The sequence below is a fragment of the Pseudomonas sp. 13159349 genome, from assembly GCF_013305685.1.
Lineage (GTDB): Bacteria > Pseudomonadota > Gammaproteobacteria > Pseudomonadales > Pseudomonadaceae > Aquipseudomonas > Aquipseudomonas asiatica.
Window position 1 is genome coordinate 5,411,451 of sequence record NZ_CP045553.1, and the last position, 115,343, is coordinate 5,526,793.

At 63.7% G+C, this 115,343-nt stretch carries 99 protein-coding genes, 1 pseudogene and 1 riboswitch (2 of these 101 cut by a window edge); of the genes and pseudogenes, 52 read left to right on the forward strand and 48 right to left on the reverse strand.

The annotated features are described in order from the left end of the window. Together msbA and GEV38_RS24910 are read right to left on the reverse strand one after the other, a co-directional pair. Window positions 1-1,466, reverse strand: the 5' portion of a protein-coding gene (gene msbA / locus GEV38_RS24905) for a lipid A export permease/ATP-binding protein MsbA (protein ID WP_013974473.1). The gene continues 343 nt to the left of window position 1, outside the view; only the first 1,466 of its 1,809 coding nucleotides appear in the window; the start codon lies at window positions 1,464-1,466; the stop codon falls past the left edge of the window. Window positions 1,467-1,481: 15 nt separating this feature from the next. Then, window positions 1,482-2,657, reverse strand: coding sequence for an O-antigen ligase (locus GEV38_RS24910; RefSeq protein WP_054572166.1), 1,176 nt, complete (start codon window positions 2,655-2,657; stop codon window positions 1,482-1,484). A 101-nt stretch (window positions 2,658-2,758) separates the two neighbouring features. On the opposite strand from GEV38_RS24910, the gene GEV38_RS24915 reads away from it, so the two are divergent. After that, window positions 2,759-3,364 carry a toluene tolerance protein Ttg8 gene (locus GEV38_RS24915; RefSeq protein ID WP_015272032.1) on the forward strand — a complete coding sequence of 202 codons (606 nt, stop codon included), beginning with the start codon at window positions 2,759-2,761 and terminating at the stop codon, window positions 3,362-3,364. 3 nt (window positions 3,365-3,367) lie between these two features. On the opposite strand, the gene GEV38_RS24920 is transcribed toward GEV38_RS24915, so the two are convergent. From GEV38_RS24920 to putP, 9 genes are all read right to left on the reverse strand, one after another. After that, a complete protein-coding gene (locus GEV38_RS24920) occupies window positions 3,368-4,459 on the reverse strand; it encodes a glycosyltransferase (protein WP_015272033.1) in 1,092 nt (363 codons plus the stop codon). A 37-nt stretch (window positions 4,460-4,496) separates the two neighbouring features. Beyond that, complete coding sequence (locus GEV38_RS24925) at window positions 4,497-5,270, reverse strand: glycosyltransferase family 2 protein (RefSeq protein ID WP_039612457.1); 774 nt, start codon at window positions 5,268-5,270, stop codon at window positions 4,497-4,499. A gap of 65 nt (window positions 5,271-5,335) precedes the next feature. Further along, window positions 5,336-6,292, reverse strand: coding sequence for a glycosyltransferase (locus GEV38_RS24930; protein ID WP_015272035.1), 957 nt, complete (start codon window positions 6,290-6,292; stop codon window positions 5,336-5,338). Window positions 6,293-6,340: 48 nt separating this feature from the next. Then, window positions 6,341-7,744 (reverse strand): PIG-L deacetylase family protein, encoded by a 1,404-nt coding sequence (locus GEV38_RS24935; RefSeq protein ID WP_015272036.1) that lies wholly within the window; start codon window positions 7,742-7,744, stop codon window positions 6,341-6,343. Beyond that, complete coding sequence (locus GEV38_RS24940) at window positions 7,741-8,637, reverse strand: antimicrobial resistance protein Mig-14 (protein WP_015272037.1); 897 nt, start codon at window positions 8,635-8,637, stop codon at window positions 7,741-7,743. Before GEV38_RS24940 ends, GEV38_RS24935 begins: the two co-directional genes overlap by 4 nt. After that, window positions 8,637-9,767, reverse strand: coding sequence for a glycosyltransferase (locus tag GEV38_RS24945; protein ID WP_015272038.1), 1,131 nt, complete (start codon window positions 9,765-9,767; stop codon window positions 8,637-8,639). The genes GEV38_RS24940 and GEV38_RS24945 overlap by 1 nt, the downstream gene beginning before the upstream one ends. Beyond that, entirely contained in the window at window positions 9,751-11,508 is a 1,758-nt protein-coding gene (locus GEV38_RS24950; protein WP_015272039.1) for a carbamoyltransferase, read from the reverse strand. Before GEV38_RS24950 ends, GEV38_RS24945 begins: the two co-directional genes overlap by 17 nt. Before the next feature lie 220 nt (window positions 11,509-11,728). Beyond that, on the reverse strand, window positions 11,729-12,565 hold the full coding sequence (locus GEV38_RS24955) for a 23S rRNA (adenine(2030)-N(6))-methyltransferase RlmJ (protein ID WP_013974483.1): 837 nt from the start codon (window positions 12,563-12,565) through the stop codon (window positions 11,729-11,731). 186 nt (window positions 12,566-12,751) lie between these two features. Continuing rightward, window positions 12,752-14,230 (reverse strand): sodium/proline symporter PutP, encoded by a 1,479-nt coding sequence (gene putP, locus GEV38_RS24960; protein WP_015272040.1) that lies wholly within the window; start codon window positions 14,228-14,230, stop codon window positions 12,752-12,754. A 74-nt stretch (window positions 14,231-14,304) separates the two neighbouring features. Here putP and GEV38_RS24965 point away from each other — a divergent pair, with 74 nt between their 5' ends. Together GEV38_RS24965 and putA are read left to right on the forward strand one after the other, a co-directional pair. Further along, window positions 14,305-14,493, forward strand: coding sequence for a hypothetical protein (locus GEV38_RS24965; RefSeq protein ID WP_137108938.1), 189 nt, complete (start codon window positions 14,305-14,307; stop codon window positions 14,491-14,493). Between the two features lie 94 nt (window positions 14,494-14,587). After that, window positions 14,588-18,541, forward strand: a complete 3,954-nt coding sequence (gene putA, locus GEV38_RS24970) for a trifunctional transcriptional regulator/proline dehydrogenase/L-glutamate gamma-semialdehyde dehydrogenase (RefSeq protein WP_015272041.1) — start codon at window positions 14,588-14,590, stop codon at window positions 18,539-18,541. A gap of 102 nt (window positions 18,542-18,643) precedes the next feature. On the opposite strand, the gene GEV38_RS24975 is transcribed toward putA, so the two are convergent. The 3 genes from GEV38_RS24975 to GEV38_RS24985 all read right to left on the reverse strand — a co-directional run bounded on the left by GEV38_RS24975 (window position 18,644) and on the right by GEV38_RS24985 (window position 20,270). Next, window positions 18,644-18,895 (reverse strand): DUF3077 domain-containing protein, encoded by a 252-nt coding sequence (locus tag GEV38_RS24975; RefSeq protein WP_043936290.1) that lies wholly within the window; start codon window positions 18,893-18,895, stop codon window positions 18,644-18,646. Between the two features lie 268 nt (window positions 18,896-19,163). Further along, window positions 19,164-19,601, reverse strand: a complete 438-nt coding sequence (locus tag GEV38_RS24980) for a hypothetical protein (RefSeq protein WP_054572167.1) — start codon at window positions 19,599-19,601, stop codon at window positions 19,164-19,166. Between the two features lie 105 nt (window positions 19,602-19,706). Further along, window positions 19,707-20,270 carry a hypothetical protein gene (locus tag GEV38_RS24985; RefSeq protein ID WP_081013925.1) on the reverse strand — a complete coding sequence of 188 codons (564 nt, stop codon included), beginning with the start codon at window positions 20,268-20,270 and terminating at the stop codon, window positions 19,707-19,709. A 373-nt stretch (window positions 20,271-20,643) separates the two neighbouring features. On the opposite strand from GEV38_RS24985, the gene GEV38_RS24990 reads away from it, so the two are divergent. From GEV38_RS24990 to yccS, 7 genes are all read left to right on the forward strand, one after another. After that, window positions 20,644-22,446, forward strand: coding sequence for an acyl-CoA dehydrogenase (locus tag GEV38_RS24990; RefSeq protein ID WP_015272045.1), 1,803 nt, complete (start codon window positions 20,644-20,646; stop codon window positions 22,444-22,446). A 32-nt stretch (window positions 22,447-22,478) separates the two neighbouring features. Then, window positions 22,479-23,921 (forward strand): TldD/PmbA family protein, encoded by a 1,443-nt coding sequence (locus tag GEV38_RS24995; RefSeq protein ID WP_054572169.1) that lies wholly within the window; start codon window positions 22,479-22,481, stop codon window positions 23,919-23,921. After that, a complete protein-coding gene (locus GEV38_RS25000; RefSeq protein WP_054572170.1) occupies window positions 23,921-25,240 on the forward strand; it encodes a TldD/PmbA family protein in 1,320 nt (439 codons plus the stop codon). Before GEV38_RS24995 ends, GEV38_RS25000 begins: the two co-directional genes overlap by 1 nt. Window positions 25,241-25,367: 127 nt before the next feature. Further along, on the forward strand, window positions 25,368-26,795 hold the full coding sequence (mdtD, locus tag GEV38_RS25005; RefSeq protein WP_015272048.1) for a multidrug transporter subunit MdtD: 1,428 nt from the start codon (window positions 25,368-25,370) through the stop codon (window positions 26,793-26,795). A gap of 112 nt (window positions 26,796-26,907) precedes the next feature. Beyond that, window positions 26,908-28,245, forward strand: coding sequence for an ATP-dependent RNA helicase DbpA (gene dbpA / locus GEV38_RS25010; RefSeq protein ID WP_230396947.1), 1,338 nt, complete (start codon window positions 26,908-26,910; stop codon window positions 28,243-28,245). Window positions 28,246-28,382: 137 nt separating this feature from the next. Further along, complete coding sequence (locus GEV38_RS25015; protein WP_015272049.1) at window positions 28,383-29,564, forward strand: NAD(P)/FAD-dependent oxidoreductase; 1,182 nt, start codon at window positions 28,383-28,385, stop codon at window positions 29,562-29,564. 221 nt (window positions 29,565-29,785) lie between these two features. Further along, window positions 29,786-31,969 carry a YccS family putative transporter gene (yccS, locus tag GEV38_RS25020; protein WP_054572171.1) on the forward strand — a complete coding sequence of 728 codons (2,184 nt, stop codon included), beginning with the start codon at window positions 29,786-29,788 and terminating at the stop codon, window positions 31,967-31,969. A 131-nt stretch (window positions 31,970-32,100) separates the two neighbouring features. On the opposite strand, the gene GEV38_RS25025 is transcribed toward yccS, so the two are convergent. Further along, window positions 32,101-32,838, reverse strand: a complete 738-nt coding sequence (locus GEV38_RS25025) for an ABC transporter substrate-binding protein (protein ID WP_043935950.1) — start codon at window positions 32,836-32,838, stop codon at window positions 32,101-32,103. 155 nt (window positions 32,839-32,993) lie between these two features. On the opposite strand from GEV38_RS25025, the gene GEV38_RS25030 reads away from it, so the two are divergent. After that, window positions 32,994-33,446 (forward strand): GNAT family N-acetyltransferase, encoded by a 453-nt coding sequence (locus GEV38_RS25030; RefSeq protein ID WP_054572172.1) that lies wholly within the window; start codon window positions 32,994-32,996, stop codon window positions 33,444-33,446. A gap of 32 nt (window positions 33,447-33,478) precedes the next feature. Here the strand turns inward: GEV38_RS25030 and GEV38_RS25035 are convergent, their stop codons facing one another. The 9 genes from GEV38_RS25035 to tkt all read right to left on the reverse strand — a co-directional run bounded on the left by GEV38_RS25035 (window position 33,479) and on the right by tkt (window position 42,892). Next, window positions 33,479-33,775: a helix-turn-helix domain-containing protein gene (locus GEV38_RS25035; protein ID WP_013974495.1), complete on the reverse strand. Its 297-nt coding sequence runs from the start codon at window positions 33,773-33,775 to the stop codon at window positions 33,479-33,481. A 12-nt stretch (window positions 33,776-33,787) separates the two neighbouring features. Further along, on the reverse strand, window positions 33,788-34,288 hold the full coding sequence (locus tag GEV38_RS25040; RefSeq protein WP_003259625.1) for a M48 family metallopeptidase: 501 nt from the start codon (window positions 34,286-34,288) through the stop codon (window positions 33,788-33,790). Between the two features lie 39 nt (window positions 34,289-34,327). Next, window positions 34,328-36,454, reverse strand: a complete 2,127-nt coding sequence (locus tag GEV38_RS25045; protein ID WP_054572173.1) for a bifunctional diguanylate cyclase/phosphodiesterase — start codon at window positions 36,452-36,454, stop codon at window positions 34,328-34,330. Window positions 36,455-36,697: 243 nt separating this feature from the next. After that, complete coding sequence (gene fba, locus GEV38_RS25050; RefSeq protein ID WP_015272054.1) at window positions 36,698-37,762, reverse strand: class II fructose-bisphosphate aldolase; 1,065 nt, start codon at window positions 37,760-37,762, stop codon at window positions 36,698-36,700. A gap of 100 nt (window positions 37,763-37,862) precedes the next feature. Continuing rightward, entirely contained in the window at window positions 37,863-38,192 is a 330-nt protein-coding gene (locus tag GEV38_RS25055; RefSeq protein WP_015272055.1) for an MliC family protein, read from the reverse strand. A 63-nt stretch (window positions 38,193-38,255) separates the two neighbouring features. Next, window positions 38,256-38,507, reverse strand: a complete 252-nt coding sequence (locus tag GEV38_RS25060; protein WP_015272056.1) for a hypothetical protein — start codon at window positions 38,505-38,507, stop codon at window positions 38,256-38,258. Next, window positions 38,507-39,670, reverse strand: coding sequence for a phosphoglycerate kinase (locus GEV38_RS25065; RefSeq protein ID WP_013974501.1), 1,164 nt, complete (start codon window positions 39,668-39,670; stop codon window positions 38,507-38,509). The genes GEV38_RS25060 and GEV38_RS25065 overlap by 1 nt, the downstream gene beginning before the upstream one ends. A 12-nt stretch (window positions 39,671-39,682) precedes the next feature. Next, complete coding sequence (gene epd / locus GEV38_RS25070) at window positions 39,683-40,744, reverse strand: erythrose-4-phosphate dehydrogenase (protein ID WP_015272057.1); 1,062 nt, start codon at window positions 40,742-40,744, stop codon at window positions 39,683-39,685. Between the two features lie 150 nt (window positions 40,745-40,894). Beyond that, window positions 40,895-42,892 (reverse strand): transketolase, encoded by a 1,998-nt coding sequence (gene tkt, locus GEV38_RS25075; RefSeq protein WP_054572174.1) that lies wholly within the window; start codon window positions 42,890-42,892, stop codon window positions 40,895-40,897. Between the two features lie 228 nt (window positions 42,893-43,120). On the opposite strand from tkt, the gene GEV38_RS25080 reads away from it, so the two are divergent. From GEV38_RS25080 to GEV38_RS25095, 4 genes are all read left to right on the forward strand, one after another. Next, a complete protein-coding gene (locus GEV38_RS25080) occupies window positions 43,121-44,113 on the forward strand; it encodes a metalloregulator ArsR/SmtB family transcription factor (RefSeq protein WP_015272059.1) in 993 nt (330 codons plus the stop codon). A gap of 18 nt (window positions 44,114-44,131) precedes the next feature. Next, entirely contained in the window at window positions 44,132-45,322 is a 1,191-nt protein-coding gene (metK, locus tag GEV38_RS25085) for a methionine adenosyltransferase (protein ID WP_015272060.1), read from the forward strand. Window positions 45,323-45,467: 145 nt separating this feature from the next. Next, window positions 45,468-47,168, forward strand: a complete 1,701-nt coding sequence (gene ligB / locus GEV38_RS25090; RefSeq protein ID WP_015272061.1) for an NAD-dependent DNA ligase LigB — start codon at window positions 45,468-45,470, stop codon at window positions 47,166-47,168. A gap of 132 nt (window positions 47,169-47,300) precedes the next feature. Next, a complete protein-coding gene (locus tag GEV38_RS25095; protein ID WP_015272062.1) occupies window positions 47,301-47,693 on the forward strand; it encodes a DUF1090 domain-containing protein in 393 nt (130 codons plus the stop codon). 157 nt (window positions 47,694-47,850) lie between these two features. Here the strand turns inward: GEV38_RS25095 and GEV38_RS25100 are convergent, their stop codons facing one another. Beyond that, on the reverse strand, window positions 47,851-48,297 hold the full coding sequence (locus GEV38_RS25100) for a cytochrome c (protein WP_015272063.1): 447 nt from the start codon (window positions 48,295-48,297) through the stop codon (window positions 47,851-47,853). A gap of 119 nt (window positions 48,298-48,416) precedes the next feature. Between GEV38_RS25100 and GEV38_RS25105 the strand changes: the two genes are divergently transcribed. Continuing rightward, entirely contained in the window at window positions 48,417-49,568 is a 1,152-nt protein-coding gene (locus GEV38_RS25105; protein WP_015272064.1) for a murein transglycosylase A, read from the forward strand. Between the two features lie 49 nt (window positions 49,569-49,617). Here GEV38_RS25105 and GEV38_RS25110 read toward each other — a convergent pair whose 3' ends face one another. After that, window positions 49,618-50,004, reverse strand: coding sequence for an MAPEG family protein (locus GEV38_RS25110; RefSeq protein WP_015272065.1), 387 nt, complete (start codon window positions 50,002-50,004; stop codon window positions 49,618-49,620). Between the two features lie 28 nt (window positions 50,005-50,032). Beyond that, window positions 50,033-50,866 carry an EamA family transporter gene (locus GEV38_RS25115; RefSeq protein WP_015272066.1) on the reverse strand — a complete coding sequence of 278 codons (834 nt, stop codon included), beginning with the start codon at window positions 50,864-50,866 and terminating at the stop codon, window positions 50,033-50,035. A gap of 354 nt (window positions 50,867-51,220) precedes the next feature. On the opposite strand from GEV38_RS25115, the gene GEV38_RS25120 reads away from it, so the two are divergent. Both GEV38_RS25120 and GEV38_RS25125 read left to right on the forward strand, forming a co-directional pair. Continuing rightward, window positions 51,221-52,036: a DUF3800 domain-containing protein gene (locus tag GEV38_RS25120; protein ID WP_015272067.1), complete on the forward strand. Its 816-nt coding sequence runs from the start codon at window positions 51,221-51,223 to the stop codon at window positions 52,034-52,036. A 142-nt stretch (window positions 52,037-52,178) separates the two neighbouring features. Further along, complete coding sequence (locus GEV38_RS25125; RefSeq protein ID WP_015272068.1) at window positions 52,179-53,414, forward strand: sodium:proton antiporter; 1,236 nt, start codon at window positions 52,179-52,181, stop codon at window positions 53,412-53,414. A gap of 33 nt (window positions 53,415-53,447) precedes the next feature. On the opposite strand, the gene GEV38_RS25130 is transcribed toward GEV38_RS25125, so the two are convergent. After that, a complete protein-coding gene (locus tag GEV38_RS25130; protein ID WP_003257757.1) occupies window positions 53,448-53,849 on the reverse strand; it encodes an acyl-CoA thioesterase in 402 nt (133 codons plus the stop codon). Window positions 53,850-54,027: 178 nt separating this feature from the next. Next, a riboswitch (S-adenosyl-L-homocysteine riboswitch) is annotated at window positions 54,028-54,124 on the forward strand. Window positions 54,125-54,144: 20 nt separating this feature from the next. Between GEV38_RS25130 and ahcY the strand changes: the two genes are divergently transcribed. From ahcY to GEV38_RS25155, 5 genes are all read left to right on the forward strand, one after another. Beyond that, window positions 54,145-55,554, forward strand: a complete 1,410-nt coding sequence (gene ahcY / locus GEV38_RS25135; protein ID WP_015272069.1) for an adenosylhomocysteinase — start codon at window positions 54,145-54,147, stop codon at window positions 55,552-55,554. Between the two features lie 166 nt (window positions 55,555-55,720). Next, window positions 55,721-56,566, forward strand: a complete 846-nt coding sequence (gene metF / locus GEV38_RS25140) for a methylenetetrahydrofolate reductase [NAD(P)H] (RefSeq protein ID WP_015272070.1) — start codon at window positions 55,721-55,723, stop codon at window positions 56,564-56,566. A gap of 92 nt (window positions 56,567-56,658) precedes the next feature. After that, window positions 56,659-57,729, forward strand: a complete 1,071-nt coding sequence (locus GEV38_RS25145) for a hypothetical protein (RefSeq protein WP_015272071.1) — start codon at window positions 56,659-56,661, stop codon at window positions 57,727-57,729. 166 nt (window positions 57,730-57,895) lie between these two features. Continuing rightward, complete coding sequence (locus tag GEV38_RS25150) at window positions 57,896-58,684, forward strand: ABC transporter substrate-binding protein (RefSeq protein ID WP_015272072.1); 789 nt, start codon at window positions 57,896-57,898, stop codon at window positions 58,682-58,684. 219 nt (window positions 58,685-58,903) lie between these two features. After that, window positions 58,904-60,787, forward strand: a complete 1,884-nt coding sequence (locus tag GEV38_RS25155; protein ID WP_015272073.1) for a DEAD/DEAH box helicase — start codon at window positions 58,904-58,906, stop codon at window positions 60,785-60,787. Between the two features lie 139 nt (window positions 60,788-60,926). On the opposite strand, the gene GEV38_RS25160 is transcribed toward GEV38_RS25155, so the two are convergent. The 3 genes from GEV38_RS25160 to GEV38_RS25170 form a co-directional block, all read right to left on the reverse strand. Next, a complete protein-coding gene (locus tag GEV38_RS25160; protein ID WP_013974517.1) occupies window positions 60,927-61,505 on the reverse strand; it encodes a YceI family protein in 579 nt (192 codons plus the stop codon). 34 nt (window positions 61,506-61,539) lie between these two features. Then, on the reverse strand, window positions 61,540-62,091 hold the full coding sequence (locus tag GEV38_RS25165; RefSeq protein ID WP_003257760.1) for a cytochrome b: 552 nt from the start codon (window positions 62,089-62,091) through the stop codon (window positions 61,540-61,542). Between the two features lie 254 nt (window positions 62,092-62,345). Next, on the reverse strand, window positions 62,346-64,199 hold the full coding sequence (locus GEV38_RS25170) for a flavin monoamine oxidase family protein (protein ID WP_015272074.1): 1,854 nt from the start codon (window positions 64,197-64,199) through the stop codon (window positions 62,346-62,348). Window positions 64,200-64,464: 265 nt separating this feature from the next. Here GEV38_RS25170 and GEV38_RS25175 point away from each other — a divergent pair, with 265 nt between their 5' ends. After that, the gene (locus GEV38_RS25175) at window positions 64,465-65,871 is read left to right on the forward strand and encodes an adenosylmethionine--8-amino-7-oxononanoate transaminase (RefSeq protein WP_054572175.1); all 1,407 of its coding nucleotides are present in this window, start codon (window positions 64,465-64,467) and stop codon (window positions 65,869-65,871) included. Window positions 65,872-66,000: 129 nt separating this feature from the next. Then, the gene (locus GEV38_RS25180) at window positions 66,001-66,720 is read left to right on the forward strand and encodes a 16S rRNA (uracil(1498)-N(3))-methyltransferase (RefSeq protein WP_054572176.1); all 720 of its coding nucleotides are present in this window, start codon (window positions 66,001-66,003) and stop codon (window positions 66,718-66,720) included. On the opposite strand, the gene GEV38_RS25185 is transcribed toward GEV38_RS25180, so the two are convergent. The 7 genes from GEV38_RS25185 to GEV38_RS25215 all read right to left on the reverse strand — a co-directional run bounded on the left by GEV38_RS25185 (window position 66,721) and on the right by GEV38_RS25215 (window position 76,380). Then, window positions 66,721-67,338, reverse strand: coding sequence for a hemolysin III family protein (locus GEV38_RS25185; RefSeq protein ID WP_013974522.1), 618 nt, complete (start codon window positions 67,336-67,338; stop codon window positions 66,721-66,723). 156 nt (window positions 67,339-67,494) lie between these two features. Continuing rightward, window positions 67,495-67,968 carry a chemotaxis protein CheW gene (locus tag GEV38_RS25190; RefSeq protein ID WP_054572177.1) on the reverse strand — a complete coding sequence of 158 codons (474 nt, stop codon included), beginning with the start codon at window positions 67,966-67,968 and terminating at the stop codon, window positions 67,495-67,497. Beyond that, entirely contained in the window at window positions 67,961-72,913 is a 4,953-nt protein-coding gene (locus GEV38_RS25195) for an Hpt domain-containing protein (protein ID WP_054572178.1), read from the reverse strand. Before GEV38_RS25195 ends, GEV38_RS25190 begins: the two co-directional genes overlap by 8 nt. Window positions 72,914-72,948: 35 nt before the next feature. Next, window positions 72,949-75,003 carry a methyl-accepting chemotaxis protein gene (locus GEV38_RS25200; RefSeq protein WP_054572179.1) on the reverse strand — a complete coding sequence of 685 codons (2,055 nt, stop codon included), beginning with the start codon at window positions 75,001-75,003 and terminating at the stop codon, window positions 72,949-72,951. An 11-nt stretch (window positions 75,004-75,014) separates the two neighbouring features. Then, on the reverse strand, window positions 75,015-75,569 hold the full coding sequence (locus GEV38_RS25205; protein ID WP_003257767.1) for a chemotaxis protein CheW: 555 nt from the start codon (window positions 75,567-75,569) through the stop codon (window positions 75,015-75,017). Beyond that, window positions 75,566-75,931 (reverse strand): twitching motility response regulator PilH, encoded by a 366-nt coding sequence (gene pilH / locus GEV38_RS25210; RefSeq protein ID WP_003257768.1) that lies wholly within the window; start codon window positions 75,929-75,931, stop codon window positions 75,566-75,568. The genes GEV38_RS25205 and pilH overlap by 4 nt, the downstream gene beginning before the upstream one ends. Window positions 75,932-75,978: 47 nt before the next feature. After that, a complete protein-coding gene (locus GEV38_RS25215; RefSeq protein WP_003257770.1) occupies window positions 75,979-76,380 on the reverse strand; it encodes a PleD family two-component system response regulator in 402 nt (133 codons plus the stop codon). A gap of 212 nt (window positions 76,381-76,592) precedes the next feature. Here GEV38_RS25215 and gshB point away from each other — a divergent pair, with 212 nt between their 5' ends. The 14 genes from gshB to GEV38_RS25285 all read left to right on the forward strand — a co-directional run bounded on the left by gshB (window position 76,593) and on the right by GEV38_RS25285 (window position 90,522). Continuing rightward, window positions 76,593-77,546 carry a glutathione synthase gene (gene gshB, locus GEV38_RS25220; RefSeq protein WP_015272080.1) on the forward strand — a complete coding sequence of 318 codons (954 nt, stop codon included), beginning with the start codon at window positions 76,593-76,595 and terminating at the stop codon, window positions 77,544-77,546. Window positions 77,547-77,637: 91 nt separating this feature from the next. Further along, a complete protein-coding gene (locus GEV38_RS25225; RefSeq protein ID WP_013974528.1) occupies window positions 77,638-78,543 on the forward strand; it encodes an energy transducer TonB in 906 nt (301 codons plus the stop codon). A 178-nt stretch (window positions 78,544-78,721) separates the two neighbouring features. After that, on the forward strand, window positions 78,722-79,291 hold the full coding sequence (locus GEV38_RS25230) for a YqgE/AlgH family protein (RefSeq protein WP_015272081.1): 570 nt from the start codon (window positions 78,722-78,724) through the stop codon (window positions 79,289-79,291). Further along, window positions 79,291-79,728, forward strand: a complete 438-nt coding sequence (gene ruvX / locus GEV38_RS25235; RefSeq protein ID WP_013974530.1) for a Holliday junction resolvase RuvX — start codon at window positions 79,291-79,293, stop codon at window positions 79,726-79,728. Before GEV38_RS25230 ends, ruvX begins: the two co-directional genes overlap by 1 nt. Before the next feature lie 49 nt (window positions 79,729-79,777). Then, window positions 79,778-80,296, forward strand: a complete 519-nt coding sequence (pyrR, locus tag GEV38_RS25240; protein ID WP_015272082.1) for a bifunctional pyr operon transcriptional regulator/uracil phosphoribosyltransferase PyrR — start codon at window positions 79,778-79,780, stop codon at window positions 80,294-80,296. Between the two features lie 12 nt (window positions 80,297-80,308). Continuing rightward, entirely contained in the window at window positions 80,309-81,313 is a 1,005-nt protein-coding gene (locus GEV38_RS25245) for an aspartate carbamoyltransferase catalytic subunit (RefSeq protein ID WP_003257774.1), read from the forward strand. Beyond that, the gene (locus GEV38_RS25250) at window positions 81,310-82,581 is read left to right on the forward strand and encodes a dihydroorotase (protein ID WP_054572180.1); all 1,272 of its coding nucleotides are present in this window, start codon (window positions 81,310-81,312) and stop codon (window positions 82,579-82,581) included. Before GEV38_RS25245 ends, GEV38_RS25250 begins: the two co-directional genes overlap by 4 nt. Before the next feature lie 213 nt (window positions 82,582-82,794). Continuing rightward, window positions 82,795-83,325: an ATP-dependent protease subunit HslV gene (hslV, locus tag GEV38_RS25255; protein WP_003249309.1), complete on the forward strand. Its 531-nt coding sequence runs from the start codon at window positions 82,795-82,797 to the stop codon at window positions 83,323-83,325. 76 nt (window positions 83,326-83,401) lie between these two features. Next, window positions 83,402-84,745, forward strand: coding sequence for an ATP-dependent protease ATPase subunit HslU (gene hslU / locus GEV38_RS25260; RefSeq protein ID WP_015272084.1), 1,344 nt, complete (start codon window positions 83,402-83,404; stop codon window positions 84,743-84,745). Between the two features lie 171 nt (window positions 84,746-84,916). After that, on the forward strand, window positions 84,917-85,294 hold the full coding sequence (locus GEV38_RS25265) for a gamma-butyrobetaine hydroxylase-like domain-containing protein (RefSeq protein ID WP_003249306.1): 378 nt from the start codon (window positions 84,917-84,919) through the stop codon (window positions 85,292-85,294). 270 nt (window positions 85,295-85,564) lie between these two features. Continuing rightward, window positions 85,565-87,244, forward strand: a complete 1,680-nt coding sequence (phaC, locus tag GEV38_RS25270; protein ID WP_015272085.1) for a class II poly(R)-hydroxyalkanoic acid synthase — start codon at window positions 85,565-85,567, stop codon at window positions 87,242-87,244. 63 nt (window positions 87,245-87,307) lie between these two features. After that, window positions 87,308-88,159 carry a poly(3-hydroxyalkanoate) depolymerase gene (gene phaZ / locus GEV38_RS25275; protein ID WP_015272086.1) on the forward strand — a complete coding sequence of 284 codons (852 nt, stop codon included), beginning with the start codon at window positions 87,308-87,310 and terminating at the stop codon, window positions 88,157-88,159. A gap of 52 nt (window positions 88,160-88,211) precedes the next feature. Beyond that, window positions 88,212-89,894, forward strand: coding sequence for a class II poly(R)-hydroxyalkanoic acid synthase (phaC, locus tag GEV38_RS25280; protein WP_054572181.1), 1,683 nt, complete (start codon window positions 88,212-88,214; stop codon window positions 89,892-89,894). 13 nt (window positions 89,895-89,907) lie between these two features. Then, entirely contained in the window at window positions 89,908-90,522 is a 615-nt protein-coding gene (locus GEV38_RS25285; RefSeq protein ID WP_025340913.1) for a TetR/AcrR family transcriptional regulator, read from the forward strand. A gap of 120 nt (window positions 90,523-90,642) precedes the next feature. On the opposite strand, the gene GEV38_RS25290 is transcribed toward GEV38_RS25285, so the two are convergent. The 3 genes from GEV38_RS25290 to GEV38_RS25300 all read right to left on the reverse strand — a co-directional run bounded on the left by GEV38_RS25290 (window position 90,643) and on the right by GEV38_RS25300 (window position 92,237). Continuing rightward, a complete protein-coding gene (locus GEV38_RS25290; protein WP_054572182.1) occupies window positions 90,643-91,416 on the reverse strand; it encodes a phasin family protein in 774 nt (257 codons plus the stop codon). Window positions 91,417-91,426: 10 nt separating this feature from the next. Then, on the reverse strand, window positions 91,427-91,846 hold the full coding sequence (locus GEV38_RS25295) for a phasin family protein (RefSeq protein ID WP_015272090.1): 420 nt from the start codon (window positions 91,844-91,846) through the stop codon (window positions 91,427-91,429). Window positions 91,847-91,961: 115 nt separating this feature from the next. Beyond that, window positions 91,962-92,237 carry a polyhydroxyalkanoic acid system family protein gene (locus GEV38_RS25300; protein ID WP_015272091.1) on the reverse strand — a complete coding sequence of 92 codons (276 nt, stop codon included), beginning with the start codon at window positions 92,235-92,237 and terminating at the stop codon, window positions 91,962-91,964. Window positions 92,238-92,361: 124 nt separating this feature from the next. On the opposite strand from GEV38_RS25300, the gene ubiE reads away from it, so the two are divergent. From ubiE to GEV38_RS28135, 12 genes and pseudogenes are all read left to right on the forward strand, one after another. Then, window positions 92,362-93,132, forward strand: coding sequence for a bifunctional demethylmenaquinone methyltransferase/2-methoxy-6-polyprenyl-1,4-benzoquinol methylase UbiE (ubiE, locus tag GEV38_RS25305; RefSeq protein ID WP_013974541.1), 771 nt, complete (start codon window positions 92,362-92,364; stop codon window positions 93,130-93,132). After that, window positions 93,132-93,761, forward strand: a complete 630-nt coding sequence (locus tag GEV38_RS25310) for an SCP2 domain-containing protein (protein ID WP_054572183.1) — start codon at window positions 93,132-93,134, stop codon at window positions 93,759-93,761. The genes ubiE and GEV38_RS25310 overlap by 1 nt, the downstream gene beginning before the upstream one ends. After that, entirely contained in the window at window positions 93,758-95,377 is a 1,620-nt protein-coding gene (gene ubiB / locus GEV38_RS25315) for a ubiquinone biosynthesis regulatory protein kinase UbiB (RefSeq protein ID WP_015272092.1), read from the forward strand. The genes GEV38_RS25310 and ubiB overlap by 4 nt, the downstream gene beginning before the upstream one ends. 72 nt (window positions 95,378-95,449) lie before the next feature. Then, window positions 95,450-95,842, forward strand: a complete 393-nt coding sequence (gene hisI, locus GEV38_RS25320) for a phosphoribosyl-AMP cyclohydrolase (protein ID WP_013974544.1) — start codon at window positions 95,450-95,452, stop codon at window positions 95,840-95,842. Between the two features lies 1 nt (window position 95,843). Further along, a complete protein-coding gene (locus tag GEV38_RS25325; protein ID WP_015272093.1) occupies window positions 95,844-96,179 on the forward strand; it encodes a phosphoribosyl-ATP diphosphatase in 336 nt (111 codons plus the stop codon). A 153-nt stretch (window positions 96,180-96,332) separates the two neighbouring features. Further along, window positions 96,333-96,605, forward strand: a complete 273-nt coding sequence (locus GEV38_RS25330) for a twin-arginine translocase TatA/TatE family subunit (RefSeq protein ID WP_003259853.1) — start codon at window positions 96,333-96,335, stop codon at window positions 96,603-96,605. Between the two features lie 3 nt (window positions 96,606-96,608). After that, on the forward strand, window positions 96,609-96,986 hold the full coding sequence (gene tatB / locus GEV38_RS25335; protein ID WP_003259854.1) for a Sec-independent protein translocase protein TatB: 378 nt from the start codon (window positions 96,609-96,611) through the stop codon (window positions 96,984-96,986). Next, on the forward strand, window positions 96,983-97,771 hold the full coding sequence (gene tatC / locus GEV38_RS25340) for a twin-arginine translocase subunit TatC (RefSeq protein WP_013974546.1): 789 nt from the start codon (window positions 96,983-96,985) through the stop codon (window positions 97,769-97,771). The genes tatB and tatC overlap by 4 nt, the downstream gene beginning before the upstream one ends. Further along, window positions 97,768-98,475, forward strand: coding sequence for a 16S rRNA (uracil(1498)-N(3))-methyltransferase (locus GEV38_RS25345; RefSeq protein ID WP_054572184.1), 708 nt, complete (start codon window positions 97,768-97,770; stop codon window positions 98,473-98,475). The genes tatC and GEV38_RS25345 overlap by 4 nt, the downstream gene beginning before the upstream one ends. A 100-nt stretch (window positions 98,476-98,575) precedes the next feature. Next, window positions 98,576-100,492 (forward strand): methyl-accepting chemotaxis protein, encoded by a 1,917-nt coding sequence (locus GEV38_RS25350; protein WP_015272095.1) that lies wholly within the window; start codon window positions 98,576-98,578, stop codon window positions 100,490-100,492. A 263-nt stretch (window positions 100,493-100,755) separates the two neighbouring features. Then, window positions 100,756-101,796, forward strand: a pseudogene (locus GEV38_RS28130) (methyl-accepting chemotaxis protein); the annotation flags it as partial. A 198-nt stretch (window positions 101,797-101,994) separates the two neighbouring features. Continuing rightward, window positions 101,995-102,699, forward strand: a complete 705-nt coding sequence (locus GEV38_RS28135; protein ID WP_371035199.1) for a methyl-accepting chemotaxis protein — start codon at window positions 101,995-101,997, stop codon at window positions 102,697-102,699. A 134-nt stretch (window positions 102,700-102,833) separates the two neighbouring features. Here the strand turns inward: GEV38_RS28135 and GEV38_RS25360 are convergent, their stop codons facing one another. The 7 genes from GEV38_RS25360 to pip form a co-directional block, all read right to left on the reverse strand. Next, window positions 102,834-103,568, reverse strand: coding sequence for an amino acid ABC transporter ATP-binding protein (locus tag GEV38_RS25360; protein ID WP_013974550.1), 735 nt, complete (start codon window positions 103,566-103,568; stop codon window positions 102,834-102,836). Next, the gene (locus GEV38_RS25365; protein ID WP_054572185.1) at window positions 103,561-104,523 is read right to left on the reverse strand and encodes an amino acid ABC transporter permease; all 963 of its coding nucleotides are present in this window, start codon (window positions 104,521-104,523) and stop codon (window positions 103,561-103,563) included. Before GEV38_RS25365 ends, GEV38_RS25360 begins: the two co-directional genes overlap by 8 nt. A gap of 78 nt (window positions 104,524-104,601) precedes the next feature. Continuing rightward, window positions 104,602-105,399: a transporter substrate-binding domain-containing protein gene (locus tag GEV38_RS25370; RefSeq protein ID WP_054572209.1), complete on the reverse strand. Its 798-nt coding sequence runs from the start codon at window positions 105,397-105,399 to the stop codon at window positions 104,602-104,604. A gap of 275 nt (window positions 105,400-105,674) precedes the next feature. Further along, a complete protein-coding gene (gene mdoH, locus GEV38_RS25375) occupies window positions 105,675-108,248 on the reverse strand; it encodes a glucans biosynthesis glucosyltransferase MdoH (RefSeq protein ID WP_054572186.1) in 2,574 nt (857 codons plus the stop codon). After that, complete coding sequence (locus GEV38_RS25380; protein ID WP_015272100.1) at window positions 108,241-109,962, reverse strand: glucan biosynthesis protein G; 1,722 nt, start codon at window positions 109,960-109,962, stop codon at window positions 108,241-108,243. The genes mdoH and GEV38_RS25380 overlap by 8 nt, the downstream gene beginning before the upstream one ends. A 263-nt stretch (window positions 109,963-110,225) precedes the next feature. After that, window positions 110,226-110,663: a D-aminoacyl-tRNA deacylase gene (dtd, locus tag GEV38_RS25385; RefSeq protein WP_013974555.1), complete on the reverse strand. Its 438-nt coding sequence runs from the start codon at window positions 110,661-110,663 to the stop codon at window positions 110,226-110,228. Continuing rightward, window positions 110,660-111,631 (reverse strand): prolyl aminopeptidase, encoded by a 972-nt coding sequence (pip, locus tag GEV38_RS25390; RefSeq protein WP_013974556.1) that lies wholly within the window; start codon window positions 111,629-111,631, stop codon window positions 110,660-110,662. The genes dtd and pip overlap by 4 nt, the downstream gene beginning before the upstream one ends. Window positions 111,632-111,801: 170 nt before the next feature. Between pip and GEV38_RS25395 the strand changes: the two genes are divergently transcribed. After that, a protein-coding gene (locus tag GEV38_RS25395; protein ID WP_239688255.1) for a dermonecrotic toxin domain-containing protein crosses the window boundary here: on the forward strand, window positions 111,802-115,343 show its 5' portion. Its footprint extends 1,984 nt past the window's final position; 3,542 of the gene's 5,526 nt are visible here — the first part of the coding sequence; its start codon is at window positions 111,802-111,804; its stop codon lies off the right edge, out of view.

The following is a 115,343-nucleotide window of genomic DNA, read 5'->3' on the forward strand; positions in this document are numbered from 1 at the left end:
TCACCCACTTCGGTATCGAAGCCTTTCGGCAGCCGGTCGACGAACTCCTTGGCATAGGCATCGGCCGCAGCGGCTTCGATGTCGGCGCGCGGGGCGCCGGCCAGGTCGCCATAGGCAATGTTGTTGGCCACGGTATCGTTGAACAGGGTGACATGCTGGGTCACCTGCGAAACGTGGCGACGCAGGTTGCGCAGGCGATAGTTCTCGATCTCCACGCCATCGAGCAGGATCTGCCCCTGGTCGTGGTGATAGAAGCGCGGTATCAGCGCTGCCAGGGTAGACTTGCCACTGCCGGAGCGGCCGACCAGTGCAATCATCTGCCCTGGCTCGGCTACGAAGCTGATATCGCTCAGCACCTCACGCTCGGTACCCGGGTAGGTGAAGCTGAGGTTGCGCACCTCCAGGCGCCCTTCCACCCGCTCCTTCTCGACGGTACCGGTATCCACTTCAGGCTCTTCGTCCAGTTGCTCGAAGATGCTTTCGGCGCCGGCCAGGCCCTTCTGGATGGTCGAGCTGACTTCCGAAAGCTGACGTATCGGCTTGGGCAACAGGCCGGCGGCGGTGATGTAAGCCACCAGATCACCAGCAGTGGAATCACCGCGCAGGAACAGCACCAGGAACATCAACGCGGCCATGGCGGTGTAGATCACCAGCTGCAGCATCGGCGTGTACAGCGAGCCGGTCTTGGTCATGTGCAACTGCTTGTCGGTGTTGCTCTGGCTGGCCTTGCCGAAACGCTGCTCCTCGTAGGCCTCGCCGCCGAAGCTGCGCACCACGCGGTAGCCCTGGATGGTTTCCGAGGCAACGTGGGTGACGTCGCCCATGGCCACCTGGATTTTCTTGCTCTGCTTGCGGAATTTCTTGCTGGCGACGCTCACCATCACCGCGATTACCGGCAGGATGGCAACCATCACCAGGGTCAGGTGCCAGTTCATCCACAGCAGGTAGCCGAACAGGAACACCACGGTCAGGCCTTCGCGGATCACCACCTTGATCGCATCGGTCGCAGCACCAGTGACCATGGTCACGTTGAAGGTGATGCGCGAGATCAGGTGCCCGGAGTTGTGGTTGTCGAAGTAGCGGTTAGGCAGCACCAGCAGCTTGTTGAACAGTTCCACACGCAGGTCGTGCACCAGGCACAGGGAAACCTTGGCCAGGAAGTAGTTGCCGAGGAACGAGCCCAGACCCTGCCACGCGGCGATCAGGATAATCAGCAGCGGCACCGCCTGCAGCAGTTGCAGGTCGCGCAGGTAGGGGACGTTTGGGAACAACACCGCTTCGGGGTTGCTCAGCCCATCTACGAAATACTTCAGGATCCCGGCCAGCATCGGCTGGGTCGAGGCAAAGATCACGAAACCGATGATGCTCAGCAGGAAAATGCCGACATAGGGTTTCACATAGCTCAGCAGCCGGAAGTAGATCTTCAGGCTGGAGGTGTGTTCCGCCGGTCGCGGTGTTTCGGCCATTATCAAGCTCGCTGTTCAGGTTGAACCGGAAATTTTACCACAGGCATCATTTTCGGCACTCCCCCATGGCAACAACATGGCCAGGCCAACGGGCAGCCAGCTGATGAACCATTCGGCACGTGGCGTACCAGTGAGGCTGGCGGCATCGAACTGCATGGCCAGGGTGGAGTAGACCCAGAAACCGAGCAGGATCTTGCCGAACAACGTGCCACGTGCGCGGACGATTTCGCCCAAGGTGTACAGCCACACCATGACCCACAGCAGCATGCCAGGCAGGCCCAACTCCACTGCGATGTGGGTGAACATGTTGTGGGTGTGGTCGAAGTGCTTGCCCACTGCACTCACGTCGTAGGCAGCGCCCAGGCCAAGGCCGGTCCAGGGATGTGCGGCGATCATGTCGACCACGGCGTGGAAGATTTCCGGCCGGTAGGACGAACCGCGCTGGGCGATCAGGTCGTACACGAGATAGAAGGCCAGGCCGGTGGCGATGGCCGCCAGCACGGCAAACATCCGGCTGTGGCGGTCACGGAACCACAACGGGGCCAGGATCACGGTGAGCACCAGGGCCAGGATTGCCCCACGGCTCTGGCTGAGCATGGCAAACAACCCCAGGCACACCAGCGCCACCAGCCACAACAACTGCAGGCCACGTTGCCGCGGCGGCTCGTAAAGCAGGAAGAGCACGGCCGAACCGATGACATAGGCACCCAGAATGGGGTGCGATATCTCGCCGATGCCCTCCAGCCGGGCCAGCAGAGGCATGCCCAGCACGCCGTAGAAATGGATTACCGAGATCAATGCGGCAACGGCCAGCAAGGCGCTGCCGGCCAGCAACAGCTGACGAATGCGGGCCTGGCCAAGCTGGCCCAGCAGCGGGAACGCCAGCAGGAATACCAGGATGTAGAGCAGGCGCTTGGCCTCGCGCCCCGGGTTTTCCGCGGCCGACCAGACCAGGCTGAGCCCACTCCACACCAGCAGCAGCAACACACTCCCCCACAAGGCCGGCTGACGCCGCCAGGCCTGCACTATTACGTGCCTTGCGGACCACGCCATTACCAGCGTCGGCAACCACAGGAACAACACCAGCCCTTGCTGATAAACCTTGTTGCTCGGTGCCAGGGCAATCGCTGCCAGGAACCAGACCAGACCAAACCCCAACCAGGCTTGCGCCCAGTTTTTTTGATACAACATCCTTTCCCCCGATGAATCAAAGACACCATCCAATGGTGCTACAACATTATTTTCGGCATTATTGCCGGTCATTCTGTTCGCCCGACGACAAGGCTCTATTCATGCAATGCTCCCGGCTCCCCCAGGTCGACTTCGATCAGCTGACACAAGGCGCACAGGTGCTTGAGGCAGATAGCCATGGCGCCAAAGTCTACCTGCTCGCGGATGGTAATTTCCTCAAGGTTTTTCGTAGGAAGCGGCTGATTTCATCTGCACTGCTGCGCCCGTACTCGCAGCGCTTCGTCGACAACGCCGCACGCCTTGCACAACTGGGCATCCCCACCCTGGAGGTGATCAGCCAGCACAAGCTCGACCTGCCAGGGCGTACCGCCGTGCTGTACCGCCCGCTGCCAGGGCGCACCTTGCTGCAGATGTCGCGCGATGAGGGTTTCAGCTGGGACACCTACCTGCCGCGCCTGATCGAACTGATCCGCCAGCTGCATCGCAGCGGCGTGTACTTCCGCTCGTTGCACCTGGGTAATGTGGTGGTCACCCCCGACCAGCAACTGGGCCTGATCGACGTTGCCGACATGCGCTTCCTGCGTCCGCCGCTGTCGGCGCGCATGATTCGGCGCAATGTGCAGCATATGGTGCGTTATATCGAGCGGGAGAACCTGGGTGACCGGTTCCCCCTTGCCGCCTTCGAGGCAGCCCTGCTGGCACGCTGAGCGTCAACTGCGCAGCAGGCTTTGCGAGCCATTGCAGAATGCTTGCCAGGCCTGCTCCGGGGCCAGCGCCTGGCGCTGCCGGGCAGCTACCGCCGGGGCACCGAGCACCGAGCAACGCTCGATCGCCTCGGCCCAGGCATTTTCATTGGCAACGGGCAGGTAGCCACCGGTGTCCTGCAACTGCTCGCGGAACACCTGCAGGTCGCTGCATACCACCGGCACGTCGGCCATGACCGCCTCCTGTACCACCAGCCCCAGGCCTTCGGAGCGCGAAGGCACCAATAGCCAGTCGAAGGCCCGGTACAGCTGCTGCAGGTCGTCGCGGTGACCGCTCAGGTGAACGCGCCCGGCCAGGCCCAGCGCGTCGATACGGGCTTGCAGCACCTCACGCAGAGGGCCTTCGCCGATGATTGCCAACTGCAGGTCCGACTGCCGCATACAGGCCTTGGCGAACGCCTCGATCAGCATCTCGAAACCTTTGCTTTCCACCAGTCGCCCGACCGCGCCCAGCATCACCCCGGTTACCTGGGGCAGCTGCAGGGCTTGCCTGGCCGCCTCCCGGCTCAACAACGGTTCGGCGAAAGCCAGCGGGTCAAGGGCCATGCGCAAGGTCTGCACCGGCCTGCCCAGGTCGTGTTCGAGTGACGTGGCAAGTGTCTGTGAAACGGCGGCGATGCTCAGACGCTCGGCCGGAAACATGCGCAGCAGGCGCACATCACTAGGACTCAGGCGCGTCTTGCCGTGGAACAGCACCTTGGCACGTACCTGCGGAACCTGCTGCAACAATGGCAACACCAACCGCGCCACACCGACACCGTCGAGCAGCACGACTTCAGCCTGGGCCTCGTTCAGCGCCTTGCGCAAGCGCATGCGCAACCATGGGCGCAACAGGCGCCAGAAGTGCCGCCCTTTCAGCGCCCGTGACGGCATATGCCACTCCCGGGTCGAGCCAAGCCCACAGCAAAGCCCGCTACCCAGCAGCAGCCAGTTACTGATCCGGGCATCGGCACCCGCGTGCGACAGCACCTGCCGATGCACCTTGTGGATGGACATGTACGGCGTTCCACCCGCCCACATCACATTGACGATGTTCATGGGCCCTCTCCCGCTCATGTCAGGTGGGACAGCGACTTCACTGAACAAAAATGGTGATTCCCATGCCAATCACGGCACCCGCCACCAGCGTCAATGCCAACTTTATCCGATCACGTTTACGACGTTTGGCCTTGCGTTCCACTTCGATGGGCAAGGTCACGTGATTACCAAATCCAGTGTGCAATACTGCATCACCCTCCAAGGTGACCGCTGTCAGGTTTAACTCAGAATAACGCCGGGAAAGTGCCTTCTCTCCAGCATAGGCGGCAAATGGCGCGCAACGCTGGTAATCGCTCAAACGGCGCAACCCGGGGTTGAGCGAAAACGCCTGCCACTCGGCCTTATCGGACAGCAGTGGGTAGCAAGGCACCCCGGCGATCACCCGGCGATCACCCAGGTGAATGTAAGGGCTGTGGATGGCCAGGTCATGGGCATGGCTGCGCAGCCACACCTGCAGCAGATCAGGGCTGACCTCCAGAATGGCCCGGGAGTCTTCGACGAAGCCCTGGCGATAGAAGTGCCAGTCGTCCTCGCAGTGAAAGATGTAGGGCGTCTTGACGTGGCTGTAGGCCAGGTCGATAGACGGCAACTGGCCCAACTTGGGCCGGTTTACGAACACCTTGCAGTGCGGTTTCCAGTGCTCAGGCACAGCGGCATGCACGGCATCGTCACCGGAATCTTCGGTGATGAACACTTCGCGAATGGGCGCGGTATTGTAGCGATCGAAACTCTCAAGGGTATCTTTGAGCAGATCGAACCGCCCACAACTGGTCACGACGAGCGTGACATCACTCTCATTTGAAAAGCGCACCGGACTCCCTCCGCATTGCGACTTCGACTTCCAACGCCCGTTCCACAGGCGCGAAAGTTCTTATGTTAGATGCCCAGCTTCAGGCGCAGCCGCTGCCATGCAGACAACGGCGGATGGGGCCTGAGCGCCGGGCGCATGTGGTCGACGATGCTACGTCCAACAGCCCCGAAACTGAAACGGGAAACCGCCAGGTGGCGACCATTTTCTGCAATCTGCCGGGCCAGTTCAGGGTCCGCGCGCAAACGGCGGAGCTTTTCCTGAAGGGTCGGGATGCTGTCATAGAACACCACGTTGTGCATGTCCTGCAGGCCCAGTGCGCGGTTCTCTTCCTCGCCCTGGTCATACGCCAGCAACACACAGCCACAGGCCATGGCTTCGAAGTTCTTGATCATGTATTCGCCCATGCCGACGTCGGCACTGACGAAGAAGCGGATCCGGTTGAGTGTGTTGCAGTAGTCTTCACCCGATTTGGTACGGGTCACCACCAGGTTCTCGACCCGGCCCAGCTCGTCCAGCAGTGCCTTGCGGCCGCTATAGGCCACGCTGTTGGTGCTGCCGACGAAGGCCAGTTCGATGTCGCGCTCACGCCCCTGGTCGGCCAGCAGTTGCTCGTCGTAGCCCTTGGGCACGAACACGGCGTCGAAACCTTCCTGACGCAGGCGCTCGCTGACCATGTAGCCTGAGCTGATCACCCGCGCCCAGGGCAATTTGCGGTAATGGGCGCTGAACTTGCCCGTGTACTTGCACGGGATGTAGTTCTGGTAGGCATCGTGCTCGAGGATGACCAGGTTCGGCACCGTACGGATGAATGCCGCCTGACGGATTTCCTGTTTGAAACGCAGGAAGAAAACAATGCGGTCATAACGCTCGACCTGCACTTCACGCTTGAAATAGCGGCGCAGGTTGCGCTGGTCTTCGCTGGTCAACCAGCGCAGGTCGCACTCGCAGTTGGCCGCGACGCCATCGTACAGGCGGTCGAGAATCGCCCGCTGTTCCTTCTGCACCAGAAATAGGACTTTCATTGGGTTCCTTGGGCGCTCTGCGCCATCGCGGTCAACCATGGGGCGCGCCTACAGCTCACGCCGCCAGAACAGTTCATGTCGGCGCACGGCCTTGCGGAAGAATTCGTTCTCGCCGTAAGGCGACGACCGCCGCCCGGCCAACCAGCGCTGCAACAAGCGGCGCAGGCGGCGTTTGAACGGTGCTGGCGGCTGTAGGTCGTGCATCATGCCCAGGGCCATGGCCTTGTCGCGCTGGGTCGCAAGGTCCAGTACCAGGCTGCAAGGAGCCCAGGCCTGGACAGCTTCCAGCTGTGGCGGCAGGGCCACACCATCACCACTGTCGCCCATCGGCCAGCGGTCGTTGTCATGCAGGTGGTTGGCGTAGCACAGCAGGGTTTGCGGCTGCCAGGCCAGGCCTTGCAAGGCTTCCAGCACCGCTGCCTGGGCACAGATGTGGTCGGGGTGCGGGTCGAGCTGCGGGTGCGGCATCACCAGCACCTCTGGCCTGGCCATTTCCAGCAAGGCCCGCAGGTCGGCGAGCAGGTTGCGCCAGGTCGGCGCGCCATCGACATCGGCCGGCAGCGGGAACGGGTTGAATCGGCGGAATACGCGAATGTCGGCGAGGTCGGCCTCGCGAGAAGCGGCCGGCTGGTCTGGCGCAGCCTGCATGGCAGGCAGTTGCAGACAGAAGTAGCCCAGCTGCACGCAACGCGATTCCGCCACACCGGCCCAGCGTGGCACGGCGACACTATCCCAGGCCCTCAGGCGGCCCTTCAGGCGCGCGGCCTCGGCCTTTGCCAAGCCCATCTGCTGATAGTGCTCGGCCTCGATTTCACCAGCGGTCAGGGTCACTACCCAGGTTTCGTCGGCCTGGCTGTAAAGGCCGTAAGCGGCCAGCTCGGCATCATCGGCATGCGGCGCGATCACCATCACCCGGCGCCGTTGCAGCTCGACCGCCGGGGTTATCCACAAGCGCGGCTGGCCCGCCAGCCGGCAATGCCGGCCACGCAGGCGCAACGCGCCAGCCTGCAGAGGTGCGGCGAGGCCGGTGAGGTTGAGGAAGCGCACGCCATCGACGCCACGCTCGAAGGTTTGCCGGTCGGCCTGCTCGCCAGCCACCAGCTCGACCTGCGGGTCCAGGAAGCGCCCCATCCAGCTGCTTTTTACCCGCAGCTCGAGGACCAGGGTTTCATTGCCCTGCAGCACGCACTCAGCCTTGAGCAAGCCGCCGCTCAGGCTGGCAGGAGCCTCCCGGGTCAACTCGCCGAAGTCGTAGGCGTAGTCCTCACCTGGCGCGTAGAACAGGTGGTCGGCAAACCAGGCCTCGTGGGCCGCCCACAACAGCGGCAACAGCAGCAGTGGCAACCACCACCAGCTGAACGCACCTATGGCCACCAGCGCGACCAGGCCCGCCAACAGGCCCAGGCGCTTGTTGCGCCGGTGGCGCTTGAGCAACTGCTGCTTGCGACTCACGCCTGATACACCTGCACGGGGTTGCACCAGCGGTCCTTGTACTCGCGGTCGGCACGGCCGAACGAGAACCGCAGCGGCTTGTTGCGCGCACGGGCGTCTTCCCAGGCGGCCTGGGTATTGAGGAAGCTCAGCACGCTGCCGGGGCTGAAGGCCTTGGTTTCAGGGTCGACACCACCATTGATGTACTCGACGCTGATCCATTCCGGCGCTTCGACACGGTAAACCAGCTGGATGGCAATCGGCTTGCCGTCCAACAGCAGCACCGAGCCGATCAGCAGCTCGCGCAGGCGTTCCAGCACCTCGGCCATGCGCTCGGCACCGGTGGCAGGGAAGCCCCAGCGGCGCTGGAACAGGTCGCAGTACATGCTGGCGATTTCCTGCGCGCTGAAGTCGCCGATCGGGCGCACCACACCGCCCGCCTCTTCCAGCAGGCGCAGTTCGCGGCGCTGGTTGTAGCGGAACTTCTTCGACAGGTCTTCGTGGGCGCGGGCCATGGCCAGCTGTTCCTTCTGCGCCTTGAGGCCGCTGAAGCGGCCCTGGTTCAGTTCGGACAGGTAGCGCGCGGCATGGCGCAACGGTGCAGCGGCATCGGCCGCCGCCGGCAGGATGATCTCGGCGTTGCCCAGGTCGAACAGGGCCTTTTTGCCGGCACGCTTGAGCACGTCCTTGGACAGCGCAAGGTGGCGCCCCCAGGTAGGAATGGCGGCTTTCAGCTCGCCGGCCTGGTGCCAGCCCAGATAACGCACAGGGATCTGCGCCAGGTCCGCCAGCTGCTCGACCACCTGGGGATGGGTGGCGACACTGCCACCAAACCGGGCCCATGCCTCGGCATAGGCCTTGGCGTCGATAACTTGCCAACCGCGTTCGCGGAAGGCCTGGATACGGTTGAGCATCAGGCCTGCCCCACCAACGCGCGGACTTGCGGCAGTTGCCAGAATGCTTCGCGCACCGCCTGGTCGGAAAAGCGTTCACGCAGGCGCTGCAGCATGTGCTCGGCACAGGCCTGGCGTTGCTGCCCATCGAGCACAGCCATGTGTTTCAGGCCCTGGGCCAATTGCCCCGCATCGCCCAGAGGGAACAGCACGCCAACACCCTCCACCACTTCGCGGGCACCACCACAGGCCGTGGCCAGTACCGGCACACCGGCGACCATGGCTTCGAGCAGGACCATGCCGAACGGCTCATGGTCGGAGCTCAGGGCGAATACGTCGAATGCCTGGAAGTAACGGCGCGCATCCGGCACCTGGCCAAGGAAGTCCACTTGCCCGGCAATGCCCAGCTCGGCGGCCAGGGCCTTGAGCCTGGCTTCCAGGCGCCCCTTGCCAAGGATTGCCAGGCGGGCGCCAGCCGGCAGCCCCGGTAGCGCTTCGGCAAAGCCACGCAGCAGGGTGGCCTGGTCCTTGTCCGGGTGCAGGCGCCCGACGTTACCGACAATCCACGCCTGTGCGTCCAGCCCCAAGGCCTGACGGGCCTCGGCGCGTGGCACCAGGGCCGCTTGCAGGGCGTCGATGTCGATGCGGTTGTACAAGGTCTGGATACGCTCTGCCGGCCACTGCGGCAGACAGCGGCGCATGTCGTCACGCACTGCGTCCGACACGCCCAGCAAGCTCAGGCGTTTGCTGAACAGGTTGGCGAAGATGCGTCGCCCCTTGCGCTCGTAGTCACCGAAAGCATGGTGCACGCCGATCACCGGCAAGCCGGTGCCCAGCAACGCCACGTAGATCGGCTTGAAGCGATGGGCGATGCAGAAGGCGAAATTGCGCTCGGCGGCGATCCGCCGCAATGCACGGATGGCGCCGAGTTTCAGGCCGCGCACAGCCTTGGAGCTGAACTCCAGGAACAGCACCTCGTCCGACGCACAGCCAGCCGCTACCTGCGGGTCGGCGGCGCCGGTGAGGAACACCGTGGTGACCTGGTAGCCACGCCCCTGGAACAGGCTGGCGTACTGACGGGCGCAGTCCAGGAACGGCCCGTCATAGCCATGGCAGAACTGCAGGATGCGCGGTTCAGAGCGGCTGGTCATACGGGGCCGCGCCGTCCTTCACAACCAGGATGTCTTCCATGATCAGGTACTGCAGGTCCGAGCCGAAGAACATGTTCAGGGCGTCGGTCGGCGAGCAGATCATCGGTTCACCACGGCGGTTCAGCGAGGTGTTTAGCGACACTCCGTTGCCCGTCAGGTCTTCCAGTGCCTTCATCATGTCGTAGTAGCGCGGGTTGTACTCGCGCTTGAGCACCTGGGCACGCGAAGTGCCGTCCTCGTGGACCACTTCCGGCACGCGGGTCTTCCACTCTTCAGCCACTTCGAAGGTGAAGGTCATGAACGGCGCCGGGTGGTCGACCTTGATCATCTGCGGGGCGACGGTGTCGAGCATCGACGGGCAGAAAGGTCTCCAGCGTTCGCGGAACTTGATCTGCTCGTTGATGCGGTCGGCTACGCCCGGCACGCTCGGGCAACCAATGATCGAACGGCCGCCCAGGGCACGGGGGCCGAATTCCATGCGGCCCTGGAACCAGGCCACCGGGTTGCCATCGACCATGATTTTGGCGATGCGCTGCGGCATGTCGTCGAGCTTGCGCCACTTCGGTGCGTTCGGGTGACGGGCACAGGCAGCGATCACGTCTTCGTTGGAGTACGAAGGGCCGAGGTAGACGTGTTCCATCTTCTCGACCGGTACGCCACGAGCGTGGGAAACGTAGGCGGCAGCACCCACGGCGGTACCGGCGTCACCGGAAGCCGGCTGAACGAACAGCTCTTTCAGGTCTGGGCGGGCAATGATCTTCTGGTTGAGCTTGACGTTCAGCGCGCAACCGCCGGCAAAGGCCAGCTTGCCGGTTTCACGCAGGATGTCGCCCAGGTAGTGGTCGATCATCTGCAGGGCGATCTTTTCGAACAGTGCCTGCATGCTGGCCGCGTAATGGATGTACGGCTCGTCGGCGATGTCCCCTTCGCGCTTGGGGCCCAGCCACTCGATCAGTTTCGGCGAAAAGTAGAAGCCCTTGCCCTTCTCTTTATAGCGGCGCAGGCCAATGACGTTGGCGTATTCGGTGTTGATCACCAGTTCGCCGTTTTCGAAGCTGGCCAGACGCGAGAAGTCGTACTTGCTGGCGTCACCATACGGCGCCATGCCCATGACCTTGAACTCGCCATCGAGCATCTCGAAGCCGAGGAACTCGGTGATTGCGCCGTACAGGCCGCCAAGCGAGTCCGGGTCGAAGAATTCCTTGATCTTGTGGATCTTGCCGTTTTCGCCGTAGCCAAAGAAGGTGGTGGCGTATTCGCCCTTACCGTCGATGCCGAGGATTGCGGTTTTTTCCTTGAACCCCGAGCAGTGGTAGGCACTGGAGGCATGGGCCAGGTGGTGCTCGACGGGCTCGATCTTCACCTTTTTCGGGTCGAAGCCCAGTTGCTCCAGGCACCAGACGATCTTCTTGCGGTAGCGCTTGTAGCGACGGTTGCCCATCAGAATAGCGTCGAGGGCGCGATCCGGGGCGTACCAGTAGCGCTTGGCATAATGCCAGCGCGCCTTGCCGAACAGGCTGATCGGGGCGAACGGGATGGCTACCACGTCGACGTCGGATGGCTTGATGCCAGCCTGTTCCAGGCAGAACTTCGCCGACTCGTAGGGCATGCGGTTCTTCGCATGCTTGTCACGCACGAAGCGCTCTTCTTCGGCGGCGGCAATCAGTTTGCCGTCAATGTACAAGGCCGCGGAAGGGTCATGGCTAAGGGCGCCGGACAGGCCAAGAATCGTCAATGCCAAGGGATTAGCCTCTTCATTCGGTAGAAATGCGCCAGCGGCCTCTTGGGCGGGTGGCGGCTAAAGAGCGGGATTATAACGCAAACATGTGCGCAACGCGGCAACCTGTACTGGCCTCATCGCCGGCAAGCCAGCTCCCACAGGTACACCACCGACCTTGAGGCCCGCGCTGTACCTGTGGGAGCTGGCTTGCCGGCGATGGGGCCGGTACAGGCAAGCAATATTATTCAGCGATCAGCCAGTCCATGCGGAAGCTGCCGGCGGTTTGCGCCAGCTCTTTGGCCAGCCATGGCAGCAGCTCCTTGAGCTCTTCTTCCAACCCCCACGGTGGGTTGGCGATGGCCAGACCTGAGCCATTGAGCCCCTGCGGGCTGTCCTGGTGGTGCACATACAACTCGACCCGCAGCAGTTTCGGTGCGCCGGTGCTGGTCAGGTCCTGGTAGAAGCGGGTCAGCGAGCGCTGGTCCTTGATCGGGTACCAGATGGCCGCGACAGTCTGGCGCATGCGGCCGATCGCCTCTTTCATGGCGGTAGTGCAGCGCTTTAGCTCGTCAGCCTGTTCGAACGGCGGGTCGATCAACATGATCGCGCGCTTTTCCTGCACCGGCAGCAAGGCCCGCGGCACATGCCAACCTTCGCCCAGGTGCACGAACACGCGCGGGTCTTTCTTCATGTTCTCTTTGAGCAGCGGCCCGTCTTCGGGATGCTTCTCGTTGAGCAGGGCGCGGTCCTGCTGGCGCATCAGGCGGCGAGCCAGCTCGGGCGAACCGGGGTAGTAGCGCAGCTCGCCATCGGCATTCAGGCGCTTGATGATACGCAGATAGTCGTCGGCCATGGCCGGCAGGTCATCGCGATTCCATAGGCGGGCGACACCTTCCAGGTACTCGCCGGTGCGGGTTGCCTGGTCGCCCTGCAGATCGTACAGACCGAGCCCTGCGTGGGTATCGATGTAGGCGAATGGCTGCTCCTTGCGCGACATCAGGGCGATGAGGCGAGTCAGCACGATGTGTTTGAGGACGTCGGCGTGGTTGCCGGCGTGGAAGGCGTGACGATAGTTCATGGCAACTCCTGCGGGGGTGGCAAGTTTACCTTGCCTTGCAGGCGGAGTCAGGGCCTGGCTGCTGATCGGCGGCGCCTGTTTCGCGGGTAAACCCGCTTCCACAGGCACCTCACAGAATTTGAGTTCTGTGCAATCCCTGTGGGAGCGGGTTCACCCGCGAAACAGGCGCCGCCGACTCAACGGGTATTACTTGTCAGCGTGATACGCCGCATCAGCAGTCTCGAAACGCTTGACCATTGCCTGCGACGGGCTGCCCAGCTTGCTCACCACGAAGATGGCGATGCTGGCGAACAGGAAGCCCGGGATGATTTCGTACAGCCCGAGGGTGTCGAAGTTCTTCCACAGGATCACGGTCAGTGCACCCACCACGATACCGGCCAGTGCGCCGTTACGGGTCATGCCTTTCCACAGCACCGAAATCAGCACCACCGGACCAAAGGCAGCACCGAAGCCGGCCCAGGCGTAAGCCACCAGGCCCAGCACGCGGTTTTCCGGGTTGGAGGCCATGGCGATGGCGATCAGGGCGACGGCCAGCACCATCAGGCGGCCGACCCACACCAGTTCGACCTGCGAAGCGTTCTTGCGCAGGAAGGACTTGTAGAAGTCTTCGGTCAGGGCGCTGGAGCACACCAGCAGCTGGCAGCTCAGGGTACTCATCACCGCCGCCAGGATGGCCGACAGCAGTACACCGGCGATCCATGGGTTGAACAGGATCTTGGCCAGCTCGATGAACACACGCTCGTGGTTCTCGGTGACCGGGCCCGCCAGATCAGGGTGCGCCGAGAAGTAGGCGATGCCGAAGAAGCCCACGGCGCAGGTACCGGCCAGGCACAGGATCATCCAGGTCATGGAGATACGGCGGGCGTTGGCGATCGACTTCACCGAGTCGGCGGCCATGAAACGCGCCAGGATATGCGGCTGGCCGAAGTAGCCCAGCCCCCAGCCCATCAGCGAGATGATGCCGATGAAGGTGGCGCCCTTGAGCATGTCGAAGTTGGCCGGGTTGACCGCATCTATGGCAGCGAAGGTGGTATCGAAGCCGCCAGTGGAGATCAGCACGATCACCGGGGTGAGGATCAGCGCAAAGATCATCAGCGAAGCCTGCACGGTATCGGTCCAGCTCACCGCCAGGAAACCACCGACGAAGGTGTAGGCGATGGTTGCAGCGGCACCGGCCCACAGGGCGGTTTCGTACGGCATGCCGAAGGTGCTCTCGAACAGACGGGCACCGGCAACGATGCCGGAGGCGCAGTAGATGGTGAAGAACACCAGGATCACGATGGCCGAGATGATCCGCAGCACGCCGCTGTTGTCTTCGAAGCGGCTGGAGAAGTAGTCCGGCAGCGTCAGTGCATCGCCGTTGTGCTCGGTCTGCACGCGCAGACGACCAGCGACGAACAACCAGTTCAGGTAGGCGCCGACGGTCAGGCCGATGGCAATCCAGGCTTCGGACAAGCCTGAGAAGTAGATGGCGCCCGGCAGGCCCATCAGCAGCCAGCCGCTCATGTCGGAAGCGCCGGCGGAAAGCGCGGTGACCACGCTACCCAGGCTGCGGCCGCCGAGGATGTAGTCGGAAAGGTTATTGGTGGAGCGATAGGCGGCGAAGCCGATCAGCACCATTGCCGCGATATAGACCACGAAAGTGATCGTTAGTGGATTGCCCATGCGTGTGCCCTGGCGTTTGTTTTTATGTCATGCACAACCGCAGCCATGGCGGTTGCACCCAGGCGGCGAATCCTATGCAACAACGCAAAGCGGGTGCAACCATTTTTCATTTGCAAGTTGCACCTTCTCGTGCATTTTCAGACAAATCTGATTTTTTGCTCCTTTTGGGAGCAACAACCTCGCTTTTCAGAATAAAACGCACCGAAAACGACCCTTTTCCGGGCATGGAAATGACGGTCGGACGAGTTGCACCTTTTCCATGAAAAATTCGGGTTGCACCTGGTTGCACCCGAATTGTCCTACAGCTACTCTTGGCGCCAGCTTAGGCCACAACCGTGGCAATAACGAGGATAAGAAATGGCGACGACCACCCTTGGGGTCAAACTCGATGACCCGACCCGTGAGCGACTCAAGGCAGCTGCGCAGTCGATTGACCGCACCCCGCACTGGTTGATCAAGCAAGCGATCTTCAACTACCTGGAGAAGCTCGAGGGTGGTGCCACCCTGACCGAACTCAACGGCCATGCCAGCAACCTGGCCGACGATGCCGGAGAGGTCCAGCCCGACCACAGCCACCAGTGCTTCCTCGAGTTCGCCGAGAGCATCCTGCCGCAGTCGGTGCTGCGCTCGGCGATCACCGCCGCCTACCGCCGCCCCGAACAGGAAGTGGTACCGATGCTGCTGGAGCAGGCGCGCCTGAGCGCCCCGCTGGCCGAAGCGACCAACAAGATGGCCGCCGGCATCGCCGAAAAACTGCGTAACCAGAAGAGCGCTGGCGGTCGTGCCGGCATCGTTCAGGGCCTGCTGCAGGAATTCTCGCTGTCGTCCCAGGAAGGCGTGGCACTGATGTGCCTGGCCGAAGCCCTGCTGCGCATCCCCGACAAGGGCACCCGTGACGCGCTGATCCGCGACAAGATCAGCACCGGCAACTGGCAGCCGCACCTGGGCAACAGCCCGTCGCTGTTCGTCAACGCCGCCACCTGGGGCCTGCTGCTGACCGGCAAGCTGGTGTCTACCCACAACGAATCCGGCCTCACCTCCTCGCTCACCCGCATCATCGGCAAGAGCGGCGAGCCGATGATCCGCAAGGGCGTCGACATGGCCATGCGCCTGATGGGCGAGCAGTTCGTCACCGGCGAAACCATCGCCGAAGCCCTGGCCAATGCCAGCCGCTTCGAGTCCAAGGGCTTCCGCTATTCCTACGACATGCTCGGCGAAGCCGCACTGACCGAGCACGACGCACAGAAGTACCTGGCGTCCTACGAGCAGGCCATCCACTCGATCGGCAAGGCCTCCCATGGCCGTGGCATCTATGAAGGCCCGGGCATCTCGATCAAGCTGTCGGCGCTGCACCCGCGCTACAGCCGCGCCCAGTACGAGCGCGTGATGGAAGAGCTGTACCCGCGCCTGCTGTCGCTGACCCTGCTGGCCAAGCAATACGACATCGGCCTGAACATCGACGCCGAAGAAGCCGACCGCCTGGAGCTGTCGCTCGACCTGCTCGAGCGCCTGTGCTTCGAGCCTTCTCTGGCCGGCTGGAATGGTATCGGCTTCGTCATCCAGGCCTACCAGAAGCGCTGCCCGTATGTGATCGACTATGTCATCGACCTGGCCAAGCGCAGCCGCCACCGCCTGATGATCCGCCTGGTGAAAGGCGCCTACTGGGACAGCGAAATCAAGCGCGCCCAGGTCGAAGGCCTGGAAGGCTACCCGGTCTACACCCGCAAGGTGTACACCGACGTGTCCTACGTTGCCTGCGCCCGCAAGCTGCTGGCCGTGCCAGAAGCCATCTACCCGCAGTTCGCCACCCACAACGCCCACACCCTGTCGGCCATCTACCACATTGCCGGTCAGAACTACTACCCGGGCCAGTACGAGTTCCAGTGCCTGCACGGCATGGGCGAGCCACTGTACGAGCAGGTGGTCGGCAAGATTTCCGAAGGCAAGCTGAACCGTCCGTGCCGCGTCTATGCACCGGTCGGCACCCACGAAACGCTGCTGGCCTACCTGGTGCGTCGCCTGCTGGAAAACGGCGCCAACACCTCGTTCGTCAACCGCATCGCCGACCACTCGATCTCCATCCAGGAACTGGTCGCCGACCCGGTCGCCAGCATCGAGCGCATGGGCACCCAGGAAGGCAGCATCGGCCTGCCGCACCCACGCATCCCGCTGCCGCGTGAGCTGTATGGCAGCGAGCGGGCCAACTCGGCCGGCATCGACATGGCCAACGAACACCGCCTGGCATCGCTGTCCTGCGCCATGCTGGCCACCGCCCACAACGACTGGAAAGCCACGCCACTGCTGGCCTGCGCTGCCAGCGAAGGCACCGCCGCACCGGTCCTGAACCCGGCGGACCACCGCGACGTGGTCGGCCATGTTCAGGAAGCCACGGTCGCCGACGTCGACAACGCCATCCAGTGCGCACTGAATGCCGCTCCGATCTGGCAGGCCACCCCGCCTGCCGAGCGCGCCGCCATTCTGGAACGCACCGCCGACCTGATGGAGGCCGAAATCCAGCCGCTGATGGGCCTGCTCATCCGCGAAGCCGGCAAGACCTTCGCCAACGCCATCGCCGAAGTGCGTGAAGCCGTGGACTTCCTGCGCTACTACGCGGTGCAGGCACGCAACGACTTCAGCAACGACGCCCACCGCCCGCTGGGCCCAGTGGTGTGCATCAGCCCGTGGAACTTCCCGCTGGCGATCTTCACCGGCCAGGTAGCCGCAGCGCTCGCCGCCGGCAACCCCGTACTGGCCAAGCCGGCCGAGCAAACCCCGCTGATCGCTGCCCAGGCCGTGCGCCTCCTGCTGGAAGCCGGCATTCCTGAAGGCGTGCTGCAGCTGCTGCCTGGCCGCGGTGAAACCGTCGGTGCCGGCCTGGTGGGTGACGAGCGCGTCAAGGGCGTGATGTTCACCGGTTCCACTGAAGTGGCCCGCCTGCTGCAGCGCAACGTCGCCGGCCGCCTGGACAACCAGGGCCGCCCGATCCCGCTGATCGCCGAAACCGGCGGCCAGAACGCGATGATCGTCGACTCCTCGGCACTGACCGAACAGGTGGTGATCGATGTGGTGTCCTCGGCCTTCGACAGCGCCGGCCAGCGTTGCTCGGCACTGCGCGTGCTGTGCCTGCAGGAAGACTCCGCCGACCGCGTGATCGAAATGCTCAAGGGTGCCATGGCCGAAAGTCGCCTGGGCTGCCCGGACCGCCTGGCCGTGGACATTGGCCCGGTGATCGACGCCGAAGCCAAAGCCGGCATCGAGAAGCACATCCAGGGCATGCGCGAGAAAGGTCGCTCGGTCTACCAGGTGGCCATTGCCGATGCTGCCGAGCTCAAGCGCGGCACCTTCGTCATGCCTACCCTGATCGAGCTGGAGAGCTTCGACGAGCTCAAGCGTGAAATCTTCGGCCCGGTGCTGCACGTGGTGCGCTACAACCGTCGCAACCTGGACCAGTTGATCGAGCAGATCAACAACTCCGGCTACGGCCTGACCCTCGGCGTGCACACCCGCATCGACGAGACCATCGCCAAGGTGGTGGAAACCGCCAACGCCGGCAACATGTACGTCAACCGCAACATCGTCGGTGCAGTGGTGGGCGTGCAGCCGTTCGGTGGTGAAGGCCTGTCCGGCACCGGCCCGAAAGCCGGCGGCCCGCTGTACCTGTACCGCCTGCTGTCGACCCGCCCGGCCGACGCGATTGGCCGCCACTTCCAGCAACAGGACGGCGAAGGCAAGCCTGACCGCGCCCTGCACGAACAGCTGATCAAGCCGCTGCACGGCCTGAAGGCATGGGCCGAGAGCAACCAGCTGACCGACCTCGCCACGCTGTGCAGCCAGTTCGCCAGCCAGTCGCAGAGCGGCATCGCCCGCCTGTTGCCAGGCCCGACCGGCGAGCGCAACAGCTACACCATCCTGCCGCGTGAGCACGTGCTGTGCCTGGCCGACAACGAAGCCGACCTGCTGGCGCAGTTCGCCGCAGTGCTGGCCGTTGGCAGCTCGGCGGTATGGGCGGACGGCGAGCCGGGCAAAGCCCTGCGTGCCCGCCTGCCGCGAGAGCTGCAGGCCAAGGTCAAGCTGGTGGCGGACTGGAACAAGGATGAAGTGGCGTTCGACGCCGTGATCCACCATGGCGACTCGGACCAGCTGCGCGGCGTGTGCCAGCAGGTGGCCAAGCGTGCCGGGGCGATCGTGGGTGTGCACGGGCTGTCCAGCGGCGACCACCAGATTGCGCTGGAGCGCCTGGTGATCGAGCGGGCAGTGAGTGTGAACACTGCTGCTGCCGGTGGTAATGCCAGCCTGATGACCATTGGCTGAGGTTGAGGGTTGTTAACGAAAAAAGGAGAGCTTCGGCTCTCCTTTTTTTTATGGGGGCTGGGGTTGGGCTGACAGGTGTTCATTCAATCGGAAGCCAAACCCTCACTGCTTCATCCCCAACTCAGCATCATCCATCAGTGCCTTGGCCATCGCACTCAGGTAATGGGCAGCCCAGATCATCATCGGCTTCTCATCCATCAGCCCGGTAATGGTCAATTCGCGGACATTACCCATCAACTCCGACGACTGCTCACGGGCGTCCCTGCACGGGATGCCAGGCTCGATGCGGCTTGGGTGTCTTCTGTTGTCATTGTTCAACCCCCTGATAATTCTCGAGTGCCTGGCCGGGCCTATTCGCGGGCGCGCCCGCTCCCACAGGATCACCACAAGCTTCATGACTTGCACCGTACCTGTGGGAGCGGGCATGCCCGCGAAAGGGCCGGCTCAGGCGACACATCATTAAGCCTCAGTGCGAAGTTCGCGACCTAGATTAGGATCTTCGAGTGAATCTGCGTTCAGGGGTGGATCAGGAACTATCACCACCTGCTGTCAAACAAGAGGGTGGCAGCTGTGCATGGGTTGACTGACCGGTAGAAAAATCCAAAAAACCCGGCGCACACCGTTACCCGCGCTTTCGCCAGAGCCACAATAGGCACCAGCCTTTCCCAGCCTCCGAAATCAGCATCAGCCCAATCCACACCGAGTTACTGATACTGGAAGCCAGCATCGGCAACAACAGGATTATGGATATCGACGGAACGATAAAAAAGATGCGAAAGGGGATCTGCACCATCGCCAAGTAGACAGCCAACCGGCAACGCATAAGAAACAACCCGCAGGTCGCTATCAACGAAAGCTGCAGAATCAGGCCTAGCCAGACGATTAGCTCTAGCCCTCCTCCCCAGATCTGCATGTTGCTCAATGCGTCCTTGAAATCCGTCCAGAAAGGTATGGCACCTCGCTCCGTACTGCGGAAAACATAAAGGCAGATGTAGAACGCGTCCATGCCTCCCCAAAACAGGAAAGCGATCGCATGCCAGCTCAAGTTCGAGTTCTTCAATATGCTCCCTCTTCGAACCGCGCCGGAATACCGAGCTTCGCAGGGGCGGCCTTTCGCCGCGAAAGGGCCGCAAAGCGGCCCCGGCAAATTCTGCTGCGACGCTGCTCAAGCCATGGACGAAAGTGTGATCAAAGCAAACAGCTGCGCTGCTGTAATTACGGCAGCCAGCAGCATCCACAACCAATTGGCCAGCGTGAAACGGCTGTTGGCCACTCCTGCCTCATCCCCCGCGCTGAAATTGGCGCCTTTCTGCATGGGCACCAGAATGACCAACCAAGCTGCTTGAATGACTACACCCGCAAAATACGCCGCCCACAACTGATCATCCAGAATCACAGTGGCAGCCACCCAGACAGCACACATACCGTAGTAGCCCAGCGTGAGCCCCAGAATGGACCAAGGGTAGGTTCTGCCTGACTCGCGAATATGATCATTCACCCTTCTCAATAACGGGTAGATGAAGAACACTGCAAAAGCGCTTCGCCAGAATGGGCTGACCTTTTCTCCTGTCCTCACTCCATACAGCTTCCAGCTCTGATAAAAGCAATACAGCCAGTAAAAACCAAGGGTGAAGAAGGTCATTACGCCAAACTTCAGGGGCGAGACTACGAAGAAGGGAAGTTGCTTGCCCTCGAAATCAGTCAAGTCGTTCTTGTGGACATCACTCATCAGAAAAGCCTCATTGCGAACACCAAAGCACACATTCAAGGCCAAATGGCATTCGATCCGCAGTAGTCCAGTTCCACTCTGACTTGTGGGAAACGTCTCTACATTTTCCTGCGCCTGCTCCGGCCCTTTCGCGGGTAAACCCGCTCCTACAGGTGCAGCGTTGATGGCTGGGGCTGCGCAGTACTTGTGGGAGCGGGTTTACCCGCGAAAGGGCCCGAACAGGCAAAACAACAACTGCCCCCACCCCGCGTGATCTGTTCGACCAACCACCAGGCATCCCGGAGTTCTCAACCCATATCACCCAAACCTATTAACCTGTCCCCCACCCCACCACCCTCCTACACTCGCAGCATCCCGCCTCAGGACCGCGACCATGCCCGAGACCCTGCTCAACCCCCGCAACCTCGCCTTCGAACTCTACGAAGTCCTCGACGCCGAGGCCCTGACCCAACGCCCGCGCTTCGCCGAGCACAGCCGCGAAACCTTCGATGCGGCGCTTTCAACTGCCCGCACCATCGCAGAGAAATTTTTCGCCCCGCACAACCGCAAGGCCGACGAAAACGAGCCGCGCTACGTGGATGGCCGAGCCGAACTGATCCCTGAAGTGAAACCCGCCGTCGACGCCTTTCTCAAAGCCGGCTTCCTCAACGCCAACCGTGACTTCGAAGCCGGCGGCATGCAGCTGCCGAGCCTGGTTTCGCAGGCCTGCTTCGCCCACTTCCAGGCGGCCAACGCCGGCACCACGGCCTACCCGTTCCTGACCATGGGCGCGGCCAACCTGATCGAGAGCTTCGGCAGCGATGAACAGAAACGCCTGTTTCTGCAGCCGATGATCGAAGGCCGCTACTTCGGCACCATGGCCCTGACCGAACCCCACGCTGGCTCGTCGCTGGCCGATATCCGCACCCGCGCCGAACCTGCCGGTGACGGCAGCTACCGGCTCAAGGGCAACAAGATTTTCATTTCCGGCGGAGATCACGAGCTGTCGGAGAACATCGTGCATATGGTTCTGGCCAAGCTTCCGGATGCTCCGCCCGGCGTGAAGGGCATCTCGCTGTTCATCGTACCCAAGTACCTGGTCAACGAAGATGGCAGCCGTGGCCCGCGCAACGATGTGCTGCTGGCAGGGCTGTTCCACAAGATGGGCTGGCGCGGTACTACCTCCACCGCGCTGAACTTCGGCGACAACGGCCAGTGCGTCGGCTACCTGGTCGGCCAGCCGCACCAGGGCCTGGCCTGCATGTTCCAGATGATGAACGAGGCACGCATCGGTGTCGGCATGGGCGCAGTGATGCTCGGTTACGCCGGCTACCTGTATTCGCTGGAGTACGCCCGCCAGCGCCCGCAGGGTCGGTTGCCGGACAACAAAGACCCGCACAGCCCCGCTGTGCCGATCATCGAGCACAGCGATGTGAAACGTATGCTGCTGGCACAGAAGGCCTACGTGGAGGGCGCCTTCGACCTGGGTCTGTATGCCGCGCGCCTGTTCGACGACACCCAGACTGCCAGCGACGAAAGGGCCCGCAAGCAGGCGCAGGAACTGCTCGACCTGCTGACCCCGATCGTCAAATCCTGGCCCTCGACGTTCTGCCTCAAGGCCAATGAACTGGCGATCCAGATCCTCGGGGGCCACGGCTACACCCGCGAGTACCCGGTAGAACAGTACTACCGCGACAACCGCCTGAACCCGATCCATGAAGGCACCGAGGGCATCCAGTCGCTCGACCTGCTGGGCCGCAAGCTGGCGCAGAACAATGGCGCCGGCCTCAAGCAGTTGATCCGGTCGATCGCTGCCACCGGTGAGCGCGCCAGCCACCATGCGAACCTCGACCCACTGCGCCAGCCGCTGGAGCAACTGGTCAACCGCCTGCAAGGTGTGACGCTGGCGTTGCTGGGTGACCTGGCCGAGGGCAAAGTCGCCGGCGCCCTGGCCAACTCGGCTCTCTACCTCAAGGCCTTCGGCCACTGCGTGATTGGCTGGCGCTGGCTGGAACAGGCGATCCATGCCGAACTCGGCCTGCTCAAGGGCAAACCCACCGACCGCGACTTCTACCTCGGCAAGCTGCAGGCAGCGCGTTATTTCCTGACCTGGGAGGTACCTGGCTGCCATAATGAGCTGGCATTGCTCGAGGCGCGCGACGACACTTGCCTCGCCATGCAGGACGAGTGGTTCTAAGGGGGAGCCACCGTGTACACGGAGGCTTCCACATGTTCGATACCAGCGCCCTGCTGCGCCAGCGCTTTGCCACGCTGCGCAGTACGGCCGAGCTGTTTTCCCTGCGCCATGTGAAACAGTCGCACCAGGCGCTGTCGGTTCGCCGCAACGTCGCGGAACCACCCTTCTTCAGCCAGGACGAGGGCGCCATGCTCACCGTGCGGGTGAATGGCGTGGAAGCCTATGCCGCCACCGCCGACCTGTCCCAGGCCGGCCTGCAGCGCGCCCTGGAGCAGGCCGAGGCGCTGGCTAGGCAGATCGCCCGATACAACCTGCTGGACCTGCGCGAGCAACCGGTGACCAGCGCACGCCACGACCACATTTCGCCCAACTTCGACCAACCCGTGCCCAACCTTGCCGACTGCCTTGGCCTGCTCGCTGCCGAATCGGCCAGCGTGCCCAAGGACAGCCGCCTGGTGGACTGGCAGGCCAGCCTGGGCCTGAGCCTGGTCGAGCAGACCTACCTGAACTCGGCCGGCGCCGAGCTACGCCACGCCCAGCGCTTCCTGTTCCCGGGCCTGGGGGTGACCGCCAGCGACGGCCAGGACAGCCAGAGCCGCAGCCTGGGCCGCGACAACTTCGGCCAGCAGGGCGGCTTCGAGGTCATCGAGCGCTGCGGCCTGGTCGGTGCTGCCCGCCGGGTGGCCGACGAGGCGCTGCAACTGCTGCTGGCGCCGAACACCCCCAGCGGCCCGCGCGACCTGCTGTTGATGCCGGACCAGATGATGCTGCAGATCCACGAATCCATCGGCCACCCGCTGGAGATGGACCGCATTCTCGGCGACGAACGCAACTACGCAGGTACCAGCTTCGTCAAAGCCGATGACTTCGGCCACCTGCAGTACGGCTCCGCGCTGCTCAACGTGACCTTCGACCCGACCATCGGCGAAGAGCTGGCCAGCTACAGCTTCGATGATGACGGCACCCAGGCCAGCAAGCAGTTCCTGATCCGCGATGGCCTGCTGCTGCGCCCGCTGGGTGGTGCGCTGTCGCAGTTCCGCTCCGGCCTCGACGGCGTGGCTAACAGCCGCGCCTGCGGCTGGAACCGTGCGCCGATCGACCGCATGGCCAACCTCAACATCGAGCCGGGCGACCAGAGCCTGGATCAGCTGGTGAAAGGCATCGAGCACGGCATCCTGATGCGCACCAACCGTTCCTGGTCCATTGATGATGCTCGAAACAAGTTCCAGTTCGGCTGTGAATGGGGCCAACTGATCGAAAACGGCGAGCTCAAGGGCATCGTCAAGAACCCCAACTACCGTGGTATCTCCGCGCAGTTCTGGCGCAACCTGGCGGCGGTCGGCGACAGCAGTACCTTCCAGGTGCTGGGCACGCCCAACTGCGGCAAGGGCGAACCCAACCAGGTGGTACGGGTGGGGCATGCCTCGCCGGCCTGCGTGTTCCGCCAGATCGACGTATTCGGAGGAGACGCCTGATGAAACACGCTTTCGAAACCCTGGTCGGGGATGTGCGCAAAGCCCTGCAGACGGGCGAACAGTTCACCCTCGGCTACAGCGCCGAACAATCGCAATTCGTGCGTTTCAACCATGCCAAGGTGCGCCAGGCCGGCACCGTGAACCAGGCCGGCGCGCAACTGCGGCTGATCCGCGATGGCCGCCAGGCAGAGCAACAGGTGACCTTGAGTGGTGACACGCAACTGGATAGCCAGCGTCTGTTCACGGCCCTGGAGCAACTGCGCCAGACCTTGCCACTGCTGGCGGTCGATCCGTACCTGCGCCTGGACGAAAGCGCCTGGCACAGCCACAGCCAGCAGGAGCAGCCGCTGCCCGAACTGAGCGATGTGCTGACCTTGCTCGAGCGCGAAGCCGGCGACCTTGACCTTGTCGGCATCTACGCCGCCGGCCCCATCTGCCGGGGCTTCGCCAGCTCGTTCGGGGCCTTCGGCTGGCACCAGGCCAACAGCTTCAACTTCGACTGGAGCCTGTTCCACGAAAACGGCGAGGCGGTGAAGGCCAATTATGCCGGGCAAGTGTGGAGCGCCGACGACTTCACCGCACGCCTGCGCCAGGCGCGGGAACAGCTGGGTTTCCTTGGCCGCCCTGCCGTCACGCTGAAGCCTGGCAGCTACCGCGCCTACCTGGCCCCGGCGGCCATGGACGAAATAGCCGGCATGCTGTGCTGGGACGGTTTTTCCGCACAGGCCCTGGCCACTGGCAACAGTGCCCTGCAGCGCCTGTACAACGGCGATGCGCGGCTGAGCCCACTGGTGAGTTTCACCGAGCAGGTCAGCGGTTCGCTGAGCCCTGCGTTTTCCGATGAAGGCTCGCCGCGCCTGGATGTGCCGTTGATCCAGCAAGGCGAGGCCCGGCAGCGATTGATCAGTGCGCGCAGTGCGGCCGAGTTCGAGCTGTTGGCCAATGGCGCCGATAGTTACGAGTCACCGTGTGCGCTGAGCCTGGCAACAGGTAGCCTGCCGAGCGAGCAGATTCTGGAGCGGCTCGGTACCGGGCTGTACATCAGCAACCTGTGGTACCTGAACTATTCCGACCTGCCGGCGGCACGCATGACCGGGCTGACCCGCTTCGCCACCTTCTGGGTGGAGAACGGGCAGATCCAGGGCCCGGTGAGCACCATGCGCTTCGATGACAGCCTGTACAGCTTGCTCGGCAGCCAGCTGGAGGACCTGACAAGCGAGCGCGAGATGATCCTGTCGACCAGTACCTATGGACAGCGCAGTACCGGGTCGAGTCATTTGCCGGGGGCACTGGTCAAAGGCCTGACCCTGACACTGTGATAGGCATTACCGGCCTCTTCGCGGGCATGCCCGCTCCCACAGGTATTGCACCATCATCGGATGCGGTGCGATACCTGTGGGAGCGGGCGTGCCCGCGAAAGGGCCGGCACTGACAAACGAGGAAGTCATGCCCGAACGCACCCCGCTGGACCCTGTCACCGCCCGCTGGATCCCTTGGGTGGTGGCCATCGCCTTTTTCATGCAGTCCCTGGACGGCACCATCCTCAACACCGCACTGCCAGCCATGGCCCGGTCGCTGGCCGAAGACCCGCTGCGCATGCAGGGCGTGATCATCGCCTACATGCTCACCGTGGCCCTGCTGATCCCCGCCTCAGGCTGGATCGCCGACCGCTTCGGCACCAAGCGCATCTTCTTCAGCGCCATCCTGCTGTTCAGCTTCGGCTCGCTGCTGTGCGCCGCCGCCAACAGCCTCGGTTTCCTGATCTTTGCCCGTGTCGTGCAAGGGCTGGGCGGTGCGCTGATGCTGCCGGTCGGGCGCTTGGTAGTCCTACGTGCCTACCCGCGCACCGAGCTGGTGCGCATCATGAGCTTCATCACCATCCCCGGCCTGCTCGGGCCGCTACTGGGCCCGACGGTTGGCGGCTGGTTGGTGGAAATACTGAGCTGGCACTGGATCTTCCTGCTCAACCTGCCGGTCGGCCTGATCGGCTGCTATGCCGTGTGGAAGTTCATCCCCGACCTGCGCGGCGCCGAGCGCACCACGTTCGACGGCCCCGGGTTCCTGCTGTTTGGCGCAGCGATGGTATTGATCACCATCGCCATGGAAGGCCTGGGCGAACTGCACCTGCCGCACCTGCGGGTGATGTTGCTGCTGTTCGCCGGCATGGCCTGCCTGGCGGCCTACTGGCTGCGCGCCGGGCGCGACCCGGAGCCGTTGTTCTCACCCAGCCTGTTCCGCGTGCGCACCTTTGCCATCGGTATTCTCGGTAACCTGTTCGCCCGCCTGGGCAGCGGCGCGCTGCCGTTCCTTGTGCCGTTGCTGCTGCAAGTGGCGCTGGGCTACTCGCCGGCCCAGGCCGGCATGAGCATGATCCCGCTGGCGGCTGCGGCGATGCTGGCCAAGTCCATTGCCCGACCACTGATCGAACGCTTTGGCTACCGCATCATCCTCACCGGCAACACCCTGCTGCTGGGCCTGCTGCTGGCCAGCCTCGGGCTGGTCGACGAACAGACGCCCTATGCCGTGCTGCTGATTCAGCTGGGCCTGCTCGGCGCGGTCAACTCGATGCAGTTCACCGCGATGAACACGGTAACCCTGATCGACCTCGACGACGCCAGCGCCAGCAGCGGCAACAGCCTGTTGTCGGTGGTCGCGCAGCTGGCCCTGAGCCTGGGCGTGGCATGTGCAGGGGCATTGCTCGGCGGCTTTACCGCAGCCGGAAACGCCGACGGTGTGGAAACCACCTTGGGTGCATTCCAGCTGACCTTCGTTACCATCGGCGTGATGGCCATGCTGGCGGCGGCAATATTCCTGCAGCTGTCGCCGACGGACGGAAGGCGTGCCCGTCGTCCGGAACAACACATGGAGTCGTAGGGTGAATGGCCATGAGGCTGGTAGACTATGCGGCATTTTTCGCTTCGCACCGCAGGCCCGCCTCGTGACCACCGAATCCACCGCCTTTGCCACCTTGCCGCTGTCCACTGCCATGCTGGCCAACCTGGACGCCCTCGGCTATGCCTCGATGACACCGATCCAGGCCCAGAGCCTGCCGGTCATCCTCAAGGGGCAGGACCTGATCGCCCAGGCCAAGACCGGCAGCGGCAAGACCGCCGCCTTCGGCATCGGCCTGCTCAACCCGATCAACCCGCGCTACTTCGGTTGCCAGGCGCTGGTGCTGTGCCCTACCCGCGAACTCGCCGACCAAGTGGCCAAGGAGCTGCGCCGCCTGGCCCGCGCCGAGGACAACATCAAGATCCTGACCCTGTGCGGCGGCGTTTCGCTGGGCCCGCAGATCGCTTCGCTGGAGCACGGCGCACACATCATCGTCGGCACCCCAGGGCGCATCCAGCAGCACCTGGACAAAGGCACCCTGGTGCTCGACGGGCTGAACACCCTGGTGCTGGACGAGGCCGACCGCATGCTCGACATGGGCTTCTTCGATGCCATCGCCAGCATCATCGGCAAGACCCCGTCGCGCCGCCAGACCCTGCTGTTCTCGGCCACCTACCCGGCCGGCATCAAGCAACTGGCCGCCGACTTCATGCGCAACCCGCAACAGGTCAAGGTCGAGAGCCTGCATGCCGACAATCAGATCGAGCAGCGCTTCATCGAGATCGACCCGCAACAGCGCCTCGAGGCGGTCACCCGCGTGCTCGGCCACTACCGCCCGCAGTCCTGCGTGGCGTTCTGCTTCACCAAGCAGCAGTGCGAGGATGTGGTCGCCCACCTGACCGCCAAGGGCATCGTTGCCCAGGCCCTGCATGGCGACCTGGAGCAGCGCGACCGCGACCAGGTGCTGACCATGTTCGCCAACCGCAGCAGCTCGGTGCTGGTGGCTACCGATGTGGCCGCCCGCGGCCTGGACATCGATGGCCTGGACATGGTCATCAACGTCGAACTGGCGCGTGATGCGGAAATCCATGTGCACCGTGTCGGCCGCACCGGCCGTGCTGGCGAGAAAGGCATTGCGGTCAGCCTGGTGGCACCGGCCGAAGGCCACCGCGCCCAGGCCATCGAAGACCTGCAGAAGAGCCCGCTGCGCTGGGACCAGCTGGACAGCCTGAAGCACAAGGGTGGCGAACCGCTGCTGCCGCTTATGAGCACCCTGTGCATCGCTGCCGGGCGCAAGGACAAGCTGCGCCCGGGTGACATCCTCGGGGCGTTGACCGGTGATGCCGGTATCCCCGGCAAGCAGGTGGGCAAGATTGCGATCTTCGATTTCCAGGCGTTCGTGGCCGTGGAGCGACCGCTGGCCAAGCAGGCCATGCAGCGCTTGAACAGCGGCAAGATCAAGGGGCGCTCCCTGAAAGTCCGCATCGTCTGACCTAATTTTGGGGCCGCTTTGCGGCCCTTTCGCGACACAAGGCCGCTCCTACAGGGGATCGCAAACTCCTGTAGGAGCGGCCTTGTGTCGCGAGAGGGCTGCAAAGCAGCCCCCAGCAATCCTGAAGAGGTAACACCGTGCACTCCACCGACGTGATCATCCTCGGCGCCGGCGCCGCCGGCCTGATGTGCGCACAGCTCAGCGCCCGCCGTGGCCGCCGGGTACTGGTGCTCGACCACGCCAACAAACCGGGCAAGAAAATCCTCATGTCCGGCGGCGGCCGCTGCAACTTCACCAACATGTATACCGAGCCGGGCAACTTCCTCTCGCAGAATGCGCATTTCTGCAAGTCGGCCCTGGCTCGCTACACCCAGTGGGACTTCATCGAGCTGGTGTGCAAGCACGGCGTGGCCTACCACGAGAAGAAACTCGGCCAGCTGTTTTGCGACAACAAGGCCAGTGACATCCTCGACATGCTGCTGGCCGAATGCGATGAGGCCGGCGCCGAGATCCGCATGCACACCAGCATCGAGCAGATCGAGAAGACCGAAGGGGGCTACCTGCTGCAGACCAGCGGCGGCCAGTTCGCCTGCCAGTCGCTGGTGATCGCCACCGGCGGCCTGTCGATCCCGACCCTGGGTGCCACCGGCTTCGGCTACCAGGTGGCCCGCCAGTTCGGCCACACCCTGCTGCCGACCCGCGCCGGGCTGGTGCCGTTCACCATCACCGAGCCCCAACTGAAGGCACTGTGCACCGAGTTGTCCGGCACATCGCTGGATTGCACCGCCAGCTGCAACGGCACCAGCTTCCGCGAGAACCTGCTGTTTACCCACCGCGGCCTCAGCGGCCCGGCGATTTTGCAGATTTCCTCGTTCTGGGAAGCAGGCGACACAGTCGAGATCAACCTGCTGCCCGACCGTGATGCACTGACCTGGCTGCAACAGATGCAGGCCGAACGCGCCAACACCGAGCTGAAAACCGTGCTGGGCGAGGTATTTACCCGCAAGCTGGCCAACCTGCTGGCCGAGCAGTGGTTCGAGTCCCGGCCCATGAAGCAGTACACACCGGCGGAACTGGCACAGATCGCCGAGAAGCTGGCGAACTGGCAGGTGGTACCGGCCGGCACCGAGGGCTATCGCACTGCCGAAGTGACCCTGGGCGGCGTGGATACCCGAGAGGTGTCGTCCAAGACCATGGAATCGCTGAAAAGCCCTGGGTTGTATTTCATTGGTGAAGTGCTGGATGTGACTGGCCATTTGGGCGGTTTCAATTTCCAGTGGGCCTGGGCCTCCGCCAACGCCGCGGCGCAGTTCGTGTAGAGTAGAATCCATTCAGCAGCACGGAATGCTTCTTGCTGGCCCGTGCTGGGAGTGCCGAAATTCGCATGGGGCTGCCATGCAGCCCATTCGCGGCACAAGGCCGCTCCTACAGGGGACGCGATCGACTGTAGGAGCGGCCTTGTGCCGCGAATGGGCCGCACAGCGGCCCCAATGACACGGCCTCGAACGGTATTTCTCTGATCACTGCCTAGCAGGCCATCATGTCATCGAGCTCGTTCCGTCAGTCACTGCGTCGCCTGTGGGGTCAAGACAAGTTCAGCTACAGCATCCGGGTCACCATCGCCCTCACCGGCAGCCTGGCCCTGTGCTGGTACCAGAACGAAATGGCCCTGCTGATTCCGCTGTTCCTCGGCATCATCGCCAGCGCCCTGGCCGAAACCGATGACAGCTGGCAGGGCCGCCTCAGCGCCCTGGCCGTCACCCTGGTGTGTTTTGCCATCGCCGCACTGGCGGTCGAACTGCTGTTCCCCTACCCGTGGGTATTCGTCATTGCCCTGGCCTTGGCGGCCTTTGGCCTGACGATGCTCGGTGCCTTGGGCGAACGCTATGGTGCCATCGCTTCAGCGACCCTGATCACTGCGGTGTACACCATGATCGGCGTGGACCAGCGCGGCGGCCAAGTCACCGATTTCTGGCACGAACCGCTACTGCTGGTGGCGGGCGCAGCCTGGTATGGGCTGCTGTCGGTGCTGTGGCAGGCGCTGTTTTCCAACCAGCCGGTGCAGCAGAGCCTGGCCAAGCTGTTTTTCGAGCTGGGCAGCTACCTCAAGCTCAAGGCCAGCCTGTTCGAACCCGTCCGCACCCTAGACGTCGAAGCCCGGCGCCTGGAGCTGGCCCAGCAGAACGGCAAGGTGGTGGCGGCGCTCAACGCGGCCAAGGAAATCATCCTGCACCGGGTGGGCAACAGCCAGCCGAACTCCAAGGTCAGCCGCTACCTCAAGCTGTACTTCCTGGCCCAGGACATCCATGAACGGGTCAGTGCTTCGCACTATCCCTACAACGCCCTGACCGAGGCTTTTTTCCACAGCGACGTGATGTTCCGCTGCCAGCGCCTGCTACGCAAACAGGGCTCGTCCTGCCAGGAGCTGGCCCGATCGATCCGCCTGCGCCAGCCGTTCGTGCTGGCCAGCGGTTATCCCGAAGCCCTCGAAGACCTCAACGCCTCGCTGGAACACCTGCGCACGCAGAACAACCCGGCCTGGCGTGGCCTGCTTCGCTCGCTGCGGGCACTGGCGGCCAACCTGGCGACGCTCGACCGCCTGCTCAGCGCCGCCAGCAACCCGGACAGCCTGGCCGACACCAGCGATAGCAGCCTGCTCGACCGCTCGCCACGCTCGCTGAAGGATGTGTGGACCCGACTGCGCACCCAACTGACGCCGACCTCGCTGCTGTTCCGCCATGCCCTGCGCCTACCCCTGGCGTTGTCGATCGGCTATGGCATGGTGCACCTGATCCACCCCACTCAGGGCTACTGGATCATCCTAACCACGCTGTTCGTGTGCCAGCCCAACTACGGTGCGACCCGACGCAAGCTGGTGCAGCGGATAGCCGGCACCGCCGTCGGCCTGACAGTAGGCTGGGCATTGTTCGACCTGTTCCCCAACCCGGTCATCCAGTCGTTGTTCGCCGTGGTCGCCGGGGTGGTGTTCTTCGTCAACCGCACCACCCGTTACACCTTGGCAACAGCCGCGATCACCCTGATGGTGCTGTTCTGCTTCAACCAGATCGGCGATGGCTATGGCCTGTTCCTGCCGCGTCTGTTCGATACCCTGGTCGGTAGCCTGATCGCCATCCTTGCGGTGTTCCTGTTCCTTCCCGACTGGCAGGGGCGGCGGCTGAACAAGGCGCTGGCCAATACGCTGGCCTGCGCCAGCGTGTACCTGCGGCAGATCATGCAGCAGTATGCCCACGGCAAGCGCGATGATTTGGCCTACCGCCTGGCCCGGCGCAACGCCCACAACGCCGACGCGGCGCTGTCCACCACCTTGGCCAACATGCTGATGGAGCCGGGGCATTTCCGGAAGGAGGCCGACGTCGGCTTCCGCTTCCTGGTGCTGTCGCATACCTTGCTCAGCTACCTCTCGGGGCTGGGCGCGCACCGCGACACCGCCTTGCCGGCGGAGGTGCAGGAGCAATTGATCGAAGGTGCCGGGCAAAGCCTGGCCAGCAGCCTGGACGAGATTGCCAACGGCCTGGCCGCGCGGCTACCAGTGGCGATTCACAGTGATGCCGAAGAGGCGCTGGCCAATGCCCTGGAGCAGATGCCGGAAGAGCTGGACGAGCACCAGCGGCTGGTACAGACGCAGTTGGCGTTGATCTGCCGGCAGTTGGGGCCGCTGCGGACCTTGGCAGCGCATTTGATCAAGGAAGGTGCACCGGCCTGAGTTGTAATATCGTCTGTGCCGGCCTCTTCGCGGGTGAACCCGCTCCCACAGGAACCCCACAAGTTTCAAGTCCTGTGTAATACCTGTGGGAGCGGGTTTACCCGCGAAGAGGCCGGCACAGGCGATATAGATCAAAAGCCATGCTGGCGCATGAGCCGCGCATAGCTGCCATCCGCCTTCATCGCCGCAATCGCCTGCTCGAACCGCTCGACGATCCGCGCATGCTCCGGGTTTTTCAGGCTGACCAGGATATGCAGGGTGTTCTCTCCCAACGGCGGCTCCACCAGCATCACCCCATCGCGTACCTCCGGCAGCTCGCGCTGCAAGTTGTAACGGGCCACGTACTCGTCTTCCACCGCCAGGTCCACCCGCCCTGCCGCCAGCATGCGTACCGCAGAGGGAAAGTTGCGCACCGCCACCTTGTGCAGGCGAGTGTCGCGGTCGAACGCGGGAGAATAGGCGTAATCACGCACCACAGCGATGCTGTAGGGGTACAAATCTGACTGGCGCTTGTAACGAAACGCCTCGCCCTTGCGTTGCAACAGGCGAATGCGGTTGACCAGGTAGGCTTCGGAAAACTGCCCGATGCTGGCGCGCGAGTCGTTGTACCAGGCGTTGATCAGTACGTCGTAACGCCCCTCGCTCACCCCCAGCAGAGCCCGCGCCCAAGGAGCCTCTTCGACCCCACTGGTGTAGCCGGCCCGGGCCAGCGCCGTGGTGACGATGCTGGTCGCCAGGCCACCGCCCGGCATGCTGGCATCGGTGAACGGCGGCCAATTGTCGGCCACCAGCCGCAGCTTTTCGTGACCCAGGGCGGGTGTTGCAAGCATCATTGCCAACAATCCCAGAACACAAAGCAGTGGCCGCATGCTCACGTCCTTTCGCAATGGAGGGCACACACTGCCAATGAGATTACACAAAGGCGTCGCCGAGGGCAGCGGCCAATAGTGTCATTTAGCCTCTATTTTGGCCGTGGCACGTGCATCATGCGATGATCGACGGTCCACTCAAGGAGTTCGCACCAATGTCCATCGACTGGCTTTGCAAGCACCACACCGATCTCAGCAAGGACCAGCTCTACGCCATTCTGCAGTTACGCACGGAAGTGTTCGTGGTCGAGCAACGCTGCGCCTACCAGGAAGTCGATGGCCAAGACCTGACCGGCGATACCCTGCACCTGATGGGCTGGCAGGATGACAAGCTGGTGGCCTACCTGCGCCTGCTCGACCCGCAATCCCAGGGTGGGGATGTGGTGATCGGGCGGGTGGTGACTGCACCCGCGGCGCGCAAGCTGAAGCTGGGGCATACCTTGCTGCTCAAGGGGTTGAAGGCAGCGGAGCATTGCTGGCCGGGGGTGCCGGTTTATCTGTCGGCGCAGGCGCATTTGCAGGCGTTCTATGCCCGGCATGGGTTCGCTGTGGTGGGCGAGGAATATCTTGAGGACGACATTCCGCATATCGGGATGCGCAAGGGATGAGATCGCCGGGCTGCAAAGCAGCCCGCAGTGGATCAGGGATACCCCAGCACTTCGCGAACCTGCCGCAGATGCTGGATGATCCACTGCTTGTCGATCGCCCCCCAGTCATGAATGCGGTAATGCCCGGCGTGGTTGCGCGCGCCTTCCTGCTGTTCGAACTCGCAGACGATATCCAGGTCGGCTAGTGCCGCAATGGTGTCCTGGGCGGTGCGCCGGGGCATGCCGGTCGCTTCCATCAGGGCCGGAACGCTGGTCGCGGTCTGGCTGTCGATCAGCCAGGCTACGTACAGGCGCCGGTAGAAGCTGCTCTTGGTCTTGCTCACTTCCATGCTGCGTGGTCCTTAACAGTTGCCCGGCAGCTCCCGATAGGTCAGGTAGACGCGCAGGTCGAATTCCAGTTGGTGGTAGTCCGGCTCCATGTGCTGGCAGAGCTGGTAGAACGCCTTGTTGTGGTCGCGCTCGCGCAGGTGTGCCAGTTCGTGCACCACGATCATGCGCAAGAACTGCGGCGCGGCCTCCTTGAACAGCGAGGCAATGCGGATTTCCTTCTTCGCCTTGAGCTTGCCGCCCTGCACCCTTGATATCGCCGTATTCAGGCCCAGGGCCCGATGGGTCAGGTCGAGACGATTGTCGAACAGCACCTTGTCCAGGTTCGGCGCGCTGCGCAGGTATTGCTGGCGCAAATCCTGGGCATAGCCGTACAACGCCTTGTCGTTCTGCACGTCATGGCGGTCGGGGTAGCGGCGCTGCAGGTACTCGCCCAGGCGGTCGCTGTCGATCATCTGCCGCACTTGCTGCTGCAGGTGCGGCGGATAAGCTTGCAAATATCGTAATACGGTCATGGCGCTGCATTCGGTGTAACGAATGCCGATTCTAGCCAATCATGGCCCCGGCCAGGAGAAAATCGCCGGGAAGCTGCTGGCATCCGTGGCGGTCATCGGGTAAGCCACCAGGAACCCCTGCACGTACTCACAGCCATTGGCTTTGAGCCAGGCTGCCTGAGCCGGGGTTTCCACCCCCTCGGCGATCACCGTGATGCTGTAGTCGAGGCACAGGCCGATGACGCTGCGCACCAGCGCGGCATCCACCACCGAGTCGGGCAAGCGCGCCACCAGGTGGCGGTCGAGCTTGAGGGTATCGATCGGCAGGTCGCGCAACATGCGCAACGAACAGTCGCCGGCACCAAAGTCATCCAGCGCCACCCGCACACCCAGCTCACGCAAGCGGTGTATCTGTTTCACCGCCGCATCGATGTTGTACATCAGCGAGGTTTCCGCCACTTCCACCTCCAGCTGCGCCGGGTCCAACTGGTAAAGCTGGATGACCCGGTGCAGTTCGTCTACCAGGCTGGGCATGGCGAACTGCGCGCGGCTCAGGCTGATACCCAGCACCAGGTCCGCCGAGAAACGCTGGCACCAGGCCTGGCGCTGGGCCGCGCCCTGGCGGTAGATCCAGCTGGCCAGGCGGTTGATCAAGCGCGCCTCTTCCAGCAACGGGATGAACAGCCCCGGCGGTACGTCGCCGACACTGGGATGCTGCCAGCGCAACAAGGCCTCGAAGCCACGCAGGCGGCCATCGATGAAGCCGACCTGCGGTTGATAAACCAGAGTGAAGTCTTGCTGCTCCACGGCCGTGCGTACGCTGTCCTCGAGCATCAGCCGCGAACGTGCCCTGCCATTGAGTTCCTGATCGTAGAAGCGATATTGCTGGCGCCCGGCCTGCTTCGCTGCGTACATCGCCGCATCGGCCGCGCGCAGCAGGCCTTCGACATTGGCCCCGCAATCCGGATAAGTGGCGATGCCAATGCTCACCCCAAGGCTCACATCCAGCCCTTCCACCTGGTGGCTGATGGAAATGCGTTCCAGCAACCGCTCGGCATAGCGCCCAGCCTGCTCCGGGTAAGGCAGGCTGTCGAACAGTGCAGTGAACTCGTCCCCGCCCATGCGCGCCAGCAGCGCTTCACTGCCCAGGCAATCCTTGAGCTGTTCGGCCACCCAGTGCAGCACCCGGTCGCCCGCGTCGTGGCCGAGCGAGTCGTTTATGCGTTTGAAGCCATCCAGGTCCATGTACATCAGCGCCTGTGCCTTGTCCGAGCGCTCGTTGCGCAGCAGCGCACCTTCGGCGGCCTGGTAGAACCCGCGGCGGTTGAGCAGGCCGGTAAGCGGGTCGGTGACGGCCTGGTACTCCAGCTGCTGGTGCAGGTTGCGCACCACCGACATGTCCAGCACGGTGACCACCATGGCCTTTTGCTCGGCCGGCAGTGGAGCACAGGACAACGCCACCGGCACCAGCTCCCCGCCAAGGGTGCGCAGCTGGGCATCGTGAACACGGAAGATGCGCCCCCCTAAGTAAGCCTGGTAGAACTCCGACTCGTTCCACAAGCAGGCACTGGCCAGTTGCACCAAATCGAGCAGATGGGCGCCCTGCAACTGCTGGACTGGCGCTGACAACAAACGGGAAATGGCCGGGTTGGCAAAGCTGATGATGCCTTGGGCATCCACCACCAGAATGCCCTCGGCAGCGTTCTCCAGGATCGACGCGTTGAAAGCCCTGGCCGTTTCCAGCTCACGGGTCAGGCGCTGCAGCATGCGCCGATTGCGCTGCTGGTCGAGCAGGGCCTGGACCTTGGGCTTGAGAATTTGCGGGTCGAACGGTTTGAACATGTAGTCCACGGCGCCACTGGCGTAACCCTTGAGCACGGCCGCTTCGGACTGTTCATTGGCGGTGAGGAAAATGATCGGGGTCAGCCGAGTGCGCTGGCTGCCGCGCATCAGTCGGGCGACTTCGAAGCCGTCCATCTCCGGCATCTGTACATCCAGCAGCACCAGGTCGACATCGTGTTCAAGCAAAGCACCCAGGGCTTCCATCCCCGAGTTTGCCGTCAACACCTGCCAATCCTGACGGGCCAGCAATGCCCGCATGCTGATGAGGTTTTCGGGGTAATCGTCTACCACCAGAAGAACCGAGTTGCCATCCAGTGGCTGAGGGTGAGGTTGAGCGCCATCCATGCTGCTTCTCTATTATGTGACCGACTTCAAGATACGGTTGGATCCACTAGTACTCTAGACCTGAGCGGATAACACGCAATGCAATCAGAACGCTATCAGTGCCTCAACTATACGGTAGCCGACTAACGGTCGCTTTGCCGGGAATATGTGCCGGCCTTTTCGCGGGCATGCCCGCGCAAGGTTCTAACACCCAAAAATGAAAAAACCCGCATCGCTGCGGGCTTTTTCATTAATACCAGAAGATCAGTTGACCTTGGCGGCCAGCTCACCTTTCAGGTAGCGCTGGTACATGCCTTCCAGGGAGATCGGCTTGATCTTCGAGGCATTGCCAGCGGTGCCGAAGGCTTCGTAACGAGCGATACACACGTCACGCATGGCCTTGATGGTTTCACCGAAGAACTTGCGCGGGTCGAACTCGCTCGGGTTCTGCGCCATCAGGCGGCGCATGGCACCAGTGGAAGCCAGACGCAGGTCGGTGTCGATGTTGACCTTGCGCACGCCGTACTTGATACCTTCGACGATTTCCTCGACCGGTACACCGTAGGTTTCCTTGATGTCGCCGCCGTACTGGTTGATGATCGCCAGCCACTCTTGCGGCACCGAGGACGAACCGTGCATCACCAGGTGGGTGTTGGGGATGCGCTTGTGGATTTCCTTGATGCGGTCGATGGCCAGCACGTCACCGGTTGGTGGCTTGGTGAACTTGTAGGCACCGTGGCTGGTACCGATGGCGATGGCCAGGGCGTCGACCTGGGTCTTCTTGACGAAGTCGGCAGCCTCTTCCGGGTCGGTCAGCATCTGGCTGTGGTCCAGCACGCCTTCGGCGCCGATGCCGTCTTCTTCACCAGCCATGCCGGTTTCCAGCGAACCCAGGCAGCCCAGCTCGCCTTCTACCGAAACACCGCAGGCGTGCGCCATGGCAACAGTCTGCTGGGTAACGCGAACGTTGTACTCGTAGTCGGTCGGGGTCTTGCCATCTTCACCCAGCGAGCCGTCCATCATCACCGAGCTGAAGCCCAGCTGGATCGAGCGCTGGCAGACGTCAGGGCTGGTGCCGTGGTCCTGGTGCATGCACACCGGGATATGCGGGAATTCTTCGATGGCCGCCAGGATCAGGTGACGCAGGAACGGGGCACCGGCATATTTGCGGGCACCGGCCGAAGCCTGGACGATCACCGGGGAGTCGGTCTTGTCGGCCGCTTCCATGATGGCGCGCATCTGCTCGAGGTTGTTGACGTTGAAAGCTGGTACGCCGTAACCGAACTCGGCGGCGTGGTCCAGCATCTGGCGCATGCTAATGAGTGCCATTGTGTATCTCTCTCCCGACAAGCGTCGTTTGTTTCGTGCAAGCCTGCCGCAGGGGCGGTTGCTGTTCAAGTAGTGTGGGCCACCCTCGCGGCCCGGCCAGTCACGGTGCCTTGCAGCCCCGCCCAATCAGATCGTTGGTTGCCACCCAGTACACCAGGCCTTCTTCGCCCTTGGTATGGAAGGCCAGCATGCCATCGCTGTACAGCGCACCCGAGGCACCCGGCTCGGCCTTGAGCCGGTAGACCTGGTCGCCGCCACCAAGGCGCACATCGACCTGATCGCGCTGCACATCGGCGAAGCGCCACAGCACTTCAGCCTGAGTGTCGCAGACCCAGCGGGTCCAGTCGTCTGCCGGAGCGGGTTGCGCCGGCTTCAGCAGCGAGCATCCTGCCAGTGTCGCCAGGGCCGTCACGGCCAAAAGCGCTTTCATTACATATCCTCTAGATGACCATGCAGCGGCCGCTTGGTTGCCCGACCCGACGAAATGCCGGGTTCAAGGGCAACCAGGCGCCTTGCGCTGGTGGTCTTCGTCGTACTTTTCCAGGCCTTCCGGGCCCACGCGCTTGCTGATTACCGGCACGGTCTCGGCCTGCCACTCGGACTGGTAGCAACCGCCCTTGGGCGGCTGCGCCGGGTCGGTATCCGAGGACGGGCTGCCGGCGCATGCGCTCAGCAGGCCAGCCAGCATCATCACAGGCAATTGCTTGACCATCAGGCCGCTCCCTTTGCCAAGCGCCGACGTCATCAGGCCTTGGCCCGCTCTTCCAGGATCGCCACGGCCGGCAGTACCTTGCCCTCGACGAACTCGAGGAAGGCGCCACCACCGGTAGAAATGTAGGAGATATCGGCGCCAACGCCATATTTGTCGATGGCAGCCAGGGTGTCACCGCCACCGGCGATGGAGAACGCAGCGCTGTCGGCGATGGCCTTGGCCAGCACCTTGGTGCCGTTGCCGAACTGGTCGAATTCGAACACGCCGACCGGGCCGTTCCACAGGATGGTCTTCGACGACTTCAGCAGCTCGGCGAAGTGGGCTGCGGTTTGCGGGCCGATGTCCAGGATCATGTCGTCAGCGGCAACGTCGGCAATGGCCTTGACGGTGGCTTCGGCGCTCTCGGCGAATTCCTTGGCAACCACGACATCGACCGGCAGAGGAACGCTGACCTTGGCAGCGATGGCCTTGGCGGTATCGACCAGGTCAGGCTCGTACAGCGACTTGCCTACCGGGTGGCCGGCTGCGGCCAGGAAGGTGTTGGCGATGCCGCCACCGACGATCAGCTGGTCGCACACCGAGCTCAGGCTGTTCAGCACATCCAGCTTGGTGGAGACCTTGGAACCGGCAACGATGGCCGCCATCGGCTTGGCCGGGGCCTTCAAGGCTTTGCCCAGGGCATCCAGCTCGGCTGCCAGCAGAGGGCCAGCAGCAGCGACCTTGGCAAACTTGGCAACACCATGGGTCGAACCTTCGGCACGGTGGGCAGTACCGAAAGCGTCCATGACGAACACGTCGCACAGGGCGGCGTATTTCTGCGCCAGCTCGTCGGCGTTCTTCTTCTCGCCCTTGTTGAAGCGCACGTTCTCGAACAGCACCAGGTCACCAGCCTTGACCTCGACACCGTCCAGGTAGTCGGCAACCAGCGGCACGTCGCGGCCCAAGGCCTTGCTCAGGTAGTCGGCGACCGGCTTGAGGCTGTTCTCGGCGGAGAATTCACCCTCGGTCGGGCGGCCCAGGTGCGAGCAGACCATTACCGCCGCACCCTTCTCCAGGGCCAGCTTGATGGTCGGCAGCGCTGCCAGGATACGCGCGTCGCTGGCTACCACACCGTCCTTCACAGGCACGTTGAGGTCTTCGCGGATCAGTACGCGCTTACCTTGCAGGTCGAGGTCGGTCATCTTCAACACGGTCATGAATGCAGTCCTTCAGGGCTGTTTGTTGCGGGTTGGGTGGACGACGTGCAGATAGTGTTCGGCAACGTCGAGCATACGGTTGGCGAACCCCCATTCGTTGTCGAACCAGGCCAGCAGGTTCACCAGGCGAGGGCCGGAAACACGGGTCTGGCTGGCATCGACGATCGCCGAATGCGGGTCATGGTTGAAATCACAGCTGGCGTGGGGCAACTCGGTGTAGGCCAGCAAGCCTTTCAGCGGGCCTTCCAGCGCCGCCTCGCGCAGCACCCGGTTGACTTCGGCCGCGCTGGTATCGCGGGCGGTCTGCAGGGTGATATCCAGGCACGAGACGTTGACGGTCGGTACGCGTACCGCTTTGGCCTGGATTCGCCCGGCAAGTTCCGGAAGCAGGCGTTCGATGCCTCGCGCCAGACCAGTGGACACCGGGATCACCGACTGGAAGGCCGAGCGCGTGCGGCGCAGGTCTTCGTGGTGGTAGGCGTCGATCACCGGCTGGTCGTTCATCGCCGAGTGGATGGTGGTGATCTGCACGTACTCGATACCGAATGCCTGGTCCAGCACACGCAGCAGCGGCACGCCGCAGTTGGTGGTGCAAGAGGCGTTGGACACCAGGCGCTCGCTGCCGGTCAGGCAGGCCTGGTTGACGCCGTAGACCACCGTGGCATCGACATCGGCCTCGCTGGCCATCGGCTGCGAGAACAGCACCCGAGGCGCGCCGGCGTCGAGGAAGCGCTGGCCATCGGCGCGGGTGTGGTAGGCGCCGGAGCACTCCAGTACCAGGTCGATGTCCAGGGCGGCCCAGTCGATGCCCTCGGGGGTGGCACTGCGCATCACCTTCACGCAGTCGCCATTGATATGCAGACAGTCCCCATCGACCTTCACCTCACCGGGGAAGCGCCCGTGGGTGGAGTCGAAGCGTGTCAGGTATTCAAGGCTGGCCTGGTCGGCCAGGTCGTTCAGCGCGACGATCTCGAAACCGGCCTTTGCCCCCCGCTCGAACAGCGCGCGCAGGACACAGCGGCCGATACGGCCATAACCGTTGAGTGCAACTTTGTAGGGACGCAGGTGGGGCATAGGTAGCTCTTGAACTCCGGCAGTTGAACGGGGCCGCTGCGCAGCCCATTCGCGGCACAAGGCCGCTCCTACAGGGGACGGCGTGCGTAATACCCTGTAGGAGCGGCCTTGTGCCGCGAACGAGGGCCAAAGGCCCTCGCCTTCCTTGTATCAGTCTTCCAGCAGCTCTTCGGCAGTACCGAGGATGTTCTCCAGGGTGAAGCCGAACTCTTCGAACAGTGCCGAAGCCGGCGCCGACTCACCGTAGGTGGTCATGCCGATGATACGACCTTCCAGGCCGACGTACTTGTACCAGAAGTCGGCGTGAGCGGCCTCGATGGCGATACGCGCACCCACTTCCAGCGGCAGCACGGACTGCTTGTAGGCAGCGTCCTGGGCATCGAACACGCTGGTGCACGGCATGGAAACCACGCGCACCTTGCGGCCTTGTTCGGTCAGCTTGGCGTGCGCCTGAACAGCCAGGCCCACTTCGGAACCGGTGGCGATCAGGATCAGCTCAGGCTCGCCGGCGCAGTCCTTGAGCACGTAGCCACCGCGGCTGATGTCGGCGATCTGCTGGGCGTCGCGGTCCTGGTGCTGCAGGTTCTGGCGCGAGAAGATCAGCGCCGAAGGGCCGTCCTTGCGCTCCAGGGCGCTTTTCCAGGACACGGCAGATTCCACCGCGTCGGCTGGGCGCCAGGTGTCCAGGTTCGGCGTGCTGCGCAGGCTGGTCAGTTGCTCGATCGGCTGGTGAGTCGGGCCGTCTTCGCCCAGGCCGATGGAGTCGTGGGTGTAGACGTGGATCACGCGCTGCTTCATCAGTGCCGACATGCGCACGGCGTTACGGGCGTATTCCATGAACATCAGGAAGGTCGCGCCGTAAGGCACCAGGCCACCGTGCAGGGCAACGCCGTTCATGATGGCGGTCATGCCGAACTCGCGCACGCCGTAGAACACGTAGTTGCCGCTGGCGTCGTTGGCTTCGACACCCTTGCAGCCCTTCCACAGGGTCAGGTTGGAACCGGCCAGGTCGGCCGAACCGCCGAGGAACTCTGGCAGCAGCGGGCCGAAGGCGTTCAGGGCGTTCTGGCTGGCCTTGCGGCTGGCGATGGTTTCGCCCTTGGCGGCCACTTCGTTGATGTAGGCCTGGGCCTTCTCGCTGAAGTCGGCCGGCAGCTCGCCGCTGTCACGGCGCTTGAACTCGGCAGCCAGCTCCGGGTAGGCCTTGGCGTAGGCGTCGAAGCGCTGGTTCCAGTCGGCTTCAACCTTGGCACCGGCAGCCTTGGCGTCCCACTCGGCATAGATGTCGGCCGGGATTTCGAACGGGCCGTGGTTCCAGTTCAGTTCCTTGCGAGCCAGGGCGATTTCGTCGTTGCCCAGCGGTGCGCCGTGGCAGTCTTCCTTGCCCTGCTTGTTCGGCGAGCCGAAACCAATGATGGTCTTGCAGCAGATCAGGGTCGGGCGATCGCTCTTGCGAGCGGTCTCGATGGCGGTCTTGATCTCGTCGGCGTCATGGCCGTCGACGTTGCGGATCACCTGCCAGTTGTACGCTTCGAAGCGCGCCGGGGTGTTGTCGGTGAACCAGCCGTGCACTTCGCCGTCGATGGAAATGCCGTTGTCGTCGTAGAAGGCGATCAGCTTGTTCAGGCCCAGGGTGCCGGCCAGCGAGGCGACTTCATGGGAGATGCCCTCCATCATGCAGCCGTCGCCGAGGAACACGTAGGTGTGGTGGTCGACGATGTTATGGCCATCACGGTTGAACTGGGCGGCGAGCACTTTTTCGGCCAGGGCGAAGCCCACGGCGTTGGCGATACCCTGGCCGAGCGGGCCGGTGGTGGTCTCGACGCCTGGGGTGTAGCCGTATTCCGGGTGGCCCGGGGTGCGGCTGTGCAGCTGGCGGAAGCCTTTGATGTCATCGATGGTGACGTCGTAGCCGGTCAGGTGCAGCAGCGAGTAGATCAGCATCGAACCGTGGCCGTTGGACAGCACGAAGCGGTCACGGTCGGAGAAACTCGGGTTGCCCGGGTTGTGCTTCAGATAGTCGCGCCAAAGCACTTCGGCGATATCCGCCATGCCCATGGGGGCACCTGGGTGGCCGCTGTTGGCCTTTTGCACGGCATCCATGCTGAGGGCACGAATGGCGTTGGCACGTTCACGACGGCTGGGCATCGCTGATCTCCTGGGGGCTTGAATAGGTGGTGTCACGAAAAAAGGCGGCCATTTTCGCCCACTGGGGGGGCTTGGGGCAATGACGTATGGTCGCAGTCGGGGGATTTTCCTGCGATTGGCATTCAATTCGGGGTAAAACCGGGAGAACCACCCCACTCATCACTCAATATCAAAACTTTTTGATATTGCCCTTGCTAGGGCAACGATGCCTGTCTAGACTGCCGCACCATGAACCTCCGTGCGCAATCGATCCCCGAGCAACGCGAAGCATTGGCTGCCCTGTGCAAAGCCAGTGGCGACGAGCTGCGCCTGAACGTATTGCGCGCCCTGGCCAACGACTCGTTCGGCGTGCTGGAGCTGGCGCAGATCTTCGACGTGGGCCAGTCGGGCATGAGCCATCACCTTAAAGTGCTGGCCCAGGCCGAGCTGGTGGCGACCCGCCGCGAGGGCAATGCCATCTTCTACCGCCGCGCCCTGCCCGACAGCTTGCGCCTGGGAGGTCGGCTGCACGCGGCGCTGCTCGAAGAGGTGGACGACCTGACTCTTCCGCCTGACGTGCAGGCGCGCATTGCCCAGGTGCAGCAACGCCGCGCAGCCACCAGCCAGGACTTCTTCCTGCGCGTGGAAGAGAAGTTCCGCGCCCAGCAAGACCTGATCGCCGGCCTGCCGCAGTACCGCGAAAGCCTGCTGGCGCTGCTCGACAAACTGAATTTCGACCCGGCCGCCAGCGCCCTGGAGGTCGGCCCCGGTGACGGTGGCTTCCTGCCCGACCTGGCCCGGCGCTTCGCCCAGGTCACCGCCCTGGACAACAGCCCGACCATGCTCGAACTGGCGCGCCAGGTGTGCCAGCGCGAAGGGCTCGACAACGTGAACCTGCAGTTGGCCGATGCACTGGGTGCAACGGATGTGGCCGCCGACTGCGTTGTGCTGAACATGGTGCTGCACCATTTCAGCGACCCGGCCCTGGCCTTGCGCCAGCTGGCCAAACGGGTGAAGGCAGGCGGCAGCCTGCTGGTAACCGAACTGTGCAGCCATGACCAGGGGTGGGCGCGCGAAGCCTGCGGCGACCTGTGGCTTGGCTTCGAACAGGACGACCTGGCCCGTTGGGCCAACGACGCCGGGCTGGCCCCCGGGGACAGCCTGTACGTGGGCTTGCGTAACGGTTTCCAGATCCAGGTCCGCCATTTCCAGCGGACGGCTGGCGACATACACCATCGGTAAATTTCAGGAACCTTCGAGATGAGCGAATACTCCCTTTTCACCTCCGAGTCCGTGTCCGAAGGGCATCCGGACAAGATCGCCGACCAGATTTCGGACGCCGTCCTTGATGCCATCATCGCCCAGGACAAATACGCCCGCGTAGCCTGCGAAACCCTGGTCAAGACCGGCGTCGCCATCATCGCCGGCGAAGTCACCACCTCCGCCTGGGTCGACCTGGAAGAGCTGGTGCGCAAGGTCATCATCGACATCGGCTACAACAGCTCCGACGTCGGTTTCGACGGCGCCACCTGCGCCGTGATGAACATCATCGGCAAACAGTCGGTGGACATCGCCCAGGGCGTCGACCGTTCCCGCCCGGAAGACCAGGGCGCCGGTGACCAGGGCCTGATGTTCGGCTACGCCAGCAACGAAACCGATGTGCTGATGCCGGCACCGATCTGCTTCTCGCACCGTCTGGTCGAGCGCCAGGCCGAGGCGCGCAAATCGAAACTGCTGCCATGGCTGCGTCCGGACGCCAAGTCGCAGGTCACCTGCCGTTACGAAAATGGCAAGGTGGTCGGCATCGACGCCGTGGTGCTGTCGACCCAGCACAACCCTGAGGTTTCGCAGAAAGACCTGCAGGAAGCCGTGATGGAGCTGATCGTCAAGCACACCCTGCCTGCCGAACTGCTGCACAAGGGCACCCAGTACCACATCAACCCGACCGGCAACTTCATCATCGGTGGCCCGGTGGGTGACTGCGGCCTGACCGGGCGCAAGATCATCGTCGACTCCTACGGCGGCATGGCCCGCCATGGTGGTGGCGCGTTCTCCGGCAAGGACCCATCCAAGGTCGACCGTTCCGCCGCCTACGCCGGCCGCTACGTGGCCAAGAACATCGTCGCCGCCGGCCTGGCCGAGCGTTGCGAGATCCAGGTGTCGTACGCCATCGGCGTGGCCCAGCCGACCTCCATCTCGATCAACACCTTCGGTACCGGCAAGGTCTCCGACGACAAGATCATCCAGCTGGTGCGCGAGTGCTTCGACCTGCGTCCTTACGCCATCACCACCATGCTCGACCTGCTGCACCCGATGTACCAGGAAACCGCTGCCTACGGCCACTTCGGCCGTACCCCGCAGCAGAAGACGGTCGGCGACGACACCTTCACCACCTTCACCTGGGAGCGTACCGACCGCGCCCAGTCGCTGCGTGACGCTGCCGGCCTGTAAGTTTCCTACAACGCCAGGCGAAAGCCCCTGCTGAGCAATCGGCAGGGGCTTTTTTGTGACATATGGGCTGACAAACGCTGCATGGCGACCCGCACGCTACCTGCCTAGGCTGAGGGCTCACACCCGCCATGCAAGGATGCTGGCCATGCCGCTCATGCTGCTTTTCGCCCTACTGTTGACGTTGAATGCTCCCCTGGCCCGTGCCGCCACATGCCCCACCTGGAACCCGCAACAAGTCGAGGCTGAAGTGAGCCGACTGCGCGCCACGCTTGCCCGCTGGGACGACCATTATCATCGTAAGGGCATCGCACTGGTGGCCGATGAACTGTACGACCAGAGCCGCCAGCACCTGGCGCACCTGCAGCAATGCTTTGGCATCACGACTACCCCGTCCCCGCTGGCCAGCGCTGGCGGGCCAATTCCGCATCCGGTACCGCACACCGGCGTCGACAAGCTGGCCGACCGTCAGGCTGTAGAACGCTGGCTGGCCGGCAAGGCAGATGTCTGGGTGCAACCAAAGGTCGATGGCGTAGCAGTCTCCCTCATCTACCGAAAGGGCCGGCTGGTGCAGTTGATCAGCCGGGGGGACGGCGTGCAGGGGCACGACTGGAGCCGCCACATCCCCCTGCTCGTCGAACTCAACCGGCAGCTGCCCCAGGCCATTGACCTGCAACTGCAGGGCGAATTGTACCTGCGCCTGGACGCGCATGTGCAAGCCCGGGCAGGCAGCGCCAACGCCCGAGGGACAGTAGCCGGGCTGCTGGCTCGCAAGCAGCTGGGTCGTGAGCAAGGTGAGCGCATCGGCCTGTTCGTATGGGACTGGCCGCAGGGCCCAGACCAGCAGGCCGAGCGCCTCGCGCAGCTGGCGGATCTGGGTTTTGCGCACAGCCAGGATTACAGCGTCGCCATAGAAACAGCGGACGATGCAGCGCACTGGCGTGAGTACTGGTACCGCTCACCCCTGCCTTTCGCCACCGATGGCGTGGTGTTGCGCCAAGGCGTCCGGCCTCCGTCCGAGCGCTGGCAGGCCAAGGCGCCCTACTGGATCGCGGCGTGGAAGCACCCGTACACGCAGGCCTTGGCCGAAGTGCGCGAAGTACGCTTCCGCGTCGGCCGTACCGGCAGGGTTACGCCAGTCTTGCATGTACTGCCGGTTACCCTGGATGACCGGCGAATCACCCAGGTGAGCCTGGGATCGCTGGCACGTTGGCTCAAGCTCGACATCCGCCCCGGTGACCAGGTGGCCGTCAGCCTTGCCGGGCTGACCATCCCACGCTTGGAGCAAGTGGTGCACCGCGCCGCCGAGCGCCAGCCGGTGATCGCACCAGCGCCCGGCCAGCATCATGCCCACAGCTGCTGGCAGATCAGCGAAGGCTGCGAAGAGCAGTTCATTGCTCGTCTCACCTGGCTCAGCGGCAAGCAGGGGCTGGCCCTGCCGCGCACCGGCCCTGGTACCTGGCGCCGACTGGTGGCTGCCGGGCTGGTGACCTCGATGACCGACTGGCTGCATCTGGATGCCGAGCGCCTGGCCCAGGTAGCGGGTATCAGTGACACAACGGCTTCGCAGTTGCTGGGCAGTTTCGACCAAGCCCGCTCACGGCCCTTTGCGCAATGGCTGCGCGGACTCGGCGCGCCTACACCCACCGGCATGCAGGTAACAGGCGACTGGCTGGAGCTGGCTGCCCGCACGAATCTTGAATGGCAAGCCATGCCCGGTATCGGCGAAAAGCGCGGGCAACAGCTTGCTGGATTTTTTGCAACCACCGAGGTTCAAGCCATTGCAACGCAACTGGCCACGGCAGGGATCGATGGATTCCGGATCGACAGGCAAAGCATCGAGCAATGATTATTTACCAATTTACCTGTAGGAAAATCCCGAGATTAAGCCGGAAAACCCCAACAAGGGTTTCTAAATGGGCAAAACCAAGGCAGGATTTCCCCCAACTTTTGCTGCCCCGCCCCCTCAAGGAGGCTTTTCATGAAACGTATTTCGACCCTTTTCCTGATCGCGACACTGGGCCTGGCCGCTGGTGCCGCACAAGCCGCCCAGCCGGATGCCGGCCTGACCGGTTGCGCCGCCAAGCGTAGCGCCATCGAGAACCAGTTGAAGATTGCCCGTGACCACGGCAACAACGAACAGGCCGCAGGGCTTGAAGAGGCACTGCGAGGGGTCGATAACTGCACCGACGCCGGCCTGCGCAAGGAACGTGAGCAGAAGGTGCTCGACGCCCGTCACGAAGTGGCGCAGCGGGAAAAGGACTTGAAGAAAGCCGAGAAGAAAGGCGATTCGGAGAAGATCAACAAGCGCAAGGACAAGCTGGCCGAGTCGCGCAAGGAACTGCAGGAAGCGGTGGAGGATCTGGATCGCTGAGGCTCCGACCGGGCAAACGCGATCATTGTAGGAGCGGCCTTGTGTCGCGATGGGCCGCAAAGCGGCCCCGGCCATTTGTGCATCAGCTGAAATCCTGGGGCCGCTGCGCAGCCCTATCGCGACACAAGGCCGCTCCTACACAGGGCAATGCAGTCCATCAATGATTGCGGAATTCCGTATGACAGGCCTTGCAAGCCGCTTCGACCTTGTCCATCGGCGCCTTCAGCTGCGCAGCGTCCAGCGGCTGACCGCGGGTGACATCGACCAGTTCGCCAGTGACGCCTTCCAGCTGGCGGGCCAGGTCATGAAAGCGCGTCTGCCGCTCCCATACCTCGGCACGCGCACTACTGTCGCCACCATCACGAGCCTGTGGGAAGTGCTGCCAGGGCTGGTGCGAAAGGTTGTCCAGCTTCAGCGCACCGTCGGCAAACTTCACCCCGTCGAACGGCAACCGCCCACGCAACATGCCGCCCAGGTCTTCGCTGGTCTTGAGCATGTCCTTGAAGATCACCTTGCGCTTGCCCAGCGGGGAGTTCGGGTCAACCCGGTCACAACCACCCAGAGCCAGTGCTGCCAGCAGAACAATGGTCAATCGCTTCAACATCACGGTCACTTCGGCCTACGCAAATGGGCGGCCAGTATCGCCGCCCAGCGGCCAAAGACCAATAGCCACATAAAAAACAGGGGCGAATATCCGTGTTCACCCATGACAGGAACGTACTCATGAAATCTGCCCTGCGCCATCTGGCCTGGACACTTCCGGCGCTGGCCCTGCTGGCCGGCTGCAACGGTGGCGAAAGCACCAAACCCGAGCCCCATGCCATCGCCACCTACGCCAATGCCACTTGGCAGGACCTGCCCACCGTCAGCGACAGCGACCTGGTGGCGGGCTTCCAGGCCTGGCGCAACGGCTGTGAAAAGCTAAAGCGCGACACCGTCTGGGCCAGCACCTGCGAAGCAGCCGCCAGCGTGCCCGACAATGCCTTGCAGGTGCGTGCCTTCCTGCAACAGAACCTGCAGGTATACGGCCTGCGCTCGGCCGAGAATAACGCCAACGGCCTGATCACCGGTTACTACGAACCGGTCTACCCTGGCAGCCTGAGCCAGTCGGCAACCAACCACGTGGCGGTCTATGGCATCCCCGACGACATGATCGTGGTCGACCTGGCCAGCGTGTACCCCGAACTCAAGGGCAAGCGTCTGCGCGGTCGCCTTGATGGCCGGGTGCTCAAGCCATACGACACCGCCGAGGTGATCAACCGTGACGGCGTCAAGGCACCGGTGCTGGCCTGGCTGACCGACCCGATGGACCTGCAGTTTCTGCAGATTCAGGGTTCCGGCCGGGTACAACTGGAAGACGGGCGCCAGCTGCGCCTGGGTTACGCCGACCAGAACGGCCACCCCTACCGGCCGATCGGGCGCTGGCTGGTGGAACAGGGCCAGTTGAAGAAGGAAGAAGTGAGCATGGGCGCCATTCATGCCTGGGCCCAGGCCAACCCACAACGGGTGCCGGAACTGCTCGCCAGCAACCCCAGCTACGTGTTCTTCAGCACCCGCCCGGACAGCAACGAAGGGCCACGCGGTTCGCTGAACGTACCGCTGACCGCTGGCTACAGCGTGGCCATCGACCGCAAGGTGATTCCGCTGGGCAGCTTGCTGTGGTTGTCCACCACTCGCCCGGACGGTACGCCGGTGGTACGCCCGGTGGGGGCCCAGGATACCGGCGGGGCAATTACTGGCGAGGTGCGCGCGGACCTGTTCTGGGGCACTGGGCCGGAAGCTGGAGAACTGGCCGGGAACATGAAGCAGCAGGGGCAGATCTGGATGCTGTGGCCCAAGGGCAAGCCGCTGCCCGAGGTGCCGAAAGTACCTTGATCGACGGTGGATTCTTCGCGGGCTTGCCCGCGAAGAAGGCGACGCGGTATCAGATTGAAACCACGAAGAAAGCCACGATCATCGCCATCCCGGCAAACCACACCAGCGATCGCAGCATGGCCCAGTCGGCCAGGTAACAGATGATGTAAAGCAGCCGGCTGGTGATGTACATCACCCCCAGCACATCCTGGGTCACCTGCTCGGCATTGCCGACGATATCCGCCACCAGCACCGCCGCGGCAAATGCCGGGAAGGCCTCGTAACTGTTCTGCTGGGCAGCATGCGCGCGCCGCGGCAGCCCGGACAGGGTATCCAGGAACGCACGCGGGTCGTGGTTGTCGCGCAGTCGGAAGCGGCCACTACCGGCCTTGGCGATCAACGCGCACAGTGGCGGCAAGAGCAGCGCGATCAGGATGCACCACAGGGCAACAGTCATGGACAGGACTCCTTGTTCAGTCTTCGGGTCAAAGCTTCATTACCAGCATGCCGGCCAACACCAGCCCGCAAGCTAGGAGTCTCGGCCCGCCAAAAGGTTCTTTCAGGTAGCGCATGCCCAGCAGCACCACCAGAATCACACTCAACTCGCGCAACGCCGCCGCTTCGGCCACCGACCCGAGGTGCATGGCCCACAGCACCAGCGCGTAACTGAGCAGTACACACAGCCCCACCGCCAGCCCCAGGCGCCACTGAAGGCGCCAGAACAAGATGAATGGCGCACGTCGGGCCACGCTGGCCAGCAACGGGAAGGGCCAGGCACTGAGCAAGGTCAGCCATACCAGATAATCCCAAGGCTTGCCCCACAAGCGCACGGCCTGGCCGTCGAACCAGGTGTAGCAACCAATACACAGGCCAATCAGGACAACCACCGGCAGCATCGACCAAGGCAGCCGGTCACCGCCACCGCCCTGCCACAACAGGCAAGCCATGCCACAGGGGATCAGCAGGATGCCGATGATCTGCTGCTGGCTCAGCGATTCGCCGGCAAAGGCCAGGGTCAGCCCCAGCACCACCAACGGCGACAGCCCGCGCATCAGAGGATAGACCAGCCCCAGGTCGCCCACGCGGTAGGCCTGGATCAACAGGAAGCGGTACAACTGCTCGGCCAGCGCCGAAGCCAGAAGCCAGGGCCAGATATTAGTCGGCGGTACCGCGGCGAAGGGCACCGCCAGCACCGCGAAGGCCAACGCCACCGTATCCATGCTGGCGATCACCAGCAGGCGCTCGCCGCTGAATTTGATCAGGGTATTCCAGGTCGCATGCAGCAGGGCAGCGACCAACACTAGGGAAGTTGCCAGCACGCGAAATCGTCCTTGCCTTCGAGTCAGATTCGTTTGCAGCACTATACATTGGGTAAAAGGTACGACTAAGGAAAAAGACTACAAACTCTGTGGAAGTTTCAATACGCCTTGCAAGCCGGGGCTTACCCCAAAACGCAATACACTCATCGCTCGCTGTGCCGCATGGAAACGCGTGATACCTCAAGGCGGCCACCCAAACGGAAACACACTCGCTTACGAAACGCGATTGACGCTTCAGGCTTTGCAGGATTAGGATCGCCGTAACGCATGGGGTTACCCGTGCCTACCTTCCGAGGCCCGCGATGCGCAAGCATGCGGGCTTTCGTGTTTCTGGGCCAAGGACACCCAGAAATCATGACGCATTATGTGGCCTACCTCGACGAATTCGGCCATGTCGGGCAATACATCTCGCGCACTCATACCCAGTTCAAGACCAGTCCAGTGTTCGGGCTGGGTGGGGTGCTACTACCTGCAGAAGAAGTACGGGAGTTCGCCATCTTCTTCTATCAGCTGAAATGCCAGTTACTTGCCTGGGATATAAACCATGAAAACCCCAGAAGCCTCCCTCCCTATCAATGGGAAAAGAAGGGCTCAAAGTTATTCACGACACGTAACGTCACACAATATCGATCGTTGAGACAGGCAACGTTTCGCCTGCTCAACCACATCAGAAAGATTGGTGGGTATGTCATTTATGCGGGTGAACATAAGACCGGCCCGGCCAGGCAGCACGACGCGACCAAGACATTCAGACGCCAACTGCTGCATGCGGTGCGAACGATCGATCGTTACTGCACGCAGTCCCGCTCAACCTTCATGCTCCTGCTGGATGAGCAGCGTGCTGGCAACGAGTGGCGTGAGCAAAATGTAGAAGCCTGCACCCTGGCAATGTTCGAGGATCCCGCAGAAAAATGTCGGAGCCTGATAGAGCCGCCGCTGCAGGGCGAAAGCCACCTCTTCCAGACCCTGCAATGCGCAGACTGGATCTGCGGCCTTGTAGGTCGTTTGATGGCAATGGCTGTCTCGCCCGAGGAATATCCCGACTGGGAGCCTTTCGACAGGTACTTCTCGACGCGAATCGCCGAGGTCGCCCTACCGGGCTCCGGCTTGCAGCACCAGCCCGTCGAGCCAGAAAGCCATGAGTGCTCGACAGCAAGAACCGAAGCATGATGAAACCCGATGGAAACCTCACAACAGAAACGCGGTCTACCTGCACAGTCAAATAGTGTGTCCCGAACCCTGCGCCAGGTCATCAAAGAACTGCCCGAGCCATTCGGGTTACGACTTGGAAGCCACTGTTACAGGATTCGGGATGCTTGAACTAGTTGCCGCGTTTATCTGCCTCACCACCCTCCTCACCTATGTAAATTACCGTTTCATCGGCCTGCCCCCTGCCATCGGCGTGATGGTCACGGCGCTGCTGTTTTCCCTGATGCTGCAGGGCCTGAGCCTGATCGGCTTCCCTGGCCTGGAAGCGCGCGTCGAAGGGCTGATGAACCAGATCGACTTCAATGACCTGCTGATGCACTGGATGCTGGCGTTCCTGCTGTTCGCCGGCGCCTTGCACGTGAACCTTTCCGACCTGCGCAGCTACCGCTGGCCCATCGGCCTGCTGGCCACCGTCGGCGTACTGATTGCCACCGTCGTCATCGGCTACCTGTCGCACTGGGTGTTCGCCCTGTTCGGCTGGCAAGTGCCGCTGATCTACTGCCTGCTGTTCGGTGCACTGATCTCGCCCACCGACCCGATCGCCGTGCTTGGCGCGCTACGTACCGCCAACGCCTCCAAACCACTGAAAACCACGATCGTCGGCGAGTCGCTGTTCAATGACGGCACAGCGGTAGTGGTGTTCACCGTGTTGCTGGGCATCATCCGTTTGGGCGAAACGCCGAGCATGACCGATACGGCGATCCTGTTCGCCCGCGAGGCCATCGGCGGGGTGCTGTTCGGCGGCCTGATCGGCTATGCCACCTACCGCATGATCAAGAGCGTCGAGCAATACCAGGTGGAAGTGATGCTGACCCTGGCGCTGGTCATCGGCGGCTCGGCAATGTGCTACGAACTGCACGTTTCGGCGCCGATCGCCATGGTGGTGGCCGGGCTGATAATCGGCAACCTGGGGCGCAACCTGGCGATGAACGACATGACCCGTCGCTACATGGACGGCTTCTGGGAGCTGATCGACGACATGCTCAACGCCTTGCTGTTCGCGTTGATCGGCCTGGAGCTGTTGCTGCTGCCTTTCAACTGGATGCACATGGTAGCCGGCGGCGTGCTGGCGCTGGCGGTGCTACTGTCGCGGTTGCTGACCGTGGCCCCGGCGATCGTGCTGCTGCGGCGCTGGCGCCCGGTGCCAAAGGGCACGGTTCGGGTGCTGACCTGGGGTGGCCTGCGCGGTGGGGTATCGGTTGCCCTGGCACTGTCGCTGCCACTGGGCGAGGAACGTGACCTGCTGCTGTCGATCACCTACATCGTGGTGCTGTCGTCGATCCTGGTGCAGGGGTTGAGCATCGGGCGGGTGGTGCGCAAAGTGAGCGCTCAGCCTTGAGAATGCAGGGGCCGCTTTGCGGCCCCAGAATGTTCATTCCACTGCCGAATCCGGGAACTGGTCCTGGATGTACTTGATCTCGGTCCGCCCATGCGCCGCCGGCAACCCATCCTCGCCAAGGTTGACGAAGACCATCTTGTCGACCGTGAGGATGGCCTTGCGGGTGATCTTGTTGCGCACTTCGCACTTGAGGGTGATCGAGGTACGGCCGAACTCGGTGGCAGTGATGCCCAGCTCGATGATGTCGCCCTGACGCGAGGCACTGACGAAGTTGATTTCTGATATGTATTTGGTCACCACACGCTGGTTGCCCAACTGGACGATGGCGTAGATCGCAGCCTCTTCGTCGATCCAGCGCAACAGGCTGCCACCGAACAAAGTGCCATTTGGGTTGAGGTCTTCGGGTTTAACCCACTTGCGGGTATGAAAGTTCATCTGTACTCCTGACCTGCTTGGCTAACGTGCAGCAATGATGGCAGAGCGGCCGCTGCCGCTCCATTGAACATCGACTATCGTCGCGATTAATCGACAGAAAACCTTGGGCAAGCCGACGGGCGCGGCTATAATCTCCGCCGCTTCACATGGCCGCCCACAGCGGCGCCATGCCCGCCACCCGTCCGAGGGGCGCTGCAGCAGGCTAGGCCTGTCAGGCTCGGATGGGGCGTTGCTCGCTCTCGCGAGCGCTTAACGCACAACGGCGCCCATTCGCACACTACGAATGGAGGCTCTCATGAGCGCTGCAAACATGCCTGCTGGTTTTACCGATTACAAAGTCGCCGACATCTCCCTGGCCGCCTGGGGGCGTCGCGAAACCATCATCGCCGAGTCGGAAATGCCTGCACTGATGGGCCTGCGTCGCAAGTACCTGGCCGAGCAACCGCTCAAGGGTGCGAAGATCCTGGGCTGCATCCACATGACCATCCAGACCGCCGTGCTGATCGAAACCCTGGTTGCGCTGGGTGCCGAAGTGCGCTGGTCGTCCTGCAACATCTTCTCCACCCAGGACCAGGCCGCCGCGTCCATCGCCGCCGCCGGTATCCCGGTTTTCGCCTGGAAAGGTGAAACCGAACAGGAGTACGAGTGGTGCCTGGAGCAAACCATCCTCAAGGATGGCCAGCCATGGGACGCCAATATGGTCCTCGACGACGGTGGCGACCTGACCGAGCTGCTGCACAAGAAATACCCGCAAGTGCTGGAGCGCGTGCACGGTGTGACCGAAGAGACCACCACCGGCGTGCACCGCCTGCTGGACATGCTGGCCAAGGGCGAGCTGAAAGTCCCGGCGATCAACGTCAACGACTCGGTTACCAAGAGCAAGAACGACAACAAGTACGGCTGCCGTCACAGCCTGAACGACGCCATCAAGCGTGGTACCGACCACCTGCTGTCGGGCAAGCAGGCCCTGGTGATCGGCTACGGTGACGTGGGCAAGGGCTCGGCCCAGTCCCTGCGCCAGGAAGGCATGATCGTCAAGGTCACCGAAGTTGACCCGATCTGCGCCATGCAGGCCTGCATGGACGGTTTCGAAGTGGTTTCGCCGTTCATCGACGGTATCAACAATGGCACCGAAGCCAGCATCGACAAGGCCCTGCTGGGCAAGATCGACCTGATCGTGACCACTACCGGTAACGTCAACGTCTGCGACGCCAACATGCTCAAGGCGCTGAAGAAGCGTGCCGTGGTGTGCAACATCGGCCACTTCGACAACGAGATCGACACCGCCTTCATGCGCAAGAACTGGGCCTGGGAAGAGGTCAAGCCGCAGGTGCACAAGATCCACCGCACCGGCGCTGGCAGCTTCGACCCGCAGAACGACGACTATCTGATCCTGTTGGCCGAAGGTCGCCTGGTCAACCTGGGTAACGCCACTGGCCACCCAAGCCGCATCATGGACGGTTCGTTCGCCAACCAGGTACTGGCGCAGATCTTCCTGTTCGAGCAGAAGTTCGCCGACCTGCCGGCCGAGAAGAAAGCCGAACGCCTGACCGTCGAAGTACTGCCGAAGAAGCTCGACGAAGAAGTGGCACTGGAAATGGTCCGCGGCTTCGGTGGCGTGGTCACCCAACTGACCAAGCAGCAGGCCGACTACATCGGTGTCACCGTCGAAGGCCCGTTCAAGCCACACGCCTACCGCTACTAAGCGGCCAGCTTGAAGCGTCAAGCGGCAATCAAAGGCAGACCGTGCCATTGCCGCTTGCAGCTCAAGCATCAAGGATCTTGAACGATGCCCAAGCCAGGCCGGCCATAACCGATCTGGCTTTTACTTGCAGCCTGCCGCTTGAAGCTTGCTGCTAGAGGAACGCCAGATGTCCCAGGAACGCCGTTACAGTTTCGAGTTCTTCCCGACCAAGACCGATGCCGGTCACGAAAAGCTGATGGGCGTCGCCCGCCAGTTGGCCGCTTACAACCCGGACTTCTTCTCCTGCACCTACGGTGCCGGTGGCTCGACCCGCGACCGCACGCTGAACACCGTGCTGCAGCTGGAAAGCGAAGTGAAGATACCTGCCGCGCCGCACCTGTCGTGCGTAGGCGACACCAAGGCCGAACTGCGTGCCCTGCTGGCCGAATACAAGGCTGCAGGCATCAAGCGCATCGTCGCCCTGCGTGGCGACCTGCCATCGGGCATGGGTATGGCCAGTGGCGAACTGCGCTACGCCAGCGACCTGGTCGAATTCATCCGCCAGGAAACTGCCGACCACTTCCACCTGGAAGTGGCCGCCTACCCCGAGATGCACCCCCAGGCCCGCAACTTCGAGGCTGACCTGGCCAACTTCGTGCACAAGGTCAAGGCCGGTGCCGACAGCGCCATCACCCAGTACTTCTTCAACGCCGACAGCTACTTCTACTTCGTCGAGCGCGCACAGAAGCTGGGCGTGGACATCCCGGTGGTACCCGGCATCATGCCGATCACCAACTACAGCAAGCTGGCGCGTTTCTCCGACGCCTGTGGCGCCGAGATCCCGCGCTGGATCCGCAAGCAGCTGGAAGCCTATGCCGACGACACCGCCAGCATCCAGGCATTCGGCGAGGAAGTGATCACCGGCATGTGCGAACAGCTGTTGCAAGGTGGCGCACCGGGCCTGCACTTTTACACCTTGAACCAGGCCGAGCCGAGCCTGGCGATCTGGAACAATCTGCAGCTGCCGCGCTGAAATTTTTTGCAAAATCTGTTTAAGATTTGATTAAGGCTTTGGTCATAGACTAAAGCCTTATTCATTTTCCGGTTAAACAGGTCTTGCCTGCCATGCAGCCCCCTCAGCCATTGCGTCCCCAGCTCGTCTACCTGGCTTTTGGCCCGGCAACCTACCATCAGGAAGCCTGCTTCAGCATCATCAGCGCCCTCGCCCATCTGGGCACGGGCGAAGCCATGGACATTCAGGTTTACACCGACAACCCGCAGCCCTATGCCGGTCTGCCGGTCACCGTGCACCTGTTGGACGAAGCCACACGCCAGGCATGGAACGCGCCTCACGGTTATCACTTTCGCAGCAAGCATGTGCTGTTGCGCCAGGTGCTGCAGCAACACCCGCTGGCAGTGCTGATCGACACCGACACCTTCTTCCGCAAGTCGCCGCTGGAGCTGTTCGCTCGGGTAGCCCCTGGCCGCCTGCTGTGCAATGCCATCGGTGCGCGCTACGGCAGCAACCAGAAGTGCCTGCTGTACAAGAACCTGCTGGCCATCCTCGAGTCCAGAGGCCTGGCTGATTGCCAGATGCCACTGGTCAATTCGGGGGTGATCGGCCTCACCGTCGAAGACGCCGGCACCCTGGACCGCTCCATCGCCATGATGGACGAGTTCCACCCCCTGGCTCGCGAGGCCTATACCCTCGAGGAGTTCTGCCTGGCGGTGGCGGCCTACCGCACGCTGGAATTGGCCGAATGCACAGATGTCATCCACCACTACTGGAGCCGCAAGGCGCAGTTCCGCGCCAAGATCCAGGCCTGGCTGCGCAAGCACGGCCACGAGCCGCTGAGCCAGGCGGCGCTGGCTGATGTGTCCCTGGTCAATGACCAGTTGCCTCGCCCCCCGGCTCTGCAACGCCTGGGTTACAAGGCACTGAGCATGACCCTGCCCAGCCACGAGCGCCAGTTCGCCCGCGAGCTGCTTTATGGCTGCTACCCCTACCCCAATGAGTTCGACCGCGCCTGCGCGCCGGCCTGGTGGGACAAGGCCCTGGAAAACCTCAACGCCCGCCATGGCCACGTGGAGCCCGAGCAACTGCGCCAGTGCCTGCGCCACCCGGGGTTGCGCCTGTCGCTGGGCGAGCGGCGCAAGGATATCGAGGCGCACCTGCTGAGGTCATCCCACACTTGAGTAAACCTGTGCCGGCCTCTTCGCGGGTAAACCCGCGCCCACAAGTACATCGCGAGCCTGCAAGCCAGCAGAGATCCTGTGGGAGCGGGCTTACCCGCGAAGAGGCCGGCACAGGAGAACATCATCCTCACTGGCCTTGAACAGGCCGAGCGCGTAATCTCCGGCCATGCCACACGTCGCCCGTCTGTTCTGGATCCTGTTGCTCGCCTGCCTGAGCCCGCTGGCCCTGGGCGAGCGCCTGCGCCTGGTGACCGACGACTGGGCACCTTATGCGTACCAGCACGACGGCCAACCGCGCGGCATCGACTACGAAGTCACCACCCAGGTGTTCGAGCGCCTTGGCGTCGAGGTGGAGTGGGAGTTCCTGCCGTGGAAGCGCTGCCTGGCAATGATCGAGCAGGGCTTGGCCGACGGCATCATGGATATCTTCCAGAACGAGTCGCGCCAGCACTACCTGGTGTACGCCCCCGAGCCCATGTCGGAGGTAGAGTTCGTCCTGTTCCACGCCCGCACTCGACGCCATGCCGTCAAGACTCTCGATGACCTTGCCGGCCTCACCGTCGGCACCTCACCCGGCTACGCCTACGGTGCCGCTTTCAACGAAGCCGTACATTTCCGGCGCGAAGCTGCACCTACCCATGAAGCCAACTTCGGCAAGCTGATGCTGGGCCGCATCGATCTGGCAATCACCGACCGCAAGGTCGGCCATTACCTGCTGCGGCATCTGGGCCTCCAAAAGCAGGTCGAGGAGCTGCCCTTGGTGATCAGCCGCCAGCCCCAGTACCTGGCGCTGGCGCGCAAGCCAGGGCGGGAGGCACTGGCCCAGGCCTTCGCCGTGGAACTGCGGCGCTTCAAGCAGGAACCGGCCTATGCAGCGATCAGCAACCGCTACACAGGCGACATCGGAAACATTCTCAACGCCGTTGAGCAGCAGGAAAGCAGCACAGCGCGATAGCTCTGTTATACTCGGGCCTTCCCGCCCGGCTCACGCCCGGACGCTCGGCCTCGCAACAGGCATCCCGATCGGCATCGACGCACTTTCGCGTCCACCCTCTGCTACCCGGATGTGCAGTGAAAGCCCAGCTGGACCGGACGCGATCGCATCCCACCGATGCCCGTCGCGCCAGGCAGAACATCCCAAACGGGCCCAGCCCACACGAGAACAGGATTGCCCATGTCCTTTGCTTCCCTCGGTCTCTCCGAGGCTCTTGTCCGCGCTATCGAGGCTGCGGGCTATACCCAGCCGACCCCCGTGCAACAGCGGGCGATTCCCGCCGTGTTGCAAGGCCGCGACCTGATGGTCGCCGCACAGACAGGTACTGGTAAAACCGGCGGTTTCGCCCTGCCGATCCTCGAGCGCCTGTTCCCGGCCGGCCACCCCGACAAGTCGCAGCGCCATGGCCCGCGCCAACCTCGCGTGCTGGTCCTGACCCCGACCCGCGAACTGGCAGCCCAGGTGCATGACAGCTTCAAGGTCTATGCCCGTGACCTGCCACTGGTCAGCGCCTGCATTTTCGGCGGCGTCGGCATGAACCCGCAGATCCAGGCCATTGCCAAGGGTGTGGACGTGCTGGTCGCCTGCCCTGGCCGCCTGCTCGACCTGGCCGGCCAAGGCAAGGTTGACCTGGCCCACGTGGAAATCCTGGTGCTGGACGAAGCCGACCGCATGCTCGACATGGGCTTCATCCATGACGTCAAGAAAGTCCTCGCCCGCCTGCCGGCCAAGCGCCAGAACCTGTTGTTCTCGGCCACCTTCTCCAAGGACATCACCGACCTCGCCGACAAGCTCCTGCACAACCCGGAGCGAATCGAGGTCACCCCGCCGAACACTACCGTCGAGCGTATCGAGCAGCGCGTCTACCGCCTGCCCGCCAGCCACAAGCGCGCGCTGCTGGCGCACCTGATCACCCAGGGTGCCTGGGAACAGGTACTGGTGTTCACCCGCACCAAGCACGGCGCCAACCGCCTGGCCGAGTACCTGGAAAAGCACGGCCTGACCGCCGCCGCAATTCATGGCAACAAGAGCCAGAACGCTCGCACCAAGGCCTTGGCCGACTTCAAGGCCAACAGCGTGCGCGTACTGGTCGCCACCGACATCGCCGCCCGTGGCCTGGACATCGACCAGCTGCCGCACGTGGTCAACTTCGAGCTGCCGAACGTAGAGGAAGACTACGTCCACCGTATCGGCCGTACCGGCCGTGCCGGGCGTTCGGGCGAGGCCATTTCCATGGTCGCGCCGGATGAAGAGAAACTGCTCAAGAGCATCGAGCGGGTAACCAAGCAGAAGATTCCTGACGGCGACCTGATGGGTTTCGACGCCAGCCAGGTTGAAGCAGAAAAGCCTGAAGTACGCGAACGCCAGCAGAACAATGGCCGTGGTGGCCGTAACCAGCAGGCCCGCGGCGAAGGCGGCAAAGACGCCAACGGCGGCCGCAAGGACAAGGGCAAGGATAAAGGCAAGGCCAAGCAACAGGCTGCGGACAAGCCGGCCGACAAGGAAAAGAGCGGCGACAAGCAACAGCAGCAACGCAAGCCGCGTGACAAGAAGCCACGCCAGCAGCAACAGCAGGCCAGCAACGGCAGCGTGCCGAAAGTGCCTGCCGACCGTGATCCTGAAGAGTTCCTGGACGACGATATCGACAACTTCGGCAACCGTGCCGACTATGTCAGCCCGTACCAGGGCAAGAACCAGGGCCGGAATCGTCGCCCGGGTGCCAATGCCGGCCAAGGTCAGGGCCAGGGTAATGGCCGCAGCAACACCGGTGGCCAAGGTCGCAACAGCGGCCAGCAGCGCAACGGCGGTGGCGGCGAGAAACGTCCAGCCCGCGCTAACAACGGTGGCGGTGCCCGTCGTGATGGGGGTGGCCGTGGCCGCCCGGCCCGTGACGATGCTGCCCGGCAAGAGCCAGCCGTTCGCAACCCGCGCCAGCCGGAAAAACAGCCAGTGATCATCCGCAAGGAATCCAAGCTCGACCGTTACCCGACGCCTGAGCAGCTGGATGATCTGCCGAGCCGCCCGCGCGGTGAGCGCCCGGCGCTGTTGACCCGCAAGGGCTGACAGAAGCACCGAGGGGGCTGCTTCGCAGCCCTATCGCGACACAAGGCCGCTCCTACAGGGTTACGTAAATCCCTGTAGGAGCGGCCTTGTGTCGCGATAGGGCCGCAAAGCGGCCCCCTCGGTTTTCAGCAGGTAAGAATTACTTCTGCTTCACACCTTCAACACTGATATCCAGGTCCAGGGTCTGCGAGGTAGCGCCCGGGCCCTTGATGCCGAAGTCGTTCAGGTTCAGCGTGGTGGTAGCGTTGAAACCAGCGCGCTCGCCGCCCCATGGATCCTTGCCTTCACCGTTGAAAGTGGCCTTGAAGGTGACCGGCTTGGTCACACCGTGCATGGTCAGGTCGCCAGTCACGTCAGCAGTCTTGTCGCCAGTCGGCTTGACGCTGGTGGAGACGAACTTGGCTTCGGGATACTTCTTCACGTCGAGGAAGTCGGCGCTGGCAATGTGCTTGTCACGCTCGGCGTGGTTCGACCACAGGCTGGCGGTTTTCAGGTCGACGTTGATCTTGCTGGCTTCAGGCTTTGCACTGTCCCAGGTGAAGTTGCCGTCGAAGTCCTTGAAGGTACCGTGAATGAAGCTGTAGCCCAGGTGGCTGATCTTCCAGTCAACGAACGCGTGCTGGCCTTCCTTGTCGATCTTGTACTCGGCAGCCATGGCCTGGCCGGCGGAGAGCAGAGCGGTACCGAGCGCCAGAGCGGCAAAAGTCTTTTTCAACATCCTTACTTCCTTCCTTTGCAATTGAGGTTGAGAGTCAAGCTTTGCGGCCCAGCATGCGGGTCAGGGTCGCGTCACGGTCGATGAAATGGTGCTTGAGCGCTGCCAAGCCATGCAGCACGGCAAAAATCACCAAGCCCCAGGCCAGCCAGAGATGGATCACGCCTGCCAGGTCTGCCTGGTCGGGCAGGTCGCTGACCAGTGCCGGCACTTCGAACAGGCCAAACACCGGAATGCCGACACCGTCGGCGGTGGAAATCAGGTAACCGGCGATCATTACCGCGAACAGCCCCAGGTACAGGGCCAGGTGGCCCAACTTGGCTGCCAGGCGGGTGAATGCGCCGTGGCTGGCTGGTGCCGGTGGTGGCGGGCTGATGAAGCGCCAGAGCACCCGCAGCAGCATCACCGCCAGCAGCACCAGACCAATGCTTTTGTGCAGGTCCGGGCCGGCCTTGCGCCAAGGGCTGTAGTAGTCGAGGCCGACCATCCACAGGCCCAGGCCGAACAGGCCGAAGACTGCCAGAGCCACGCCCCAGTGCAGGACGATGCTGACCACGCCGTAGCGAGAAGGTGAATTGCGCAGTTGCATGTTGCGTGTTTCCCCGTGAAAGCTGTGCACAGACTAACGCGTAACGCATCGAATAAAAGCGTAAAAAACTGCTTTGGATTATCGATAAATACGATATGTATTCTGTAAGTTTCCCATTAAGGAAACATTAACGATAGACGGAGCGTTCGCGGTTGCCAGTGCCGCCCCTTTCGCAGCACAAGGCTGCTCCTACAGGACGGCGCAGAACCTGTAGGAGCAGCCTTGCGCTGCGAAGGGGCCAGCACTGTAATAAATCAACCCGCTTTGGCCTGAGTATTGGCCACAGCTTTCTTGGCCGGTTCGGACTTGGCAGTCGCTTTTTTGGTCTGGGCTGGCTTGTGCGCCGGTGCGCGCTTGGCAGGCGCAGCCTTGGTCGCAGCAGGCTTGGCCGCTGCTTCCTTGACCACAGGCGCTGGCGCAACCGGGGCCGGCGCGGCTTGCGGGGTTGGCGCAGGTGCCGGCGCCACTGCCTCGGCCTTGGCAATCGGCTCGGCCTTCACCTCAGGCTTGTCCGCCCCGCCAAAAAGGCGCTTGAAGAAGCCCGGCTTATCCTGCTTGGCCTCATCGACCGGCTTCGGCTCGGCCTTGACCGGGGCCTTGTCAGCCTTGTCGCCCTTGTCGGAAGAACCACCGAACATGTTGGAGAAGAACCCACCCTTGCTCTCCTTGGCCGCCACGGCGCCTGCAGCTGCTGCCGCCGCCACCGGTGCCGCCTTGGCCGGGTCGAACGACTTGCCGGCCAGCAGGTCCTGCACCTGGCTGGCCGCGCGCTGGCCACTGCGCAGGGCGCCTTCCAGGGTGCCTGGGTAGAGGGCGTCGGTATGCTCACCGGCAAAGGTGATGCGCTGCACCGGGCGCTCCCACAGGCGCCAGTACTTGCTGATCTGGCCCGGGCCATAGGCCAGGTAGGCGCCGCCGGTACCGGCGTCGGTGCTGTAGCGCTTGACCTCGTAGCCGGTGAACGAGCCACGGGCCTGTGGGTAGAACGCATGCAGGCGGATCAGCACCTGGTCGACCATCTGTTTGTCGCCGAACGCCTGCAGCAGGCGGGCGTTGTCGCCCGACAGGTTGATCACCACGTTGGCGCCACCCTTGAGCGCGGGTTCGATCCACAGCATGCCCAAGCCTGCGTTACTGAAGATTTCGCCCGACATGCGCGCCCGGCTTTCCCATACCGGCTTCTTGAACTTGAGCATCAGCTGGTCGCGCCAGCCATAGTTGGTACCCTTCAACGCCGCCAGGTGCTGGCTGTCCAGGCCCGGGGTCATCTGGATCTTGGCCAGGGCGCGCAGGGGCACGGCCATGACCAGGTAATCCGCCTGGTAGCCGACGCTGCCGACCTTGACCGTGACACCGTCCTTGTCCTGGACGATGGAGGTCACGGGTGAACTGGTCTTGATGGTCTTCAGTTGCTTGACGAACGCTTGGGCCAGCACCGGGCTGCCACCAGGCAGGCGCGCGGCACGCAGGTCACGGTCGCTGACGCCGCGATACACGCGGTTCTGCTGGGCAAAATACAGCAGCGACAGGCGCGATGGCTCATCGTAGCGGGTACGGATCTGCTGGTTGACCAGCTGGCGGGCGGTGGTCGGCAACTGCAGCTTGTCCAGCCAGGTGGAGACGTTGATCTGGTCGAGGGCGAACAGCGTGCTGTTGGCTTGCGGGTTCAGCGGGTCTTCGATCGAACGGGCCAAGTCATCAAGGGTTTTCTCGTAACGCTTGAGCGCCTCGGCAGTGGCCGGTTGCTTGGTAGCCAGGTCGGTGGCACTGAAATACTCGCCGTCGATCAGGTAACCGGGGGTACGCACGAACTCCGGTGCCGGCAGTGTTTCAAGTTTGAAACGGTCGAGGTACTGGTTGAGCACCGGCTGCGCCTTGGCGTTGCCGATCCACTCGCTGGTGGCCAGGCCCGAGCGCCCGCCCATGCCTGCCTTGGCTTCCAGCAGCGTCACCTGCCAGCCTTTGTTCTGCAGCTCGTAGGCGGCCGTCAGGCCCGCCAGGCCGCCACCCACGACGATCGCCGAAGGTGTCTTGTCCTTTGCCAGCGCGGCGCCGCTGGACACACCAATCAATACCAACGCGCACAGGCGCACCCAAGCAGCAGCCATGTCGGCGAACTCCGAGTCAGGGGGTTACAGAAACGTGGAGAGGCAGGAATGCCCCGGGAGAGATGCGTTAAGAATACGTCAGGTCTACCGACCCTGCCAGCGCAGTGACATCAAGTCCTTTTCGCCACAGACATTTTTGCCTGCAGCGTTTCCACGCGGTAGCAAGCGTAGCTGGCAACCCGATGAACAGCGGCGGTTGTCCTGCCCTGCGGCATTGCTTAGGCTTACGCGGTCGAACCAAGCCGCAAAGCCAGGAGAAGTGCCCATGGGCCTCAATGATCAGTGGATGCAACGCGACCTCAAGGTCCTGTGGCACCCCTGCACCCAGATGAAAGACCACGAGCAGCTGCCGCTGATCCCGATCAGGCGCGGCGAAGGCGTGTGGCTGGAAGACTTCGAAGGCAAGCGCTACCTGGATGCGGTGAGCAGCTGGTGGGTCAACGTGTTTGGCCACGCCAACCCGCGTATCAACCAGCGCATCAAGGACCAGGTCGACCAACTGGAGCACGTGATCCTGGCCGGTTTCAGCCACCAGCCGGTGATCGAGCTGTCCGAGCGCCTTGTAGCCATGACCCCGGCCGGCCTCGACCGGGTGTTCTATGCCGACAACGGTTCGTCGTGTATCGAAGTGGCGCTGAAGATGAGCTTCCACTACTGGCAGAACGTCGGCAAGCCGGGCAAGAAGCGCTTCGTCACCCTGACCAACAGCTACCACGGCGAAACCATCGCCGCCATGTCGGTCGGCGATGTGCCGCTGTTTACCGAAACCTACAAGGCGCTGCTGCTCGACACCCTCAAGGTGCCCAGCCCCGACTGCTACCTGCGCCCCGAAGGCACGAGCTGGGAAGAGCACTCGCGCACCATGTTCCAGGCCATGGAACAGACCCTGGCCGAGCACCACGCCTCGATCAGCGCGGTGATCGTCGAACCACTGATCCAGGGTGCCGGCGGTATGCGCATGTACCACCCGGTGTACCTCAAGCTGCTGCGCGAGGCCTGCGACCGCTACGACGTGCACCTGATCCACGACGAAATCGCCGTGGGCTTCGGCCGCACCGGCACCATGTTCGCCTGTGAACAGGCCGGTATTCGCCCGGACTTCCTGTGCCTGTCCAAGGCCCTGACCGGCGGTTACCTGCCACTGGCCGCCTGCCTGACCACCGACAAGGTGTACCAGGCGTTCTACGACGACTACCCAACCCTGCGTGCGTTTCTCCACTCGCACAGCTACACCGGCAACCCGCTGGCCTGCGCCGCGGCGCTGGCGACCCTGGATATTTTCGAGCAGGACAACGTGATCGAGGCCAACAAGGCCCTGGCCACACGCATGGCCAGCGCCACCGCGCACCTGGTCGACCACGCGCATGTGGCCGAAATTCGCCAGACCGGCATGGCACTGGCCATCGAGATGGTCCAGGACAAGGCCGGCAAGGTCGCCTACCCGTGGCAGGAGCGTCGTGGCCTGAAAGTGTTCGAGCATGCCCTGACGCGTGGCGCCCTGCTGCGCCCGCTGGGCAGCGTGGTGTACTTCCTGCCGCCGTATGTGATTACGCCAGATCAGATCGACTTCCTGGCAGAAGTGGCCAGCGAAGGCATCGACATTGCCACCCGCGATAGCGTCAGCGTGGCCGTACCGGCCAACTTCCACCCCGACTTCCGCGACCCGGGCTAAGCCCGGAAGCCCGCCGCGTACTCTGTGGGAGCGGGTTCACCCGCGAATGCAATAGTGGAGTCACCGCCGCATTCGCGGGTGAACCCGCTCCCACAGGGACCACCTTCTCCCTTTAGCTTGAGCTCAACCATGAGACTGTCCCGCTTTTTCATCGACGCCCCCCTGAGCCTTGGCGAGCATGACCTGCCCGAAGCCCAGGCCCACTACATCGGCCGCGTACTGCGCATGGCCCCCGGCGACGCCGTGCAGCTGTTCGACGGCAGTGGCCAGGAGTACCGCGGCCAGTTGCTCGAAGTGGGCAAGAAAACCGTGCGCGTCAGCCTCGACCAGGCCCTCGCCGGCCAGGCCGATTCACCACTGCACGTACACCTCGGCCAAGGCTTGTCCCGTGGCGAGCGCATGGACTGGGCGATCCAGAAAGCCACCGAGCTGGGCGCCAACGAAATCACCCCGATCGTCAGCGAACGCTGCGAAGTGCGGCTGAAGGACGAACGCGCCGACAAGCGTCTGGCCCACTGGCGACAGGTGGCAATCAGCGCCTGCGAACAATGCGGCCGCTCGACCTTGCCGGTCATCCACCCGCCAGTGACCCTGGCCGAGTGGCTGAGCAGTGCCAAGGCCGACCTGAAACTGGTCCTGCACCCGGTGGCCGAACCGCTCACCAGCCATGGCAAGCCGGCCACCCTGGCCTTCCTGATCGGCCCCGAAGGCGGCCTGAGCGAAGCGGAGGTCGAGCAGGCCAAGGCTGCCGGTTTCCACGCCGCACGCCTCGGCCCACGCGTGCTGCGCACCGAAACCGCACCGGTGGTGGCACTGTCGGTGGCACAGCAACTGTGGGGTGACTTTTAACTAACGCACGTAGAACGACACCGCCACGAAATGCATGAGGCTGCCGGCGATCACGAACAGGTGCCAGATGCCATGCCAGTGGCGGAAGCGGCTGTCGAAGGCGAAGAAGATGATGCCGACGGTGTAGAACACCCCACCGGCAGCCAGCCAGGCAAAGCCGGCGCTACCGAGCGAGTGCAGCAGCGGCTTGACCGCCACCAGCACGATCCAGCCCATCACCGCATAGATGATGATCGACAGGATGCGCGCCTCGGAGCGCGGCTTGATCTCCTGCAACATGCCGATCACCGCCAGCCCCCAGACCACCCCGAACAGGCTCCAGCCCCAGGGCCCGCGCAGGCTGACCAGGCAGAACGGCGTGTAGCTGCCGGCGATCAGCAGATAGATCGACAGGTGATCGAGCTTGCGCATGATCACCTTCGCCCGCCCGCGAGTGCTGTGGTACAGGGTAGAAATGCTGTACAGCAACAGCAAGGTGCTGCCGTAGATGGAGAAACTGACGATCTTCCACGGGTCGCCCTGCAGGCCCGCGACCACGATCAGCCAGATGGCACCGATACAGGCCAGGACGGCACCGACCAGGTGGGTCCAGGCGTTGAAGCGTTCACCGTAGTACATGCAAACACAGACCTCCTGAGGTGGGCTGGGTTCCTGTTGTGATGCTGATGGCCTCTTCGCGGGCACGCCCGCTCCCACAGGTATCCACTTGCCTTGAAGTGTATGATTTTCCTGTGGGAGCGGGCGTGCCCGCGAAAGGGCCCTGTGCCTTACATCCTAACCAATCTCAGGTTGCAGTTCCGCGTCACGCACCAGCCGTTCCAGCCCGGCCAGGTCCGGCACACGCGCTACCTGTTCGCCCACCTGCACCGCCGCCAGTTCCAGGCGACCCAGCGCCACGTCCACGTAGTTCAGCTGGCTGTCCAGCTTGCAGGAGCGCGGTATGTCCTGCAGCAACAACGCCAGGTAGCGCAGGCCGGTATCACCCAAGGCATTGAGCACCACCACGCGTGCCCGCTCGCCGCAGGGTGTCTCGCCACCGCACGCGGCTTCGAAGCCGATCAGCGGCAGGCGCTGCTGGCGCCAGTCGATCCAGCCCAGGTGCCAGGCCGGCTCGCCGCGTTGGCACACCACGTTGCGCTGGCCACTCAACTCCGCCACCGCCACGTTGGGCAACACCAGGGTACGGTCACCCAACGGCAGTAAAAGCCCGGTCAGGCTGCTGCGTTGGCCGGCGATCAGTTCAAGCATGGGTCTGGCTCCAGTGGGCAATGCTCTGCAACAGGACCGACTCCTGGTACGGCTTGCCCAGGTATTCGTTGACGCCGATGGCCATGGCACGGTCGCGGTGCTTCTGCCCGGTGCGCGAAGTAATCATTATGATCGGCAAGTCTTTCAGTCGTTCATCACGGCGGATACGTGTGGCCACCTCGAAGCCGTCCATGCGCGGCATCTCGATGTCCAGCAGCAACACATCGGGGCGGTGTTCTTCCAGCAGGGCCATTGCATCGACCCCGTCCTTGGCCGTCAGCACACTCATGCCGTGGCGTTCCAACAGGCGGCTGGTGACCTTGCGCACAGTCACCGAATCGTCCACCACCATTACCAGCAACGCCCGTCGTGGCGCCGGGCCGAACACCTGGCGTCGAGCCGCACCGCCACCCGGCAGGCGCGCCAGGCGCCGCTGCTGGCCACGCAACTGGCCCAGCAGGTCGAGAATCAGTACCACCCGACCATCGCCCAACAGCGTTGCCCCCGACAACCCGGCAACTGCGGCAAACTGCGGCCCCAGGCTCTTCACCACGATCTCGCGGCTGGGCGACAGGCTATCGGCCTGGATGGCGAACGACTGCTCCTGGGAATGCACCAGCAGCACCGGCAGCGGCACGCTCTGCCCGAGCAATGCCGGGCGCGGCATGCCCTGCAGCAGCTCACCCAGGTAGCGCAGCTCGTATTCGTGGCCGGCGTACACATAACGCGGGGCGTCCAGCTGGTAGCACGCCGCCAGTTCGGCCGGCGGCACGCGGACGATGCCCTCGATGGTATTCAGCGGAATGGCGTACTGCTCTTCGCCCAGGTGCACCATCAGCGCGCGGTTCACCGACACGGTGAACGGCAGGCGGATCAGAAAGCGCGCGCCCTTGCCCTGGGCTGACTCGATACTCATCGAGCCGCCCAGCTGCTTGACCTCCTCGTGCACCACGTCCATGCCCAGGCCACGCCCGGAAATCTGGGTAATCTTCTCGGCAGTGGAAAAGCCCGGGCGCAGAATGAATTGAAGGATCTCGTGATCGCTCAATTGCGCCTGCGGGTCTAGCAGGCCGCGCTTGATGGCCTTGCGGCGCACCGCTTCCAGTGGCACGCCGGCACCGTCGTCGGTCATTTCGATAACGATATCCGCGCCTTCGTGCAGCAGATTCAGGTGAATGGTGCCCTGCTCCGGCTTGCCCGCAGCCAGGCGCATTTCGCGGCTTTCCAGGCCATGGTCGACGGCGTTGCGCAGCATGTGCTCCAGCGGTGCCACCATACGTTCGAGCACGCTGCGGTCGAGTTCACCCTCGGCATTGCCGACCACCAGCTCCACCTGCTTGCCCAGCTCGCTGGCCACCTGCCGTACCACACGCTGCAAGCGCGGCACCAGGCGCTCGAAGGGTACCATCAGGGTAGCGGTCAGGCCTTCCTGCAACTGGCTGTTCACCCGCGCTTGCTGCTGCAGGAGGCTGTGGGCTTCCTGTGCGCGCTGTGCCAGGGTTTCCTTGAGGTCGAGCAAATCCGAGGCGGACTCGAACAAGGCCCGCGACAGCTGCTGCAGTTGCGAGTGGCGGTCCATTTCCAGCGGGTCGAAGTCGTCATAGGCATCGCCTTCGAACTGCTGCCGGCTGGACATCCGCCCTTGGGTCTCGATATCCAGGCGCAGCAACTGGTCGCGCATGCGCTCGAGGGTGGTTTCCATCTCGTTGAGGGTGAACTGCGCATCGTTCACCTGCTGCTCGATGCGCCCACGGATGATCGAGTGCTCACCGGCCAGGTTGCCCAGGTCGTCGAGCAGCTCGGCATCGACCTTGACCATGTCGCCCGGTGCCCGCTCCGGTGCCACCGCCGGGGCCTCACTGGTTGCGGCTTCGACCGGCCCCTGGCCGGCGGCGCTATCGGCCAGGGCCGAGAAGCTGAAGTTGCGGATGTAGTCGATCAGCGCGGTGGCGGCATGCAGCGGTTGCCCCAGGCGCACGGCATCGAGCATGTGCGCCAGGCGGTCATGGCAGTTCTGCAGCAAGGCGAACAGTGGCGCGCTCGGTGGCATACGGCCTGCGGCCAGCAGTTCGTAGAGAAACTCCAGCTCGTGGGCCAGGTCGCCGATCGGCGCAATTTCGACCATGCGCGCCACACCCTTCAGGGTGTGCAGGTCGCGCATCAGGTTGTCCACCTCGACACTGTTGCGCGGGTCGGCCTGCCAGCGCGCCAGGGCTGCGGCGGCACTCTCGACGATGTCCGAGCTTTCTTCGAGGAAGACTTCCAGCAGCTCTTCGCCTGGGCTTTCCGGCTCTTCGACCAGCGGCTCGGCCACAACCGGCAGCAAGGGGTTGTGCGCAGGCCCCAGGCCAAGGGTATCGGCCAGGTCCATGTCCGGATGCAACGGCGTGACCGTGTCGATGCCCACCAGGCCAGTGGCCTCCGGTGCCAGGGCCTGGCCAAGCAGGTGGCGCAGGCTGTCGACCAGCTCTGGCCTTGGCGGGATGTCCTGCCCGGCCGCCACTTCGTCGAGCATGTCCAGCAGTGCTTCATGGGCCCGCTGCACGTGGGCGAAGAACCGTGCATCGGCGGGCAGGCTGCCCTCCTCCACGGCGCCGTACAAGTCGAGCAAGGCCTCGCACACGTCATCCATCTGCCACAGGTCGGCCAGGTGCGCGGCGTGGCCCAGGGTAGTCAGTTCGTCGAGCAGGGTGTCCAGCGCATCGCGCTGGCCGGGCTGTTCCTGCCAGCGCGACAGCAACGACTCGGCATCCAGCAGGATATCCATGGCCTGGGCCAGGAAACTGGCGATCAACTGCGGGTCGCGCTTGCTGCGCCGCGCATGCTGCGGGTCGTCATGCAAGCTGGCCAAGTGCGCGTCCACCGCCTGGCCGACCTGCTCGATCAGCTCCGCGGCACCGGGGATGGCCGCCAGCGGCGTGCTGTCGAGTTGCGCCAGGCCCAGGTGGAACAGCGAGCGCGCAGCTTCCAGCCATTCGATCTCGGCCATTTGCAGGGGCAGTTGGTGGCCCTTGTATTCACGTGCCAGGCGGTCGAAGGCCGTTGCCAGTTCGGCGACCGGCATCACCCCGGCCATGGCGGCACTGCCCTTGAGCGTATGCAGGGCGCGCTGCAGGCCATCGCTGACCTGCGTATCGTGGCCGTCGGCGCCCTGCAGGAAAGCATCCAGGCTGGCCAGGTGGCCCTGCGCCTCGCTGCGGAAAATGTCGAGCAGTTGCGGATCGAGGCCGTCGATGTCGGCCGCCACCGGGGCATCGTTTTCGGCGAGGGCATGCAGGTGCCCGGCCAGTTGCTCGATTTCCGTCAGTTGCGGCAACTGGCCTGCGGCGAAGTCGGCCAGCAGGTCGGGCAGGTAGACGAATACCTGCTGCAGGGCCACCACGCCTTCCGGGCTGAGCACGCTGCGGCCCTCGAGTACCCGGTTCAGCAGGTGTTCTGCGCCCCAGGCCAGCTCGGCCACCGCCTCGGCATGCACCATGCGGCCGCTGCCCTTGAGCGTATGCAAGGCGCGGCGTACTTCTCCCAGTGCCTCGCGCTGCTGGTTGTCGGCACGCCAGCGCAACCAGTGGCGCTCGATTTCAGGCAGCAGTTCACCGGCCTCGTCGAGAAACACTTCACGCAGCTCGTCATCGATGCCATCAGCGCTGCCATCCTGGCCTGCGGTGGCCTCGACCATCGCGCAGTGCACACCCAGTGTCGCCAGGCTGGCGCGCGCCATGTCGATGAAGGGCTGGCCATCCGCCAATGGGTCCGCCACCCGCCATTGCAGGTAGCATTCGGCGGCGCTCAAGGCCTCGGCCAAGTGCGTCAGCTCATCGGCTGGCGGCTCCACCTCCAGGTGCTGCAGCCACCGCTGCACATAGCTGGCGCAACCGGCAAACAGCTCGGCCACGGTCGGCAGCATCAACATCGCCAGTGCACCACGAATCTGCTGCAACAGCCCTGGCAAAGGTTGCAGGCGTTGCCGAGGCCAGCCGGATTCCAGGCAATCGCCGATCAGGTCCTTGGCCTGCTGCAGCACGTTCAGCGACTCGTTCAACACCAGCTGGCGGATTTCGGCCAGGTCCGAGCCCGGCAGGCCGCCCTGGCCGTTTTCCTCCAGCGGGCCGACCATGCCATTGAGCGTGGCCTCCACGTACAGCAGGGCCCCCGCTACATCCATCAACACCGCGTCGTCCACGGCCCGCTCGCCCTGGGCCAGGGCCTGCAGCGCCAGCACCTGGTCGATGATCACCCGGCGTGGCTGCTGGAAGCCAAGCACCGCCAGGGTGTCGGCCACGTGGCGCAGCGGTGCCAGCAGGGCATCAAGTTGCTCGCTGTGCTGGCGATCGCCACGCACGAACTGGTCCAGGCGCTCCTTGATGCGCATCAGGTCGTCGCACAGCGCGGTCACCACCGAGCGCAGGGCATCGCGGCCAGGCCCTGCCTGCAGCTGCTCGCGCCAGTTGCCCAGCGACAGGTCGAGGTTGGCCAGGTCGTCGGCACCGGCAAAGCGTTGGGTGGCGCCGCTGATCAGGCTGGCCTGGGCCAACGGCTCCTCGCCACGGCAGGCACGCAGTTGGTTGAGCAGCGGCAGCATCACCAGTGGCAGGTCGTGGCGGGCGCCGCGCAGGCGTTCCAGATACGATGGCAATTGCTCCAGGCCGCGGAACAACGCGCCCAGGCAATCACCGCGGGGGCTGACCTGACCATCGGCCAGGGCCTTGGCGAACAGCTCCAGTTCTTCAGCCAGGCGCGTGGCACCGCGCAGTTCGAGCATGCGCAGGCAGCCGTGCACCTGGTGCAGGTTGTCGACCACGAATGCCAGCATTGACAGGTCGCCAGGCTCGCCGGCAAAGCGCTCCAGCGCCTGGCGCGCCTGGCCCAGGCAGTCGAGGATGGCGGCTTTGGTCCAGGCCAGCGCCACGGTGTCGTGGCGCTCGGGGCTTACAGCTGCTACAGCCATGGGCATTCCTCGGCGCGGCTCTTCAGTAGGGCTATTCACTTGGGTTCTGCTGGTGGTGGCAGGGTGAACCCGGACACCGAACGGCGCATCTCGCTGGCCATGCGTGCCAGGTGGCGGATGCTGTCGGCAGTGGCGCCGGAGCCGGCGGAGGTCTGCGCGGTAATCTGCTGGATGACCGCCATGGTGTGGGAGATCTGCCCGGCAGACGAAGTCTGCAGCTGGGCGGCATCGGAGATGCTGTGGATAAGGTCGGCGAGGTTCTGCGAGACGCCTTCGATCTCGGCCAGCGCCACCCCGGCATCCTGGGCAAGGCGGGCACCGCGCACCACCTCGGCGGTAGTCTGCTCCATGGAGATCACCGCCTCGTTGGTGTCGGCCTGGATGGTGCGCACCAGCGCTTCGATCTGCCGGGTGGCCGATGACGAGCGCTCGGCCAGGCGCTGCACTTCGTCGGCGACCACGGCGAACCCACGGCCGGCCTCGCCGGCCAGCGAGGCCTGGATCGCCGCGTTGAGGGCGAGGATGTTGGTCTGGTCGGCAATGTCGTCGATCAGGCTGACGATATCGCCGATTTCCTGGGAGGACTCACCGAGGCGCTTGATCCGTTTGGCGGTGTCCTGGATCTGTTCGCGAATGTTGTCCATGCCGTTGATGGTGTTGTGCACCACCTCGTTGCCCTTGTTGGCGATCGCCACCGAGCGCTCGGCCACCTTGGCCGACTCGTAGGCATGCGCCGAAACCCGGTCGATCGATTCGACCATGTCGCCAACCGCCTCGGAAGCCTCGCTGATCTGCTCGGCCTGGTGCTCCGAGGCCTTGGCCAGCTGGCGTGCGGTGTTCTGTGTGTCCTGCACGGCGGCAGCGACCTGCACGGCACTGTGGTTGATGGTGGCGACCAGGTCGCGCAATTGGTCCACGGAATAGTTGATCGAGTCGGCAATGGCGCCAGTGAAGTCCTCGGTCACCGATACGGTCACGGTCAGGTCGCCGTCAGCCAGCTCTTCGATTTCGTCGAGCAGGCGCATGATCGCCTGCTGGTTGCGTTCGTTCTTTTCCGCCGTCTCACGCAGCTGGCGGTTGGTGGTGCGTACCATGACCAGGCCGATGAGGATGATCGAAGCCAGCGCCAGAAGGCCCAGGACATAGCCGCCGACGGTGTCGAGCGTGCGCCCGTCGGCCATGTTCTCGAAACCGTTGGCCAGGTGCGAGGCCTCGTCGAGCAGGGTTTGCGACAGGCTGAAGATGTTGCCCGCAGCCTCGCGCACGCGGAACAGTTCCGGCGAGGTTTCGAGGATTTCATCCACCGAGCCGGCAACGAACTGGAACAGCTCTGCAATTTCAGCCAGGCGCGCACGGGCATCGGCGTCCTCGACACGGGTCACCTGGATCGCCGCGTTGCCACTGAGCATGCCCTCGAGCACCTGGCCGAAGCGCCCGGCATCGCGGCCGAAGGCATCCGCCGCCTGGGCCGCGGCGTCGTCACCGGCCAGCACAGTGTTGACCGAGCCGAGAATGCGTTCGGCCAGCAGCAACTGGCGCTGGGCCACCGCCACCTGGCTGGCCGGGGCGCCACTCTGCAGCAGGATCTCGACCACTTTCTCGTATTCCACCTGCAACTGCGGCACGGTCTCGGCCAGGGTCGCCGCCACCTGGTGCAGCGACAGCACGGTCTGCTCGCTGGCCAGGATGGTGTCGGTGTTCTTGCGCAGGTTTTCCCAATCGCGGCGTACCGCTTCCATTTCGTCACGCACCATGGGCGGCGCAGGTGGCAGGCCGGTGGACTTGTCACCTTCACGCAGGTAGCCCCAGCGCCGTTCGAAATCGTTGCGCGCGTCCGACAGCAGCTTGAAGGCCAGGGCCTTGCCGGTGGCGGCTTCGGTGGCGTTCTTGGCGATGCGCTGCGACAGCACCCGCAGTTCGCCGGCGTGGCCGATGTACTGCTTGTCGTAGTTGGACTGGGTGTTCAGGTAGGCAAAGTTGGCGAACAGCAGAATGATCGACAGGATCAGGATCAGGAACAGCACGGTGATCTGCGCGATGCTGCGGGTACGTGGGGTCACGGTGGTGACGGGGGTGGCAGGCTTGTTCACGTTCGCAGGTCCTATAACGCCACATCGAGAAAGCCCGGCGCCTGGGCCAGGGCGAAGGGGCTGAAGATCGCCCAGTTGCGTTCACGCGGGAAGTGCCCCTGCACGAAAGGTGCAGCGGCGCGGATCAGGGGCTGTGGCGGCGACAGTTGCAGGCTGTCGAGGGCAAAGTGCTGCAGGCCCAGCACCTCGTCTACCAGCAGGCCGACGAACAGGTCCTCGTGGTCCAGCACCAGCACCCGCCGCTGCTTGCCCGGGGCGGCGTGGCCCAGGCCGAAGAAACTGCTCAGGTCCATCACCGGTAGCAGCCGTCCGCGCAGGTTGGCTACCCCGCACACCCACGGCTGCACGCCGGGGACGCGGCTGCTGCGCGGTTCGCGCAGCACCTCGGCAACCTCGCCCATGGGCGCGACGAACCATTGCCCGGCTATGCGGAAGCCGATGCCGCTCCACTGTTGCAGGCGGTTGTCCTGCGGCGGCTGGTCGGCGACCAGCAGGCGGCAGCGCCGGTCGATGTCCAGCAACAACTCGAAGGCGGTCAGCGACGCGCCCTGCGGGCGGGTGGTCAAGCCCCGAGCACTTCTTTGAGCTTGGCGATCAGCGCGTCCTCTTCCACCGGCTTGGTCAGGAAGTCACGAGCGCCCTGGCGCGTGGCCCAGATACGGTCGGTTTCCTGGTCCTTGGTGGTGACCACGATCACCGGGATGGTGCTGGTTTCCGGGTCCTTGCTGAGCTGACGGGTTGCCTGGAAGCCGTTCATGCCGGGCATCACGATGTCCATCAACACCGCGTCGGGCTTGTCCTGCCGTGCCAGGGCCACGCCATCGGCACCGTTGTTGGCCTTGAGCACCTGGTAGCCGTGCTTTTCCAGCCATTCGGTCAATCGGTACATCTCTGTCGGCGAGTCGTCGACAATCAGAACTCGGGCCATGCTGGTTCCCCATCAGGAAAGAAAGACCGTGCCATGGCGAGGCGCGGTCAGGGTGCGTGTTGTTGGGCTGCGGCAAAACCGGGCACGTGGGCGCGGATCGCGTCGAGCAGTTCTTCCTTGCTGAACGGTTTGGTCAGGAACTGGTCGGAGCCGACCACCCGGCCGCGGGCCTTGTCGAACAGGCCGTCACGTGACGACAGCAGAATGACCGGGGTGTCCTTGAAGGCACTGTTGTGCTTGATCACCGCGCAGGTCTGGTAGCCGTCCAGGCGCGGCATCAACACATCGACGAAGATGATGCTGGGCTGGTGGTCGACGATCTTGGCCAGGGCATCGAAGCCATCGCTGGCGGTGATCACCTCGCAGCCCGCTTCACCGAGCAACATCTGTGCGGTGCGGCGGATCGTGCGCGAGTCGTCGATCACCATCACCTTCAGGGGTTGTTCCATCACTTGGGCTACCGTCGCTGCTTATGCCGAATTCCTGGAGCTGCTGCGCAGCCCCAAAGGCCTGTTGTATAGCGCTATGACTGGCATTTTTAGCACACTCCGGGTGGCCGTTCCATCTGCGGCGCCCCTTGACCGGCGGCGTTCACGGCGCCACCCTGAGCCACTTTTCTTTCGATCCATCGCGGCCACGTGCCGCCAAGAGGAACCACCCCATGAGCGTTCGCCTCGGCATTGTCATGGACCCCATCGCGTCCATCTCCTACAAGAAGGACAGCTCGCTGGCCATGCTGCTGGCCGCACAGGCGCGCGGCTGGAGCCTGTTCTACATGGAACAGCGAGATATGTACCTGGGCGCCGGCCAGGCCCGTGCGCAGATGCGCCCGCTGAAAGTGTTCGCCGACCCGGCCCGCTGGTTCGAGCTGGGCGAGGAGCAGGACAGCGCGCTGGCCGAGCTGGACGTGATCCTGATGCGCAAGGACCCGCCCTTCGACATGGAGTTCGTCTACAGCACCTACCTGCTGGAGCAGGCCGAGCGCGAGGGGGTACTGGTGGTCAACCGCCCGCAGAGCCTGCGCGACTGCAACGAAAAACTGTTCGCCACCCAGTTCCCGCAGTGCATGGCGCCTACCCTGGTCAGCCGCCGTGTCGACATCCTGCGCGAGTTCGCCGACAGCCGTGGTGACGTAATCCTCAAGCCGCTGGACGGCATGGGCGGCGCCTCGGTGTTCCGTCACCGCAAGGACGACCCTAACCTGTCGGTGATCCTCGAGACCCTGACCCAGCACGGCGGCCAGCAGATCATGGCGCAGGCCTACCTGCCCGAGATCAAGGACGGCGACAAACGCATCCTGATGATCGACGGCGAGCCGGTGGACTACTGCCTGGCGCGTATCCCGGCCAGCGGCGAGACCCGTGGCAACCTTGCCGCCGGCGGCCGTGGCGAAGCACGCCCGCTGACCGACCGCGACCGCTGGATCGCCGCCCAGGTCGGCCCGACCCTGCGCGAGAAGGGCCTGACGTTCGTGGGCCTGGACGTGATCGGCGACTACCTCACCGAAATCAACGTCACCAGCCCCACCTGCATCCGCGAGATCGATGCCGCCTACAACACCGATATCGGCGGGCAATTGATGGATGCCATTGATCGCCAGCTGAAGGCGCGCTGACCGCCGACGCACGGCAACAACCCAGAGTGGGGTATGATGCGGGTCCTTTTAGCCTGGCCTGCTGCCCCGCCCTGCGGTTGCTGGAAACCCGATGACGCTGCCCGCTGACATCCCCGCCGACCTGCTGCCCCCCCGTGTTCGCCCGGTGGACCGGCTCGGCTTTACCCTGTTCCTGGCTGCCCTGGTGCACCTGGCGCTGATCCTCGGCGTCGGCTTCAGCGTGGTCAAGCCTGCAGAAATCCGCCACACCATGGACATCACCCTGGCCACCTTCAAGAGCGAGAAACCGCCGGAGAAGGCCGATTTCCAGGCCCAGGACAACCAGCAGGGCAGCGGCACCCTGGACAAGAAAGCGGTGCCCAAGACCACCGAACTGGCACCGTTCCAGGACAGCAAGATCAACAAGATCACCCCGCCACCCGCCGCGAAGCCCGAGGTGGTACCGCCCCCTGTCCCGCAGAAGTCGGCGGTAGTGACCACGGCGCCCAAGCCGCAGAAGGTCGAGCCCAAACCCAGGGAAAGCAAACCGCAGCCCAAGCCGGCAGCCCCGGCACCGGACTTCGACAGCTCGCAGTTGTCCAGCCAGATCGCCAGCCTGGAGGCGGAGCTGTCCAACGAACAGCAGATGTACGCCAAGCGCCCGCGCATCCATCGGCTCAACGCCGCCTCGACCATGCGCGACAAGGGTGCCTGGTACAAGGAGGAGTGGCGCAAGAAGGTCGAGCGGGTGGGCAACCTGAACTACCCCGATGAAGCGCGCCGGCAACAGATCTACGGCAACCTGCGCATGATGGTGTCGATAAACCGCGATGGCTCGCTGTACGAGGTACTGGTGCTGGAGTCGTCCGGGCAACCGGTGCTTGACCAGGCGGCGCAGCGCATCGTGCGGCTGGCGGCGCCGTTTGCGCCGTTTACCGGGGACCTGGCCGAGTTTGACCGGCTGGAGATCATCCGCACCTGGCGCTTTGCCCGTGGGGACCGTTTGTCCAGTAACTGAATCAGGGCCGCTTCGCGCCCCATCGCCGGCAAGCCAGCTCCCACAGGGATAGCATGTGGCTTGAGATCGATGCGATCGGTGTGGGAGCTGGCTTGCCGGCGATGGGCTGCACAGCAGCCCCAAAACAGCCATGCCGAGCACCTTGTCAGCCTCGCCACCTGGCGCCACACTATCCCCCATGAAAACCCTCACGCCGAGCTACCTCAAGCATCAGTTCCTGATCGCCATGCCACACATGGCCGATCCGAACTTCGCCCAGACCCTCACGTACATCGTCGAGCACAACGCCCATGGCGCCATGGGCCTGGTGGTCAACCGGCCGCAGGAGCTGAACCTGGCCGACATCCTCGAGCAGCTGCGCCCGGACGAAATGCCACCGGCCAGCACCTTGCAGGTGCCGATCTACCAAGGTGGCCCGGTACAGACCGACCGTGGCTTCGTACTGCACAGCAGCGAATGCAGTTTCCAGGCCACCGTGGCGCTGGAAGGGCTGTCGCTGACCACCTCGCAGGACATATTGCTTGCCATCGCCGCCGGGGTAGGCCCGAAACAGAGCCTGATCACCCTGGGCTATGCCGGCTGGGAAGCGGGCCAACTGGAAGCGGAGCTTGCCGACAACGCCTGGCTCAACTGCCCGTTCGACCCTGAAATCATCTTCGGCCTGACCAGCGACCTGCGCCTGGAAGCCGCCGCCGCCAGCCTGGGGATCAACCTGAACCTGCTGACCAGCCAGGCGGGCCACGCCTGATGGCCGAACTGCACCCTGAACTGCGTCTGCTGCTGGGCTTCGACTACGGCAGCAAACAGATCGGCGTAGCCGTCGGCCAGGTGGTTACCGGCCAGGCCCGCGAGCTTTGCACCCTGAAGGCACAGAATGGCGTGCCGGACTGGGCCCAGGTGGAAAAGCTGATTGCCGAATGGAAGCCCGACGCCATCGTCGTCGGCCTGCCGCTGAACATGGACGGCACCCCCAGCGAAATGAGCGCCCGCGCAGAAAAGTTCGCCCGCCGCCTGAACGGCCGCTTCAACCTGCCCGTGCACACCCACGACGAACGCCTGACCACCTTCGAGGCCAAGGGCGAGCGCATGGCCCGTGGCGGCCAGCGCGGCAGCTACCGCGACAACCCGGTCGATGCCATCGCCGCCGCCCTGTTACTGCAAGGCTGGCTGGAGGCCAATACCTGATCATCTTTGCCGCCGGCCCCGCCCGGCGCACCCTTCCGAGGAGCCCGCAATGAGCCTACCCAATCCCGCCGACCTGATTCGGCAGATGGCTGTCGACCTTCGTGCCCACCTGGCGCGCCGGGCAATTACCGAACCGCGCTACATCGGTATCCGCACCGGCGGCGTCTGGGTTGCCCAGGCCCTGCAGGAAGCCATGGGCGACACCAGCCCCATGGGCACTCTGGACGTCTCGTTCTATCGCGACGACTTCAGCCAGAACGGCCTGCACCCGCAAGTGCGCCCGTCCGAGCTGCCGTTCGAGGTCGAGGGCCAGCACCTGGTGCTGGTGGATGACGTGCTGATGAGCGGCCGCACGGTACGCGCCGCGCTCAACGAACTGTTCGATTATGGCCGCCCGGCCAGCGTCACTCTGGTCTGCTTGCTGGACCTGGATGCCGGCGAACTGCCAATCCGCCCGAATGTACTCGGCGCCACCCTGTCGCTGCCCCCCCATGAACGGGTAAAATTGACCGGACCCGCACCGCTCGCCCTCGAGCGCCAGGACCTCGCTTCCGCTTCCGCCCTTTAAGAGTCCCCCGCGATGACGCCAATCGACGCCAAGCGCCCGCTGCAGCTCAATGATCAGGGCCAGCTGCGCCACTTCCTCTCGCTCGACGGTTTGCCCCGCGAACTGCTCACCGAGATCCTCGACACCGCCGACTCCTTCCTGGAAGTCGGTGCCCGGGCCGTGAAGAAAGTCCCGTTGCTGCGCGGCAAGACTGTGTGCAACGTGTTCTTCGAGAACTCCACCCGTACCCGTACCACGTTCGAACTGGCGGCCCAACGCCTGTCGGCAGACGTGATCAGCCTGAACGTGTCGACCTCCTCGACCAGCAAGGGCGAAACCCTGTTCGATACCCTGCGCAACCTCGAAGCCATGGCCGCCGACATGTTCGTGGTGCGTCACTCCGATTCCGGGGCCGCGCACTTCATCGCCGAGCACGTGTGCCCGGAAGTTGCCGTGATCAACGGCGGTGACGGCCGCCATGCGCACCCGACCCAGGGCATGCTCGACATGCTCACCATCCGCCGCCACAAGGGCAGCTTCGAGAACCTGTCGGTGGCCATCGTCGGCGACATCCTGCACTCGCGCGTGGCCCGCTCCGACATGCTGGCGCTCAAAGCGCTGGGCTGCCCGGACATCCGCGTGATCGGCCCGAAAACCCTGATCCCGATCGGTATCGAGCAGTACGGCGTGAAGGTCTACACGGACCTCGCCGAAGGCCTGAAGGACGTCGACGTGGTGATCATGCTGCGCCTGCAGCGTGAGCGCATGGCCGGCGGCCTGCTGCCCAGCGAAGGCGAGTTCTACCGCCTGTTCGGCCTGACCACCGCGCGCCTGGCCGGGGCCAAGCCCGACGCCATCGTCATGCACCCGGGCCCGATCAACCGTGGCGTGGAAATCGAGTCGGCGGTGGCCGACGGCAAGCACTCGGTGATCCTCAACCAGGTCACCTACGGCATCGCCGTGCGCATGGCCGTGCTGTCCATGGCCATGAGCGGGCAGAACGCGCAACGTCAATTCGACCAGGAGAACGCCCAGTGACCATCAGTATTCTCGGCGCCCGGGTCATCGACCCGAACAGCGGCCTGGACCAGGTCACCGACCTGCACCTGGACGGCGGCCGCATTGCCGCCATCGGTGCAGCCCCGGCTGGCTTCAGCGCCAGCCGCACGATCCAGGCTGATGGCCTGGTCGCCGCACCCGGCCTGGTCGACCTCGGCGTGTCCCTGCGCGAGCCGGGCTACAGCCGCAAAGGCAACATCGCCAGTGAAACCCACGCCGCCGTCGCCGGCGGTGTCACCAGCCTGTGCTGCCCGCCGCAGACCAAGCCGGTGCTGGACACCTCGGCCGTGGCCGAGCTTATCCTTGACCGCGCCCGCGAGGCCGCCAACAGCAAGGTCTACCCGATCGGCGCCCTGACCAAGGGCCTGGAAGGCGAGCAACTGGCCGAGCTGGTGGCACTGCGCGACACCGGCTGCGTGGCCTTCGGCAATGGTCTGAAGGAAATCCCCAACAACCGTACCTTGGCCCGCGCCCTGGAATACGCCGCCACCTTCGACCTGACCGTGGTGTTCCACTCCCAGGACCGCGACTTGGCCCAGGGTGGCCTGGCCCACGAAGGTGCCATGGCCAGCTTCCTCGGCCTGCCGGGCATTCCGGAAACCGCCGAGACCGTGGCCCTGGCGCGCAACCTGCTGCTGGTGGAACAGACCGGCGTGCGTGCGCACTTCACCCAGATCACCAGCGCCCGTGGCGCGCGGCTGATCGAGCAGGCCCAACAGCTTGGCCTGCCGGTGACCGCCGATGTGGCGCTGTACCAACTGATCCTTACCGACGAGTCGCTGCGTGAGTTCTCCAGCCTGTACCACGTGCAGCCACCGCTGCGCACCGCCGCCGACCGTGACGGCCTGCGTGCGGCGGTGAAGTCGGGGGTGATCCAGGCGATTTCCAGCCACCACCAGCCGCACGAGCGCGACGCCAAGCTGGCCCCGTTCGGCGCCACCGAGCCGGGCATCAGCAGCGTCGAGCTGCTGCTGCCGCTGGCCATGACCCTGGTGCAGGACGGCCTGCTCGACCTGCCAACCTTGCTGGCCCGCCTGAGCAGCGGCCCGGCGGCGGCCCTGCGCCTGCCGGCCGGCGAGCTGAAAGTGGGTGGCGCGGCCGACCTGGTGCTGTTCGACCCGCAAGCCTCGACCGTGGCCGGCGAGCAGTGGTTCTCCCGCGGTGAGAACTGCCCGTTCATCGGCCACTGCCTGCCGGGTGCGGTGCGTTATACTTTGGTCGATGGGCATGTCTGCCACGAGGCCTGAGTAACCCTCACTGGCCTCATCGCCGGCAAGCCAGCTCCCACAGGAAATCACTGCCCTCAATGCCTGTGATATCCGTGTGGGAGCTGGCTTGCCGGCGATGAGGCCAGTACAAGGGAACACCTACCATTCATCCCCCACGGTTGAAATCCTTCCCCCCACCCCCATATGAGTCTGCATCAGGCACTTTCGCCCCGCTGCGTGGAGACTCTCCCCTTGACCACCATCGTTTCTGTCCGCCGTAACGGCAAAGTCGTCATGGGCGGCGACGGCCAGGTATCCCTCGGCAACACCGTGATGAAAGGCAACGCCAAGAAGGTGCGCCGCCTGTACCACGGCCAGGTCATCGCGGGCTTCGCCGGCGCCACCGCCGATGCGTTCACCCTTTTCGAGCGCTTTGAAGGCCAGCTTGAAAAACATCAGGGCCACCTGGTCCGCGCCGCCGTCGAGCTGGCCAAGGAATGGCGTACCGACCGCTCCCTGAGCCGCCTGGAAGCCATGCTGGCCGTGGCCAACAAGGACGCCTCCCTGATCATCACCGGCAACGGCGACGTGGTCGAACCCGAAGACGGCCTGATCGCCATGGGTTCCGGCGGCGCCTACGCCCAGGCCGCTGCACGCGCCCTGCTGAACAAGACCGACCTCTCGGCCCGTGAAATCGCCGAGACCGCCCTGAACATCGCCGGCGACATCTGCGTGTTCACCAACCACAACCTGACCATCGAGGAGCAGGACCTGGCCGACTGATCAGCTGTTCTGGCGCTCCATCCCGGTGATGGGGCTTTTCCACGCTGAATCATTCTGCCCGAGGACCCTATTGATCATGTCCATGACCCCCCGCGAGATCGTCCACGAACTCAACCGCCACATCATCGGCCAGGACGACGCCAAGCGCGCCGTGGCAATCGCCCTGCGCAACCGCTGGCGGCGCATGCAGCTCCCCGCCGAGCTGCGCGCCGAAGTGACCCCGAAGAACATCCTGATGATCGGCCCTACCGGCGTCGGCAAGACCGAAATCGCCCGCCGCCTGGCCAAGCTGGCCAACGCGCCGTTCCTCAAGGTCGAAGCCACCAAGTTCACCGAAGTGGGCTACGTGGGCCGCGACGTCGAGTCGATCATCCGTGACCTGGCCGATGCAGCATTGAAGATGCTGCGTGAGCAAGAGATCATCCGCGTGCGCCACCGCGCCGAAGACGCCGCCGAAGACCGCATCCTCGATGCCCTGCTGCCGCAGGCGCGGGTCAGCAGCTTCGCCGAGGAAGCCGCGCAGACCAGCACCGATTCCAACACCCGCCAGCTGTTCCGCAAGCGCCTGCGCGAAGGCCAGCTGGACGACAAGGAAATCGAGATCGAAGTGGCCGATGCCGTGGGCGTCGAAATTGCCGCGCCGCCCGGCATGGAAGAAATGACCAACCAGCTGCAGAGCCTGTTCGCCAACATGGGCAAAGGTAAGCGCAAGGCGCGCAAGCTGAAGGTTAAAGAGGCGCTGAAGATGGTTCGCGATGAAGAAGCGAGCCGCCTGGTCAACGAGGAAGAACTCAAGGCCAAGGCCCTGGAAGCTGTCGAGCAGCACGGCATCGTGTTCATCGACGAAATCGACAAGGTTGCCAAGCGCGGCAATGTTGGCGGCGCCGACGTGTCCCGTGAAGGCGTGCAGCGCGACCTGCTGCCGCTGATCGAAGGCTGCACTGTCAACACCAAGCTGGGCATGGTCAAGACCGACCACATCCTGTTCATTGCCTCGGGTGCGTTCCACCTGAGCAAGCCGAGCGACCTGGTGCCCGAACTGCAAGGCCGCCTGCCGATCCGTGTGGAGCTCAAGGCCCTGACCCCGGAAGACTTCGAGCGCATCCTGCAGGAGCCGCACGCGTCGCTGACCGAACAGTACCAGGCCCTGCTCAAGACCGAAGGCCTGAATATCGAGTTCCTCGCCGACGGTATCAAGCGCCTGGCCGAGATTGCCTACCAGGTGAACGAGAAGACCGAGAACATCGGTGCCCGCCGCCTGCACACCCTGCTCGAGCGTTTGCTCGAAGAGGTGTCGTTCAGCGCTGGCGACCTGGCCAGCACCCATGACGAAGCGCCGATCCAGATCGACGCGGCGTATGTGAACAGCCACCTGGGTGAGCTGGCGCAGAACGAAGACCTGTCGCGTTACATCCTGTAAGACCGCAGGGGGCCGCCTTGCGGCCCATCGCGACGCAAGGCCGCTCCTACAAGGGAACGCGATCTCCTGTCGGAGCGGCCTTGTGTCGCGATGGGCTGCAAAGCAGCCCCCTTGCACAATCCCCCGAATCTCCTGAAGCTGTGCACCATCAGCTCCCGAGAGATTCCGCCCATGGCCCGCCTGCCCACCGCCATCAACCTGCACAAAGCCTCGAAAACCCTCAGCCTCACCTACGCCCCCGGCGAGGTCTACCACCTGCCCGCCGAATTCCTACGCGTGCACTCCCCCTCCGCCGAGGTCCAGGGCCACGGCAACCCCATCCTGCAGTTCGGCAAGATCAACGTCGGCCTCAGCGGGCTGGAACCTGCCGGGCAATACGCACTGAAACTGACCTTCGACGACGGCCATGACAGCGGCCTGTTCACCTGGGAATACCTCGAGCAGCTGTGCCTGCGCCAGGAACAGCTGTGGGCCGAGTACCTCGACGAACTGCACAAGGCCGGCAAATCCCGCGACCCCGCCGAGTCGGTGGTCAAACTCATGCTCTAGCGCAAGGCCTTCAGGATTTAGAGCGCATTTTCTAAATTCATTTGTTTGAATACCTTACAGACAGCCCAGTGACGGGCTGTCTTGCGCATTACATGAAAGTCGGGTAACCAATGGGGGGGTGGCAAGTTCCCTGCATCAAATTGCAGGTAGCCAGAACCCTCGCAGCACCGCTGTTCCTTATCACTGGTCACCCGAGTAGCAGTACCGGGCTCAGAACTGTGCACCCGCCACAGCAACCGGTACTCGTCTCAGGACAACGGAGCGTCGTAGATGAGTAACAAGAACAACGATGAGCTGCAGCGGCAGGCCTCGGAAAACACCCTGGGGCTGAACCCGGTCATCGGTATCCGTCGCAAGGACCTGTTGAGCTCGGCACGCACCGTGCTGCGCCAGGCCGTGCGCCAACCGCTGCACAGCGCCAAGCATGTGGCCCACTTTGGCCTGGAGCTGAAGAACGTGCTGCTGGGCAAGTCCAGCCTTGCCCCGGAAAGCGACGACCGTCGCTTCAATGACCCGGCATGGAGCAACAACCCACTTTACCGCCGCTACCTGCAAACCTATCTGGCCTGGCGCAAGGAGCTGCAGGACTGGATCGGCAGCAGTGACCTTTCGCCCCAAGACATCAGCCGTGGCCAGTTCGTCATCAACCTGATGACCGAAGCCATGGCGCCGACCAACACCCTGTCCAACCCGGCAGCGGTCAAACGCTTTTTCGAAACAGGCGGCAAGAGCCTGCTCGATGGCCTGTCCAACCTGGCCAAGGACCTGGTCAACAACGGCGGCATGCCCAGCCAGGTGAACATGGACGCCTTCGAGGTGGGCAAGAACCTGGGCACCAGTGAAGGCGCCGTGGTGTACCGCAACGATGTGCTGGAGCTGATCCAGTACAGCCCCATCACCGAGCAGGTGCATGCCCGCCCGCTACTGGTGGTGCCGCCGCAAATCAACAAGTTCTACGTATTCGACCTGAGCCCGGAAAAGAGCCTGGCGCGCTACTGCCTGCGCTCACAGCAGCAGACCTTCATCATCAGCTGGCGCAACCCGACCAAAGCCCAGCGCGAATGGGGCCTGTCCACCTATATCGATGCGCTCAAGGAGGCGGTCGACGCGGTGCTGGCGATAACCGGCAGCAAGGACTTGAACATGCTCGGTGCCTGCTCCGGCGGCATCACCTGCACGGCATTGGTCGGCCACTATGCCGCGCTCGGCGAGAACAAGGTCAATGCCCTGACCCTGCTGGTCAGCGTGCTGGACACCACCATGGACAACCAGGTCGCCCTGTTCGTCGACGAGCAGACCCTGGAGGCCGCCAAGCGCCACTCCTACCAGGCCGGCGTGCTCGAAGGCAGCGAGATGGCCAAGGTGTTCGCCTGGATGCGCCCCAACGACCTGATCTGGAACTACTGGGTCAACAACTACCTGCTCGGCAACGAGCCGCCGGTGTTCGACATCCTGTTCTGGAACAACGACACCACGCGCCTCCCGGCCGCCTTCCATGGCGACCTGATCGAGATGTTCAAGAGCAACCCGCTGACGCGCCCGGACGCCCTGGAAGTGTGCGGCACTCCGATCGATCTGAAACAGGTCAAATGCGACATCTACAGCCTCGCCGGCACCAATGACCATATTACCCCTTGGCAGTCGTGCTACCGCTCGGCGCACCTGTTCGGCGGCAAGATCGAATTCGTGCTGTCCAACAGCGGCCATATCCAGAGCATCCTCAACCCGCCAGGCAACCCCAAGGCGCGCTTCATGACCGGTGCCGATCGCCCGGGTGACCCGGTGGCCTGGCAAGAAAACGCTACCAAGCATGCGGACTCCTGGTGGCTGCACTGGCAAAGCTGGCTGGGCGAACGTGCCGGCGAGCTGAAAAAGGCACCGACCCGCCTGGGCAACCGTGCCTATGCCGCTGGCGAGGCATCCCCGGGCACCTACGTTCACGAGCGTTGAGCTGCAGCGCCGTGGCCCCCTGCGGGGCGCCACGGTGTTCATTTCACCCCATGAGTCACGCGCATGCCGCAACCCTATATCTTCAGGACCGTCGAGCTGGACAACCAGTCCATCCGCACTGCCGTCCGCCCGGGCAAGTCGCATCTGACGCCGCTGCTGATCTTCAACGGCATCGGCGCCAACCTGGAGCTGGTGTTTCCGTTCATCGAGGCGCTGGACCCGGACCTGGAAGTCATCGCCTTCGATGTGCCCGGGGTCGGCGGCTCGTCCACGCCGCGCCACCCTTACCGCTTTCCCGGGTTGGCCAAGCTGACGGCACGCATGCTCGACTACCTCGACTATGGCCAGGTCAATGTCATCGGTGTGTCCTGGGGCGGCGCCCTGGCCCAGCAGTTCGCCCACGACTACCCCGAGCGCTGCAAGAAGCTGGTGCTGGCCGCCACTGCCGCCGGTGCGGTGATGGTGCCGGGCAAGCCCAAGGTGCTGTGGATGATGGCCAGCCCGCGGCGCTACGTGCAGCCGTCGCATGTCATCCGCATTGCGCCGACGATCTATGGCGGCGGCTTCCGGCGTGACCCGGACCTGGCCATGCAGCACGCCGCCAAGGTGCGATCCGGCGGCAAGATGGGCTACTACTGGCAGTTGTTCGCCGGGCTTGGCTGGACCAGCATCCATTGGCTGCACAAGATCCAGCAGCCGACCCTGGTGCTGGCAGGCGACGACGACCCGTTGATCCCGCTGATCAACATGCGCCTGCTGGCCTGGCGAATTCCCAATGCCCAGCTACACATTATCGACGACGGCCATCTGTTCCTGATCACCCGGGCCGAGGCCGTCGCCCCGATCATCATGAAGTTCCTTCAGCAAGAGCGTCAGCGCGCTGTCATGCACCCTCGCCCGGTTTCGGGCGTGTAGGGGCGTGCTTGCCCGCGAAGCGGCGCCATGGTTAGAACGAGGGAGTGTTGCCATGAAAGACAAAACGGCCAAAGGAACGACAACGCTTCCCGCCACCAGCATGAACGTGCAGAACGCCATCCTCGGCCTGCGCGGCCGTGACCTGATTTCCACGCTGCGCAATGTCAGCCGCCAAAGCCTGCGTCATCCGCTGCACACCGCGCATCACCTGTTGGCCCTGGGTGGTCAGCTGGGCAGGGTGATGCTGGGTGACACACCGTTTCAGCCGAACCCACGGGATCCGCGCTTCAGCGACCCGACATGGAGCCAGAACCCGTTCTACCGGCGCGGCCTGCAAGCCTACCTGGCCTGGCAGAAGCAGACCCGCCTGTGGATCGAGGAAAGCCACCTGGACGACGATGACCGGGCCCGTGCGCACTTCCTGTTCAACCTGATCAACGATGCACTGGCGCCGAGCAACTCGCTGCTCAACCCGCTGGCGGTCAAGGAACTGTTCAACAGCGGTGGCCAGAGCCTGGTACGCGGCGTGGCCCACCTGCTCGATGACCTGCGCCACAACGATGGCCTGCCACGCCAGGTCGACGAGCGCGCCTTCGAAGTGGGCGGCAACCTGGCTGCAACCGCCGGCGCCGTGGTGTTTCGCAACGAGCTGCTGGAGCTGATCCAGTACAAGCCGATGAGCGAAAAGCAGCACGCCCGGCCACTGCTGGTAGTGCCGCCACAGATCAACAAGTTCTACATCTTCGACCTCAGCTCGACCAACAGCTTCGTCCAGTACATGCTCAAGAATGGCCTGCAGGTGTTCATGGTGAGCTGGCGCAACCCCGACCCGCGCCACCGCGAATGGGGCCTGTCGAGCTACGTGCAGGCCCTGGAAGAAGCGCTCAACGCTTGCCGCAGCATCAGCGGCAACCGCGACCCCAACCTGATGGGGGCCTGCGCCGGCGGCCTGACCATGGCCGCGCTACAGGGTCACCTGCAGGCCAAGCACCAGCTGCGTCGGGTGCGCAGCGCCACCTACCTGGTCAGCCTTCTGGACAGCAAGTTCGAAAGCCCCGCCAGCCTGTTCGCCGACGAGCAGACCATCGAAGCCGCCAAGCGCCGCTCCTACCAACGAGGCGTGCTGGATGGCGCCGAGGTGGCGCGGATCTTCGCCTGGATGCGGCCCAACGACCTGATCTGGAACTACTGGGTCAACAACTACCTGCTCGGCAAGACACCACCAGCTTTCGACATCCTGTACTGGAACGCCGACAGCACGCGCCTGCCCGCCGCGCTGCATGGCGACCTGCTGGACTTCTTCAAGCTCAACCCGCTGACTCACCCAGCCGGCCTGGAGGTATGCGGCACCCCCATCGACCTGCAGAAGGTCGATCTGGACAGTTTCACCGTGGCCGGCAGCAACGACCACATCACCCCGTGGGATGCGGTGTACCGCTCGGCCTTGCTGCTGGGCGGCGACCGTCGCTTCGTGCTGGCCAACAGCGGGCACATCCAGAGCATCATCAACCCGCCCGGCAACCCCAAGGCCTATTACCTGGCCAACCCCAAGCTGTCCAGCGACCCCCGTGCCTGGTTCCACGACGCCAAGCGCAGCGAAGGCAGCTGGTGGCCGTTGTGGCTGGAGTGGATCACCCCACGCTCCGGCCCGCTCAAGGCACCACGCAGCGAACTGGGCAATGCCACCTACCCACCGCTGGGCCCTGCGCCGGGCACCTACGTGCTGACCCGATGAGCATGCCGACTGGATGAAGACTCGCGACCGTATCCTGGAATGTGCCCTGCAGCTGTTCAACCAGCAGGGCGAACCGAACGTATCCACCCTGGAAATTGCCAACGAACTGGGCATCAGCCCCGGCAACCTCTACTACCACTTCCACGGCAAGGAGCCGTTGGTGCTGGGGCTGTTCGAGCGCTTTGAAGAAGCGCTAATGCCCTTGCTCGACCCGCCACTGGAGGTACGCCTGGATGCCGAGGATTACTGGCTGTTCCTGCACCTGATCGTCGAACGCATGGCGCAGTACCGCTTCCTGTTCCAGGACCTGTCGAACCTGACCGGGCGCCTGCCCAAACTGGCCCGCGGCATGCGCAGCCTGATCAACGCACTCAAGCGTACACTGGCGGCGTTGCTGGCCAGCCTCAAGGGCCAGGGGCTGGTAGAGAGCGAGACCCAGGCGCTGGGGCAACTGGTGGAGCAGATCACCCTGACACTGATGTTCTCGCTGGATTACCAGCGGGTACTGGGGCGCGAGGGGGATGTGGGGATTGTGGTGTACCAGGTGATGATGCTGGTGGCGCCGCATCTGCAGGCCCAGGCGCGGGGGGCGGCGGAGCAGTTGGCGGTGAGGTATCTGGAGGGGTAAGCCTGTTGTTTCGGTGTCGCGGCTTTCGCGGGCATGCCCGCTCCCACAGGTGAAATGCAGTGCTCGAGTGCACACAGGACCTGTGGGAGCGGGCAAGCCCGCGAAGAAGGCGACGCGGTATCAGATCAGGGTACCGGTGCCTGTCGGTGCCGAAGGCGGATTGCTGGCCGGAGCCGCGGTTGGTGCAGGAGCTGCGCTAGCGGTCGGAGCGGCGCTCGCCGCTGGAGCTGCCGGCTTGGCGGCTGCTGGCTTGGCCGGTGCTTTCTTCACTGCCGGCTTCTTCGCCACAGCCGGCTTGGCCGCTGCCGGTTTCGCCGCAGGCTTGGCCGCTGCAGTCTTGGCAGCAGGTTTCGCCGCAGCAGTCTTGGCCGCCGGCTTGGCCGCCGCAGTTTTCGCCGCAGGCTTGGCCGCTGCCGTCTTGGCCAGTGGCTTGGCCGCCGCCTTGCTCGCAGCCGGTTTGGCCGCAGCGCGCGACGAAATCGGGGTAACCGAAGCGCCGGTAAGTTTCTCGATCTGCTTGGTCAGGCTGTCCACCTGCTGGTGCAGGGCCTTGATCTCGTTGCGGCTCGGCACGCCAAGGCGCGAGATGGCGCTGTTCAGGCGCTTGTCGAAGGCCTCTTCGAGTTCGCTCCACTTGCCCAGCGCACGGTCCTTCACGCCCGACACACGCGAAGTGGTCGACGACTTGGCAGTTTCAGCAACATCTTCGGCGGTCTTCTTCGCCTGCTTCTCGGCCTTCTCGCCATCCTTCACCAGCGAGTCGAACAGCTTCGGGCCGTCCTGGTCGATCTTCGAATAGATACCAAGCCCCGCCAGCCAGATCTTGCGGGAGTACTTCTCGATCCCGCCGACCCAGGAGCTGCCTTCTTTCTCGGAATTCTTCTTGCCAGCCATCCTGCTCTCCTTATGGTTTGTGCGCGACGCGCTCGAGCAGCTCGTGCAGCTGTTCAAGCTTGATGGACAACGCCTCAACGTCATGTTTAGACGGAATGCCAAGGCGATTCAAGGCGCGACCTACCCGCGCGTCGAAAGCTTTTTCGATCTTGTCCAGTTGAACTTCGACCTTGCCGCGTACGCGACTGACTTCCTGGGTCGCTTCTTCGATCTGATTGTTGGCAGCATCGAGCTCCTTGTCGATGCGCTTCTTGCCACGCTTCTCGACGCCTTCGCCGGCCTTGACCAGCTCATTGAAGTAGTCGGAGCCTTCCTGGCCCACACGCGCATAGGCGCCGATGCCCGCCAGCCAGATCTTGCGCGCGTAGCCGCGCACCTCGCCCAGCGTGCCCGGGGCGTCGTCCTTTTTCTTCACAGTCACTTTGGCCATGCTCTGTACCTCATGCTCATGAGTGGAGGATAAACCGCCCATGGAGGTTGGGCTTGAGCACAAGGTAGAGAGGGAAATTAGAATCTTCACCCTAAGGTGAACGAGCATGGCAGGGTCAGGCCAGGGCTTTGTCCAGCGCCCGCTCGATCTCGCCCTTGATGGTGCCGCTCATCATCGACAGCATCATGCCCAGCTTCAATTCGACGCGGATGCGGTCATCGAAGATGTGCACGCTGCCGTTGGCACCGCTGCGCGCCACGTCGACCCTGTCGCCGTTCCAGGTGGCCTTGAGGTCGTATTCGCGGGTCAGTTTGTCGACCAGCGCTTCAGCCTTGGCACGGGCGGCATCGCGGCCGAGGGAATGTTTGCGTTCGACGCTGATCTGGGTCATGCGGGTGTTCCTGAAGATGAAGACATAATGGGCATTATGCCCGCCCCTGCCCACTGGCACACCCCGCCAAGACAAATCTGCCCGTTCGCCCTAGAATGGCGGTAATTTTTTCCGGTGAAGCGATATGAACGACCAGCGCAAAGGCGACCACGCCGAACCCACCACCCATTTCGGTTACCAGGACGTCCCTGAAAGCCAGAAGGCGAAGAAAGTCGCCGAGGTGTTCCACTCGGTAGCGGCCAAGTACGACCTGATGAACGATGTGCTTTCCGGCGGCATGCACCGCCTGTGGAAGCGCTTCACCATCGAGCTGTCGGGCGTACGCGCCGGCAATCGTGTACTGGACATCGCCGGCGGTACCGGCGACCTGGCCGCCAAGTTCTCGCGGCTGGTCGGCCCGACCGGTCAGGTAGTGCTGGCCGACATCAACGAATCGATGCTCAAGGTCGGTCGTGACCGCCTGCTCGACCGTGGCGTGGCCGGCAACATCGAGTTCGTTCAGGCCGACGCCGAGAAGCTGCCATTCCCGGACAACCACTTCGACTGCGTGACCATCGCCTTCGGCCTGCGCAACGTCACCCACAAGGACGAAGCCATCCGCTCGATGCTGCGCGTGCTCAAGCCAGGCGGTCGCCTGCTGGTGCTGGAGTTCTCCAAGCCGACCAACAAGCTGATGTCCAAGGCCTACGACGCCTACTCGTTCGCCTTCATGCCGCTGGCCGGCAAGCTGATCACCAACGATTCGGAGAGCTACCGTTACCTCGCCGAGTCGATCCGCATGCACCCCGATCAGGAAACCCTGAAGGCCATGATGGTCGAGGCCGGTTTCGACCGGGTCACCTACCACAACATGACCAGCGGCATCGTTGCCGTGCATCGGGGGATCAAGCCCTGATGCTGCTGGCCGGGCTGCTCGCCAGCGCCGAACATGGCCTGAACCGCGTCCTGCGCATGGACAGCACGGCCCTGCCGCGGCTGGCCGCGCTGGAGGGCAAGGTCATCGAGATCGACTGCCGCCAGCCGGCCTTGCAGGTTTTCATCCTGCCCGATGAAGAGGGCCTGATGCTCGCCGCCCACTGGCAAGGCGAGGTCGACTGCAGCCTGCGCGCCCCGGCCGGCAGCCTGGCGCAACTGGCCCTGGCCCTGGCCAGGGACAAGACCGCCGTGCTGCACAGCCCGCAAGTCGAATTGCATGGCGACAGCGCCGTGCTGCTCGACCTGTTCGGTGTGCTGCAGGACCTGGAGCTGGACTGGGAGCACGAGCTGCAACGCTGGCTTGGCCCGGTCGCCACGGCGCTGCTGGCCGGCCACATCCGCCTGCGCGCACGCTGGACCCGCCAGGGCCTGGCGCGCTTCAGCCAGAACCTTTCCGAGTACCTGGCCGAAGAGTCCCGTACCTTGGTCGGCAAGCGCGAAGCCGAAGCCGCCTTCAGCGAGCTCGATACCCTGAAGCTCGATACAGAACGCCTCGAGGCGCGCCTCAAGCGCCTCTCCCGATCCCTTGATACCAGCGATAACGCATGAAGCTGCTCGCCGTCCGCCGTCTTTTTCGCATCCAGCGTGTGGTGATTCGCTACCGTCTCGATGACCTGCTGTTCGACCTGCCGCTGCCCTGGTGGCTGATGAGCCTGCGCCTGCTGATGCCGTGGCGCTGGCTGCCGCGCAAGCCGTCAGAGCTCAACCGAGGCGCGCGCCTGCGCCTGGCCCTGCAGGACCTGGGGCCGATCTTCATCAAGTTCGGCCAGTTGTTGTCCACCCGCCGTGATCTGCTGCCCAACGACATAGCCGATGAACTGATGCTGCTGCAGGACCGCGTGCCGCCGTTCGACCCCAAGCAGGCCGTGGCACTGATCGAGGCGCAGCTGGGCGCCCCGGTAACGCAACTGTTCAGCCGCTTCGACGTCGAACCACTGGCCTCGGCCTCGGTGGCCCAGGTGCATGCTGCGCGCCTGAAAAGTGGCGAGGAAGTGGTGGTCAAGGTGGTGCGCCCGGGCCTGAAGCCGGTGATCGCCCAGGACCTGGCCTGGCTGTTCCTGATCGCCAAGGCCGCCGAGCGCGCTTCGGCCGACGCCCGCCGCCTGCACCCGGTGGAAATCGTCGGCGACTACGAAAAAACCATCTACGACGAGCTCGACCTGCTGCGCGAAGCGGCCAACGCCAGCCAGTTGCGGCGCAATTTCGAAGGTTCCGAGCTGATGTACGTGCCCCAGGTGTACTGGGACCTGTGCCGCCCCAAGGTGCTGGTAATGGAGCGCATCTACGGCGTGCCGGTGACCGACATGGCCACCTTGGCCGATCAGCGCACCGACATGAAGCTGCTGGCCGAACGAGGCGTGGAGGTATTCTTCACCCAGGTGTTCCGCGACAGCTTCTTCCATGCCGACATGCACCCGGGCAACATCTTCGTCAGCACTGTCAAACCATGGAGCCCGCAGTACATCGCCATCGACTGCGGCATCGTCGGCAGCCTGACCGCCGAGGACCAGGACTACCTGGCGCGCAACCTGATCGCTTTCTTCAAGCGTGACTACCGCCGCGTCGCCCAACTGCACATCGACTCGGGCTGGGTGCCGGCGCACACCAAGGTCAACGAGTTCGAAGCGGCGATCCGCACCGTGTGCGAACCGATCTTCGAAAAACCGTTAAAGGATATTTCCTTCGGCCAGGTGCTGATGCGCCTGTTCCAGACCGCCCGGCGCTTCAACATGGAAGTGCAGCCGCAGCTGGTATTGCTGCAGAAAACCCTGCTCAACATCGAGGGCCTGGGCCGCCAGTTGTACCCAGACCTGGACCTGTGGAGCACCGCCAAGCCATTCCTCGAGCGCTGGATGCGCGACCGCATGAGCCCCAAGGCCGTGCTCGGCAACATCCACAGCCAGGTCGAGCAACTGCCGCACCTGGCCGACATGGCCCGCGACCTGCTCGAGCGCCTGTCGCAACCGCACCTGCACGATCCGCAACTGCCGGAGCGGCGCCGCCAGGGCGACCGCTGGGCGCTGCGCCTGCTCGGCGCCGGCCTGCTCGGCGGGGGCGCGGTACTGGCCGCTGGTGCCGCCGCAGCCACCAGCCTGGCCGCCCCTGCCGCCTGGCCGGCCTGGCTGATGCTGGCCGCCGGCCTTTACCTGATCGTGCGCCAATAGCCAGCCGCGCCCATGGCTGGCACACTAGCGCAAAGGGCCCGGCACAGGAGCGGGCCCGCTTTGGAGTCGACGATGAAAGACTGGCTGGACGAGATCAAGTGGAACAGCGAGGGCCTGGTACCGGCGATCGCCCAGGACCACAAGACCGGACGCGTGCTGATGATGGCCTGGATGAACCGCGAATCGCTGGCCCTGACCGCCGCCGAGCAACGCGCCATCTACTGGTCGCGTTCGCGTGGCAAGCTGTGGCGCAAGGGCGAGGAATCCGGGCATGTGCAGAAGCTGCATGAAATGCGCCTGGACTGCGATGCCGACGTGATCATCCTGATGGTCGAGCAACTGGGCCATATCGCCTGCCATACCGGCCGTGAAAGCTGCTTCTACCGCGTCTTCGAAGACGGCCAGTGGAAAACCGTCGACCCGGTCCTGAAAGACCCGGATGCCATCTACAGCGCAGGACACTGACATGAGCGACACCCTGAACCGCCTGGCCGAAGTGCTTGAAGAACGCAAGCAAGCGGCCCCCGACAGCTCCTACGTGGCCAGCCTGTACCACAAGGGCCTGAACAAGATCCTCGAAAAGCTCGGCGAAGAGTCGGTCGAGACGATCATTGCCGCCAAGGACGCCGCGGTCAGCAAGGATTACAGCGATGTCATCTACGAAACCGCCGACCTGTGGTTTCATAGCCTGGTAATGCTCAGCGCGCTGGGCCAGCATCCGCAGGCCGTGCTCGATGAGCTGGAACGCCGCTTCGGGCTTTCCGGGCATGATGAGAAGGCTGCACGAACGCCTGCTGCCTGACGTATTTTCGGGGCCTGTGGGAGCGGGTTCACCCGCGAACACCGGCAAAGCCGGTGCCATACACCGCGTTGCATTCTTCGCGGGTGAACCCGCTCCCACAATGGTTGCAATGCAGCCCCGATAGGGCCAACACACATTTTTCAGGAGTACGAAATGGGTATCTTTGACTGGAAACACTGGATCGTCCTGCTAGTGGTCGTGGTCCTGGTGTTCGGTACCAAGAAGCTGAAGAACTTCGGCAGTGACCTGGGTGAGTCGATCAAGGGCTTCCGCAAGGCCATGAGTGACGAAGAGAACAAGCCAGCCGAGCAGACCCCGCCGCCTGCCCAACCCGTTCCACCGGTGCAGAACACTGCCCAGCAGAACCAGGGCCACACCATCGAAGGCCAGGCCCAGCCGGTCCAAGAGCCGCAGCGGAAAGACTGACCCATGTTCGGCATCAGTTTCAGCGAGCTGCTGCTCGTCGGCCTGGTCGCCCTGCTGGTGCTCGGCCCCGAGCGCCTGCCCGGTGCCGCGCGCACGGCAGGCCTGTGGATCGGCCGGCTCAAGCGCAGTTTCAACAGCATCAAGATGGAAGTGGAGCGCGAAATCGGCGCCGACGAAATCCGCCGCCAGCTGCACAACGAGCACATCCTGCAGATGGAAGAGGAAGCCAAGCGCATCCTCAACCCGATGACGCCACCGGCGCAGCCGCCTGTCACCACCGCAACCGTTCAGCCCCCCGCCGGGCTCGAAGCCAGGCCGGTCGAGACCGCTGCCGCCCCGGCCACGCCTTCTGAACCGCCTCAACCGCCGCGAGCCCCATGAGCGAAAATCCGGAACACGACCAGCCAATGCCGCTGGTTTCGCACCTGACCGAACTGCGCACCCGCCTGTTGCGCTGCGTTGCCGTCATTTTCCTGATCTTTGCCGGGCTGTTCTCCTTCGCCCAGCAGATCTACACCCTGGTCTCCGCACCGCTGCGCGAGCACTTGCCGGCCAATGCCACGATGATCGCCACCGACGTGGCATCGCCGTTCCTCACGCCGTTCAAGCTGACCATGATCGTCTCGCTGTTCCTGGCGATTCCGTTCATCCTCCAGCAGATCTGGGGCTTCATCGCACCCGGGCTGTACCGCCATGAAAAGCGCATTGCCATTCCGCTGCTGGTGTCGAGCATCTTCCTGTTCTACGCCGGCATGGCCTTCGCCTATTTCCTGGTGTTCCCGCTGATCTTCGGCTTCTTCGCCAGCGCCACGCCAGAAGGCGTGTCGATGATGACCGACATCGCCAGCTACCTCGACTTCGTGATGACGCTGTTCTTCGCCTTTGGCGTGGCCTTCGAAATCCCGGTGGCGGTGGTGCTGCTGGTATGGATCGGCGTGGTCGACGTGAAGTACCTGAAGAAGATTCGCCCCTACGTGATCATCGGCTGCTTCGTGGTCGGCATGGTCCTTACCCCGCCGGACATCTTCTCCCAGACCCTGCTGGCCGTACCCATGTGGCTGCTGTTCGAGATCGGCGTGCTGTGCGGCAGTCTGATCCGCAAGCGCAGCGCCCACGACGAAACCGCCAACGACCACAACGACCAGCCACCAGCGACCCAACCGTGAACCTGTTGCTCCTTGAAGAGGCCGACTTCGTCTCGGCCGACCGCGTCGTCCTCGCAGATAGGCGCTTCACCCACATGCAGGACATCCACCGTGTGGCGGTGGGCGACAACCTGCGCGTGGGGCGAATCAACGGCCTGATGGGCAAGGCCACGGTGCTGCGCCTGGAAAAGCACGAAGCCGAACTGGAAGTCGCCTTTGACCAGCAGCCACCGGCCAAGCTGCCGCTGACCCTGGTGCTGGCCGTACCTCGGCCGAAAATGCTGCGCCGGCTGTTCCAGACCGTGGCCACCCTCGGCGTGCCGCGGCTGATCCTGCTGAACAGCTACAAGGTCGAGAAAAGCTTCTGGCAAACACCGTTCCTGCACCCGGACAGCATTCGCGAGAACCTCATCCTGGGCCTGGAACAAGCCCGCGACACCGTGCTGCCCGAAGTGATCATCGAGAAGCGCTTCAAACCGTTCGTCGAAGACCGCCTGCCGGCCATCGCCGCAGGCACCCTGGGCTTGGTCGGCCACCCCGGCCCCTACCCCGCCTGCCCGCGCGCCGTGGAGCAGCACGTGACCCTGGCCATCGGCCCGGAGGGCGGCTGGATCCCCTACGAGGTGGACCTGCTGGGCAAGGCAGGCCTGGCTCCGGTCCAGCTGGGCGACCGCATCCTGCGGGTAGAGACCGCGGTGACAGCGCTGCTTTCACGGATTTTCTGACACTCTAGTCAATTTTTACCCATAAAGTTTCCCTTCCCCAGGCCGATTGTCTTGGCAACACAACAATTAATCGTGCTGCCAAGGCGCCGGGGAGTCGTACATGTATCAATGGTTCGCCCAATCATTGGGCAATGTGAGCGTCAATCGCAAACTGGGGCTGGGCTTCGGCCTGGTGCTGCTGTTGACCCTGGCCATTACCCTGGCTGGCTGGCACGGCATGGACAGCATCATCAACCGTGGCGACAAGCTGGGAAACATCTCGGTCATCCAGCAGTACACCCAGGAACTGCGCATCGCCCGCCAGCATTACCAGCGCCAGCCTGACGAAGCCTCGGTGGCAGAGCTGGAAAAAGCCCTGGGCAATCTCGAGCGCCAGGTGCAGCTTATGCTCGGGCAGATCGAGCAGCCCGCTGACAGACAGCGCCTTGAGCAGCAGCGCGAGGCCGTGCGCGGCTACCAGCAGGCATTCAACGACCTGAAACAGGCCGGCCAGCGCCGCGAGGCCAGCCGCGCCGTGCTAGGCGACACTGCCGACAAGGCCGCGGAGCTGATTGGCCGGGTGCAACGCGGCCTGCTGCAGGGTGGCGATATCAGCCAGTACCAGCACGCGGTGGAAGTCAGCGCCCTGTTGCAACAGGCGCGGTTCCAGGTACGCGGTTACACCTACAGCGGCAACGCCGACTACCAGCAAACGGCGCTGAAGGCCATCGACCAGGCCTTGGCCGAGCTACGCGCGCTACCGGCCAAAGTGCCGGCGGAGCACGCTGCCAGCCTGGACGATGCCACCACCGCCCTGGCAGGCTACCGCGACGCGGTCACCCAGTTCGGCAATGCCCAGGCCGCCAGTGAGCAGGCCCTGCAGAGCATGGTCGAGCACGGCACGGTACTGCTGCAGACCAGCCAGGCGATGACCACATCGCAAACCGCTGTGCGCGACGCCGGGGCGGCCCAGGCCAAGACCGTGCTTGCCGTGGCTACCGTGCTGGCCCTGGCCCTCGGCCTGCTGGCGGCCTGGGCCATCACCCGGCAGATCATCGTCCCGCTGCGCCAGACCTTGCACGCCGCCGAGCGCGTGGCCAGTGGCGACCTGACCCTGAACCTGCAGGTACAACGCCGCGACGAACTGGGCCAGTTGCAGGCCAGCATGCAGCGCATGACCCAGGGCCTGCGCGAACTGATCAGCGGTATCGGTGATGGCGTCACGCAGATCGCCAGTGCTGCCGAGGAGCTGTCGGCGGTGACCGAGCAGACCAGTGCCGGAGTCAACAACCAGAAGGTCGAGACCGATCAGGTGGCAACCGCCATGAACCAGATGACCGCCACCGTGCATGAGGTGGCGCGCAATGCCGAGCAGGCCTCGGAAGCTGCGTTGATGGCCGACCAGCAAGCCCGCGAAGGCGACCGTGTGGTGGGCGAGGCGGTGGCGCAGATCGAGCGCCTGGCCGGCGAAGTGGTCAATTCCAGCGAAGCGATGAACCAGCTCAAGGCCGAAAGCGACAAGATCGGCAGCGTGCTCGACGTGATCAAGTCGGTGGCCCAGCAGACCAACCTGCTGGCCCTCAACGCGGCGATCGAGGCGGCCCGGGCCGGCGAGGCCGGGCGTGGCTTTGCTGTGGTGGCTGATGAGGTGCGCAGCCTGGCGCAGCGCACCCAGCAATCGACCGAAGAGATCGAAGAGCTGATTGCCGGCCTGCAGAGCGGCACCCAGCGTGTGGCCAGCGTGATGGACAGCAGCCGCCAGTTGACCGACAGCAGCGTCGAACTGACCCGCCGAGCCGGCAGTTCGCTGGAGACCATCACCCGTACCGTGTCTTCGATCCAGGCCATGAACCAGCAGATTGCCACGGCAGCGGAAGAACAGACGGCTGTTGCTGAGGAGATCAACCGCAGCGTGATGAACGTGCGGGATATTTCTGACCAGACCTCGGCGGCCAGTGAAGAGACGGCCAGTTCCAGCGTGGAGCTGGCGCGGTTGGGTACCCACCTGCAAGGGTTGGTGGGGCGGTTCAGGCTCTAGGCTGATGTGTAGGTCACCTGTACTGGCCTCTTCGCGGGTAAACCCGCTCCCACAGGTACCGCACAGTTCTCAAAATCTGTGCAGTACCTGTGGGAGCGGGTTTACCCGCGAAGAGGCCGGCGCAGGTGGAGTATTCCTACCTGTTGAAGTGAAATTTCCTACCTGATTATCAGGTCAAGTCCTACAGCTCCGCTGCCGATTGGCAAAGGTGTGATGCCAGCAATGCGCCTGCATCCTCGCCCCCAATCGCACGGAGATTCCTCATGCTCGGCTACCTCAACCGCAAGCTCGGCAACATCAGTGTCGCAGCCAAGCTCGCCCTCGGCTTTGCCGTAGTCCTGCTGCTTACCCTGGCCACTACCGTCAGTGGCTGGCGTGCACTTGATGACGCCATTGTGCGCTCGCAGCAACTCAGCGAAATCGGCCTGATCAACGACCTGACCAAAGACTTGCGCGCAGAGCGCATCACTTACCGCGTACTCAACGACAATGCCAGCAGAACGCGGATAGCCAACATTCTCGACCAGCTCAACAGCATGCTGAGCACCTTGCAACAACGTAGCAGCGTGGATGAATCCCGGCAGATGCTGACCGAAAAGCTGGCGTTGCTGCAGCGCCTGCGCGGCGATTTCAGCGCGCTGGAGAATACTGTCGCCAAGCGTATCGCCCTGCGCCAGGCCATGCAGGCCCATGAGCAGAAGCTCACCGAAGTAATCGACGATCTCCAGACCCAGGCCTTGCTGAGGATGCCTGCCGACAGCCAGCAAAGCGGTGTGCTGGGGCTGATGGACACGCTTGGCCGACATATCGACGGTGCCAACCAGCAGAGCCTGATTCCGGCCTATACCTTCTCCCCTGTGGAAAGCTTCGCCAAGGTCGGCGACACCTCCCTGGATGCCGCCGCCAGCAGCCTTGCGCAACTGCTCAAAGGCCTTGCTCCACTTGGCTTGCCCCATGCGCTCACCCAGCAGCCCGGCGAGCAGCTGGCCAAGTACCGCGCCAGCCTGGATGAGTATCGTCGGGCTGCGGTGCGTGTCGAACAGCTGCAAAACAACATGGAGAACATGGGCAACGAGCTGCGCGCGGTAAGCCTGGAACTTGGCAAACGCAAGATCGAGCAGCGCGACAGGGAAGCCCTTGAGGCCCGCTCGCTGCTGACCACTGTAGCCCTGCTGGCGTTGGTCGTAGGCGTCGTGGCCGGCTGGCTGATCACCCTGCAGATCACCCAACCTTTGCGCCAGACCCTGGCCGTGGCCGGGCGCATCGCCAAGGGCGACCTGAGCCAGGTCGAACCGGTGCAACGCCGCGACGAGATGGGCCAGTTGCAAACCAGCATGCGCGAAATGACCTTGAGCCTGCGCGAGCTGATCGGTGGCATCGACCAGGGCGTCAGCCACCTGTCACAGGCCGCCACACAGCTGGCGGCCAGCAGCGAAGACACCAAGCTGCGCATCAACCAGCAACGCGAGGAAACCGACCAGGTGGCCACGGCCATGAACCAGATGAGCGCCACCGTGCAGGAAGTGGCGCAGAACGCTGAACAGGCCTCGCTGGCGGCGACCAACGCCGACCAGCAGGCGCAGATCGGCGACCAGGTGGTGGCCGAAGCCATTGGCCGTATCGAACAGCTGGCCGGGCAGATGGACCATTGTCTGGCGGCCATGCAGCACCTGGCGGGCGAGAGCCAGCGCATTGGCAGCATCCTCGATGTGATCAAGTCAGTGTCCGAGCAGACCAACCTGCTGGCCCTGAACGCGGCGATCGAAGCGGCACGGGCGGGTGAAGCCGGGCGTGGTTTTGCCGTGGTGGCCGATGAAGTGCGCGGTCTGGCCCAGCGTACCTCGACGGCGACCGAGGAAATCGGCCAACTGATCGACAGCCTGCACAACGGCACCGACGAAGTGACCCGCCTGCTGGACAACAGCAAGAGCCTGACCGAGCAGAGCGTGGAGCTGAGTCGCAAGGCAGGCCAGGCCCTGAGCCAGATAACTGACACCGTGTCGAACATCCAGGGCATGAACCAGCAGATCGCCACGGCCAGCGAAGAGCAGAGCGTGGTCGCCGAGCAGATCAATCGCAGTGTGCTGAATGTGCGCGATGTGTCGGATCAGACCAGTGCGGCCAGTGAGCAGACGGCGGCGTCGAGCGGGGAACTGGAGCAATTGGGGCAGCAGTTGCGGGGGATGGTGGGGCGGTTCAGCATTTGAGATTGCGGGGGGCTGCTTTGCAGCCCATTCGCCGGCAAGCCAGCTCCCACAGGGACCGTACAGTTCTCAGTACCTGTGGCACTCCTGTGGGAGCCGGCTTGCCGGCGATTGGGGCGCAAAGCGCCCCCCTTCGGTTAAAGCACCTGGCGCAGGAACGCCTGCGCGCGCGGGTCTTTCGGCGAGGCGAAGAACGCGGCCGGGGCCGAATCTTCCAGCAGCTTGCCATGATCGAAGAACAGCACGCGGTCCGCCACTTCACGGGCAAAGCCCATTTCGTGGGTAACGCAGACCATGGTCATGCCTTCCTGGGCCAGGGTCTTCATCACGTCCAGCACCTCGCCGACCATTTCCGGGTCAAGCGCCGAGGTTGGCTCGTCGAACAGCATCACTTTCGGGTCCATGGCCAGGGCCCGGGCGATCGCCACCCGCTGCTGCTGGCCACCGGACAGGCGCGACGGGTATTCGTTGGCTTTCTGCGCAATGCCTACCTTCTCCAGCAGCGCCCGGGCCTTGGCTTCGCGGTCGGCCTTGTTGCGCTTGCGCACCACCTTCTGCGCCAGGCACAGGTTCTCCAGCACGGTCATGTGCGGGAACAGGTTGAAGTGCTGGAACACCATGCCGACTTCGCGGCGGTAGGCGTTGATGTCGGTCTTCGGGTCGGCCAGTTGCAGGCCGTCGATGGCCACATGGCCTTCGTCGAAATGCTCCAGGCCGTTGAGGCAGCGCAGGAAGGTCGATTTGCCCGAGCCCGACGGGCCGAGCACCACCACCACCTCGCCCTTGGCGACCTGGGTGGTGACGTTATCCACAGCCCGTACCACGTGGCCACGGGTGTCGAAGACTTTCAGCAGGTCACGGACTTCAATCACTTTGCGCAAGCCTCCGCTCGAGCCGGCTGGCCAGGTGCGACAGCGGCAGGTTGATCAGCAGGTACAGGCCTGCCACGCAGAACCAGATCTCGAAGGTCGAGAACGAGGTGGTAATGGCCTCGCGGCCGCTCTTGGTCAGTTCGGTGATGGCGATCACCGAGACCAGCGAGGTGTCCTTGACCAGGCTGATGAACTGGCCGGCCAAAGGCGGCAGCACGCGCTTGAAGGCCTGCGGCAGGATGACGTGGCGCATCGACTGGCCCGCGTTCAGGCCCAGCGAGCGGGCCGCTTCGTTCTGGCCCTTGGCAATGGACTGCACGCCGGCACGAACGATTTCGGCCACGTAGGCGCCAGTGAACAACGCCAGTGCGGCCACCCCGGCAAACTCGCGGGACAGGTTGAGCACGGTACCGATGAAGAAGTAGAAGATGAAGATCTGTACCAGCAGCGGTGTACCGCGCACCAGCTCGACGTACACCGTCGACAGGTCCCGCAGCGTAGGGTTGCTGGACAGGCGGCAGAGGCCGGCGAACAGGCCGATCAATAGCCCCAGGGCACCGGACACCACAGAAATCCAAAGCGTGGTCCACAGGCCCCAGGCCAGCGGGCCGGCCGCCCAGTGGCGGGTGACGCCAATCTGGTCGCCTTCGGAAACGTCGTCGCCACGGGCCAGCTGCAGGCTTTCCTTGTCTACATCGAGCACCTGCTCGGCACCGCTCTCATCTTTCAGCGTGACACGGGCATTGTCGCCAGAGATGACGATGTCCTGCACGGTGCCGTAACCGGCGGCGCGCTGTGCTTCCTCGGCCTTGTAGGCGAAGTACTGCGGGACGCGGTTCCAACGCCACTCGTAGGAAATCATCGAGGTGGCCATGTACAGGCTGAACGCCAGGCCCACCAGGACCAGAGCAGTCAAACCGTGCCAGGGCCACTGGGCTTTCTTGTGTTTGATCACGTGGGGTACTTCCGTAAATGCAAACGCGCAGGGTTTGCCTGCGCGTCGGGGTCATAAAGCCGGCTTGTGGCCTGGGCCTTATTCCATTTCCTTCAGCCAGTCCTTGTTCTTGAACCACTTGTCGTGAATACGATCGTAGGTCCCGTCATGCTTGATCTGGTGCAGGAAGTTGTTGATGAAGTTGATGCTGTCGTAGTCGCCTTTCTTCAGGCCGAAGGCCAGCGGCTCGTAGGTGAAGGGTTCGTCGAGGAACAGCAGCTTGCCGGCACCGGCCTTGTCCACTGCCACCACGTTGTACGGCGCGTCGTAGACGAAGGCGTCAGCCTTGCCGTTGACTACGTCCATCACCGCTTCCTGCTCGTTGTCGTAGCCGTGGTACTTGGCCTTGGCGATCAGCTTCTTGGAAACCATTTCGCCGGTGGTGCCGAGCTTGGAGGTGATGCGGTACTTCTCGTTGTTCAGGTCCTTGTACGACTTGATCTCGCCCGCCAGTTCCTTGCGGATCAGCAGGGTCTGGCCAACCACGATGAAGGGTTCGCTGAAGTTCAGGCGCAGGTTGCGTTCCTGGGTCAGGGTCATGCCGCTGCCGATCATGTCGAACTTGTCGGTCAGCAGGGCCGGGATGATGCCGTCATAGGCCGTGGATACCGGCTCGAACTTGACGCCCATGGACTTGGCCATGGCCTTGAGGATATCGACTTCGAAGCCGATGATCTCGCCACGCTTGTTGGTCATCTGGAACGGCATGTAGGTCGGGTCCATGCCCACCCGCAGGGTGCCGCGCTTGACCGCGTCATCGATCGCGCCCGCCTGGGCGGCCGTTACGGCGACCAGGGCGGTGACACCGACCAGCAGTCGCGAAAGGTATTTCTTGATCATCACCAAGTCCCCTAGCAAGAAAAGTAGCGAATCTTATTGTTGGCATGGCCGTGGCGGCCGATGCGTCATATCGGAGAGGGATGCTAACGCATGGCGGCTCGGGGACCTAGAGCCGGGGGGGACTTTGTTGGCCAAAATCCATCATGCAGGGACATTGCTAGCGAGGGCTTTGCCCTCGTTTCGCGACACAAGGCCGCTCCTACAGGGGCATGCATTCCCTTGTAGGAGCGGCCTTGTGTCGCGATAGGGCCGCAAAGCGGCCCCTGGGCCGATCAGGCGCCGACGAGTGCCGGTTGGCCTTCATTCTCCGGATGCAACGGCAACAGCGGCGAATGCGGGTCGTTCTTGATCGACGCACGCCACACGTCGATCCACGCCGCATTGTGCTCGGCCCAGACCTGCTCGTGCAGGCGGGTCAGCGCCACCGGGTCGCTGAGCAGGGCCAGGCGGGTATTGAGGTCCAGCCCTTTCGGCCCTACCTCCATCGCCTTGGCCACGCGCTCGGCGCGCAGTGCCTCGATCGGCGCTGCCTGACCATGACGGGCAGTGGCCATGGCACAGGCCAGGGCGTTCTGCCGCGGGTCGACCACAGCCCGCACGAAGCCGTCATGCAGGGCATGCCAGCGGTTTTCGTGGGTGTACTGGTCGGTGGCCAGCAGTTCTTGCGGGGTGGCATATTCCTCGGGGATGAGGAACAGCTTCTCGTCCTTGGCGGCAAGGCCCAGGCGGGTGCGGCTGGAGATCACCGAAACCGGGATCGACAGCACCAGCGAACCAACGATTGGCGCCAGCCACCACAGGAAGCTCGGGTTCAGCCAGGCGACCAGCGCCGCCCAGCCGATGCCCAGCAGGGTCTGCGGGCCGTGGCGGCGCACCGCTTCACTCCACGGCGTGGAGTCGTCGTCACGCTGCGGCGAGTTCCAGGTCGCGGCCCAGCCGAGGAACGCGGCCAGCACGAAGCGGGTGTGGAAGATCATGCGCACCGGTGCCAGCAGCATGGAGAACAGCATCTCCATCAGCATCGACAGGGTGACCTTGATGCGCCCGCCAAACTCGGTCGCGCCCTTGGCCCAGATCAGAATGACGCTGAGCAGCTTGGGCAGGAACAGCAGCACGATGGTGGTGGAGAACAGCGCCACGGCCTTCTCCGGGTGCCACTGCGGCCACAGCGGGTAGAGCTGGTACGGCTCAATGAAGTACTGCGGCTCCATCAGCGTGTTGGTGGCCAGCAGCGCGGTCGACAGCACCAGGAACAGGAACCACAGCGGCGCCGACAGGTACGACATCACACCGGTGAGAAACACCGCACGGTGCACCGGGTGCATGCCCTTGACCAGGAACAGGCGGAAGTTCATCAGGTTGCCGTGGCACCAGCGGCGGTCGCGCTTGAGCTCATCGAGCAGGTTCGGCGGCAGTTCTTCGTAGCTGCCCGGCAGGTCGTAGGCAATCCACACGCCCCAGCCGGCACGGCGCATCAGCGCGGCTTCGACGAAGTCGTGGGAGAGGATTGCACCGGCGAACGCACCCTTGCCCGGCAATGGCGCCAGGGCGCAGTGCTCGATGAACGGCTTCATGCGGATGATCGCGTTGTGGCCCCAGTAGTGCGACTCGCCCAGCTGCCAGAAGTGCAGGCCGGCGGTGAACAGCGGGCCGTACACGCGGGTGGCGAACTGCTGCAGGCGCGCATACAGGGTGTCCATGCCCGAGGCCTTCGGCCCGGTCTGGATGATGCCGGCGTCCGGGTTGGCCTCCATCAGGCGCACCAGGCTGCTCAGGCACTCGCCGCTCATGACGCTGTCGGCGTCGAGTACGACCATGTACTTGTATTCGCCGCCCCAACGACGGCAGAAGTCGTCGAGGTTGCCACTCTTGCGCTTCACCCGGCGCCGACGACGGCGGTAGAAGATGCGGCCGAAGCCTTTGGTTTCGCGGCACACGTCCAGCCAGGCCTGTTGCTCGGCCACGGCGATGTCGGTGTCGTTGGTGTCGCTGAGCACGAAGAAGTCGAAGCGATCGAGGTTGCCGCTGGCGGCCACCGACTCGAACGTTGCGCGCAGGCCGGCGAACACGCGCGGCACGTCTTCGTTGCAGATCGGCATCACCAGCGCGGTACGCGCCTCGGGCGCGATCGGCTCGTTGCCTGCACTGCTACCCGAAATCTTGTACTTGTCGCGCCCGGTGAGCAGCTCGAGGAAGCCCATCAGCGCAGTCCAGAAGCCCGCCGATACCCAGCAGAACAGGATGCCGAAGAGAACCAGGATGGACGTCTGCAAGGCATACGGCCAAACCTGCACCACGGTGTCCCACAGCGGCTGGTTGACGACTTCGTCAAAGTCCACGAACGACCAGCCCTGGTACGGCAGGATGCCCTTCATGTACCAGCCGGCAACGATGGTCTGGCCGATCATCAGCGCCAGCAGGATGTAACGGCGGATCGAACCGACCGTACGCCAGCGGGCTGGCGGCAACTCGCGCTTGGGCGGCTGCGGGGCGTTGGTGCGGCCGGTCATGCGCCGCCAAATGCGGATCAGCACGTTGGTACGCCATGGCTCGGGCACGACCTTGGTGCGCTTGATCGGCGGGGCGATCTTCAGGCACAGGCGGCCGCTGCCGTCGACACCAAGCATTTCGGCGTCTTCCAGCTCGGCGGCGCTGCCTACGGTCAGGCGCGGGCCCACCGAGGCCTGCACGGCCTCGGTAGAGCTGGCGGCCGGGTTGGCCGCCAGGCGTTGGTGCAGCTCACTGAATGACGTGCAGCTGGCGAGTTCCGCCCGTTGCTCGTCGCTCAGTGGTAGGTGGGCCAGGTACTCGCGAAGCGATTCCGGCCTTGCGCTTGAGTTACTCATCGGCAGGCAACTGATAGCTCCAGGTCTCGGTCAGCACCTTCTCGGTGGTGGCCGGGGTCCCGTTGGTGGGCGCCGCATCGGCGGCAGGTTGTTCGGCCTTGGCGGCTTTCTCGGCCTTGGCTTGCTTGGCTGCAGCCTTGTCCTGCTTGGCGTCCTTGGCAGGCTTGGCGGCTTCGACCGGCACGTCACGCACAAGCGCGGCACGCATTTCGGTCGATTTGTTGGCTTCCTTGACCTTCAAACGCAGGGTCAGGCGCCAGCCCTTGGTCTCAGGGTTATAGCGCAGGTTGTTCTCGACCACCTCGGCGTTGTCGCCCACGCTGATCTGGCTGCGCACGGCGGTGTCTTCCGGCAGGGCGGCCAGCGCCGGGCCGGCGAAGTCGACCAGGAAGGCCACGCTGCCGTCTGGCTGGCGGATCAGGTTGGATTGCTTGACGTCGCCGGTGGAACGCAGGGTCTGCTTGACCCAGCCCAGCTCGGGAGCCTGGAACTTCGGCTCGTCGATGGTCCAGTGCAGGCGGTACGCGTACTCGAATGGCTTGCCTGGCTCAGGCAGCTTTTCCGGGCTCCAGAAGGCCACGATGTTGTCATTGGTCTCGTCGGCAGTCGGGATTTCGACCAGGTCGACGGTGCCCTTGCCCCAGTCCCCCTTCGGCTCGATCCAGGCGCTCGGGCGCTTCTGGTAGTTGTCGTCGAGGTCTTCGTAGTCGCTGAAGGCGCGCTGGCGCTGCATCAGGCCGAAACCACGCGGGTTCTCGACGCTGAAGTTGCTCACGGCCAGGTGTTTCGGGTTGTTCAGCGGGCGCCACAGCCATTCGCCGTTGCCGGCATGGATCGACAGGCCTTCGGAGTCGTGCAGGGCCGGACGGTAGTTGAGGACCTTGGACGGCTGGTTGGGGCCGAACAGGTACATGCTGGTCAGCGGGGCAATGCCCAGGCGGCTGACATGGTCACGCAGGAACACGCGGGACTGCACGTCGACCACGGTATCGTTGCCTGGGCGCAGGGTCAGCTTGTAGGCGCCGGTGGAACGCGGCGAGTCCAGCAGGGCGTAAATGACCAGGTGCTTGTCGGCCGGCTTGGGCTTCTCGACCCAGAACTCGGTGAAGCGCGGGAACTCCTCACCCGACGGCAGTGCGGTGTCGATGGCCAGGCCACGGGCCGACAGGCCATATACATGGCCCTTGCCGACCACGCGGAAGTAGCTGGCGCCAAGCAGGGTCATGATCTCGTCCTGCTTGTCGGCCTTGTTGATCGGGTACAGCACGCGGAAACCGGCGTAACCCAGGTTCTTGGTGGTTTCCGGGTCGTGTGGCACGTCACCGAACTCGAAACGGCTCGGGTCGTACTTGATTTCCTCGACCTTGGTGGCGGTGACCTCGTTGATCTTCACCGGGGTATCGAAGTGCATGCCCTGGTGATAGAACGACAGCTTGAACGGGGTCTTGTCCTTGGCCCACTCGGCCTTTTCCTGCAGGAAATGAATCTTCTGGTAGTCCGCGAACTTCATGTCGCGGAATACGGCCGGCAGGTTGCTTTTCGGTGCTTCGTACTTCTGGCCGGCCAGATCCTTTGCCTTGGCTGCAACATCGTCAAGATTGAATGCCCACAGCTGGCCCGCGCTCATCAGGCCGACCAGTGCAACACTGGCCATCAGGGCCTTGCGCAGCCCGGTACCGGGGATTCTTGATGCTTTTTGGGGACTAACAATCACGAGCAACCCTCGCCGAAAACAGATCATGAAACCAACGGCCAGCGACAAATGCCGGGTTGGCGAGCACTGTTCGGACCCCGTGAGGGCGTAATGATTCCCCAAACGGATCCAGACAATACTCGAGTCAGAGTGAAACGAACCTGCGAACGCAGGTCCATGCAGCGCGCGATTATCCAGCAGGTCGCGTGACAACGCATCAGGCTGGAACAACTATTTATCGTACAAAACCCCTTGTTTTCCTGTGAACAAGGGGTTTTTTAACCTCATATTTGTAACATAAATGTTACGGGGCCATCATTGACCAGGTGCACCTGCATGTCTGCGCCAAATTGCCCGCTTGCCACATCGGCGTGCCGGGCCTTCGCCTGCTGCAAAAGATAGTCGAACAACTCGGCGCCAAGGGCCGGTGGCGCTGCCGTCGAGAAGCTCGGGCGCATGCCGTTGCGGGTGTCTGCCGCCAGGGTGAACTGCGACACCAGCAACAAACCTCCCCCCACATCCTTGAGCGACAGGTTCATCTTGCCCTGCTCGTCGCTGAACACCCGGTAGTTCAACAGCTTGTGCAACAGTTTGTCGGCCTGCTCACGGGAATCTTCAGGCTCGACGGCCACCAGCACCAGCAAACCCTGGTCGATGGCACCCACCACCTCCCCCGCTACCTCCACCCGTGCACCGCGCACGCGCTGCAGCAGGCCCCTCATGCTTCTTCCAGGGGCAGGTCGAGCAAGCGCCGGGCCATCTGGTCGGCGGCACGCACCAGGGCATCAGTGATGCCCGGCTCGGAAGCCGCGTGGCCAGCGTCACGGATCACCTTGAGCTCGCTGTTCGGCCAGGCCTGGTGCAGCGCCCAGGCGTTGTCCAGCGGGCAGATCACATCATAGCGGCCATGCACGATCACGGCCGGCAGGTGGGCGATCTTCGGCAGATCGCGGATCAGCTGGTCCGGCTCGAGGAAGGCGTTGTTCATGAAGTAGTGGCATTCGATACGGGCGATCGACAGTGCACGCTGCGGCTCGGAGAAGCGGTCGACCACCAGCGGGTTGGGACGCAAGGTGGCGGTACGGCCTTCCCAGGTGGACCACGCCTTGGCCGCGTGCATCTGGGCGATCTGGTCGTTGCCGGTCAGGCGCTTGTGGAAGGCCGTGACCAGGTCACCGCGCTCCTCCGGCGGGATTGGCGCGATGTAGTCCTGCCAGTAATCGGGGAACAGGCGGCTGGCGCCTTCCTGGTAGAACCACTGGATCTCCTGGGGCCTGCACAGGAATATGCCGCGCAGGATCAGGCCATGCACCCGCTCGGGGTGGGTCTGGGCGTAGGCCAGGGCCAGGGTGGAGCCCCACGAGCCGCCGAACAGCACCCACTTGTCGATGCCAAGGTGCTCGCGGATGCGCTCAAGGTCCTCGACCAGGTGCCAGGTGGTGTTGTTCTCCAGGCTTGCATGCGGCGTGGAGCGGCCACAGCCGCGCTGGTCGAAGGTGATGATGCGGTACAGGGTTGGGTCGAAGTAGCAGCGGCTCTGGGCGTCGCAACCGGCGCCCGGGCCGCCGTGGATGAATACCACCGGCAGACCTTCTGGCGAGCCGCTTTCGTCGACATACAGCACATGCGGCGCTTCCACGGCCAGATCGTGCCGGGCGTAGGGTTTGATCTGCGGGTACAGGGTCTGCATTGCGCACTCCGTGTGAGGATTATTCGGCCGTGGGCCATCATAAACCTGAATTGCGCTTTGAGCACTGCCCGCGCTGATGCCGCCGCACCTCGAGGGCACATATATCTACCTCCAGCAGCTCAGACAGGCCCGCGATAGTCCCTCGCCCCAAATCAAGCAAGGGCTTCGCCATGCCAACTGCAGTCACTGCCGTACCTAGTGTTCATTACGCCACCATCGAGCGCAGAATCCCCACCTGGCTCAAGCAGGCTCCGCCAGAAACCCAGAGCGCGATGCGCAACTGGCATCAAGCCCCTGCCTGGCTGGCGACGGCAATCCAGCAACAACCGGAAGTCGCCAAGGCATGGCAGGAAGAGCACGCACGTCACCGCGAGCACCAGGTGCAGGTGCACAAGCTGTTCGAAAAGCTTCCAACCCTGGAAGCGTACGCCACCAAGACACTCACCGAAGCCATCAAGCAGCGATTCAGGCTTGACCTGGACGTGCGCAACACCTACCTCGTCGATGCCCGCCAGATCGAAACGACCAATGCCATCGACAGCCGCCAGGCGGTCGACCGTGCTACACGCTCGCTGCTGCACTGCGCCTTGCACAACTTCGACCAGGATGCCGCTGCCGACCATGGCATGGACGCGCCCGCCTCCCTGCTCAAGAGGTCGGTCATAGTCGATCACCGGCGCTTCATGGGCACCGTGCCGATCAACAATGCACTGGATATCGCCGCCGAAGATTTCGCCGATTTGTGTCGTACGCTGGATATCGGCGGCAAATACCATCAACAGGTACATGCCATCTACTATCCAGCGGCCACGCCGCCACTCGGCGCGGATGAAGCCGCACTGGCCGTTTATGAAACACTGGGGCGTGCAGAGGTCTCGGCATTCCGGCAATCCCTGCATTTGGCCCGCCTCAAGGGGGATATCAGCGAGGCGCTATATTCCGCCGCTCTTGCCACGCCACTTGACCAGGCGCCATCGCCCTCTTCGCCGGTGACGTTCAGCCTGCTCGACTTGTGGGAAGCCGAGCTGACCGGCGTTGTGCTCATCACCCTGCAAGCTGAAGAGCATCAGGCAGTGGCGCTGTACATCCCCGAAGACAGCACAACGCCCCTCAAGGAATTCGCCAGCCAGGAAGCCATGAACGAAGAGTTGCGCGACAGGCTCCAGGCCGATATCGGCTACCTGGACAAGCACCTCGCCGACCGCGACAAGGCGCCGATAACCACCCGCCTGAAGGACCGGCTCATGCCCCTCGCCTGGAGTGTCCGCGGCTTGCATGAACGTGTTCCGGACCCGCACGCCACCCTGTATCCGGTCAAAAAGCCTTTCAGCCACGCCTTCCAGGGCGTGATGACGTTCCAGAAGACCCAGCGTCATGAGAAGGATGTGCTGTTCCACGCCACGCCAACCGAAATCGTCGATCGGCGCACCGCCCAAGCCCACCGAGAGCTGATTGCCGGCCGTGTGCTCACGGCCTTGAACATCGCCGGCTTCTTCGTGCCGGGGCTTGGCGAGGCAATGCTTGCCGTTTGCCTGGCCCAGCTGGCCCATGAGGTGTATGAAGGGATCGACGCCTGGGAAAACGACGAGCGTGATACTGCCTATGGCTATCTGGTCGATGTGATCGAAAACGTGGCCGTCATGGCCGCCCTCAGCGCAGTAGCCAAAGCATTGAGAGGCTCGCAGGGCAGCGAAACTGGCACGGCGCCGGAAGGGCCGGAGATTGAAGAGCCAGAGGATGAGGAGCCAGGGATACCCCGCATTCCTGTAGAAACGCCTTCATTTATCGAAGAACTGGAAGTCGTGGAAACATCCGATGGTCAGATGCGGTTGTGGAAACCCGACCTCACACCCTACCAGAGTCACGAGACACTGCCCCATGACCTGGTACCGGACGAACTGGGCCTACGGCATCACCAAGGCAAACGCTGGCTGGTACTGCAGGGCAATCAGTACATCGTCAGCCAAACGCCAACGACTGGCGAATATCGTTTGCAACACCCTGCAAGTCCTCGCCGTTACCAGCCGCCAGTGCGGCACAACGGTGCCGGAGCATGGTTGCACGTTACGGATAAGCCACTGAGTTGGTCGGGCATGACACTCCTGCGCCGCATCGGCCACTTGAGTGGGCACTTCGACGAGCCGACGCTGCAACGGATTATCGCCGTCAGCGGCGTACACGAAGACGAGCTGCGCCGGGCCCTGGCCGAAAGCCAGCGGCTGCCGGCCTTGCTGGAAGACACCCTGCAACGCTTCAAGCTGGACGAAACGGTCCGCCAGCTGGCGGACGAGAGCACTCGGCCCGCTGAGTTTGCCAGGGCCTACGCCGGCCTTTCGCACGACCTGGCGCCGGGTGCCGAGGCCATCCAGAGGGCGTATCCGAAATTGCCATCAGCAGTCGCCAATGAGCTGGCACGCGAGGCCAGTGCCCTCGAACTGCAGATGCTCGACAGTGGCAAGGTACCACTGCGCCTTGGCGAGGAGGCCCGCGTCTACCAGCAACAAATTCGCCTTGCCCGCACCTGCGAAGGGCTGTACCTGTCCAGCGTGCCGAGCTGGGATAGCGACCTGTTGATCATGCATACGCTCGAACGCTTGCCAGGCTGGCCTGTACAGACCAGGCTCCGGCTGCTCCAGCGCATGTCCTGGCCAACCCAAGATCATGCCATTGGCACGCCGGGCACCCGCCCATACACGACCATCACCCATGCCCCGGCAGGGTACATCGTCCACGACGAAAGCCTGCCCAGTGCCGTGGTCAAGGTGTACCCAAGCCTTTACGCTGCATTGTACGAGGCACTGCCCGCGGCGATGGCGAGCATGGACGTCACCGATCAGCAAGCGCTGCAGCGCCTTGTACAGGAAAGCCCGTTACTACCCCGCCCAGCCTTGAGGGTGCTGCTGGGCATGCAGCCCGTACGCCCCGGCTACCGTTCTCCCATGCGCCTGGCCGATGGTCGCCTGGGCTACCCACTCAGTGGCGGCGGCCCGGCCACCCACGGCATCACCCGTCAGCGCCTGCTCGAAGCTATCGAAGCCACAGGGCTCGCCACACGCACCGGCCGCTCGGCAGATCAGATTCTGCTGGCACTTGCCAGCCGCGGCCGTACACAGCTGCAGATATTCGAGCATTTGCAGACGCTGGTGGAGCAACGCAACGAGCTGCAAAGCAGCCTGGACGATTGGAGCGAAGCCATTTCGCCGGCAAGCGACCAGGCAGCCCACGACTACGACAGCCTGCGTGACTCGATCATGCAACATTGGTACGAGACTGCGCTGGAGGAGAGTGCAGAGCCCACGACCGAACTGCGTATCGCCCGCGTCCCACTTGCCGACGTACCCCTCACCTTGCCCGCTTTTTTCAACACACGCGTGCGCAGCCTGAGCCTGATCGACCTACCGTCAGGATCGCTGGCGGGCTGGGCGCAAAACGAGCGCCTGCTGCAGCGCCTGCTCAGGCAGATGCCGCAGATCGAGTCGCTGGAAATCAGCCGTGCGTTTGACCCCAGGGCAACGCCCTCGCCCTTCCTGTTCAGCGTGCCCACCATCACCGAGTGCCTGCCAGCGTTGCAACGACTGGTGCTCACCAACCAGAACATGACGCTCTCCGAAAGCGACCTGAACCTGCTGTCAGGGCTTCGCCAATTGAGATATCTGGACCTGAGTGGTAACCGGCTGGCGCAGAGCAACAGGCCAAGTTTCCATGAATTGAC

Excerpts from the sequence above, each read along its gene's own strand:
- ubiE (WP_013974541.1), top strand. The coding sequence starts at position 92,362 with ATGAACGACCAGCGCAAAGGCGACCACGCCGAACCCACCACCCATTTC.
- GEV38_RS25225 (WP_013974528.1), top strand. The coding sequence starts at position 77,638 with ATGACGCTGCCCGCTGACATCCCCGCCGACCTGCTGCCCCCCCGTGTT.
- gshB (WP_015272080.1), top strand. The coding sequence starts at position 76,593 with ATGAGCGTTCGCCTCGGCATTGTCATGGACCCCATCGCGTCCATCTCC.
- GEV38_RS24910 (WP_054572166.1), bottom strand. The coding sequence starts at position 2,657 with ATGTTGTATCAAAAAAACTGGGCGCAAGCCTGGTTGGGGTTTGGTCTG.
- GEV38_RS25145 (WP_015272071.1), top strand. The coding sequence starts at position 56,659 with ATGCAGCCCCCTCAGCCATTGCGTCCCCAGCTCGTCTACCTGGCTTTT.
- GEV38_RS25310 (WP_054572183.1), top strand. The coding sequence starts at position 93,132 with ATGCTGCTGGCCGGGCTGCTCGCCAGCGCCGAACATGGCCTGAACCGC.
- pilH (WP_003257768.1), bottom strand. The coding sequence starts at position 75,931 with ATGGCCCGAGTTCTGATTGTCGACGACTCGCCGACAGAGATGTACCGA.
- ahcY (WP_015272069.1), top strand. The coding sequence starts at position 54,145 with ATGAGCGCTGCAAACATGCCTGCTGGTTTTACCGATTACAAAGTCGCC.
- mdtD (WP_015272048.1), top strand. The coding sequence starts at position 25,368 with ATGCCCGAACGCACCCCGCTGGACCCTGTCACCGCCCGCTGGATCCCT.
- GEV38_RS25230 (WP_015272081.1), top strand. The coding sequence starts at position 78,722 with ATGAAAACCCTCACGCCGAGCTACCTCAAGCATCAGTTCCTGATCGCC.
- GEV38_RS25100 (WP_015272063.1), bottom strand. The coding sequence starts at position 48,297 with ATGTTGAAGCGATTGACCATTGTTCTGCTGGCAGCACTGGCTCTGGGT.
- GEV38_RS25290 (WP_054572182.1), bottom strand. The coding sequence starts at position 91,416 with ATGGCTGGCAAGAAGAATTCCGAGAAAGAAGGCAGCTCCTGGGTCGGC.
- ruvX (WP_013974530.1), top strand. The coding sequence starts at position 79,291 with ATGGCCGAACTGCACCCTGAACTGCGTCTGCTGCTGGGCTTCGACTAC.
- metF (WP_015272070.1), top strand. The coding sequence starts at position 55,721 with ATGTCCCAGGAACGCCGTTACAGTTTCGAGTTCTTCCCGACCAAGACC.
- GEV38_RS25350 (WP_015272095.1), top strand. The coding sequence starts at position 98,576 with ATGTATCAATGGTTCGCCCAATCATTGGGCAATGTGAGCGTCAATCGC.
- GEV38_RS25110 (WP_015272065.1), bottom strand. The coding sequence starts at position 50,004 with ATGACTGTTGCCCTGTGGTGCATCCTGATCGCGCTGCTCTTGCCGCCA.
- GEV38_RS25155 (WP_015272073.1), top strand. The coding sequence starts at position 58,904 with ATGTCCTTTGCTTCCCTCGGTCTCTCCGAGGCTCTTGTCCGCGCTATC.
- epd (WP_015272057.1), bottom strand. The coding sequence starts at position 40,744 with ATGCCCCACCTGCGTCCCTACAAAGTTGCACTCAACGGTTATGGCCGT.
- GEV38_RS25215 (WP_003257770.1), bottom strand. The coding sequence starts at position 76,380 with ATGGAACAACCCCTGAAGGTGATGGTGATCGACGACTCGCGCACGATC.
- dbpA (WP_230396947.1), top strand. The coding sequence starts at position 26,908 with ATGCTGGCCAACCTGGACGCCCTCGGCTATGCCTCGATGACACCGATC.
- GEV38_RS25325 (WP_015272093.1), top strand. The coding sequence starts at position 95,844 with ATGAGCGACACCCTGAACCGCCTGGCCGAAGTGCTTGAAGAACGCAAG.
- hslU (WP_015272084.1), top strand. The coding sequence starts at position 83,402 with ATGTCCATGACCCCCCGCGAGATCGTCCACGAACTCAACCGCCACATC.
- GEV38_RS25300 (WP_015272091.1), bottom strand. The coding sequence starts at position 92,237 with ATGACCCAGATCAGCGTCGAACGCAAACATTCCCTCGGCCGCGATGCC.
- GEV38_RS25130 (WP_003257757.1), bottom strand. The coding sequence starts at position 53,849 with ATGAACTTTCATACCCGCAAGTGGGTTAAACCCGAAGACCTCAACCCA.
- phaC (WP_054572181.1), top strand. The coding sequence starts at position 88,212 with ATGAAAGACAAAACGGCCAAAGGAACGACAACGCTTCCCGCCACCAGC.
- GEV38_RS25125 (WP_015272068.1), top strand. The coding sequence starts at position 52,179 with ATGCTTGAACTAGTTGCCGCGTTTATCTGCCTCACCACCCTCCTCACC.
- ligB (WP_015272061.1), top strand. The coding sequence starts at position 45,468 with ATGCCGCTCATGCTGCTTTTCGCCCTACTGTTGACGTTGAATGCTCCC.
- metK (WP_015272060.1), top strand. The coding sequence starts at position 44,132 with ATGAGCGAATACTCCCTTTTCACCTCCGAGTCCGTGTCCGAAGGGCAT.
- GEV38_RS25030 (WP_054572172.1), top strand. The coding sequence starts at position 32,994 with ATGTCCATCGACTGGCTTTGCAAGCACCACACCGATCTCAGCAAGGAC.
- GEV38_RS24995 (WP_054572169.1), top strand. The coding sequence starts at position 22,479 with ATGTTCGATACCAGCGCCCTGCTGCGCCAGCGCTTTGCCACGCTGCGC.
- putP (WP_015272040.1), bottom strand. The coding sequence starts at position 14,230 with ATGGGCAATCCACTAACGATCACTTTCGTGGTCTATATCGCGGCAATG.
- tatC (WP_013974546.1), top strand. The coding sequence starts at position 96,983 with ATGAGCGAAAATCCGGAACACGACCAGCCAATGCCGCTGGTTTCGCAC.
- GEV38_RS25095 (WP_015272062.1), top strand. The coding sequence starts at position 47,301 with ATGAAACGTATTTCGACCCTTTTCCTGATCGCGACACTGGGCCTGGCC.
- GEV38_RS25120 (WP_015272067.1), top strand. The coding sequence starts at position 51,221 with ATGACGCATTATGTGGCCTACCTCGACGAATTCGGCCATGTCGGGCAA.
- pyrR (WP_015272082.1), top strand. The coding sequence starts at position 79,778 with ATGAGCCTACCCAATCCCGCCGACCTGATTCGGCAGATGGCTGTCGAC.
- GEV38_RS25150 (WP_015272072.1), top strand. The coding sequence starts at position 57,896 with ATGCCACACGTCGCCCGTCTGTTCTGGATCCTGTTGCTCGCCTGCCTG.
- pip (WP_013974556.1), bottom strand. The coding sequence starts at position 111,631 with ATGCAGACCCTGTACCCGCAGATCAAACCCTACGCCCGGCACGATCTG.
- GEV38_RS24985 (WP_081013925.1), bottom strand. The coding sequence starts at position 20,270 with ATGAGTGATGTCCACAAGAACGACTTGACTGATTTCGAGGGCAAGCAA.
- GEV38_RS24940 (WP_015272037.1), bottom strand. The coding sequence starts at position 8,637 with ATGCTCAACCGTATCCAGGCCTTCCGCGAACGCGGTTGGCAAGTTATC.
- GEV38_RS25035 (WP_013974495.1), bottom strand. The coding sequence starts at position 33,775 with ATGGAAGTGAGCAAGACCAAGAGCAGCTTCTACCGGCGCCTGTACGTA.
- tkt (WP_054572174.1), bottom strand. The coding sequence starts at position 42,892 with ATGCCCAGCCGTCGTGAACGTGCCAACGCCATTCGTGCCCTCAGCATG.
- GEV38_RS25040 (WP_003259625.1), bottom strand. The coding sequence starts at position 34,288 with ATGACCGTATTACGATATTTGCAAGCTTATCCGCCGCACCTGCAGCAG.
- GEV38_RS24965 (WP_137108938.1), top strand. The coding sequence starts at position 14,305 with ATGCAACAACGCAAAGCGGGTGCAACCATTTTTCATTTGCAAGTTGCA.
- GEV38_RS25045 (WP_054572173.1), bottom strand. The coding sequence starts at position 36,454 with ATGGATGGCGCTCAACCTCACCCTCAGCCACTGGATGGCAACTCGGTT.
- GEV38_RS25195 (WP_054572178.1), bottom strand. The coding sequence starts at position 72,913 with ATGGCTGTAGCAGCTGTAAGCCCCGAGCGCCACGACACCGTGGCGCTG.
- ubiB (WP_015272092.1), top strand. The coding sequence starts at position 93,758 with ATGAAGCTGCTCGCCGTCCGCCGTCTTTTTCGCATCCAGCGTGTGGTG.
- GEV38_RS25065 (WP_013974501.1), bottom strand. The coding sequence starts at position 39,670 with ATGACCGTGTTGAAGATGACCGACCTCGACCTGCAAGGTAAGCGCGTA.
- GEV38_RS24930 (WP_015272035.1), bottom strand. The coding sequence starts at position 6,292 with ATGAAAGTCCTATTTCTGGTGCAGAAGGAACAGCGGGCGATTCTCGAC.
- GEV38_RS25175 (WP_054572175.1), top strand. The coding sequence starts at position 64,465 with ATGGGCCTCAATGATCAGTGGATGCAACGCGACCTCAAGGTCCTGTGG.
- mdoH (WP_054572186.1), bottom strand. The coding sequence starts at position 108,248 with ATGAGTAACTCAAGCGCAAGGCCGGAATCGCTTCGCGAGTACCTGGCC.
- GEV38_RS24915 (WP_015272032.1), top strand. The coding sequence starts at position 2,759 with ATGCAATGCTCCCGGCTCCCCCAGGTCGACTTCGATCAGCTGACACAA.
- GEV38_RS25080 (WP_015272059.1), top strand. The coding sequence starts at position 43,121 with ATGAACCTCCGTGCGCAATCGATCCCCGAGCAACGCGAAGCATTGGCT.
- tatB (WP_003259854.1), top strand. The coding sequence starts at position 96,609 with ATGTTCGGCATCAGTTTCAGCGAGCTGCTGCTCGTCGGCCTGGTCGCC.
- fba (WP_015272054.1), bottom strand. The coding sequence starts at position 37,762 with ATGGCACTCATTAGCATGCGCCAGATGCTGGACCACGCCGCCGAGTTC.
- GEV38_RS25160 (WP_013974517.1), bottom strand. The coding sequence starts at position 61,505 with ATGTTGAAAAAGACTTTTGCCGCTCTGGCGCTCGGTACCGCTCTGCTC.
- phaC (WP_015272085.1), top strand. The coding sequence starts at position 85,565 with ATGAGTAACAAGAACAACGATGAGCTGCAGCGGCAGGCCTCGGAAAAC.
- GEV38_RS28135 (WP_371035199.1), top strand. The coding sequence starts at position 101,995 with ATGAGCGCCACCGTGCAGGAAGTGGCGCAGAACGCTGAACAGGCCTCG.
- GEV38_RS25245 (WP_003257774.1), top strand. The coding sequence starts at position 80,309 with ATGACGCCAATCGACGCCAAGCGCCCGCTGCAGCTCAATGATCAGGGC.
- phaZ (WP_015272086.1), top strand. The coding sequence starts at position 87,308 with ATGCCGCAACCCTATATCTTCAGGACCGTCGAGCTGGACAACCAGTCC.
- GEV38_RS24990 (WP_015272045.1), top strand. The coding sequence starts at position 20,644 with ATGCCCGAGACCCTGCTCAACCCCCGCAACCTCGCCTTCGAACTCTAC.
- GEV38_RS25060 (WP_015272056.1), bottom strand. The coding sequence starts at position 38,507 with ATGACGTCGGCGCTTGGCAAAGGGAGCGGCCTGATGGTCAAGCAATTG.
- GEV38_RS25025 (WP_043935950.1), bottom strand. The coding sequence starts at position 32,838 with ATGCGGCCACTGCTTTGTGTTCTGGGATTGTTGGCAATGATGCTTGCA.
- GEV38_RS25055 (WP_015272055.1), bottom strand. The coding sequence starts at position 38,192 with ATGAAAGCGCTTTTGGCCGTGACGGCCCTGGCGACACTGGCAGGATGC.
- GEV38_RS25170 (WP_015272074.1), bottom strand. The coding sequence starts at position 64,199 with ATGGCTGCTGCTTGGGTGCGCCTGTGCGCGTTGGTATTGATTGGTGTG.
- GEV38_RS25285 (WP_025340913.1), top strand. The coding sequence starts at position 89,908 with ATGAAGACTCGCGACCGTATCCTGGAATGTGCCCTGCAGCTGTTCAAC.
- GEV38_RS25185 (WP_013974522.1), bottom strand. The coding sequence starts at position 67,338 with ATGTACTACGGTGAACGCTTCAACGCCTGGACCCACCTGGTCGGTGCC.
- dtd (WP_013974555.1), bottom strand. The coding sequence starts at position 110,663 with ATGAGGGGCCTGCTGCAGCGCGTGCGCGGTGCACGGGTGGAGGTAGCG.
- GEV38_RS25190 (WP_054572177.1), bottom strand. The coding sequence starts at position 67,968 with ATGCTTGAACTGATCGCCGGCCAACGCAGCAGCCTGACCGGGCTTTTA.
- GEV38_RS25180 (WP_054572176.1), top strand. The coding sequence starts at position 66,001 with ATGAGACTGTCCCGCTTTTTCATCGACGCCCCCCTGAGCCTTGGCGAG.
- GEV38_RS24955 (WP_013974483.1), bottom strand. The coding sequence starts at position 12,565 with ATGAACTATCGTCACGCCTTCCACGCCGGCAACCACGCCGACGTCCTC.
- GEV38_RS25105 (WP_015272064.1), top strand. The coding sequence starts at position 48,417 with ATGAAATCTGCCCTGCGCCATCTGGCCTGGACACTTCCGGCGCTGGCC.
- GEV38_RS25330 (WP_003259853.1), top strand. The coding sequence starts at position 96,333 with ATGGGTATCTTTGACTGGAAACACTGGATCGTCCTGCTAGTGGTCGTG.
- GEV38_RS25295 (WP_015272090.1), bottom strand. The coding sequence starts at position 91,846 with ATGGCCAAAGTGACTGTGAAGAAAAAGGACGACGCCCCGGGCACGCTG.
- yccS (WP_054572171.1), top strand. The coding sequence starts at position 29,786 with ATGTCATCGAGCTCGTTCCGTCAGTCACTGCGTCGCCTGTGGGGTCAA.
- GEV38_RS24945 (WP_015272038.1), bottom strand. The coding sequence starts at position 9,767 with ATGACCAGCCGCTCTGAACCGCGCATCCTGCAGTTCTGCCATGGCTAT.
- GEV38_RS24920 (WP_015272033.1), bottom strand. The coding sequence starts at position 4,459 with ATGAACATCGTCAATGTGATGTGGGCGGGTGGAACGCCGTACATGTCC.
- putA (WP_015272041.1), top strand. The coding sequence starts at position 14,588 with ATGGCGACGACCACCCTTGGGGTCAAACTCGATGACCCGACCCGTGAG.
- GEV38_RS25265 (WP_003249306.1), top strand. The coding sequence starts at position 84,917 with ATGGCCCGCCTGCCCACCGCCATCAACCTGCACAAAGCCTCGAAAACC.
- hisI (WP_013974544.1), top strand. The coding sequence starts at position 95,450 with ATGAAAGACTGGCTGGACGAGATCAAGTGGAACAGCGAGGGCCTGGTA.
- GEV38_RS25000 (WP_054572170.1), top strand. The coding sequence starts at position 23,921 with ATGAAACACGCTTTCGAAACCCTGGTCGGGGATGTGCGCAAAGCCCTG.
- GEV38_RS25165 (WP_003257760.1), bottom strand. The coding sequence starts at position 62,091 with ATGCAACTGCGCAATTCACCTTCTCGCTACGGCGTGGTCAGCATCGTC.